Raw genomic sequence first — 115,343 nt, forward strand, 5'->3', positions numbered from 1 at the left:
CCAGGCCGGAGGCCTCGGCGTGGCCGGCCAGCTCCGCGTAGCGGGGGTGGGTGGCGCGGTCCTCGGGATCGCCGCAGTCGGCCCCGGCCAGCAGCCGGTGCACGTCGTGCCGGACGCGTTCGCGTTCCTCCTCCGGCAGCAGCTCCTTGACCGTGGACTGCAGCAGCCGGTGCACCTGGACCGTTCCCCGGCCGGCCAGGCGCATGAACCCGTACCTGGTCAGCGTCCTGATCGCGTTGTCGGCCAGCACCGGGTCCCGGAACACGCCGGCCGGCTCGCCCGGCAGCGGCAGGGCGCCCTGGAGCAGCAGGCCGCGGGTGATCGACTCCGGCCGGAGGAAGGCGCAGCGCTGGAGCAGGCGCATGGCCTCGGGATGGCTCTGGGCCAGCGTCTCGAAGCCCAGATTCCAGGCCGAGGCCAGGCCGCTGCCGTAGTCGACCGGCGGGTACTTCTCCAGCATCCGCCCCGGCTGGGCGCGCAGCAGCGCGAGATAGGCGCCCGGCGCCAGGCCGGAGCCCTTGATGTAGCTGCCGGCCTGCACGATGCCGAGCGGCAGATCGCCGAGCTCCTCCGCCACCTGCGCGGCCTCCTCCGAGGAGATCCCCGGCACGCGCCGCGTGAGCAGCTCGACGCTGTCCTCACGCTGGAACACCCCGACCTCGACGGGGACGGCCACCTCGTCCCAGGCGGGGTCGCGGCTGGTGATGAGCACGTGCCCGGACCCGCCACGGGGCAGGGGCGGCACGAGCGTGGCGGGATGCCCGGCGTTGTCGAAGACGAGCAGCCACGGCCCCCAGGCCGAGTCCTCCTGGAGCAGGCTGAGCGTCTCGGCCACCAGCTCCGGCTCGCCCAGATCCAGGCCCAGGCGCCGGCCGAGCGCGGCCAGATCGGTCCTGACCAGGCTCGGCTGCTCGGCCCTGATCCACCAGACGGTCGTGTACCTGGACGAGCGGCGGTGGATGTACTCCGAGGCGAGCTGGGTCTTGCCGTGGCCGCCCGGGCCCAGGAGGCAGACGGGCCAGGCCGTCTGCGCCGCCATCTTGGCGTCGAGCTCCTCCATCAGCTCGTGACGCCCGGAGAAGTGGCCCCTGACCGGCGGGGTGCCGCCGCCCAGGATCAGCGGCCGGGAGTCCTCCACCTCGTCCTGCGGCTCGGGCCCGCGGCTCATGGCGGCCGCCACGCTCCCGTGCCGGGCCAGCCACTCGCCGACGAACGCCTCCACGTCGTCGGTCAGCCGCATCCCGTGCTCCCGCCCGTGGGCCAGGCAGGCGCGTACGTAGGCGTCGACCAGCGGCCAGGACGGCGGGCGGCGGCGTTCGCCCTCCAGCATGCCGTGGACCGTACTGGTGCGCAGCCGCTCCGGGTTCAGCCGCTGCAGCTCCCGGTAGGACGGCCCGCCGACCCGCGCCCGCAGCTCGGCCAGCGCGGCGATGAACGTTCTGAGCGATTCCTCCCCGTCAGGAGTCACCGGCGCCCGCCTTTCCCCTCCGCCGAAAGGCGTCCGGGATTGTCCTTGCCCGTTCGGAGTCATCCGCTTTCCGTAAGCTCCGCACCCGGCGGCTGTGCCGGGGTGTTCAGACCTGTCCGGCATCGGACCAGGTCATTGCGGGACATGGCGCCGGGCCGATCTCCTGATTCCAGACGCGAAACGAGGAGGAAAGATGTGGCATGAATTCGTCCTGGCACTCTCCGCCGTTCCTTTTCTGCTGGGCGCCCTGCGTTTCCTCCTGCTTTTCCTGGGCCTGCGGCTCACGTTACGCAAGACGCGCCCGGCCGACCGTCCCGGCGTGTTCCGCGATTTCGCCGGGGCGCTGAGCGGCGGGCCACCTCAGATGGGCGGCGGGTCGAAGTCGCAGTTCATCCTCTCCCGCGCCACCAGGGCGAGGCGGGCGTCGGGATGATCGACCGTCATCGCCTGGGCGTAGCCCTGCCGGGCCTCCTCCAGCAGCGCCTCGGCCTCCTCCTCGAATCCCGCCGCGGTGGTGTCGAGCGCGTGGTTGGTCGCGCAGGCCAGCAGCAGCGGATAGCTGCTCTTGAACTGCCGGCGCAGTCTCTCCAGGGTGTCGTGGCCGAGCCGCCTGGCCTCCTCGATGAGGCCCAGCGCGGCCAGGTCGCTGGCGAGGTTCACCGCGCAGGTCAGGGTGTAGTGGTGGTCCCGGCCCAGCCGGGCGTCCAGGCCGGCCAGGGCCACCTCGTCGATGGCCCTGGCCCCCTCGGCGTCGCCGCGCAGCCGCCGCAGGATGGCCAGGTTGGTGGCGCAGCCGTGGACGTAGGGGTGGTCGTCGCCGTAGAGGGACTGGTAGTGGGCCACGGCCTGCGCCGCGATCTCGTAGGCGGCCTCGATGTCGCCCGTCGCGCGCAGCGCGTTGGACAGGTTGCTGGCGGCGGCGACCGTGTCGGGATGGTGGTCGCCCATGGTGCGCTGCAGGCGGCTGTAGACGTCCTGCGCGAGTTCGAGGGAGGCGTCGAGGTCGCCGGCCCGGCGCCGGGCGATGGACAGGTCACGGGCGGTGCGCAGCGTCCACAGGTGCTCGGCGTCGAGCTCGTTGACCCCGTAGGCCAGGGCCTCCTCGCCGAGCGCGACCGCCTCGACGGAGTCGCCCTCCAGCCGGACCGCCCGGCTCAGGCCGTTCCAGGCGTTGAGCACGTTGACCTCGCCGATCCGCTGCTGGCTCTGGCTCTGCTTGCGGTGCACGAGCTCGAACAGATTCCGGGCCTTCGTGTACTCGCTGTTGAGGCCGTAGTCGATGGCCAGGTTGTTCATGAGCTGCAGGGTCGGCAGCGCCTCCTCGCCGAACACCCTCGCGTGCTGGTCGCGCAGCCGCTCGTCCAGCTCCCTGGCGGCGGGCCAGTCGCCCATGGCCCGCAGGTCCGCGGCGAACCCGCTGCTGAGCACCAGGGTCTCGGGATCCTCCGGGCCGAGCACGTCGGTCATCCGCTCCAGCGTGGCGCTGTCGAGCTCGTACGCGGCCCGGTATTCACCCAACTCCCTGACGATGCTGCCCAGGTGCCGGCGGACGACGAGCACGTCCGGATGGTCGCTGCCCGACACCTCGCTCCACCGCTCCACGAACCGCTCGGCGAAGATCCGCGCCGACTGGTAGTTGCCGGACCGGTACAGGTAGTACAGGACGTCGCGCACCATGCTGCGCACGGCCGGATCCGCGCAGTCGGCCACCCGCGCGGGCAGGATGTGGGCGATCAGCTCGTTGTAGCGCGGCCAGCTGGCGGTCTCGTCGGGATATTTGGGCGCCGCACCCGCCAGCAGCAGGTGCACCTCGTGCCGGTAGCGGGCGCGCTCCTCCTCCTCGATCTCGTCCCGCAGCAGCGCCTGGACCAGCCGGTGGACCTGGATGGTGCGTGACTGGGAGTCGATCGTGGCCAGCGCGAACCGGCCCAGCTCCCTGATCGCCCGGGTGAGCAGGATCGTGTCGCTCAGGATGGCGCTCAGCCCGGGGTCGGAGACCTCGTGGCCGGCCAGCCGGAAGACGTCGCGCGGGATCGGCTCGGGGCCGAAGAACGCGCAGCAGCGCAGCACGTCCACGGCCTCGGGCAGCTTGCTGCGCAGCTGGGCGACCGACAGCGCCCAGGCCGCGGTCATGGACATCGGGTATTCGGACGGCTTGCTCTCCGACAGCAACGCGCTCGTCTGCTCCTTCAGCAGCGCGAGATAGTCGTCGACGGAGATGCCGGTCTCGACGTGCAGGGCGCCGGCCTGTTCGAGGGCCAGCGGGAGGTCGCCGAGCTGCTCGGCCAGGCGGTCCGCGTCGGCCTCCGACAGCAGCGCGCGCCTGGACAGGAAGGCCACGCTCTCCTCGCGGGTGAAGACGTCGACCGCGACGGTGTCGACGATGCCCTGCCAGCGATGGTTGCGCGAGGTGATGACCACCTGCCCCGGCCCCTGCGGGATCAGGTCGCTGATCTCCTCCGGCTGGTCGGCGTTGTCGAAGATCAGCAGCCACCGGTCATAAGGCTCACCGCGGCGCAGGGCGTCGAGCACGGCGTCGGCGGCGTCCTCCGCGCCGCCGCGGGTGGCGGCCTGCAACCCCAGGTACGGTGCCAGGCCGGCCAGCGACGACTTGACCAGGACGGGCTGGTCGGCGGGGATCCACCAGACGACGTCGTACTCGGATTTGTAGCGGTGGGCGTATTCCACCGCGAGCTGGGTCTTGCCCACGCCCCCGAACCCGTGCAGGGCGTGCGGCACCACCGCCGTCACCTCGCTGGACAACCCCTCGTGCATCCTGTCGAGCAGGGCCGAGCGGCCGGTGAAGTTGACGTTGCGCGCGGGAACCCTGCCCCAGACCTCGGGGGCGCGCCCGACCCTGACCGGTCCTTGCTGCGAATCCGTCACGCGATCGCCTCCGTGACCTAATATCCAGCGGCAATATCTTAAAGGTTTCGAAGCCCGTGAAACATAACGTCAAGGGAAGTCATCGCGCCAGGGTCCGCGAGGGCCACAGAAGGGCAATAACGATTTGCCTCCCCTTTGGGACAGCCCATAAAGGATTGAGTCGATCACGCATTAAGCTGGGCCCCGGTTCGAGGTCCGGCCGGTCTTGTCATAGGGTCAGGTGCGACACCACCGGTTAACCGGGATAAAGATAGTAAGGGGTTTGAATGAGTGACGAACTGGACGAAACCGGTCTCGTCGATGTGGGCGACCTGACGCTCAGCGATCTTTGCCTGCTGGACGAATCAGCGTTGAGCCACGCCCTGCGCTCATTGCTGGAAGCGAGCGACGATGCGATGGGGCCGATCGCCGGCTTCAATCAGAGCATCGACGGCCTCGCCCCCCATGGCTGACAATAAGGTCGCACCTCGCCCCACGCCGCCGCCGCGCAGGAGGAGGGCGCCCGATGAAGGACTCCGACTGGGCCCGGCTGATCGACCAGCTCCAGACCGGTGACTGCACGCCGTTCATCGGCGCGGGCGCGGGCGAGGGCACTCTTTTACCGAGCGGCGAGCTGAGCCGCCGGTGGGCCACTCGTTACGACTATCCGTTCGCCGACGACGGCGACCTGCCCCGGGTCATGCAGTACGCGCGCAGCGTCGTCGGCGACTCGGCCGCTCTCAAACGGACGGTCGGCCACGAGCTCACGGCGATGGGCCCGCCCGATTTCACCGCCCCCGGGGAAATCCACTCCTTCATTTCCCGTTTCCCCATTCCGGTGTTCCTGACCACCAATTACGATGACTTCCTGCTGCGGGCGCTCAAAACCCACGGCAAGGAGCCGAGTGCGGCGATCTGCCCCTGGCACGAGGGCGTGCCCTACGATCGCGACCTGTTCGAGGGAACGCGCCCGGACGCGAGCCGGCCGGTGGTCTACCACCTGCACGGCAGCACGAAGGTCCCGTCGTCGATCGTGCTGACGGAGGACGACCACATCGAATACCTCGTGCACATGACGACGGCGCGGACGCGGCACAGCCACCACGTGGTGCCACCGATCATCCTCGACGCCCTGGCCAACAGACCCCTGCTCTTCCTCGGATACACCCTGAACGAATGGACGTTCCGGGTGCTGTTCCACGGGCTCATCCGGCGTTATCCGGCCATTCGGCGGCGACGTCACGTCAGCGTCCAGCTCGCTCCTCAGCACGAGGACGTGAAACCCGGCGCGGAGGCCCGGGCCAGGGAATACTTGGACCAGTATTTCGACGGCTGGGAGGTCTCCGTCTACTGGGGGACCCTCCGGCAGTTCTGCGCGGAGGTGACGCGGCGGATGGAGACGTCGTGACCACCTACCGAAGCGAGCCCTACGTCGGACTGCGTTCCTATTCCAGGGAGGACCACGAGCGTTTCTTCGGCCGCGGCACGAAGGCCTACGAGATCGCGGTGATGTGGCACGCGCACCGGCTCACGACGCTCTACGGCCCCTCGGGCGTGGGCAAGACGTCGGTCCTGGAGGCGGGGGTGCTGCCGCGGCTGGCCGAGCAGCGGGTCGACGTGCTGCCGATCGGGCGGCTGTCGCACGGCTCGGCGTTCCCGCTGGCGGCCCTGCCGGAGCGCAATCCCTTCACCGTCGCGCTGCTGTCGTCGTGGGCTCCCGGCGAGTCGCTCACGCGGCTGGCGGGCCTGACCGTCAAGCAGTTCCTGCGCCGCCGCGGTCCCCGTACGGACAAGTACGGCGACCCCGTCCCGGTCCTCGTCGCCATCGACCAGGCGGAGGAGCTGTTCTTCGACTTCCCGCACCGGCAGGCCTTCCGCGACCCCTTCATCTCCCAGCTCGCCGAGGCCCTCGACGACAACGAGGACCTGCGGTTGCTGCTGTCCATCCGGGAGGACTACTTCGCCCGGTTCCTGGCCCACGAGGAGCAGCTCCGCGGCGGCGGGTCGGCCGCGGCGGTCGCGCTGGCCCCGCTCCGCGAGGACGAGGCGCTGGCGGCGGTCAGGGATCCGCTGGCCCGTACCGGCCGCTCCTACGGGCCGCAGGCCGCCGAGACCCTGGTCAGGGAGCTGCGCACGGTCCGGCTCCACGGGGTGAGCGGGCCCACCTCGTACACGGTGGACACGGTGGAACCGGTCCAGCTCCAGATCGTCTGCTCCTCGCTGTGGCAGTCGTGCCCGCCGGAGATCGCGGTCATCACCCCCGAATACGTCGAACAGCACGCCGACGTGGACCGCTCGCTGGGCGACTTCCTCAGCCGCGCGCTGGAGGAGATCGCACACGAGCACGACGTGCCGCCCGACCAGCTCAGCACCTGGTTACGCGAGACGTTCATCACCGAGCTCGGCACCCGGGGCACCGCCTACGAGGGCGAGACCCAGACCGCCGGCATGCCGAACAGTGTGGTGAAGGCCCTGGTCGACCGCCACATCCTCAAGGTCGAGGTGCGCGCGGGCTCGCGCTGGTGCGAGCTGCAGCACGACCGGCTGCTGCAGCCGGTGCAGCGGGCCCAGGGCGGCGCAGCGGGGCCCAAGCCGGGCGCGGGACAGGCGCCCGCCAGCGCCGAGGAGTTCCTGCGGGTGGCCGAGCAGGTGCTCGCCGACGGCGACCTGCGGCTGGCCGAGACGCACGCCCAGCGGGCCAGGCGCCTGTGCGGGGAGGACGAGCAGCGTACGCTCGCCGAGATCGAGTCCTTTCTGGGCAACCTCGCCTACGAGCGGGGCGACTGGCCGACCGCCGAGGCCTGCTACAAGCGGGGCAGCCAGGTGTACGAGCGGCTGCGCGAAACCGGGGCGGTGGCCCGGTCGCTGGCGGCCGCCGGCCGGGTGATCCTGCACCAGGGACGGGCCGACGAGGCGGTCGCCGAGCTGCAGTCGGCCGTGCAGCGCGTGCCGCACGACCTGAACGTGCAGGTCGAGCTGGCCGTGACGGTGTGGCACGCGGGCAGTCCGCCGGCTGCCCTGTCCATCCTCCATGGCGTGCTCTCGGTGGACGGGGACACGCCCCTCGCCCTGCAGGCCCGCGGTGAGATCCTGGCCGACCTGGGCAAGCCCGAGCAGGCGCTGCGCGACCTGGACCGGGTACGCGATCCGGAGGAGCCGGCCACCATCGCGGCCCGGGCCCTCGCTCTGGCCGAGCTCGACCGGGCGGCGGAGGCGATCGCGGAGCTCGACGCGGCGCTGACGGCCGGGCGTGACCAGGGGCTGGTGGCCTACCTGTGCGCGCGGGCCCTGCACCGGATGGGCAACCGGGAACGCGCGGACCAGGTGGCCCGGGACGCGATCCGCCCTCCTCTCACGGCCTACCAACGCCGCATTCTCGCGGATTTGCACTAGCCAATGATCCCGGCCGGAAAAGTAATCCAACAGGGACTTAATTAGCCTTGCTAAATTAATTTCCCGCTGCTATACTGGAGAAAAGTCCGGGTTTATCGTTGCTAGCCTGAGCCGCATGGACAATGAATCTCAGGCAGCGTCCTCCCGCACGCTTTCCTACCGCGATCTCGAAACTTCCCTCACCGGCGAGTTCTTCTGGGACGAGACGCGCCCCGGCCCGAAACCCGGAATCCTGCTCATTCACGGCGGTGCCGGACTCGACGAGCACGCGCGATCTCAGGCACGCCGCTACGCGGAACTCGGGTACGCCGTCCTCGCCTGCGACATGCTGGGCGACGGCGTCGCGGGCAACCGGGAGCGGGTGATGGGCAGCATCATCGCCTTCCGCGACGACCCCGCACTCCTCGTCCGCCGCGGCCAGGCGGGGCTGACGGCGCTCTCCCGCTGCCCGGAAGTCGGTGGTCCGCCGGCCGCCGTCGGCTTCTGTTTCGGTGGCATGGCGGCCCTCACGCTGGCCCGGTCGGGGGTGAACCTCGCCGGTGCTGTGAGCATCCACGGCACCCTCTCGACCGGCGAACCGGCCAAGCCGGGCGCGGTCACTGCGAAGATCCTCGTCTGCCATGGTTCGGCCGACCCGCACGTCCCCATGGAACAGGTGGCGGCCTTCACCGACGAGATGAACGCCGCGGGCGCGGACTGGCAACTCGTCATCTACGGCCAGGCCGTCCATGGTTTCACGCACAGGCACGCGGTGCCGGGCGCCGCTCCCGGGGTCGCCTACGACGCGGCAGCCGACGAGCGCTCGTTCGCCGCGACGGCTGCGTTCCTCGCCGGAGTCCTCGGCGGGAACTCGTTCGGCCCCTCCCCGGCCGGCGCTTCGTAGTCTCGGAAGCCCGTTCAACGTTCGAGTCCTTCAGGTCGAGCGGGCGCTCGCGATCAGCGCTTCGCGTTGCGCGGAGCTCAGACGGTCCGGCCTCGGGGTGATGGCGTACGTGCCGCGTCCGAGCCGCTCCAAGGTGAGCGGGTCGGAGAGGATCGGACGACGGCCGACCACGTCCAGGGCTTCGGCGGCGCGCCGAACGGGCCAGCCCAGTGCCGTGGCGAGGTCGCCCGCGGTGAGCGGCCGGGCGGCGTGCACGAGCGCGGCGATCACCGTCAGCGCGTCGGCCACCGCGGTGTGGGTAAGGCTGCGGTCGTCCATGTGGTCGCTGATGCGGGCGAAGAACCGGCCCATCTCGCGAAGCCGGGTCCCGGCGGGAGTGTCGGAGCCGAAGAGGTGCGTTCCGCGCCGCGCGGCCGCCGCGACCTCGGTGTGCGCCCCGGTGTCGGCCCTCCAGGCGCGGAGCCAGACGTCGTCGTTGATCGTGTACCGCTCGCGGCGCCCGCCTGGATCCTGGCTCCGTCCGACCAGTTCGATCCTTTCGAGGTAGCCGATGGCCTTGGACACCGAAGCCGGGCTGACCTGTAACCGGCGTACGAGGTCGGCGGAGGTCAGGCTCCCGGAGTCGGAGGTGAGCAGGCAGACGAACACCCGGGAGGGCGTCCGGGGCAGTCCGGTCCCGGCCAGCGACGTGGCCAGCTCCTCCGCGAAACGGCGCGCCACCTCGGTCTGCCGCTCGTCGGGCTCGGCGGCCTTGACCGCTATGCGCCGGCGGGCGCGCCGGTCGGCGGCCTGCTGGGCGCCGTCCGCCAGATAGCCCGCGGGCCCGCCGTTGCGCGCGACCTCGCGGGTAAGCGTGGACGTGGGCCTGCCGAGCCGCCGGCCCATCTCGGCGTACTCCAGCCCGTCGGCCAGCCAGGTCTCGATCTTCCGGCGATCCTCATGGGTCAGCCTGCCTCCGGGCATCGGCCACGCCTCCTCCTCAGGTGCGTTCACCGACAATACATTGCAACGGGCGAGTGGCGTGAATTGCATTTACCGACAATACTGTTGCAACGATTCGCCCGCCACCTCGCCATATTCATTCCTCTTGGTTGACGGAAATCTGAAACGCAACGTAGCCTTTCCTCGCCCGGAAAGGACACGTCGATGTCAGATATAACGCGAACACAGGCGCGGGTCTCCGAACTACTCGCCGAATACCGGATCCCAGGCGCCGCGGTCGGGATCTACCATGACGGGGAGATCATCGACTTCGCCGTCGGCGTCAAGAATGTGGAGACGCGCGAGCCCGCGACGGCCGACACCATTTACCAGTGCGGTTCCATGACCAAGACCTGGACCGCCCTCGCCTTCATGCAACTCGTCGACGAGGGAAAGGCCGACCTGGACGAGCCGGTGCGGACCTGTCTTCCCGGTTTCCGAGTCGCCGACCCCGAGGTCAGCGCCAACCTCACGCCCCGCCATCTCCTGCACCACACGAACGGCATCGAGGAGGCTTACGGCGATCCCGGCCAGGACGACGATGTGTACGAGCGCATGGTCGCGAACATCGCCGGCGCGCCTCAGGTGCATCCCTTGGGCCGCACCCACGGTTACAGCGCGGCCCTGGGTTATGCCGTTCTCGCCCGCGTCATGGAGGTGATCAATGGCAAACGGTGGGACGACATCATGCGGGATCGCCTCTTCGATCCGCTGGAACTGACCGGTACGACCACCTGGCACGCCCTGGTGGACCCGCAGCGCGCCGCGACGGGGCACCTGATCCGCTCCCTCGACGAGGGACCCGTCGTCTCGCCGCTGACCCATCTGCCACGGTCGTTCGGCCCCGGCGGCAACATCAGTTCGACGGCGCGGGACGTGCTCACGATGGCGCACGTCTTCCTCGACGGCGGCAAGGCGCCGAACGGCACCAGAATCGTCTCGGCCGAGGCCGTTCGCGAGATGATGGAATCGCGTGTTCCCGTGCCCGATCCGCATTTGTTCGGGCCGGAGTGGGGCCTGGGTCTCATCGTGTGCGATTGGCACGGCGAGACCGTCTACGCGCACGACGGCAGCACGGTCGGCCAGAGCGCCCGCCTGCGAATCCTGCCGGATTCGGGCCTTGCCCTCGTGCTGCTGACCAACGCGGGACCGCGGGACGGCTTCTACAGGAGGGTGTTCAACGAAATCCTCTCCGACCTCGGCGCGCCCACGATCCCGGACCTGCCGGAACCCGACCCGACCCTACCCCTCGACCCGTCAAGGTACGAAGGCGTCTATGAGCGGCCGGGCGCCCGATACGCGGTGTCGGCCGAGGATGGCGACCTCCGCCTCACCCTCACGGTGAATCCCGTGGAGGCACAACTCACCGGTAAGCCGGAACGCATCACGTACGAGCTGCTTCCGATCAGCGAGACGCATTTCCTGATGCCTGCTGCAAGCCCGCTCGAAGACCCTCAGACCGTCGCCATCTACGACTTCCACCAGGGAGTCGCGCAATACCTCCACACCAATTGCCGAGTGAATCCGAGAGCAAGCGAGGAGAACACAGGAATGCACGTCATGGCGGTTTCCACGATTTCCGACAACGGCCGGTTCTGGGACGCGCTGAAGGCGGCGCACGGGCACCTGCCGAAGGGCGCCACGTGGACCCTGGCGGTGGCCGGCACCGACGGGACCAAAGCGGTGAACGTCATCGTCCACGACTCGGTCGACAGCGTCAAAACCTTCTTCGAAGAGCACGCCGGCCCCTTTGCCACCACGGAATACTTCGAAGCCGACGCCGCCAACGCGGTCGGGCTCCCGAAGACGTAGCCGCTTTCTTACGCTACCGTCCACCCAGGCCACGACGGCGGCACACCATCCGGACCCATGCGACCGTTGTCTCTACTTGATGGCACGTTGGGTCACGCCCCCGCGTCCCTGCTGGTCGGCGGGCTGTCCGCCTCCAGACAGCGGGACGCGCTCGCAGCGTCCGGGCTGTCGTGGACCACCATCGGCGACCGGCGGGGCATCTCCGCCCGCAAGCTCGCCTTGCCAGGCGCGAGCCCGGCGGGCTGCTCGTTTTTGCGGTTGCACTGACCCGCATCGCCCATAGTCCACGACCCCGGCGTACAGAACCGCCTGAACCCTCGCCCCGGCCACCGGGCGCAGGACCGAACAGCGGCTCGATGACCGAGTGGTGGAGTTCCCCGCGATCGACGACGACGGCGGCAGGGCCCGCACTCCGGCTCCGTGCGGACAGTCGTGGCCGACCTGCGCCGACCTGGGTCTCCGGCGCGCCCCCGCTCGTGCGCGTGATCGTCGCCTCCGGCGCGCCGCGCCCAATCGCGGGATCGTCACGGATACGAGGCTGCACCGGGGCGCCCGAGTCTCGCACGGACGCCCGAGCCTTGGAAGTACGCCCGAGTCCCGCACGGACGCCCGAATTTCGCACGGGCGCCCGAGTTTCCTACGGACGCCCGAGTCTCGTACCGGACGCCCGCGATCCCTAAAAGGTCGGCCATGAAAAGGGCCGGGCGCGCGTCGTCCGCGGCCCGGGATCCCTCCCCCGGTTAGACAGAAAACAGCGCCCCACCTGGGGCGATGCGAAGTGACCCGGTCGGGGGGCGAGATGGATACGGCTGCTACGACGGTGCCCGCCGGGTTGCGGGAGGCGGTCGAGGCCCGCGTGGCGGAGCGTAGTGACGAGCGCCGCCGGAAGATCGAGCTTCTCCAGGAGCCGGGCGGGATCGCCCTGGCCGACGACCCGGCCCGGGTGGCGACCCGGATCGACCGGCTCAGCCGCTACCACCCGGATGTGCGGCCGGTCAGCCCGGCGGCCCTCGCCGCGGGGGAGCCTGCGGCGATGGCGGCGGCGGGCGTAGTCCTGGAGCGGATCATCCAGACCAACGACCTGCTCGGCGTCGCGTACCTGGACGGCGGCGTCGCCGCGGCGCGGGCCGTGGGCCGGATCAGCATCCGGGACTCGCGGGGACGGCTGGTGGGGTACGGCACCGGCACGCTGGTGTCGCCGGAGCTGCTGCTGACCAACCATCACGTCCTGAGCGACGCCGGCACCGCCGAACCGAGCATTGTCGAGTTCGACTACCAGGACGGCATCGACGGCCGGCCACTGCCGCTGCAGGGCCTGCCTCTGGACCCTGGCCGTTTCTTCCTCGCCGACGAGCGGCTGGACATCGCGCTGGTCGCCGTCCAGGCAAATGCGGCGCAACTGGCCTCGTACGGGTTCAACCGGCTGGTGGAAGCGGAGGGCAAGGCGATCGTCGGGGACTTCGTGACGATCATCCAGCACCCCCGGGGCGAGAAGAAGCAGATCGCCCTGCGGGAGAACCGGATCGTCGACGTCGCGGACCTGTTCCTGCACTACGAGACCGACACCGACCCGGGCTCCTCCGGCTCCCCGGTCTTCAACGACCAGTGGGAGATCGTCGGGTTGCACCATGCGAGCGTTCCGGCACCCGGGCGCGACGAGCTCGGCGGCATCGTGAACGAGGGGATCAGGGTGAGCCGGCTGCTCGCCTTCCTCCGCGACCAGCGGCTCCCCTCCGCGCAGCAGGCACTGCTCGACCGGGTGTTCACCCAGCGCATCACCCTGCCGGGCGCCACGCCCATGGAGCCGCGCCCGGCACTCGACGGGACGGCGGGCTCGCTCGGCCCGGTCCCCGCCGGAACGGCCCGGCCCGCCGCTGATGTGCCCACGCCCGGCGGACCGCCGTCCGCCACACCGTCACCCGCTGGACCGTCACCCACTGCACCGTCGCCCGCCGGGACAGCACCTGACGGGACGGCACCTGGCGGTACGACCTCTGATGGGACGGCGTGGACGACCTCCACCGGGACGTCGCTGCAAGCCTCCACCGAGACGGCGCGGATCCTCTCGGTCACGGCGCCGTTCGAGCTGCACATCCGGTGCGAGGTGGCCGAGCCGGGCAGGCAGTCGCCGGCCCAGGAGGAGGCCATCTCCATCGATCCCGACTACTCGAACCGCCAGGGCTACGACCCGGGCTTCCTGGCCGGCGGCCATCGCGTCCCGCTGCCTCTCCTGTCTCCCGACCTGGTGCCGCTGGCGGCGGTCAACCGCTCTCCCTCACCCGCCGCCGGCCCCCCGTACGTGCTGCCGTACCACCACTTCAGTGTGGTGCTGAACAAGCGGCGGCGGCTGGCGTTCTTCACGGCGGTCAACATCGACGGCAACACCAGCGTCCGGCTGCGCAGGGAGCCCGACCGCTGGTCCTTCGACCCGCGGGTGGCGGAGGAGGAGCAGGTGGGCGAGGAGATCTACCGCGCCAACCCGCTCGACCGGGGCCACCTGGTCCGCCGCCTGGACCCGGCGTGGGGCGCCACTCGCGGCGCCGCCAAGCTGGCCAACGACGACACCTTCCACTTCACCAACTGCACTCCGCAACACGAGGACTTCAACCAGAACAAGACCACCTGGGCCGGGCTGGAGGACTACATCCTGGAGAACGCCGACAACCGGGACCTCAAAGTGACCGTCTTCACGGGGCCCGTCCTGGCGGAGGACGACGACGCGTATCGGGGGGTTCAGCTGCCTCGCCAGTTCTGGAAGGTGGTCGTCATGGTGAAGCGGAGCGGCGAGTTGTCCGCGACCGGATACCTGCTCAGCCAGGAACGGCTCATCGACGGCCTGGAGGTCGCGCCCGCGGACTTCTCGTACGGGGAGTACAGGACCTTCCAGGTGCCGGTGCGACGGGTCGAGGGCCTCACAGGCCTGTCGTTCGGCGACCTCCCCGCGGCAGACCCCTTCGACCGCATGGAGACAGCGACCACCGCAAAGGAAATCTCCGACCCACGCCAACTCCAGTTGTAACCCTGTCCGAGCCCGCGCCCCCCACAGCCAGGGTCCGTAATCAAACCCTCCTTACATGCCAAGCAAACCCCACCACCCGACAAGGCCCACCGCCCACACGAGGTCCACCGCCCTACACGACGCACGCCGCCCTGCACGAGGCACGCCGCCCGCAGTCCGGCGCAAAGGCCCGCCACCCGGCACAAGGCCCACCGCCCTGCACGACGCACGCCGCCCGTCAACCGGCGCCAAGCCCACCGCGCGGCACGCCGCTCGGCACCCGAACGCTCAGCGCTCGGCGCAAAGCCCCACCGCACGGCACAAGACCCCACCGCACGGCACGAACCCCCACCACCGGCACAAGACCCACCGCGCGGGACAAGGTTCACCACCTTGCGTGAGGCACGCCGCCCGTCATTCGGCGCGAAGCCCACCGCTCGGCACGCCGCTCGACGCCCAAGCGCTCGGCACGAAGCCCTACCACCCGACACAAGACCCAGCGCCCAGCACAAGGCCCACCGCCCAGCACAAGGCACGCCGCCCGCAGTCCGGCGCGAAGGCCCGCCACCCGGCACAAGGCCCACCGCCCTGCACGACGCACGCCGCCCGTCATCCGGCGCGAAGCCCACCGCGCGGCACGCCGCTCGACGCCCAAGCGCTCGGCGCCCGAACGCTCGGCGCTCGGCGCGAAGCCCCACCACCCGGCACAAGACCCAGCGTCCAGCCAAGGCCCAACGCCCAGCACAAGCCACGCCGCCCTGCACGAGGCACGCCGCCCGCACTCCGGCGCGAAGGCCCGCCACCCGGCCAAGGCCCACTGCCCTGCACGACGCACGCCGCCCGTCACCCGGCACAAGACCCGCCCGCTCAGCGCGAGGGCATAGGTTGGCCTGCGTGAGAGTGCGGGCAGCGTCCTGACAGGCCAGCTACCGTCCTGGGCAGGCCAGCCAGCGTCCTGGGCAGGTCAGCCAGCGTCCTGGGCAGGTCAGCCAGCGCGCCGGGCAGGCCGGCCAGCGCCCGGGGAGGGCGGCCAGCGTTCTGGGCGGGATTGGGCGACGTCCGATCACGGGCTGGTGAGGATTGCGTGGAGGCGGCGGGCCTGGCGGACCAGTTCGGTGGTGCGGGATCGCCCGGCCAGCTCGGCCACCACCGCGAGCTCGCCCCGGGCGTCCGCCCATTCTGCGGCCTCTACCGCGAACCTCATCAGCCGCGTATGTACGCCCGTCGCCTTCTCCCCCGGCCCCGGCAGGTAGGCGGGCAGCAGCCCGGTCACCACCTGCCACACCTCCCGGTGCGCGCCCAGCCTGGCCGCCTCACTGAGCGCGGCGATCGCGACGGACGGCCTGTCCTCGCCGCGCTTCAGCAGGACGGCCAGCTGCCTGCCTAACTCGGTGCCCGGTAAGCCGCCCGAGGCCGCCAGGTGCAGCAACGGCCGCACGCCGTCGCCGTCGGGCCCGTCCAGCAGGTGGTGCGCCAGCAGCAGCGCCAGCCCCGGACCGCCAGGGCCGTCGGCGAATGCCAGGCGCTTCAGGTCACGTGACGACGGCTTGACCAGCGGCCAGAACGACTTCAACGTATAAACCGATCGCGCCGCCGCCAGCTCCCGGTGTCCGGCGAACACTGCCAGCGTCCGCTCGCAGTATTCCTCATGCATGCGCGGCACGAGCAGATCCCCCAACAGTTCCGCGTACTCCGGCCCCGACACGAACTCGGATGTGATGCGTGTGTCGTCCTGATATGTCTCCCAGCGCAGGACCACCTCGGGATCTGCGGGCCGGTCGGTGAGCCACCTGTGCACCCGGCGCCCGGCCGGTCCGGTCAGCCGCGCGGCCTGCCGCACCGCCTCGTCGGTGACGGTGCGGCGCATCCGAAGCAGCGCCTGCCGCAGATCCAGCGGCAGCGCGGTCACGCCGGCGCTTTCGTATTCCGCCAGCCGCTCGACCAGCACGTCCGCGTCCAGCAGTCCGTTGGCGTGGGTGGGCGTGGCCAGCAGGTACGGCGGCATCCGGCCTTCCGTCTGCGCCTGGTAGACCTCGGCGAAGCGGGCCAGCGGCATGAGCTTCCACGCGGCGGCGTGGGTCATCTCCGGCACCCGTCGTGTCGCGTCGACCCGCCGGTCCAGCGTTGCTCTGCGCTCGGCCCCGGGCTCGATCAGCTCCCTGGCCATGGCTTCGGCCCAGTCTGAGGTGTTCCACCACGGATATCCGAAGTAATGCTGGTTGCGGCAGCGCGCGGCGAGCGGGGACAGCGCGGTGATCAGCTCGTCCCTGTGCTCGCCTGCCGCCAGCCGGACGAAACCATCCAGCCACCGTTCGGACGGCACCCAGTCGAACTCAGGCAAGTGGAGGCGAGCCAGCACCCTCGCATCCGTGATCGGGGACGGCATGCGCGGCGGCTCGGGTACGGCGGGCAGCGGCATGGGCACGAAACGGGGCCGCCTGGGCTCGGGCGCCGCCTCACCGCCGAAGACCCCGGCCAGTTCGGCACCCGGGCCCGGAGGCAGCAACGCCACGGTGTCCCTGATCATCTCGGCCGCCTCCGGGCCGAACCGCCCGGCGTGCTTGACCGCCAGCCGCACCGCCCGCGTTTTGGCCTCGGCCGACTCGCACGTCAGCGCGGCGGTCAGCGCGGACGCGTACGCGTCGACGTCCTCGGCCGGCTCCTTGAGCACGCGGTCGAGCAGGGCCAGCCCGGCGCGTACGAGCCTGCCCTCGCTGCGGAACAGCAGGCTCTCCACGGCGTCCACCGGCGGCGTGACCCGCAACCGGCGGAGCTGCCGTAGCGCCAGCTCGGCAACGTTGGCCGCGGGGAGGGAGATCATCGCCGCGTATTCGCTCACATGCGGCGTGACCTCCTCGGGTGCCGGGTCGAGCAGATCGTGCAGACCGACGAAGAACCGCAGGTCGGCGGCCTGGCCGCCACGCAGGAACCGGGAACGGCACCCGTCGAGCAGCACTGCGCGCTTGATCCGCCCTTCGGTGGCCAGCGCGCTCAGGGCGGAGGCCAGCGCACCATCACCACGCAGGAACCGGCCCACTCCCTCGGCACTGAAGAGCCTCGGCACCATGGCATCCAACAACGGATCTCCCGCCAGCCCGTCAGCCCAGCCGTCGACCGACCCGTCAGCCAACCCGTCGGCGGAGGTGGTGAAGGCCGGCTCGGGGGTGGGGGCGGCATACGTCGAGGCAGCGAAAGCCGTGACAGCGGGACCGTCGGCGGAGGTGGTGAAGGCCGGCTCAGGGGTGGGGGCGGCATACGTCGAGACGGCGAAGGCCGTGGCGGAGGGACCGACGGCGGAGGGCGAGACGGAGAAGTCGGAGGAAGGAGCTGCGGAAGACGCAGAGTCGGTGGAGACGGCGGAAGCGGCGGCGGGAGTGGCGCTGGAGGGGGCGAAGGCTGCTGCGGGTGCGGTCTTGGAGGGGGCGGAAGCGGCCGCGGGTGCGGTGGTGGAGGAGGCGGAGGCGGGTGCGGTGGTGGAGGGGGCGGTGGTCGAGGCCGGGGCGGAGGCGAAGGTGGTGGAGGCCGAGTCAGAAGCGGGGAAAACCGAGTCGGAGGCGGGGGAAGGCGAGGCACTGGACACAGAGGGGGTGGAGGTCGAGGTGATGGAGCTGGGGGTGGAGGTGGGGGGCGTGGCGGCGGTGGTGGTGGCGGAGGCGGTCCAGGCCAGGGTGAGGGGGTCGTGGTCGGGGGGTTCGGTGCCCGTCTCGCGGAGGAGCGCCAGTGCCAGCCGGGCCCGCCCGTCGCCCGCCTCCGGGCGTACGCCGCGCAGCCGAAGGGCCAGCCGTACCGCAAGATCCTGCTGCCAGGCGGCCGGTCGCGCGGCGACCACCTTCAGGATGAGCGGGACGTCGTCCACGTCGGCCGGGGGCCAGGGACGTTCGAGCTCGCGCTTGTTGAGCCAGGTGGTGACGGCGGCGGCGCCCGCGATGGCGCCCGCACCCGCCACCCGCAGGGCCTCGACCCAGCGGCTCCTTACGTGCTCGTGGCGGAGCATCTCCTGGGCCTCGGGCAACTCCCACACCTGCCGGTGCATCTTGTCCGCCCGGGCGATCAGCTCCTCCCACCGGGCCTGGTATGCCTCACCGCGCTCGACGTCCCTGCGCTCACCTTCGCGTCGCGCCACCGGCAGGTAGCCGGGCAACTCGCGCGCCACCTCACGCCGCCGCACCTCGTCGAATCCCGTCAACAGCGTCACGACGGCATCGGCGTCCTCGGCGTCGATGGCCGCGCGAACCGCTTCCCAGGCGTTGGTCATGCCCGCGACAGTAGGGCACCGCACCGACAATCCCCGGAGCCCCCAGTCGGGCAACCTGACCCCGGCAGCCGACGCTCGCCAGAGGCAGCCGGCAGCCGACGCGGGGCCCGGAGCGGGCCACCTCACCGGCAATCGTGGCGGCTGCGGTCAGAGGGCGCGGTCCTGGAGTTCGGTCAGCAGGTCCTGGGAGTACGCGATGCGGCCGGTGAGCTCCGCGGCCGGGCGGTGGCACAGGGCCAGGGCGGCGTCGGCCATGACGGTGGGCGGCTCGGCGTTGGGGTCGTCGTCGGTGGTGAGCCCGTGGAAGAGGGTGCCCGGGGTGGGGACGACCCGGTTCGGCGACAGGGCGTTCACGGCGACGTTGTCGGCGTAGAGCTCGGCGGCCAGGCCGGTAGTGAAGCGTTCGAGGGCGGCCTTGCACATGCCGTACACCGTCGAGCCACGGCCCGCCCACGAGCCGGGCGGGAAGGTGGGGTGGCGGGCCGCGACCGAGGAGATGTTGAGGATCCAGCCCGTACGGCGTTCCCGCATGCCGGGGATGACCAGCTGGGCGAGGTGGAAGGGCGCGTTGACCTGTACCTCGAACATCAGGTCGTAACGCCGCTCGGTGAACTCCGACACCGGCGTGAAATAGGTGACCGCGGCGTTGTTGACCAGGATGTCCACCGGCCCGTACCGCTCCTCGGCCGCCCGGATGAGCGCCTCCCGGTCCTGCTCGCGCGACAGGTCGGTGGCCTGGGGAAAGGCGGTGCCACCGGCCGCCTCGATCCGCGCGACGGTGTCGCCGATCGTCCCTTCCAGGGGGCTTCGCGACGCCTCGACGGTACGGGCGGCGACGACGACCTTCGCCCCCTCGGCGGCCAGCCGTACCGCTATCGCGGCACCGATTCCCCTGCTCGCTCCGGTGACGACCGCGACCTTGCCTGCCAGTACGCCCATGGGCTGTCCTCTCCTGAGACCCTTACCGGCCCGCCCACAGCGATACTAGAACGACATTTCAGAATATGACCAGACCGACACCCCGATGGTCCCTCGCACCGCGCCGTCGCCGGGGCCGGCCTGATCAAGGGGTTGATCAAGGGTACGGTCAGCGTCCTGGAATCGACCGCGGGCCTGCCGGGCACGAGGGCGGATGCGCGCCGTCCGCCGCGCGGGGAGGTCCGGATGGCGGGCCACCGCCGCCCTCCTGGACGACGACCTCAGCGTTCACCTGCCTCCCCACGGCCGCTGAGTCCGCCGCCGAAGCGTCAAAGACCGGCAGGGCGGGCACATTCGGGAAACTCGGTCCGCCTTCACGATGGACTCTCCGGTTTCTCCCATACGTGCCGGACCTCGACCCCTGGCGCCACCAGCCGGCTGAGCGAGGTGGCGAGTGTGGCGTCGTGCGGGCCGTCGATGGTCTTCTTGCCCTCACGCCAGGCCACCCGCAGCGAAGTTCGCCAGTAGCCCTCCTCAGGGTCGCCCGAATGGGTCACGGTCACCTCGGTCAGGTCCGCCGCCGGCACCGTACGAACGGCGGCCCTGCTCACCAGTCTCACCTCGTGCCGGGTGAACTCCGCCACCGTCACCTCGTACCGGTCGCTCACCGGCCACAGCACGATCCCGGCGAAGAGCAGCGCCCCGATGACGATCAGGCCGTGCGGGTGCCACGGGACCGAGAAGAAGGCATTGAGCCCCGTCGCGAGCAGGATGCCGATCGGCAGCATGCCGGGCACCAGCAGGCAGCCAGATGGCTCGCTGCCCTCCCAGCGCACCATCGCGTCGTCGCCCACCCTGTCACCATTGCCTCCTCACCGACGGCGGGCAAGGGGGCGCGACGCCAGGTGGCTGACGGGCGGGCGATTCCGCGGCGTCGCCGTACCGGCCCGCTCTTCACGCCGATGACCTCACGGCATTAGGGTCTGAAGCCTTATGTACGGGATGCAGGCGTTAACGGAGGCGGATCCCGCACAGCTGGGTGACTACGCGCTCGTCGGCGCGCTGGGCCGGGGGCCGCGGTCGGTCGTCTACCTGGGGCGCTCGGCGTACGGCCAGGTGGCGATCAGGCTCCTTGCCGCGGGCGACGTCGAGGCGCAGCGTGCGATGGCCGCGGCGGCGGAGCAGGTGACCGAGCCGTCCGTCGCGCAGGTGCTGGCGACCGGGATGCACGGTGACCGGGTCTACGTGGTCAGCGAATACGTGCAAGGCGTGTCCCTGGCGGAGTCGGTCCGTCAGGAAGGCCCGCACGACCCGGCCCGGCTGCACTGGCTGGCGACCGGCACGGCTGCCGCGCTGGCGGCGATTCACCAGGCGGGTCTCGCGCACCTGGCCTTCACACCGGCCAACGTGATGCTCGGCGCCCAAGGGCCGAAGGTCGTCGACTTCGGGATCGTACGGCCGCCGGAGCCGGCGGTCATACCCGCCTACCTGTCGCCGGAGCAGGTGGCGGGACATCCGGCGGGACCGGCGTCCGACGTGTTCTCCTGGGCCGCGACCATGATCTACGCCGCGACCGGGGTGCCCCCTTTCGGCGAGGACAACGCTCCGGCCGTGGCCCATCGGGTGCTGAACATCTCGGCGGACCTGTCGCGGCTGCCCGCGCCCCTCCAGCCGATCCTGAACCAATGCCTGGCCAAGCAGCCCGCCTATCGGCCCACCGCGCAGCAGGTGCTGGCATCCCTGCACGGGGCCGCACCGAACCAGCCGGCTGTCGGACAGCCTCCCGCTCACGCCCCGACCACCACGTACTTCCCCCCGCACCCCCAGCCCCCCGCGCCCACCCGGGCCTTCCCGCACTCCCCTCCCCCTGCCCAGCCCCCCGGTTATGCCCCGCCGCCGCCCGCTCCGTCGAAGAGCTCGACCAGCCTGGTGATCGGACTGGTGGCCGGGCTCGTGGTCCTGCTCGCAGCGGGCGCTGCCGGTGTGGTGTTCCTGGCCGATCGGCAGCGACAGCAGCCGGTCGCGATCGCCAGCCCCAACCCCAGCCCGGCCACCAGCGAAACCCCCGACTCCGGCCCCACCGACTCCCCCGACTCCGGCCCCAGCGAAAGCTCCGACCCCGAAGCCGGCGAAAGCCCCAGCCCGAGGGAAAGCCCGAGTTCAAGCGAGAGCCCCAGCCCGAGCGAGAGCCCCAGCTCCGACGCCGGCGCCGGCACGGCGACTTCGACGCCCGAGCGCACCTCGGTGGCGGGCCGGTGGACCGGCACCTACGTGTGCAACCAGGGCAAGACCGCGCTTGACCTCACGATCACCGAGTCGTCCCCCGGCAGGCTCAAGGCCACTTTCGCGTTCGAGGCCGACCCCAGCAACCCCGATGTCCCCTCCGGCTCCTTCGCCATGAGCGGCCGGCTGACCGGACGGGTCTTGGACTTGAAGGGCGTCCGCTGGATCGACCGGCCGGGCGAGTACATCATGGTCAACCTCCAAGCCGACCTGACCGAGGATCGCCCCTCCACCATCACCGGAAACGTCCTGGGCGGCGGCTGTTCCACCTTCACCATCGAACGGTCGTGAAGGCCGCCGCCTTCGCGGCCCTTCCTCGCCCGTGCCCCCTACTCGAAGGTGTTCCGGGGCCTGGGCGAAGCTCGTTCGGCGGGGGGCCGTAGTTCGTCCCGCGAATTGTTAGTCTGGGGACGTGAATGAGCATGTTGACGGGCAGATCGGGGCGGTGGCCGCCCTGGTGCGGTCGACGTTCCTGATGAATGCCGTGTACTCGGAATCCGCCCGCGAATTCGGCCTCACCCAGCAGCAGGGCCAGCTGCTGTGCGTGCTGATGGCGCAGCCGTACGGCATGAGCGAGCTCGGCGCGGTGCTGGGCCTGGCCAAGTCGAGCCTGACCGGCCTGGTGGACCGCACCGAGCGCAACGGCCTGGTCCAGCGCAAACCCGACCCCCAGGACTCCCGTGCGGTACGGGTGGCGCTCACCAGGCCCGGCGCCAAGCTGGCCGAGGAGTTCTACAACGAGACCTGCCGCCGTGTCGACAAGCTGACCTCGGAATTCGCCCCGGCGGAGCGCGACACGCTCGCCGCCCTGCTCGGCCGCATCGTGATGGACAACAAGGTGCCCACGGTCTTCATGGAGCCGGATCAGCCGCACTGACCCGCCGACCAGAGCAGAGTTGCGGTTCGTGATACGAACTAATATGGTTCGTAGCACGAACTTTTGCCATGGGGAGCGTACGCCTGGCGAACCTCTCCATTCGCAGGGAAGGCGGAACAATGTCCCCGCATGACATCGTTTTCGGTTTTGGCACCCACCCTGGCATTGACGACATACCCGAGTTGTTGCCCACGGTCCAGCAGGCCGACCGGGACGGACTTGACATCTTCACGCTGTCCGACCACCCCTACATCGGCGGGCGCCTGGACGCCTACGCCGCGCTCGGCTTCGTCCTCGGGCGCACGCGGCGCATCGCCGGCTTCGCCAACGTCAGCAACCTGCCCACCCGGCCCGCTCCCCTGCTGGCCAGGACCGTGACCTCGCTGTCCGCGCTGTCCGACGGCCGGATCGTGCTCGGCATGGGCGCGGGCGGACTGTGGGACCGCATCACCGATCTGGGAGTGCCCCGGCTGACGCCCGGCGAGGCCGTGGACGCCTTCGAGGAGGCGATCGTCCTGGTCAAGCTGCTGTCGGGCGGCGGCCCTCCGGTCACCTACCGGGGCAAGCACTACCAGGTGCACGAGATCGAGCCCGCTCCGGTCGCCGCGCCGCCCGTGTGGACCGGATCGGTCGGCCGCAAGTCCCTGGCCGCCACCGGCCGGGTGGCCGACGGCTGGATCCCCGGCCACGCGGCCGACTGGCTCAGCGAGCGCTACCGAACCTCCCGGCCGGTCATCGACGAGGCGGCGGCGTCCGCCGGTCGCGATCCGAGCGAGATCCGCACCGTCTTCAACTTTCCCGGGCGCATCACCGACCGGCCGCTGCCCGCCACCCGTGACCGCGACGGCCGCTGGCTCGGCGGCTCCGTCACCCAGTGGGTGGAGGAGCTGACCGGGGCGGTGCTGGAGTACGGCGCGTCGGGGTTCACGCTCTTCGCCGCCGACCACAGCAGCCCGGACTCGACCACCCTGAGCCGCTGGGCCCAGGAGATCGCCCCGGCGGTCCGCGAAGCGATCGCGAAGTAGCGGGCTCCCGCGAAGGCGAGCGCGCCCGAGCGGATCGAAGGACCGGCGCAGGACATCCGCAGCGCCATGCCCCGGAAGCCACCGCCGCGCACCGACGACAGGGCCCCGCCGCCCGCCTGTTTCATGGCCACCAACCCGCCGTCTCATGCCTCGGACGCTCGTGGCGGGCCCGCGTGGACACATGCAAAATATGTCCACATATCGAACGAGCGTATCACTATGCGAGACGACAGGTGCGGGGAGCAGGAGGGGCAGCACATGACCAAGGTGGTCATTCACATCTTCCACGGCGACGACGACTCGATCTCGTACGGCTCCCGGCTCTCGGAGCGGATCCGCCAGATAGCGGCCGACAAACAGGCCGAGGTGGAAGTCTTCTGCTTCGGCCCCGCCCAGGCCCGGCTGACGGGTGGCCCCGGCGACGAAGCCCGCGCCGTTCACAACCGCCGGCTCGACGACCTGATCGCGGCGGGCGTACCCGTCGGGGCCTGCGTCAACGCCGCGAAGGCCGACGGCACCGACGAGGAACTGCGGAAACGGGGATTCACCCTCGAAGTGGCCCGGGACGCCTTCCTGCGTTTCGCCCTGGAAGGCGCCACCGTCATCACCTTCTGACAGCGACCGGCGGCGGTCAGCCGGCGTACCGGAGCCGGGTCATCTCGTCGTCGGAGAGCCGCACCGCTCCGGCGGCCACGTTCTCGGCGAGATGGTCCGGATTGCCGGTGCCCGGAATGGCAAGCACGTGCGGCCCCAGCCGCAACGTCCAGGCCAGCCGGACCTGCGCGGGCGTCGCGCCGTGCGCGCGGGCGATGGCGAGCACGTCCTGGTGCTCCGTGGCGGCCGTTCCCGTCTCACGCCCGGCGCCCGCGATCGCGAAGAACGGTACGAAGGCGATGCCCCGCTGGCCGCACCCGCGTAGCAGCTCCTGCTCGCCGGCCGACGCTCCGATGCCGAAGGAGTTCTGTACGCATACCACCGGCGCGATGGCCTGGGCCTCGGCCAGCTGGTCCAGCGTGACGTTGGACACCCCCAGGTGGCGAATGAGCCCGGCGTCGCGCAGCTCGGCCAGGGCGCCGAAGTGCTCGGCGATCGAGCCGGTCCTCCGGCTGGGAGGGACGCGCAGGTTCACCACGTCGAGATGGTCACGTCCCAGCTGGCGCAGGTTCTCCTCGACCTGGCCACGCAACTGCTCCGGCGTGGCCCACCACCACTCACCCGACGGATCACGCCCCGGCCACACCTTCGTGGTGATGACGAGGTCGTCCGGATAGGGGGCCAGCGCCCGGTTGATCAGCTCGTTGGCCGACAGGAGCGGCGAGAAGTAGAAGGCGGCGGTGTCGATGTGGTTCACTCCGAGCTCGATCGCCCGCCGCAGCACGCCGATCGAACGCTCGCGGTCACCCGGGGCGCCCGGGCCGAAGGCGACGCTGCCCGTCAGGCGCATCGCCCCGAACCCGATCCGGTTGACGGTCAGGTCGCCGAGGTTCCAGATGCCCGCCGCGGCGGCGGCGTTCGGCTGTGTGGTCATGATCAGGTGGGTGTCCTTGCCTAGGAGCCTGCGGAAAGAAGGCCGCGGTCATCCGGGCCGGCCGGATCCGGGCATGAAAAAAGCCTCCTCGTGCGGAGTGGCTCCGGCCGAGAAGGCTCAATTACTCGCAGGCAGCTTATCAGTAGTTCACGCCCACCTCGTCCGGCCCGGACGAGGTGGGCGCAGGGGGGAAGGATCAGCCGCGGCAGCGGAGCCCGTCATGAGGCTCAGCCGCTGACGCCTCCGGCTCACTCCCCGGCGGCCGTGGCGCGGGGCGCCGGATCGGCGGTGGCCCGGCTCGCCTCCTGCATCTTCCCCGTGGCGATGAAGTCGACCACGACCCGGTAGAAGCCGGCGATCGACTCGCCCTCCGCCACCCCGTCCCTGAGCTGCTTGCGTACTTTGGCGAAGGGGAAGGCCGTGCCGCCGTTCGGAAGGAGCACGCCCCACCCGTGGTCGTCCGACTTGTGCCAGCTCCCGCCGGTGGCGGCGATGACGCACGCGCCCAGGTACGAGCCGAGCGTGCTCACCAGCCCGTCCACCTGCTCCGCGTCCGGCGTGCGCCGGCGCTCGATGAAGCCCTCGACCCACTCGACGGACTCCCGGTCGAGGCCGAAGTCCATGCCGCTCAGCGGCCCGAGCCGCTCGATGACGAGGCGGACGTTGGCCGCGATCTGCCGCAACTCCTCTTCGTTCACCCGAGGATGGTGGCATCGGCCGGAGAATCCGATCAATCGGATTTCAGCTGGCGTACGGGACCGTCCCCGTCAGGAGCCGACGGACAGGATGATGGCCCCCCAGTAGCCGTCGCCGTCCTCGACGACGGTCAGGAGCAGGCCGTTCTGGAAGTACAGGTCACTGGCGTTGAGCGTGTCACGCCCCCGGTGCTGGACGTACGGCGGCCGGGACAGCACCTGCCAGTTGAGCTCCTCCTCGAACATCAGCTGCGTCGTCAGCGCCCGCGTTCCGCCCATGTGCACCATGGCGTGGATGTGCACCGTACGCCCCGGATACCAGCCCGGCCAGATCGTCGTGAACTCCACGACGCCCTCGGCGTCCGTCAGCTGCGCGCCGCGCAGGTAACGCTTGCCGTCGGTGGGCTTCAGGTCGGGCCAGGTCCTGTCATGGGTGATCTCGCGCGACTCGACGTGCTCGATCATGGAGCCCCGTTCGCCTCCCGAGTAAAGCCCGGAGGCGTCGCACTGCCAGAGGTCCACCAGCGCGCCAGGCAGCGGTTGGCACGTGCTGTTCTGCACCTTGATGGCCAGGCGCAGGCGTACTCCGGGCTTACCGTCGCGGATGTCGCTGCGGATCTGGTTCGCGTCGAAGTAGAAGGGTCCCTTGGTCACGGCCGGCGTGACCGCGCAGGCGCGGGCCTCGGCGAGCAGGTCCCGCGAGGTCGTGACCGTCGTGGCTCCGGCGCCGCGGACGCCCAGCAGGCCGCCGAACCCGACCGAGCCGAGCCCGAGCGAGCCGAGGCCGATGTTCGTGATCAGCCGCCGACGGCTGACCCGCTGCCCTTCGTGATCATGTGTCACTGAGATCGTTCTCCGGCAGGTCAGGAGGAGCCCCCCGACGTCTCCTCCACTCCAGTCGAACCTCTCATGAGATGTAGGGATTTCACCGGAGGCGCGACGCTTACGTCCGGTAAAGGCCGTCCGATGGCTCGCCCCGTTCGAGGGCGACCCGCGGCTCGACGGCGAAGGCCCGCCGCATTCCCTCATGGGGTGCTCTCCAGCATGCGCCGCCGGGCGGAGCGAGAGGACCGGCCCGGGGCGGTGGGCTACGTCGGAGCCGCGCGGCTGCCCGTCGACCTCCCCGGACCGGAATGAGGTTCCCCGGCCACGCGCGGCCGGCCGCCTCCTGCCGGGCACTCCGCCCGGCGCTCGGCGGTCACGCCGTCGCGGGGAGGCCGGCGTAGGTCACGCGGTCTCGAACCGGTCCAGGTAGGCCGCGTACCAGGCGCGCTCCTTCTCCAGCGGCGGGTGCTCCTCGGCGTAGACGTGGCGGAAGAGGTGGTCCACCGGCGGGTCGGGCATCGCGGCGACGCCCTGGCGCAACTCCACGACGAGCCGGTCTCCCTCCTCCTCGATCTCGGCGAAGAAGGCGTCGTCCGCCATGCCCTCGTTGCGGAGGTACGTCTCCATCCGCTGGATGGGGTCCTTGCGCCGCCAGGCGTCCAGCTCACCGGCCGGCCGGTAGCGGTCCGGGTCGTCGGAGCTGGTGTGCGGCCCCATCCGGTAGGTGACGGCCTCGATGAAGTACGGCCCCGCCCCGCTCCTGGCGTGGGCCAGCGCGGCCCGGGTCACCGCCAGGCAGGCCAGCACGTCGTTGCCGTCCACGCGGATTCCGGGCAGGCCGAAACCGTGGGCGCGCCGGTAGAGAGCCGCCCCGCTCTGCCGGGCCGACGGCTGGGAGATGGCCCACTGGTTGTTCTGGCAGAAGAACACCACGGGGGCGTCGTTCACGGCCGCGAAGTTGAGCGCCTCGTTGACGTCTCCCTGGCTGGCCGCCCCGTCGCCGAAGTAGGCCACGACGGCGGAGTCGGCGCCGTCCATGCGCATGCCCATCGCGTACCCCACCGCGTGCAGGGTCTGGGAGCCGATCACGATGGTGTAGAGGTGGAAGCCCGTCTCGCTGGGGTTCCAGCCGCCGTTGGTGGTGCCGCGGACCATGCCCATCAGGTCCAGCGGGGGGATCCCGCGGCACCAGGCCACCCCGTGCTCGCGGTAGGAGGGGAACACGTGGTCCGCCGGTTCGAGAGCGCGTCCCGACCCGATCTGGGCGGCCTCCTGGCCGAGGCACGGGATCCACATGCCCAACTGCCCGAGGCGTTGCAGGCTGAATCCCTCGCGGTCGATCCGGCGCACGAGCGCCATGTCCCGGTACAGGCCCCGATACTGCCCCTTGGACAGATCGACGTCGAACTCGGGATGTCGCACCCGTACCCCGTCCGGGGTCAATAGCTGGACGACCACATCGTCGCCGGCCTGGTGCCGCACCTCGTTCTCCTCTCGCCGCCGTGCCCGTGCGGGCACGGAAGAAGCCGTGGTGATCGTACGGGAAAGGCCGGAGCACGTGCGGGGGCAGGTCCTACCCGCGACGGGACGAGCCGGACCGGCGGTGTCAAGACACGCAAGCGGCGCGGTCCCCCGCGTACGACCACGACCGGTGACAGCTCCGAGTTTGCTGGTCAACGGCCCCCTGTTAGCCGAAACGGGGTGTTGCGCTGCACTGATCCCACAAGATCGCTACGTATAGTGATGGCCGATGTCACTTCGTGATCACAGGGGGAGTTCATGAGAAGTAGCCTTATCGCCGCCGGCGGGGCGCTGCTCGCCGCGGCCGCGCTGTACGGGACCGCCGGCACCGCCGCCGCCGGCACCTGGAAGGACGGGGACAGCCACTACCCGCAGCACTGCGACATCGGGGTGAACGACGACTCCACCTACCACCACGTCACCCATCAGGGGGTGTTCGCCGGCACCCGCGAGGCGGACGGCTGCAAGAACTGGGATCACAAGCACAAGCACAAGCACCACGGCTGGGGCGAGGACCACTGGCTGCACCGCAACTGGCCCACCAGCGGCAACGGCAACTGGGTCGGCCACGGTCTCGGCCCCGGCGCGGGCATCGGCGTCGGCCGCTGACCTTTCACCCGCCTGGTCCCGGCGCCCGCTCGCGGGTGCCGGGACCCGCGCGTTTTCTGTGGCCCTCTCCAGCCGGGGACCGACCGGTGGCTACCATGATCGAATGCGACTTGGCGTGAACGTCCCCAACTTCGGCCCCGGCACGGACCCCGGCACCCTGCGCCGCTGGGCGCTGACCGTCGAAGGGCTCGGCTACGACCTGCTGATGGTCTCCGACCATGTGGTGATCACCCCTGACGTCGCCGAGAAGTATCCCGCGCCGTTCTACGAGCCGTTCACCACGCTGGCCTGGCTCGCCGGGGTCACCACCCGGATCGGGCTCGGCACCACCGTGGTCGTCGTGCCCTACCGGCACCCCCTGCTCCTGGCCCGGATGGCGGCCAACCTCAACGACCTCAGCGGCGGCCGGCTGGTGCTGGGCGTGGGGGTCGGATGGGCGGAGCGGGAGTTCGAGGCGCTCGGGGTGCCGCACGACCAGCGCGGCCGGCTGACCGACGAGCACCTGGCCGCCATGCTCGACGCCTGGGCCGACGAGCGCGACTACCGTTCCGGCGGCGTGCCGATCTGGGTGGGCGGCAGCAGCGACGCGGCGCTGCGCAGGGCGGCGCGCTTCGGCCAGGCGTGGCACCCGCTCCGGCACACCGTCGGCTGGATGCGTGAGACGCTGCCGCGGCTGGCGGCCTTCGCAGGGGAGCAGGGCCGGCCCACGCCCGCCCTCGCGCCCAGGATCGTGCTGAACATCACCGACGAGCCCATGACGGGGCCGGACCGGCGGGCCGGCGAGGGCACCCTCGACCAGGTCATGGACGACCTCGAACAGCTCCGCCTGATGGGCGCGGAGAGCGTGCTGCTCGACCCGTTCCTCGGGGACCCGGACCAGACGCTGCGCCCGGAGGGGTCCTGGGAGATGCTCGCCGCCGTGGCCGGCCGCCGGAACGCCCGCTGATATCCTTTATGCCGTAAAGAGTTCGGTGGTAGGGAGTCTCCGCGGTGGTGGTCTTCGCCGGTCAGGGTGACGCGCGCCGTTCGATGGCGCTGCTGTGGCGCACCGGCGAGCCGGGCGAGGTGCGCCCGGGGCCCAAGCCGGGGCTGAGCGTGGACGCGATCGTCGACGCCGCCATCGCCGTGGCCGACCGCGAGGGCATGGCCGCCCTGTCCATGCGCAAGGTCGGCGAGCGGCTCGGCCGCACCGGGATGGCGCTCTACACGTACGTGCCCAGCAAGGGAGAGCTCGTCGACCTGATGTACGACCGGGCCCTCGGGGAGCTGCCCGCCGGCTACGACACGAGCGTCGGCTGGCGGGCGGCGATCTCCTCCTGGGCCGAGCGCACGCTGGCCTGCTACCTGCGGCACCCGTGGGTGTTGCAGGTGTCGCGGGCGCGGCCGGTGCTGGGGCCCAACGAGTTCGCGATGCTGGAGAGCGTGGTCGCGATCCTGCGGGAGTCGGGGCTGCGGCCGGGCCGGCTGCGGGGCGTGGTGTCGCTGCTGTTCGACTTCGTGCGCGGGGCGGCCACGACGGTCTCGGAGTCGCGGCTGGCCCCGTCGGCGACGGGGGTGTCGGACGAGGAGTGGTGGCAGGCGCGCTCGTCGCTGCTGGAGGAGGTGGCTCCGGGGTTCGCCGCCCGCTTCCCGATGGTGACCTGGGTGGAGTCGGAGGGCCGGGCGGAGCCGGGGGACGGCGCGCCCGCCGGCGACGGGTCGTTCCTGGAGCACCGGGCCGGCGAGACGTTCGCGGTGGGCCTGTCGGTGCTGCTCGACGGGGTCGAGGCGGCCGTCAGAGCGGACTGACCGCCCCCCGGGTCATCCGCCGGCGGCCCGGCGGGCGGCCAGTTCGGCCAGGTCGCTGACGAACCACAGGTGCCGGCCCCGGTTGGACTCGGCCACCCAGGCGCGCAGCGCGGAGCTGGCGTCGGTGAACCGCGAGACGTCCCCGACGACCGCCAGGCCGAGCCGGTAGTTGACGAACTTCTGCGTGATCTCCCCCGCCACCCCGGTGCGCAGCTCGAAGAAGTCCTCGTGGAAGCGCTCCACGGGCACCGCCACCCACTCGGCCCCGCTGCCCCAGGCCTCGCCGATCAGGTCGAGCGCGTCGCGGTCCGCGCGCACAGGCGGGCCGTCCGCCGCGCACACCAGCACCCGGTCATCAAGCATGCATAGCCTCCGATTCTCGTTCATGGCTCATTCGCGCACCAGCGCGTCGACGATGCGCAGCACCTGTGCGCTCGCCTCCAGCCCGCCCAGCACGACGATCTTCAGCCGGGCCCGCTCCTCGTCATAGGCGAACTCCACGTGCAACCCGTGCGGCGCGCCCGCCAGCGAACCCAGCACCATCGTGCTGACCCGGTCCATCTCGCTCCTGGCGATGCCCTCGATCTGCACGACGCTGGACACCTCGGCGTGCCGCCGCGCCGGCGCCCCGGCCGGCCACCCGGCGAACTCCGCCAGATCGCCCTTGGCGATCCGGTATTGCCGGCCGATCCGCACGGCGGGCAACCGCCCGTCGCGCACGTAGTTACGCACGGTCTTGACGTGCAGTCCGAGCAGGTCTGCGACCTGCTCCACGGTGTAGTGCTCCATATGCTTCCCCATTATGGACCATGTCAGGGACATCAAGGGAATGATGGAGATGGTGGGGCTAGACCCCCTGAAGAGAGTGGTGCTGCTGACCTCCCCCGCTTCCAGCTGGTCTGGGAAAATCCGGGGTGACGGAAGGGAGGCCCCAAGGTGGCCTTGGCGGATGCCGGATTACGGCGAATACTGGCGGACTCGGGCGAGCCACGCGGGTGGGTATCACCCGGGGCGGACCTGGTCACGGCGCTGCTCGGTGTGTGGTTCGGCATCGGGCTGATGATCGACGCGTGGGCCCACAGCAACCTGAGCGAGCTGGAGACGTTCTTCACGCCCTGGCACGCGGCGTTCTACTCCGGGTTCGCCGCCGTCTCCGGGTGGATCATCTGGCAGGTCTGGCGCAACGTCCGCACCGGCCGGCAGGGGCTGGCGGCGGTGCCCACGGGCTATCTGGCCGGGCTGGTCGCGGTGCCCGCCTTCGCCGCGTTCGGCGTCGCGGACCTGTTGTGGCACACCCTGCTCGGCATCGAGACGACCATCGACATCCTGTTCAGCCCCTCCCATCTCGGGCTGATGGTCTCGATGTTCATCATCGTCACCACGCCGCTGCGCTCGGCCTGGAACGCCCCCGACGTGGGCCGGTCGCCCTCGCTCGGCCGCCTGCTCCCGGCGCTGATCGGCCTCGCCTTCGCCACCGCGCTGGTGTCGCTGTTCCTGTCGTACGGCGACGCCATGCAGTTCGGCGGGCGGAGCATCGTCGCCGCGTTCTCCGAGTCCGACATCCGGCGCGGCCCCGGCCCTGACGAGCTGGCTACGGCGATGGTCATCACCAACGTGGTGCTGCTCGCGCCGGTGCTGCTGATGGTCCGCCGCTGGCGGCTCCCGTTCGGCGCGGTGGCCGTCATGTACGCGGTGGCGGTGCTGATGCCGGGGGCGCAGACGGCGTTCAGGAATCTGCCGATCCTGCTCACGTTCGTGGCCGCGGGGCTGGTGAGCGACCTGCTGATCCGGTGGCTGCGCCCGTCGGCGGCGCGGCGGGGCGCCTTCTGGGCGTTCGCCGGGTTGTCGGCCTTCGCCACCTGGTCCCTCTACATCGGTGTCGGGTCGGCGACCGGCGGCGGGCTGCCGAACGTGCCCGAGTTGTGGACCGGCGCCCCGGTCGTGGCCGGGCTGGTCGGGCTGGTGCTCGGCGTGCTGCTGGTGCCCAACGCCGTCCCCGACGAGGAGGCATGAGAGCGAGACTCCTCGCCGCCTTCCTCCTCGTCCTGCTGGTGTCGGCGGGAGCCGCCCCGGCCGCGGCGCACACGGTCATGGCCGGGGCCGATCTGCGGTTCGCGCAGACCATCGCCGGCACGGAGCTCACCGTCGTGGTCAAGGCGACGCCACGGGTGCCGGGGCCGCTGCGCGTCGGCGTACTGGCCTACCAACGGGTCGCCGACCTGCCGGTCAAGCTGGAGCTGCGCTCGGTCGCGGACGGCCGTACGGTGACGGGCGTGGCGCGGGCCGCGCTCGAACCGCGGTACGCGGAGCTCAGCGTGGACCGGACCGGTCCTCACGAGCTGCGGTTGAGCGCCGGGGGCGAGGTGTCCGTGGTGCCGTTCCGGGTGCTGGTGGAGCGCGGGTCCGCGGGTGAGCTCCTCATCTACGGCGGCCTGCTGGTGGCAGCGTTGCTGCTGGTGGGCGGCCTGCTCACCGGGGCGCTGTCCCGGCCCGGCCCGGCGATGCTACTGTCCGGCGGCGCGGCCGTCGGGTTGACGGTCGCCACCCTGGTCATCGTGTTCGAACCCGGAATGCCTCCCGCCCCGCCCGACGGCGCCGCCCCGGTGGCCACGGCGCTGCCGGGCGGGCGCCCGTACGCGCAGGGCCGGGTGACGACGACGCCGGCGCGGCCGGGCGCGGGAGAGGAGTTCACCTTGCGCCTCGATCTGGTCGACGGGTCCACGGGCCGTCCGGTGGACGACCTGGCCGTCCATCACGAGGCGCTCGCCCACATGGTCGTCACCAGCGAGGACGGACGTTTCTTCCGCCACGTGCACCCGCTGCGGACGGCGCCGGGACGGCTGGAGGTCCGGCTGCGAGCCGACCGGGCGGGCCGCTACCTGGCCTACGCCGAGCTGGAACGCCAGGACGCGGGCGGCCAGCTCATCACCGGCACGTTCGCCCTCGACGGCGCCCCCGCGACCCAGAACGCCGGCGACGCCCCCGCGACCCCGGACCCGGCCGCGGAGTCCGGGACGTCCGCCACGGCCTCCGGGGGCGGCGACGCCGCGAGCTCGGGGCCGGGCGTCCCGCGGTTGTGGCCCGCGGTTCCCGTCGCGGGCCGTCCGACGACGATCGACCTCGACGCGGCGGGACCGGTACGGCCCTGGCTCGGCATGGCCGGTCATCTGATCGTCCGCAGCCAGGACGGCGCGTTCCTCGGCCACGTGCACGAGATGGGCTCGACCGGTCCGCGGTTGCGCTTCACGTTCAGCTTCCCAGCGGCGGGACGTTACCTCGCCTGGACCCAGTACGCCACCGGCGACCGCATCGTCACCGTGCCGTTCACCGTCGACGTCAGCGCTCAGGAGGCCGTCCGATGAGGCGCCGGGTCCTGATCGCCGTCGCCCTCGTGGTGGTGGCGGTGACGCTGTTCGTGGTGGGCCGGGGCGCGGCGGCCGGGCCGCTGGAGCTGACCACGACCGGCACCCGCTACGCGGCCACCGTCCTGATCGACCGGCCGACGACGGGACGGGTCGTGGTGGAGGTCCGGTTGAGGTCGGGCGATCCGAGCAGCGTGGCGCTGGAGCCGGTGATGCCGGACATGGGGCACGCCATGCCGGAGGTCGCCGCCCGCGAGCGGGAGCCCGGCCGTTTCCTGGCCGAGGGCGAGCTGTTCCCGATGGCGGGGGTCTGGGAGCTCTCGATCCGGCTCGACGGACCCGCGGGCGAGGAGACGCTCGCCGTCAACGCGCTGATCACCGAGTAACCCCGCCGCGACGACATGACAACGGCGTCAGAGGTCAGGCGTGCGCGCCCACCTCCACCCGGCCCACGGTCAGCCGCGGGCGGCCCTCCAGCACCTCCCCCACCCGCTCCACCTGCTCGTCGAGCTCCCGCGACTGGGCGGGGGTGAGGTCCCTGAGCGGCTCCACCGTGACGTCGATCCTGCTGCCGGATCGCCTCTGATGCCACACCCCGCTCACCTCTCCGTCCACCAGCAGCACCGGGAAGTTCCCCGCCTGCCCGCCCGCCAGCGCCCGTCCCGCCGCCGCCCCCGGGTAGAGCAGCTCACGCGGGCGTCCCGCCACCACGTACGCGTCGAAGTACGGCAGCAGCCGCACCCCGCGCGGCGGGTCCTCGGGCACCGCCGTGTCCCCCGCGAGCACCCAGGCGGAGCGCCCCTCGAACAGCACCTCCTCCAGCGGCACCGCCCGGAAGGCCGGGGCCGCCCACCCCACGGGTCCCCCGGCCCACTGGGCGAAGTCCGCCGGCGTGGCCGGTCCGTACGCCCTCAGGTAGCTCTCGACCAGTCCGGACAGCCCGTCCCGCGCGGGCGGGAGGGCCGGGGCGGCGGTGTAGGTGACCTTGCGTCCCCTGGCCGGCCCGAACACGAACGCCCCCTGGTGCGCGGCCCCCGCCATCACCTGCCGCCAGCGCGGCCACATGCCCTGGAACGCGGGCATGACCAGGTCCCCCGCCCACGGCCCGGTGGCCGCCACCACTGCCTCGCTCAGCTCGTCGATCGTCATCGCGGTCCCCGCCAGCACCTGCCGGATGGCGGCCACCACCTGGTCGGTCTGCTCGGGCGTCATCCGAATGGGCTCGGGGAAGGCGCGGTTCCCGGGCGGCAGCGACGACATCGCGCTCACCCACATCGGCAGGTCGCGGGTGGGCAGCAGGTGTACGGTGCCGCGCGGGCCGTACGTCTTGACCAGGCTGCGCTCGCCCCACAGCGCCTCCCGCACGTGCGCCCTGGTGAGGCCGTCGAGCCGTAACGCGACGGACGCCTCGCCCGCCGACATGACCTGGGCGTGCGCCCCGCACATGTCCGCCACGGTCTCCTCCGGCCGGCCGCCCGCCGTCCGTGCGCCGAGCCCGGCCCGCTCCAGCCGCCTGGCGCTGACCTGCGGCCACGACAGTTCGATCACTACGTCCTCCTCAGTTCGGCGACCACGGTAGGGGGTATCGCGGAAAGCATCGTGCCGCATTCACGGGTCATGGGGGCACGGGGTGACGGAGCCGGTAAGCGGGCGTAAAGTGATCATTAACCCGGTTTCCCTACCCTCATCCATCATGATCCGCCTCACCCCCTCCCCCGGCCCGCCCGCTCTCCGTCGATGCCGGCACCGGTGCCGCCCCTGGTCGCTGACCGGCGCGTACGACGAGGCTGGCAGCCACCGGGAGGAGCGGCCGGGTGCGATCGCGGCGGCCGGGGGTCTCGGGTGAACGAGCTGCGGGAGCTGGAGCCCGACTTCTGGCGCGCGCCCAGCGCGCACAACACCCGGCCGTGGACCCTCACCTACTCCGACACCGAGGCCGCCGTCGGCTGGGACCCGGCCAGGGCGCTGCCCGTCAGCGATCCCACGGGCCGCGACCTGCGTCTCAGCCTGGGGGCGTTCGTCGAGTGCTGCCTGATCGTGTGCGCGGACGCGGGGCTCGGCATCGCCTTCCGGCCCGACCCGGGGCCGCTGCGGGTCGGCTTCCTGTACCGGGCCGGGCGGCCGTACGAGACGCCCTTCACGACGGCGGACGTGCGCGCGCGGGGCGCGAACCGCGGCGACTACCACCCGGGACGGCTGCCCGACGAGGTGGCCGCCGGGCTGGCCGGGATGCGGCGGCTGGCGTGCCGGGACCTGGCGGACCTGCTGCACGCGGCGGACCTGCGCCAGTTCGGGGACCGGCAGGTGACGCGGGAGCTGCGGGCCTGGCTGCGGCTGACCCGCCGGCACCGACGCTACCTGCTGGACGGCCTCAGCGACCGGGCGCTGGCGCTCAGCAAGGCGGAGGCGCTCGCGCTGCGGGCCTCGCTCGCCCTCTACCCGGCGCTGCGGCGGCTGGGCCTGCCACGGGTGCTGGCGGGGGCCTCGCGGGAACTGCTCGACTACGACGGGGACGTGCTGGTGCTGGTCGGAACGGCGGGGGAGGAGGTGGAGCCGGGGCGGCTGCTGATGCGGCACTGGCTCACGCTGTCCGGCCTCGGGTACACGACGCATCCGCTGAGCCAGCTCATCGACTGCGAGCGGACGCGTGCCTCGCTGGCCGGGCTGCTGGGAGTGGCCGACCCGCGAACCCTGCTGCACGTGGCCAGGGTCGGCCGGCCCAAGCCCGGGTAGAAGACCTTGGCAACCAGGCGAAGGCCATCCCCCTCCCAGGGTGGAAAGGTTCCTACCAAACTGGACGCGGCTCCCCACGGCGGGGCCGTACAACCTAACTTTGGATACGGAAGGGGCCTCCTACCTGCGGGAGTGCGATCCGTGGCCGGTAGGAGGCCCGTTCCGTGCTAGACGGGATTGCGCGGGTCGAAAGTGATCCAGGCGATCCAGAACACGACTCTGGCCACCGCCAGTGCCGTCCGAACCGCCAGGTGCCGCTCTTCCCGTCTGCGCTCGCGGTTCCTCTCGGGCATCACGCTCTCCTTCCGGCCGGACCATCCGGCGCGCAGTCCTGATGGTCCACGCGGGAAGGCCATGCGATCGTCATGCCATGAGGGCCCGCAGGCTCAATCTGGCACATGCGCACCAGTTGCTTGGGGTATGTCCCGGCCGCGGGAAGGGCCCTGCACACCCCGGGCGGATAAGTTTCCGCTCCCCGGAGGACGATCCTCAACCCCGGCCCGGCGGCCTGATGATGCGACCAGGCGCTGATGACGTCCGGGTGGGCGTGATCAGGAGAGCGGTTTGACCCATCTGCCCCATTGCGGCTGGCGCGTGTACCCGGCGGCCGACCAGACGTGATGGGCCAGTTCGTTGTCGTGGAGAACCATCGCGTCGGCCCGGAAGGCACCGAACCGCGCGAACCGCTCCTCCGCTGCCTGAATCAACAACGATCCGATGCCCTTACGGCGGTGGGCGGGATCGACCGCGAGCCGGTAGAGGTGCGCCCGCCATCCATCCCATCCGGCGATGAGCGTGCCGACCATGCGCCCGTCCTGTTCGGCGATCAGCAGCGCCTCGGGGTCGCGCTCAAGGAGCTGGACGACTTTCTCCGGATCATCGTGGCGGTCGGTTCCCTCCGCCGCGGCGACCCAGAACGTGAGTACGTTCTCTATATCGTGGAGGCATCCGCATCGCACACTGACGGCGGATTCGTTCATACGCCTGTCCATTCCCACCTCGGTGGTTCTCAGGTCCCATGGGGCGTGGGAGTCCGGCCCTGCTCATCGCTGATTACAGCAGACAGGCGAGGACGCGGCCCGCGGAGCGTTCCGCGGGCCGCGTCGGATCAGACCCGGGCGGGGACCTTGTCGAGGAAACCGTGGATCTTGCTGACACGGCCGTCCTCGGTGAGCACCGCGACATCGAAGCCGGCCACGAGGGCCTCGCCTCCGGCCGGACCCAGTTCCCAGGTGAAGCGGGCGAGGTCATGGTGGGCGTCCACCGGCCCCGCCAGGGTGAAGGCGAAGCCGCGGAACTGGCCCTGTACGGCGGCGATCGTGGCGCCGATCGCCGCGCGGCGGGCGACCGGGTCGGTCTCGTTTCAGGTGGAGATGTAACGGGAGGATCGCGATTCAGTCCGAGAACGACCTGGCGTTCGGGGGGCTGCACCTCCTTCTGCGTCCCGTGCTCGACCGGATGGGCGCGCTGCCCGGCCCGCAGCGTCACGCGCTGGAAGGCGCGGTCGGGCTGGCCCACTGCTATTTTTCGGTGATGGGCTTAACTAATAAGTACAACCGGGGTGGACAGCGACTCTTCCGCGCTCGACGGGTTCATCCCCGCGGCTGCGCCTATCGCTGCGTGGACCGGGGGTCTGGCCCGCGCTCTTCACTGCACTGGGGGAGCGCGATCAGTTGTGCAACCGGGCCCTCGACCTCGGCCGCCGGATCGGCAAGATCGCTCCTGTCGCAAAACCTACCGCGCACGCTGTTGACACCCTCCAGGTAACGCCGGACAACGCGCCACGCGCGCGCGTGTCCCGGGTCGAGCACGCTGGGCAGCAGCGTTCGAAGGTGAGCCGCCGCTGCTCTGCGCAGACCTCAAGCGGGTCACCGCAGACCTCGCACGGCTTGTCGTCGCCGATGCCGGGCACTCCGTCCTCCATCTTCTCGAGGCAACCGTGCTGTGACTTCTCGCTTGCGGTGGCATTTCTTACCTGGCACGGCGACGCGGTTCCCTCAACGTAGATGACACGAACTCTCGGAGTGAGGGCTTTGCGTTCTCATCCGATGTGGCAGTTCGCTTGCATCGGGGAGGTGACTAACGCTGCGCTGCCGGCTTCTGCTGGCAGCCCTGCATGGTCATCGACCGGGAGGTGAGGGCCGGTGGGAGCGGTGACCTGTTCGTGGGCGTCGGCCATGTCGCGGAACACCGGATCGGTGATCGGGTCGGGAACGAGCGCAGTCAGGTCGGCCACGAGCAACAGGAACTGCCTAGAAAAACCGTTGCCCGAAGAGCGTGCCGTTGTCCCAGACACCCAGCCGCAGGCCCAGCAGACGCCGGACCGCCTCGCGCGGGTTGCGGCCAACGCCGAACTGTACTCCGTGATAGGAGGCCACCCACGTCATGCCTTCGGACGCCTTCGCCGCAAGCTCGTCGCCCGGTTTGATCTGCGAGATCTGGATCTCCTCAAGGAACACCTCAATGGGCTGACCTTCGACAGCCAGGTTGACCCACAGGTCGGCCTGGTTGTTGTCCAGCGAGCGGCGCGGCCGTCGCGGTTTGGCCGGGCGCGTAGATGTTCTCATGCAGGTCTTGCACTGCTCCACCTCCGCCTGGCCCAGGTTCTCCACATGGCTTGCCAGGGCGTCGGGAGCGATCGTGAACTGGAGGTTGAAGCCCAGCTTGGCCGGGCCCGGCACGGTCTTCAACTTGCACGTGGCCTTGTGGACGGACGCGGCGACGACCTCACCCGTTCCGACCTTGCGCGCCACCATGCCCCCGTTGACCGCGTGGCCACCGCGGTCAGCGGGCGGCCAGCCCGGGTGAAGCCGGCCTCGGGGAACAACCGAGCAGCGCTTATCGCTACTGGCTGCTCGGCTGTTCCCCAAGGCCGGTGATGTGTTGTGGTCAGGCCGGCTCGTCGACCGGCAGCGACAGGATGGTGGTGGCGTGGTCGATCAAGTGCGTCGCCGTCTTCATCGCGACACCCGTCGCTGGCGACTCACCGGTACCCAGGTTCCGGTCGTACTCGGGAAACGATCCGCCTGACAGTTGTAGCCGGATCCGCTGCCCGACGCCGATCCGGCGAGCGCAAAAATCAAGGGTCAGCTCGATCGTTCGCGCGACGGTCGGATCGGCCGCGAACGGCAGCCGCAGCATCGCGTCGGAGAAGTTGACGGAGATGCCGTCCGCGTCCACCACGCACAGCCGCGCATGCAGGTCGGCGTGTGGGTTGTTGGATGTCAAACCGACGCTCAGCGTGGGACTGCCGTGTATCTCGATCGGCCGGTCGAACGCTGCGGTGGTGAAGGTGAGCACATCTCGCCGCTGCTCGCGTGCGGCATTGTCCTGCGGCCCGCCATTCGGACCGACACGGCGGCCACCGAGAGCGGGCGTCGGATCGTTTGGATCATAGGTGAACGTCGAGAACTCGGTATCGCCGCGGGTGTTCAGCGTTCCACCGGCTCCAAGCCGCAACGTGAGGCGCCCGGAAGCCCTCGGCAGGCCGTCCAGTTCGCGCCACTCGTCGACACCGGCGACGTGCAGCCGGACGGCGGGTCGTGCGAGAGTGGCGACGCCGTCGCGCAGATGGTCGTCGAACCACGCCCGCGTCTCGTCCACCATCGTTGCGGCGGCTACCGCGACGACATCGGTGTGCACCCAGGGACCGAGCGTCAGGGCGACCTGGACACCTCGACCGCGCAGCGCCTGGAAAGCCTCGATGCTCTGCGGCAAGAACACGTCGTAGCTGCCGCCGATCAGCAACGTCGGCCCCGCGAATCGCTCCAACGCCGCACGCTGGTCATAGGGCCGCCAGTACGGATCGTCCAGATCCGGTTGGCTCACCCAGTCTTGATACCAGGGCGCTGTCGCGCCGAGTAGCTCGGCGCCGGCCAGCAGCGGAATCCGCTGCGCGGCGTCGGCCGGCAGCTCGTCGTCAACGCCGGGACACGGCCGGCGCACCAGATTGCTCCAGCTCTGACACTCCTGCACGGTGAACGCGCCGGTGCGATAGAACGCCGAACCGAAGTCGTACGGCCCGACCACGATCACCGCGGTCCTCACCTCGGGCGGCGGGTCCTGGAGCAGTGCATAGACGCAGTAGGCAAGGTAGGACATGCCGAACAGGCCCAGACGACCGTCGAACCAGTCCTGCCCACGAAGCCAGGCGACCGTGTCGTGACCGTCCGCCGCCTCCTGGACCATCGGTCGCAGCTGACCGTCGGAGTCAGCGGTGCCCCGGCAGCTCTGGAGCAGCACGTGGTAACCGGCGCCGGCGAACAGCCGCCCCAGTAGTAGGTCAAATGGGAAACCGCGCCCGTACGGCGAGCGCACGAGAATGGTGGGCGCCGGCCGGTCGGTGTGGGGCGCGTAGTGTTCCGCCACCAGTTCGACACCGTCACGCATACCGATTCGCACCGTGGTGACCAGACAGTCGGTGCTGCGGGCGCTGATGCCCAGCTGAGCCAGGACCTGGCGCGGATCGGCGAGGTCCAGCCGCCCGTCCAGCGTGAAGTCGAAGTGGGCCTGTTCCGGCATAGGGTTCTCCTGTTCACACATGCTGTCGGGTGCCCGCCGGCGCGGTTCAGGCCGAGACGACATCGGTGACGTGACGCCATTTCTGGTCGGACTCGGCCAGGACCTGGGCCGCTTGCTGGGCGTAGCCGTAGGCGTCGGCGCCGAGCAGGAGCCGAAGCGGCGCGTCGTCTCGACCGGCGAGATCACGCACGACCCGAGCGATTTTTGCCGGCTCAGCGGCCTTTACCCCAGTGGCCTCGCTCACCGCAGCTGCGTCCCGAAGCATGTCAGCGAACGCACCAACGGTGGACCGGTAGGGCTCACTGATCGGAGGGACAGTCATGGAGGAGCCAGCCCAGTCGGTGCGCATGCCACCCGGTTCCAGGACCGTGACCTTGATCCCGAAAGGAGCGACCTCCTGCGCGAGAACGGTGGAGAATCCTCCCATCGCCCACTTCGCGCTCTGGTACGCAGCCAAGCCGGGCGACCCGATCCGGCCGCCGATGGAGGATACCTGGAAGATGTGCCCCGAGCCCTGTGTCCGCAGGAACGGCAGCACCGCTTTGGTGACCTGCACGACGCCGTAGAAGTCGGTGTCCATCTGGGCCCGGAAGTCGGCGAGGTCGACATCCTCGATCGCGGCCAGGTCGGCGTACCCGGCGTTGTTGACCACGACGTCAAGGCGGCCGAACGCCGACACTGCCCGCTGCACAGCAGAGTGGACCTGGTCGTTGTCGGTGACATCGAGCGGCACGGGAAGCACGTGCTCGCCGTAGCGCTCGACCAGGTCGTCCAGCTGAGCGGGCTTACGTGCGGTAGCGACGACGCGGTCGCCGCCCTCCAGCGCCGCCTCGACCAGAGCCCGGCCCAGGCCGCGAGAACTTCCGGTGACGAACCACACCTTCGACATGATCGAACTCCTTATGTACCGGCGGTCTATTACCCTCGCCAAGGTAATAGACCGCCGGTATCATGTCAACAATGTACCGGCGGTCTATCATGGCGACATGACGACATTCCGTCGGGCGCGCAGCGAGGAACAGCGGGAGATCCGTCGGCAGGCGATCCTCGACACCGCCGCCGCCATGCTCGACGAGATGCCCGTGAGCAAGGTCAGCCTCAACGAGCTGAGCCGCCGGGTGGGGCTGGCCAAGTCACCCCTGCTGCGCTACTTCGAGTCCCGCGAGGCGATCCTGCTCGAACTGTTGGACCGCACCTGGAAACTGTGGCTCGACCAGCTTTCCGAAGAACTCGCCGTCGGCATCGACATCGACGACACCGCCCAGCAGCGCTGCGCGCAGCTCGTCGACACCCTCACCCGCTCGCTCGACCACCAGCGCACGCTGTGCGACCTGCTCTCGGCCCAGGCCGGGGTTCTGGAGCACAATGTCTCGCCGGAAGTCGCCATTCGGTACAAGCACGCGGCCATCGACAACGTGATCACTCTCGCCGGGCTGATTCGTGGCCCGCTGCCCGAACTCGGCGACGGCGCCGGCCAACTGGCCGCACAAGCCATCCTGGTGATCGGCGCCATCTGGACGCACTCGGTGCCGTCGCCGAGCATGCTCGCCGCCTATGAGCTCGTCCCATCACTGGCTGAGCAGCGGCTCGACTTCACCAGCACACTGCGGAGCATGCTGACCACCCTGGTCATCGGGAACCTCGGCTATCCGCGGTCGGACGCCCCTCCGTCGTCGACGTCCCGCCAACGCCCCGCCGGGTAGACGGTCCACACCGGACCCGAGTAATGCTTCTGCCCCTTGTGCCAGCGGAAATACCGCCATGGCAACGCCAAACTCAAATATCTAGCTGAACCGAATCCCGTGAACGATTCTCTTCCGACAATTTTGCGGAGTTTTCGGAAGCTGACCATCGTCGACACTGGTTCGGCTGCACCCACCTCGGGCAGTCTTCGGCGCCGACTCCTACACCCTGGAGGCGGCCGGCCGCCTGGCCGCCGAGTGCCGAGCCGAGGGAAGCATCCCTCACCCAGGGCCCCGGCTGGTATCACGTCTCAGCCCTGCGCTGCGTGCCCGGCCTGGTGGAGGCCGCCGTACGCAGCGGCGGACCCGGCCGCGCCCAGCACGCCTTCGCCCGGTACGAACGATGGGCGCGGCAGCCCTTCACCCGAGCCCTCGCGGAACGGTGCCGCGCGCTTCTCGGCTCCGACGCCGACGCCGAGGAGCACTACCTGGCGGCGCTCAAAGCCGGCGGTCCGCCGTTCGAGCACGCCCGCACTTCTCTCCTGTACGGCGAGTGGCTTCGCCGTTCCCGCCGCAAGAGCGTCGCCGCCGGGCACCTGCGAATCAGCTGTTCCTCGCACCGTCGGCTACCACCTCTACAAGGCCTGTCGCAAGCTCGGCGTCGCCTCGCGCGGCGAACTCACCACACTCGACCTGACCGACTCCGCCTGACACCGCCGCTTGCCGGTGGCGTCGCGCGAGGGATAGCGTCCCGCCCGTGAGTCTCGACACTCTGCGGCGGGAGATCGGCGGGCTCGGCACCGCCGAGTGGACGAGGTGGCCGCACGCGTACGGCTCCGCCCGCGACACCCCAGGTCACCTCGCCGCGCTGCTCGGTGACGACTGTGACGCCCAGCGCAACGCGGCGGCGCACTTCGCGGGTGCGATCGTGCACCAGTCGTCCGTGTGGCCCGCCAGCCCGGACGCCTTCGGCTGGCTCATCCGGGTGCTGCGGGAGAGGCCGCCGCCCGGCGACGTCCTAACCAGGTGCCTCGGCGCGCTGGCCGAGGCGGCCGACTACCTGGGCGAGGTGCCGGCGGGCACGCCGGTCCCGGAGCTGTCCTGCGAGGCTCGCGCGTGGCTGACGCGGTTCGCCGAGACGCCGGACGACGGTCACGACCTCGTCTGGGAGGAGTTCCTGTAGGACGACGCCAGCCAGCAGATCCATGGCTGGGTGCTGGCCCGCCTGGCCGGGCTCAGGCCCGCCGTGTCCGAGCTGGCCGTCGCCTTGTCCGACCGAGCGCCGGCGGCGTGCGACGCGCTCCGCGACGCCTGGTCGGAGCCTGCCGCCTGAGAGGCGTTGACGCGAGTCAACGCATCAACGCACATATACGTTCGGCCTGGGCGGCGTGGCCATGCCGTCCCCTATGGAGAAGCTCGGGTGCGGGGGCTGGTTGTAGGCGGTGTTCTGCCAGGCCAGGGCCACGCGGTACTGGGGGTCGTGGAGGAGGGTGTGGATCTTGACCGTGGTGGCGATCGGGGTGGCGTAGATCCGCAGGGCGCGGTTGTCCGTGGTGGGCCAGATGACCTCCTCGCGCCAGTCTCCCAGCAGGTCGCCGGACAGTGACGGGGTGGCCTTGGTGCCGTTGTTGCTGTGCACGTTGGAGGCGGTCAGGAGTCTGGTCTCGGCGCTGGTGCCGTACTTGTCGATGCGGGTCTGGTCCAGCAGCTCGCGCACCGGGTCGGCGTCCCACCAGGACAGGAAGTTGGCCGAGGAGGGCTGGCGGCCGACGACCGTGCCGGCCGTGTTGCGCAGGCCGTTCTGGCCGGCGCCTGAGGCCCAGGACTCGGCGCCCGGGCTGCCCGCCCAGATGTCGCCCGCGACGCCGCGGCCGGGGCCCTCGCCGTCGGAGCCCGAGCCGCTGCCGGTCTGCCAAATGACGGCGCCGGTCCTGGCGTCGGCCATGTAGAGGCCGGGGCGGCTGGCCGACTCGGAGATCTTGACATATTCCTGGCCCTGGCGGGCGGGGATCAGGTCGCCGAGGTGGGCGGCGTCGCCGTGGCCGTAGCCGATGTTCCACAGGCGGGCGCCGTTGTCGTCGATGGCGGCGGCGCCGTAGAGGATCTCGTCGCGGCCGTCGGCGTCGACGTCGCCGATGGTCAGGGCGTGGTTGCCCTGGCCGGCGTACGCGCTGTTGCCGGAGGCGTTGGTGTCGAACGTCCACCGCTTGGTGAGCCGGCCGTCGCGGAAGTCCCAGGCGGCGATGACGCTGCGGGTGTAGTAGCCGCGGGCCATGATGAGGCTGGGCCGGGTGCCGTCCAGGTACGCGGTGCCGGCCAGGAAGCGGTCCACCCGGTTGCCGTAGCTGTCGCCCCAGGACGATACGGTGCCGCGCGGCGGGTCGTAGGGGACCGTGGACATCGCGGCGCCGGTCTGGCCGTTGAACACCGTGAGATATTCGGGGCCGCTGAGGGTGTAGCCGTCGGCGTTGCGGTGGTCGGCGTTCGCGTTGCCGATGACGGTGCCGCGGCCGTCCACGGTGGCGTCCGCCGTCTTCATGGCGACCTCGGCCCTGCCGTCCCCGTCGTAGTCGTAGACCTGGAACTGGGTGTAGTGCGCGCCCGCGCGGATGTTACGGCCCAGGTTGACGCGCCACAGGCGGGTGCCGTCCAGCCTGATGCCGTCGAGGTAGACCTCGCTCGTGACGCCCGCCTGGGAGTTGTCCTTGGCGTTGGCGGGCTCCCACTTGAGGACCAGGTCGAGGCGGCCGTCGCCGTCGAGGTCGCCGACGCTGGCGTCGTTGGCGGCGTGGCCGCTGCTGGGCGGGGTGATGGGCACGTCCAGGTAGCCGTTGGCGAAGCGGAGCGAGGACTCCGAAGCCGCGCCCTCGGTGCCGCCGGTCACCGGGCGGACGGTGTAGGTGGCGTCGGCGGCGGCGCCCGCGTCCAGGTAGTTGGTGGAGTTGGTGACGGAGGCGACCCGGGTGCCGGCGCGGTAGACGTTGAAGGACGTGTCACGGGGCTCCGTGCCCAACAGCCGCCAGGAGACCAGGTTGCCGCTGCCGGAGCGGACGCTGATGAGGCCGCGGTCGAGGTCCTCCGCCTGCTTGGCCCCGGCGGGAGGCGGTCCCGTCGGTGTCACGGTGGGGGTGACCGTGGGCGTCACGGTGGGGGTGACCGTAGGGGTGACCGTGGGGGTGGCGGTCGGGGTGCCGGGGGTGCCGGTGCAGGGGACGCCGTTCAGGGCGAAGGAGGCGGGGGCGGGGTTGGCGGAGTTGTTCCAGGTGGCGTTGAAGCCGAAGGCCGCGCTGCCTCCGGACGGGATGGAGGCGTTGTAGCCCGCGTCCGTGACCGTCACGCCGGCCCCGCTCTGCGTGGCGGTGGCGTTCCAGGCCTGGGTGATCTGCTGGCCGGCGGTGAAGGACCAGGTCAGGCGCCAGCCGTTGACCGGCTCGCCGAGGTTGCGGATGGTCACCGCGCCGGTGAACCCGCCGCCCCACTGCGTGCCCACCGAGTAGTCGACCGCGCACGCCACGGCCGCCGAGGCCGACGGCTGGGCCGTGACGACGCCGGTGACGGCCAGGGAGACCAGGGCGGCCACGGCCACCGGTGTGTTTGAACGTTTCATCACCAATCCCCATCCGGGCCCGAGGTTGCCGCGAGGACCTGCCGCCCAGACCGTAGGAATGCCGTGCAAGAGCTGTCAATCCGGCGGCTGAACTCCTCGCAAGATTCCTTAAAACGTTTCAGCTCAACGTGGCAATTCACGCCCGAGGCCGCGTGAAAATTTCAGCGCGGTCACCGTTCCCTGGGCGGCTTGACAATTTATTTTTTCGGTGCCATCGTTCCCCCATGCACGAAGTGACCGTGATCGAGGACCCCGCGGCGGCCGAGGCCTCACTCGACCCCATGCGGTCGAAACTGCTGGCCGCGCTGGTCGAGCCGGGCTCCGCCACCTCCCTGGCGCAGAAGGTGGGCCTGGCCCGGCAGAAGGTCAACTACCACCTGCGCACGCTGGAGCGCCACGGCCTGGTCCAGCTCGTCGAGGAGCGCAAGAAGGGCAACGTGACCGAGCGCGTGATGCAGGCCACCGCCGCGTCCTTCGTGATCTCACCGGCCGCGCTGTCCTCGGTGCAGCCCGACCCCGCCCGCTTCGCCGACCGGCTGTCGGCACGCTGGCTGCTGGCCGTGGCCGCGCAGCTCGTCCGCGACGTCGGCGCACTGATCAGCGGGGCGGCCGCGGCGCAGAAGCGGGTGGCCACGTTCGCCATCGACGGTGAGGTGCGCTTCGCCTCGGCAGCCGACCGGGCGGCGTTCGCGGAGGAGCTGGCTCACTGCGTGACGTCGCTGGTCAGTAAATATCATGACGAATCTGCCGAAGGCGGGCGCGATCATCGGCTCGTCGTGGCCGTACACCCCGCCGTGAAAGAGGAGCGCTGACGTGGGGCACGAGTTCGAGCTTCCGCAGGAGGCCGTGGTGGGGGCCACCCCCGAGGAGGTGTGGGCGGCCATCACGACGGGACCGGGCATCGACTCGTGGTTCATGGGGCGCACCGAGGTGGCGGGCGGCGTCATCCGCACGCTGTTCGGCGACGCGGCGATGCCCGACTCCACGGTGACCGCCGCCGACCCGCCGCGACGTTTCGCCCACGCCAGCGACAAGACCGACGACGGCCGCTTCGTCGCCTACGAGTTCCTCATCGAGGGCCGCGACCGGGGCAGCACCCAGATCCGCCTCGTGACCAGCGGTTTCCTGCCCGGCGACGACTGGCAGGACGAGTTCGAGGCCATGTCCGAGGGCCTGACGATGTACTTCGCGACGCTGGTCGAATACCTCGACCACTTCGCGGGCCGGGCCGCCACGCCGCTCACGGAGTTCGGGCCGCCGGTGCGCGACTGGCCCCGCGCCTGGGAGATCCTGTACGCCGAGTTCGGCGGCGACCCGAGACCGGGTGACCGGGTGCGGATCGGCCCCGGCCGCTCGATCGAGGGCGTCGTCTACTTCCGCAACTCCCAGACCCTCGGCATCCGCACCCCGGACGCCCTCTACCGGTTCATCCAGGGCTTCCACGGCCCCATGATCGCCGCGCACCTGCTGTTCGAGGACGGTGCCGGGCCGCGGCCGAGCTGGCGGGCCCGCCTGGCGGACCTCTACGACTGACCTTCCGGCCCGACCGTGGTCGACGCGTGAGGCCGTCCCCCGGCCGGGCAGGATGACAGTGTGGAGATCGTCGTCCTGTCCGACACGCACGCGCCGCGGCGCTGGCGATCGTGCCCGCCCCGAGTGGCCGAGCACCTGCGCGGCGCGGACGTCATCCTCCACGCGGGGGACGTCTGCGTCGCCTCGGTCCTCGACGAGCTGGCCGCGTACGCGCCCGTGCACGCCGTCAAGGGCAACAACGACGGCCCGGACGTGGCGGCGCCCGAGACGCTGGAGCTGACCCTGGACGGGCTGCGGATCGGCATGATCCACGACAGCGGCCCGGCCAAGGGGCGGCTGCCCCGGCTGCGCCGCCGGTTCCCGCACGCGGACCTGGTGGTCTTCGGGCACTCGCACATCCCGCTCGACGAGTCCGACGGCGGGCTGCGCATCTTCAACCCCGGCTCCCCCACGGACCGCCGCCGCCAGCCGCACGGCACGCTGGGCCTGCTCACCATTGAGGGCGGCGTCCTGACCCGGGCCGAGATCATACCCGTCACCTGACGCGGCCCCCCATACGCCGGAGGGCGGCCGGACTTGTCATGCGCCGAGCCCTGAGGGGGACGGCGAGCGGCGTGAACTACCACCGCCGGCGTACCCGGCACGACGACGGACGACCGATGCCCGGGCCCCGCCCGCGGCCGGATTCTGGAACCCCGTAAGGAACTTCAGGGCGACGGTAAGGCGACGGGAACAGCGTCGTAAGCGCCCTCCAGCACAGTGATCCCAGATCGCCATTAGAGAAGGGCCGAGAGAATGAGCCAGCCGTACACACTCCAGGACGAGATCGCCCTCCCCGGGTTCGCCGGGACGGCGCACCTGCCGGGCTCGACGGGATACGACGAGCTGCGCCGGGCCGTGAACCCGGCCGTGGACTCCCGGCCGGCGGTGGTGGCCGAGGCGCACACGGTCGCGGACCTGCGGGCCGCGCTGCTGGCGGCGCGGCGGCACGGGGTGCCGTTCGCGGTGCAGGCGACCGGGCACGGCACGCACTCCGCCTGCGACGGCGGTGTGCTGGTCAGGACGTCGCCGATGGCGTCGGTGATGGTGGACCCGCTGCGCAGGATCGCCCGCGTGGGGCCGGGCGCGCTCTGGGGCGAGGTGCTCGCCGCCGCCGCGCCGTTCGGGCTGGCGCCGCTGTCGGGCTCGTCGCCGGCCGTCGGCGTCACCGGTTACACGCTGGGGGGCGGGCTGGGGTGGCTGGCCCGCAAGTACGGCTTCGCCGCCGACAGCGTCGTGCGGGCCGAGGTGCTGCTGGCCGACGGCAGTAAGGTCACGGCGAGCGCCGACAGTCACCCGGAGCTGTTCTGGGCGCTGCGCGGGGGCGGCGGCGGGTTCGGTGTGGTCACCGCGCTGGAGTTCCGGCTTTATCCGGTGTCGCAGGTGTACGCCGGGTTCGCGTACTTCCCGATCGAGGCGGCGGGTGAGCTGCTGAGCGCGTACCGCGACTGGATCGAGGACGCGCCCGACGAGATCAGCACCGCCGTCGTGCTCAAGCGCGACGAGCGCGTGGCGATGCTCAAGGTCCTGCACGCCGGCACGGCCGCCGAGGCCCGAGGGCTGCTCGCGCCGCTGTGGCGGGCCGCCGGTCCCGCGCTGCGGGACGAGACCCGACCGACCACGTACGCGGCCGCGGCCATGGGCGGCACGCCGAACCGGCACATGGACATGTTCGACAAGGTACCCGACGAGGTGCTCGACACCCTGGTACGGGCCTCGGAGCAGGCGCAAACGGTGGAGATCCGGCACTGGGGCGGCGCGATGAGCCGCCCGGGCGCGGACGCCGGACCGGTGGGCCACCGGGCCACCAAGCTGTCGGCCATCCTGGACACGCCGGTGCCGGGGCTGGCGGAGGCGCTGCGGCCGTACGCCAGCGGAGGGACGTTCCTGAACTTCCTGTCCGACCCGTCCCGCACGGCCACCGCCTACGCGGCCGGGGACTATGGGCGGCTGCGGGCGGTCAAGCGCGCCTACGACCCGGACGGCTTCTTCCGCGTCGGCCACGTCGTCCCGGCGTGACGACCCTTGCGCGCCACGCCCGTCCCAGGTCACGACTCCCGCACGGCATCACCCGCGCGGCCCCGTCCGCGAGCCGCCGGAGCCGCCGGAGCCGCCGCGATGCCGGGCCGCCCGACAGTAAACTGCCCGTTATGCGGCGTTTGAGCAGTACGGTGGTCGTGGTGGCGGGGGACGGGGCCGCGGACGTGGTCGCGGGCCTGAGCGGGCTGCACAACGTGCGGGCGATCCCGCGAGGTGAGCGCCGCCCGGCCGAGGTGATGGAGATCGCGGCGCGGTCCGCGGCGACGTACGTCGTGCACGACGCCGATCCGCTGGCCGACGTGGCGGCGGCGTGGACGGCGTTCTTCGACGGCACGGGGGTGACCGGCGCCCTGGAGGTGGCCGTCGAGGCGGCGCTGGGTGAGCTGCGCGCCGACCGGCTGACGCTGCCCGACTACTACCTGGTGCTGGACCCCGACGGGATGCCGGCGACAGTGCGTCACTGGTGGCTCGGGGTGCTGGCCGGGGCCGCGCCCGCCCGGGTCGTACCGGTGCAGGCGGGGACCGTCGCCCAGGAGCTGGGGCGGCTGGCGGCGGGGCGGTGGTGGCCCGCGGACCTGGAAGGGTGGCTGCGAGGGCTGCCCCGGGTGGTGCCGGACCGGGCCGGGCTGCCCGGCATCGGCGCGGTGGTGGCGTAGCGCAGGCGAGCGCGCCGCGAGGACGGCGTGGCGAGAACGGGCCAAAAAGGCGGCGGCACACCACGGAAACAAAGTGCTCAATTGGTGAGCACTTCAGACGGGAGGATGGTCACAAGAACCCCGTCGAAAGGACCGGAACGATGTTGCGAGGTCTCACCACCGTCTCCTTCTACTCACCCGACCTGCAGGCGACCAAGCGCTGGTACACCGAGTTGTTCGGGACCCCGCCCTACATGGACACCCCGGCCTACCTGGAGTGGCGCATCGGCGACTACCAGCACGAGTTCGGTGTCATCGACAGCGCCTACGCCGGCACCGAACTGGCCAGGACGCCCGGCCCCGACGCGATCGGCGGGCCGGCGGGCGCCGTGGTGTTCTGGCACGTGGACGACGTCCCCGCGGCCCTCGACCGGCTCGTGGCCATGGGCGCGAAGGAGCACGACGCCCCGCGCGACCGCGGCACCGGCACCGGCTTCGTCACCGCGTCCGTGATCGACCCCTGGGGCAATGTTCTGGGCCTGATGTACAACCCGCACTACCTGCGGGTCCTGGCCGCCCTGAAGGCGGAGTCCTGAGAACTCGACCGCGACTGAACGGGCGCCCCGCGCCCCGTCGTAGTGGTACGGCCGACCCACTCGCCAGCCGTACCACCTCCGGTCTCATCCCGGGCGGAGACCCGGGACGCGTCCCCTACGGGCGCGGGGTGCGGTTGGACATGTGCTCGGAGGTCCCGACACCGCGCGGTCGGCGCATGCCCGCGAAGCCCAGCAGGCCGAGCAGGCCCAGCAGACCCCACAGACCGGCGCCGCCGCCGTCGTCCTTCGCGTTCTGCTGCGGTCCGGGTGTGACCTGACTGTGTGCGACCGGTGCGACCTGCTGATCAGCCGTCGCCGTGGCGGCTGGGACGAGCGTCAAGAAGAACGCCAGGCCCAGCCCGGTGAGCGTCTTGCGCATTGGGTTCCCCCGATCCGGCGGTCTCGGAGACCGCCTATCACACCTTCCACACGGAAGGCTTCCGATAGCGGGGCGATCTCCATTTCCCCTGCTAGGTACGCACATACCATCGTCCCAGCCGCCTAAACGCCTCCCCGTCCCGGCCGCCGCCCCGTTGACGCGCTTAAACAGGGTGGCCGTCGGCGATGCCGGTACGTACCTGGGCCTCGGCTATCTCGGCCAGCACCGCGCGGGCCACGGGGCGGGGAGCCGGGGACATGAGGCGTACGGGGGCGTAGAGCGTCACCTGGACCACCAGGCGGCGGGTCGCGGCCACGCGGAGGGCGGAGGCCACGAGGGAGTCGTCACCCACGTAGCAGGCGCGGGTGGAGGCGGTCTCCGCCTTTCCCTCGCGGTAACGCAGCATCACCGGGCGCACGGGGGCGTTCGCGTCCAGCGCCGCCTGGAACACGGCCGGGCGGAACCGTCCCATCCCGCGACCGCACCACGTGGTGCCTTCGGGGAAGGCGACCACGGTGTCGCCTGCGGAGAGGGCGTCGGCGATCGTCCTGACGGCGGCCGGAAGCTGGGAGAGGCGCTCCCTGTCGATGAGCAGCGCGCCCGAGCCGGCCAGCAGCGTCCTGATGATCGGCCAGCCGGCTATCTCGCGCTTGGCCAGCGCCCGCGAGGGGATGGTGGCGGCCAGGACGAGCGGGTCGAGCCAGGAGATGTGATTGGCCACCACCAGCGCACCCGTGCCCGGCGAGGCCGGCGCGCGCGACGGGGCCGGCGGGGCGTCCGGCTCGGAGCGGAGGGCCGCGTCCGACAAGGATTCCAGGGTGACAGCGTCGGCGGGGTCGACCCCCGTGGTCGTGCCGAGCGCGGTGAGATCGGCCTCGATCCTGATGCCGAGCGCGCGCAGCAGCAGCCGTGCCCAGCCGCCGACGATCTTCGCCCGCCGGGACGCGCTCATCCGGGAGGCCACGAGGGACATCGGCAGGCCCGCCAGCACCACCAGGACCGCCGCCAGCAGCCGCGCCACGCGGCGGACGGACCCGGCGACGGCGACGGCGTCCTGCACGCAGGCGTCCGTGGAGCAGGGGCCGGAGGGGCGCCAGGGGTTGACCTGCGCGACGGGGACGCTCACAGCGCCGGACACGGCGGCGCTCGCCGCGTCCTCCACGGTGACCCCCTCGGGCGAGATCCCGCCCGCGTCCGCTGCGGCTCCGTCACGCGCGGCGCCACTCACGGGGGCGCCCGAAGCAAGGTCGACGGTCGCGGTCACAGTGGTGCACCCAGGAAGTAGCGGAGGTAGCGGGTGTTCACGTTGGCCATCGACAGCAGCACGAAGAAGTCGGCGGTGCCGAAGTCGCGGTCATGCGCGGGCGGGCCGCACACCCAGGCGCCCAGCCGCAGGTACCCGCGCAGGAGCGCGGGCGGTACGAAGCGGTCGGCGCGTGCCCCGGCCCGGTTCAGCCAGGGCTGGCGCGGCGTGACCCGGTGCTCCTCGGGCCCGAGCGGCACCCGGTCCACCACGGCCGCCGCCAGGGCGCCCCGGTCGTCCAGGGGCACCGAGCAGCAGCCGCCGAGCCACTGGTGGCCGCTGTCGACCATGTAGCGGGCGATGCCCGCCCACATGAGGCCGACCACGGCGCCGTTGCGGTGCTCGGGGTGCACGCACGTGCGGCCGGCCTCGACCAGGTCCTTCCTGATCGGGGCGAGCCTGGTGAGGTCGAACTCGCCATCGGAATAGAGGCGGTCGACCCGCCCGGGGGGCAGCAGCCGGTAGGTGCCGACGACCTCGCGGCCATCGCGTACGAGGAGGTGGTCGCAGTAGGCGTCGAACCTGTCCACGTCGAGGCCGGAGACCGGGCTGTCGAGCCGCGCCCCCATCTCGCCGGCGAAGACGTCGTACCGGAGCCGCTGGGCGGCCTGCACGTCGGCGGCGCTGGTGGCCATGCCGACCGTGTACCGGCCAGTGTCGAGAGACCTGGTGTGAAGAGAGGTCGTCATGGGCGCGCGTCCTTCCCTGAAAGCGTCTCGCGCCTATGTCGACATGCCGAAATGACAACTGTCTCTCTCATCGGGGGCAGTGAGGCGTCCGCGTGATGAACCTCGTGCCGGGGGCCTGGCGAATAACCGGTTTGCGGCGCAGGCGATCTTCACTACACTCGCCCCCGGACGCCAATCTACGAGAGAAGGGAGCCGGCCGTGCGCCACAGCACCGCTGCGATTGTCCCTTCTTCCCGTTACGAGGTGATCCTGGTGTCTTCGTCGTCCCGGTGCCGGCTGCGCGGCCGTCATCGGATGCTCTGACGGACACTCCTCCCCCGGCCTGACCTGACGCCGCCGGACCGCTCCGTCGGGGAATCGCGCTGTCCTGTGCCGAAAACGACCCGAAAGGGCCACGGGCTGTGCGTACTCACCTTTCCAACCCGCTAACTTCCGTCCGCAACCTGGGCATCCTCGCTCACGTGGACGCCGGCAAGACCACCGTCACCGAGCGGATGCTCTACCTGGCCGGCGCCACCCACAAGCGGGGCGAGGTGCACGACGGCACGACCGTCACCGACTTCGACTCCCAGGAACGCGACCGCGGCATCACCATCTTCGCCGCGGCCGTGAGCTGCGCCTGGGACGACCACCGGATCAACCTGATCGACACGCCGGGCCACGTCGACTTCTCCGACGAGGTGGAACGCTCCCTGCGGGTGCTCGACGGCGCCATCGCGGTGTTCGACGGCGTCGCGGGGGTCGAACCGCAGAGCGAGTCCGTCTGGCGGCTGGCCGACCGGTACGGCGTGCCGCGCATCGCGTTCGTCAACAAGCTGGACCGGGCGGGCGCGGACCTCGACGCGGCGGTCGAGTCGATCCGGCGGCGGCTGCACAAGGCGCCGCTGGTGGCGCAGCTGCCGATCGGGCGCGAGGACGGGTTCTCCGGCGTGCTGGACCTCGTGCGGATGCGCTCGCTGGTGTGGGCGGCCGACGGCGGCCTGCGCGTGGGGCCGGTGCCGGACGACCTGGCGGCGGAGGCGTGGCGCCGGCGCCGGGTGCTGGAGGAGGCGGTGGCCGAACTGCACGCGGACGCGCTGGAGGAGTTCTGCGCCACCCGGGAAGCACCGGACGGCCGGGCGATCTCCGATGCGACGCTGGCCGCCGTCCTGCGTGACCTCACCCGTACCGGGGAGGGCGTCGTGGTGCTGTGCGGCTCGGCGTACCGCAACCGCGGGATCGAGCCGCTGCTGGACGCCGTCGTGGCGTACCTGCCCTCGCCGCTGGACGTGCCGCCGGTGCGCGGCGAACGCGACGGGGAGGAGCAGGAACGCGCCGCCGATCCGGCGGCGCCGCTGGCCGCGCTGGTGTTCAAGGTGAGTTCGACCGCCACCGGGCGGCTGACGTACCTGCGGGTGTACTCGGGAACGATGCGGAAGGGGGACACAGTGCTGGACGCCGGGACGCGACGCGCCGAGCGGGTCGCCCGGATCCTGCGGGTGCGGGCCGACCGGCACACCGAGGTGGACCGGGCGGTGGCCGGGGACATCGTCGCGGTGGTCGGGCCGAAGGCGGCCCGCGCCGGGACCACCCTGTGCGCGCCGGACGCTCCCCTGCTGCTGGAGCCGCCGAACGTGGCCGAGCCGGTGGTGTCCGTGGCCGTCGAGGCCCGCCGGAGCACCGACACCGACCGGCTGGCGACGGCGCTCGCGCGGCTGGCCGAGGAGGACCCCTCGCTGGTCGTCAGGGCCGACGCCGAGACCGGGCAGACCGTGCTGTCCGGGCTGGGCGAGCTGCACCTGGAGGTGGCGGCGGAGAAGCTGCGCCGCGACCACGGGCTGGACGTCGGCGTCGGGCGGCCGCAGGTGGCCCACCGGGAGACCGTCGTGCGCGGGGTGTCGGGGCTGCTCTACCGGCACGTCAAGCAGGACGGCGGCGCGGGCCAGTTCGCGCACGTCGTGCTGGACGTGGAGCCCCTCTCGGGTACGGGCGCCGAGGGTTTCGCGTTCGGCTCGACCGTCACCGGCGGGCGGGTGCCGCGCGAGTACGTCAGGGCGGTCGAGGCCGGCTGCCGCGACGCGCTGGCCGGCGGGCCGCTCGGCGGTCACCCGGTGACCGGGTTGCGGGTCACGCTGACCGACGGGGCGACGCATCCGAAGGACTCCTCGGAGCCGGCGTTCCGCACGGCCGGGCGGCTCGCGCTGCGCGAGGCGCTGCGCTCCTGCGCGATGGTGCTGCTGGAGCCGGTGGCCGAGGTCACCGTCACCGTGCCGGACGACGCGGCCGGCGGGGTGCTGGGTGACCTGTCCGCCCGGCGCGGCCGGATCTCGGGCTCGGCGGCGCGGGGCGGCACGGTGGTGATCACCGCGATCGTGCCGCTGGCCGAGGTGTTCGGGTACGCGACCCGCCTGCGCAGCCGTACGCAGGGCCGTGGCACCTTCACCACCCGCCCCGCCGGCTACGCCCCGGCCCAGTGACAGAGCAACGGTGACAGAGCAACGGTGACCCGGCCTCCCGACCGCGGGGGCCGGGAGACCGGGTGCCGCCGCCCGGCACCGATCACTTACCGGGCGGCGGCACCTCATCTCACGGGGTCGTGACGGACGCGCCGGTGACCGAGGCCGACCAGTAGAGGGCCCTGGCCACCTGCGGGAACAGCCCCTTGGGGTGGTTGCGGAACATCGGCTCGGTGCCGAACAGCACCACGGCCGCGCCCCGCTCGTCCCGCCCGCTGACCACGGCAGCCTGCCCCCTGGCGGAGTCCTGGCCGCCGGTGCCGTTCGCCTCGGGCCGCCAGTGGCCGGAGACGAGCGGCCCGTCGGTCGCGTACGACTGCTCGACCGTGACCTCGGCCCCGAGGCCGGTGAACCAGCGCGGCGAGTACACGAACGAGTAGTCAGGCGAGCCGGCGCCGACGGGCCCGCCGGTGGAGGTCACCCGCACCACGCCGTTGGCGTCGCCGCGCCCGGCGACGGCGGTGACGGTGAGCAGCCCGGCCGCCGCGTTGAACGTCGCGCCCGTGCCGCCCCGGGTGATCACGCCGCCGGTGGTGAGGAAGGCGTCCAGCGCCGTCCTGGCGGCCGGGTTGAGCGCCGTGTAGCTCAGCCCGCTGGAGACGAACAGCACGTCGGTCCCGCTCCAGTCGAAGCCGGCGTTCAGCGTCGCCGTCGAGACGGGGGTGACGGCGAAGCCCAGCTCGCGCAGCGTGAACAGCTCGTCGGCCGACGCGGCGGCGGCCACCCGCACCTGCGCCAGCGGCACGCCGGAGCCCTGGCCCGCCGGGGTGAAGGCCACGCCGTAGCGGCCGGACACGGTCTCGGCGGCCCGCCACGCGGAGGCCGGGACGATCGCGGTGCCGTTCGCCCAGGTCACCTCGACGCCCTGGCCCAGCAGGTCGTTGAGCGCCTGGACCTCCTTGCCGTCGGTCACCTTGAGCGCGAGCGGGCCTCGCGTGCGCGGCATGGAGCCGGTGGGCGCGGCGGCCGTGACCGGCTCGGCGGTCACCCTCGGGGCGGACGTGACGCTGTCCACGGTGGCGCCCCAGAGCAGGCTGTGGCTCCAGCCGGAGATGTCGTACATGGCGTCCACCTTGTCGGAGATGTCCGCCCCGGCCTCCAGCATCACGTTCGCCAGCCCTCGCTTGGGCTGGTGCATGTCCACGATGTACGACCCTGCCGGATACGTCGTGCCGGACACCCGGAACGACTTCCTGGCCCGCTCGACCCGTACGTCGTTGGCGATCAGGTGGTCGACCAGCCGCGCGGCCGCGGTGGCCGAGCGCTCGCCGGTGATGACGTAGGCGCGCGGATAGGTGGTGTTGTAGACGTCCTCGGGCCCGAACCCGGGCACGATGCCGAGCGGCACCTCCTTGGACGGCTCACCGGCGCTGCCCCGGCGGAACACCTCGATCTGGTCCGCGATCAGCTTGTCGTGCTTGGCCTGCACGAAGGAGTACGTGGCCCGGATCGCGGCGGCGGCCACGTCGGTGTTGATGGCCGACCTGCGGCGCAGCTCCTCGACGGGCAGCTGGTTGTAGTCGGCGTTGTTGACCCGCAGCGGGATCTCGACGGTGTGCGAGGCGACCGCGCCGTGGAAGGGCGCGTACTGCGGGGTGAAGATCGGCGGCCAGTCGTCCCAGCCCTCGGCGTCGTCGCGGAACGGGATCTGCGCCGGGTGCACGCCGTCCTTCTCGAACGTGTAGCCCAGGGCGTTGACCGCGGCCTCCATGCCGAGCCCGTTGGCGTAGGTGTTCTGGATGAACAGGTCGTACTCGTAGTTGGCGCCGTGCGGCGGGGTGGTGGGCTCGATGAGCGTGCCGTTGACGTAGCCGTGCAGGTCGACCATGGCGACCGGCTGGGTGTCGATCATCACCTGGCGCATCGCCCGCACCTCGGGCTGGGAGGCGGTGATGAAGTCGCGGTTCATGTCGAAGCCGTTGCCGTTCTGGCGCGTGTTGCCGGCGCGGCCGTCCGGGTTGGCGGTGACGTTGAAGTACAGCCTGGTCCGCGCGAGCAGGTCGATGATCTTCGGGTCCCTGCTGGTGGCGAGCTCCTCGATGACGCGCAGGGCGCCGTCGGTGCCCTCCCACTCGTTGCCGTGGATGTTGTCGTTGAAGAAGACCGGCGCCTTGTACTGCTTGGCCAGCTTCCGGTCGCGCGCGGCCCCGGCCGGGTCGTTCTCGATGCGCTCGCGGATCTTGGCCTGCTCGCGGGCCTCGTGGGCGCTCTCCGGCGCGGTGAGGGTGACGAGGTAGAGGTCGTGGCCGCCGGCGGAACTGCCGATGATCTCGGCGCTGACGCGGTTGCTCCGCTTCTGCAGCTCGTTCAGCTTGGGCGCGATGCCGTGATAGGGCGTCAGGCCGAGCTTGATGGCGGCGTCGGCCGGGTTCTCCGCGGGCACGGGGAGCCTGGTCTGCCTGGGGTAGCCGCGGTCGCGGGAGTGCCCATAGACCGCCTGCTCGCCGGGGGTGACGGCACGCAGGGTCTGGGCCTGCTCGGACACGCCGGCCGCGACCTCGTTCCGCTCCGGGCCGTTGCCGAAGTCCCGCGTGGGGGAGGCAGGTGGCGCCACGGGGTCGGCGACCGCGTGCTGCGGGATGACGAGGAGTGCGGCCGAGACGGCCACGCCCAGCAGGGCGATGGGTAAACGCAAGGGATCCTCCATGCGGTGGTGCACTTTCAGGGATGGCGGCAGCCGGCCGCCGACCGGTCGAACACCGGTCGGCGGCCGTCTGGACAGGTCAGCGTTCGCGGTAGTCGGCGGCGACCCCGATCAGCGAGATCAGGCCGGAGGCGAACTCCATCGCCTCCTGGTGCCCCTCGCTGAACGGCGGCTGGAAGCCCACGCCCTCCCACCGCTGCGTGGTGGGGTTCCACAGGTCGCTGCCGACCTCGAAGTCCCACCCGTAGATCCCGAAGTCGTACCACAGCTCGTCCGCCGAGTTGCCGGCCGCCGAGTACAGCACGTCCGTCACGGGACCGGTCTGCTGCGGCCAGGTGACGGTGCCGCGCTCGGCCGCGATGGCCGTCTCGATGGTCTGGGCGGAGCGCAGGAAGTAGCCCTCCTCCTGGGCCGTCGGCCGGGGCAGGCTGACGCGGCCGTCGGCCTTGTAGGCGCCGGGAGGCCACATGAAGTAGCCGCCGTAGCTGTGCACGTTCATCGCGAACTTGATGTTGCGGAACTTCTGCGCCAGCCAGATCACGTTGCGGCTCTCGGGCTCGGAGTGCTCCGCCGGACCGGCGAACGTGCCGCTCTGGCAGTTGGAGGAGGCGCCGAAGTACCCGTCGAACAGCGAGCCGACCGCGTAGTTGCGGTTGACGTCCACGCCCCACTGGTTGCGCAGCGCCGGGTCGGACTGCGCGGCGGGGCAGTGGTTGGTCATGTTCTTACGCTGGCTGTTGAAGTCGTAGAAGCTGTAGTTCGCGCCGTCGGGGTTGACCACCGGCACGATGAAGATGTCGGTACGCTCCAGCAGCCTCTTGGTGGCCTTGTCGCGCGAGTAGTTGCGCAGCAGCCGCTCGGCGGCCTCGATGGTGACCAGCGGCGTCACCCACTCGCGGGCGTGCTCCTGGGAGTAGGCCAGCACGCCGGTGCGCGAGCCGTCGCGGCGCGTGCCGATGCGCAGCGCCAGCACCTCGGCGGGCTTGCGCGAGACGTCGGCGGGGGCGTTGAGGAAGTCGTCGAGCTGGGTCGCCGGCGCGGGGGCCATGACACCGCCGCCCGCGTCGGTGCGGTAGGTGCTCGCCTTGACGCCGAGCCCGGTGGTCGCGTTGATAGCGGCGGCGACCTGGGCGGCGGTGCTGGTGACCGCGCCGGAGCCGTTGGTGCCCAGGCTGACGGTGATCAGCTTGCCGTTCAGGCTCACCTGGAGCGGCCGGTCGGCGGCGCCGGGGGCGACCAGCTCGACGGACAGGTCGTTGCCGCCCTCGGAGCCGTACGCGTCCGAGGTGACCACGACGGCGGCGGCCGGCGGCGTGCCGATCACGGCCTGGGCATGACGCCGGTAACCGTTGGTGCGGTTCGGCAGCGTGATGATGTCAGTGAGCTTGGGGAAGCGCTTGTGCAGCGACCTGACCCGCTCATTGAGCTGTGCCGGCGGCATGTACTGGGTGATGAAGTCCTTCTCGTATCCGCGCCCGTTGTGGTCGGGGCGCTCACCACCGGGCCACTCCTTCACGCGGGCCTCGGCCTTGCCGCCGCCGGCGGAGGTGACGGTCACCCACTGCGCTTCCTTGTCCGTGGGGACGGGGGTGTTGAGCTGGTGGCCCAGGTACTGGCCCGCGTCCACGTACGGGACCATGGCGACCTGCCCGGCCGAGCCTTGCTTGCCCTTCCACGTCACGTTGAGCGTGGCCGTCGCACCGGCGCTGCTGGAGGCCTCGACGGACAGGAAGTAGCCGTCGCGGGACTTGAACCACACCGCCCGCTCGATGACGATCTGGTCCTCGGCCGCGGCGCCCTTCCGCGTCTGCGCGGGGGCCGGCGTATCCGGGGCCAGGGTGGCGCCGAGCGGCCGCAGCTCGGCGAGCTGGCTCGGCGTAACGACGGCGTCGATCTGGATGCTGCCGTCGGCTTGGGGGCGGACTCGTTCGGTGAGGTCGGCGCCCGAGGCGACCAGCCGTTCCATGGCGGCGAGGTCGGGGACTGACAACGTCACCAGCGAGGCCGGCTCGGGATCGACCGGCCCGGCCACGGCTGGGACTGATGGCTCTGAAGCCACGAACGTCGTGAGGAGCATCGTTAGAACGACTGCGGACGCCCGTAAACCACGCATTTGGACCCTCCTGGATCACCCGTATGGGGATCATTCAAAGCAGACTTCATGCATGCGGGCAAGACCCCATATTTACTCCGAAACCGGTCACGACGCCGTGACGTGCGGAACTCCCTCGTACAGCGCCCAGTCGGCGCTGATCGCGCTCGCCGTCTGAAGCAGCAGCGGCAGGTGCTCCTCGGTCAGTTTCTCGACGGAGGTCTCGGCGGCGTGGGCGTTGACGTTCACGGCCGCGATGACGTTGCCCAGGCCGTCGCGCAGCGGCGCCGCCACCGACCGGATCCCCAGGGCGAGCTGCTGGTCCGTCACCGCCCAGCCCTTGGCCCGCACCGTGCGCAGCACCGCCTCGCACTCGCTGGCCTCGGGCCGCCACCTGGGCTCGATGCCCGAGCGGCTCGGCTCGGCCAGCACCCGCTCCGCCTCGGCGGGGGGCAGCGCGGCCAGCAGCACCTTGCCCAGCGAGGTCTGCAGCGCCGGGAAGCGGGTGCCGATCTGCACCGACAGCGCGACGATCTTCGGCACCGCCACCCGGGCGACGTAGACGATGTCGGAGCCGTCGAGCTGGGCGATCGACGACGACTCGCGGGTCTGCGTGACGAGCCGCTCCAGGTGCGGCCGGGCCACCTCCCACAGCCCCATGGAGCGGACGTAGGTGACGCCCAGCTCCAGGATCCGCGGGGTGAGGGCGAAACCCCCCTGTTCCACCCTGGCGTAGCCCAGCTCCTGGAGGGTGAGCAGGATGCGGCGGGCCGTAGGCCGGGCCAGGCCGGCGGCGGTCGCCACCTCGGTCAGCGACATGACCGGGCGTCCCGGCCGGAAGACCCTGATCACGTCGAGGCCGCGGGCCAGCGCCTCGATGAAGTCAGGTCCGGTGTCACCACGCGCCATGTACCCACTCACTCCTTCGGATTCGTTCGATCCGACTGTAGACGGTCACCCGTCCGTGGAGCGGCTGTGGGTGGACGAGCTGCGGTAATCGGTGTACGTGTACGGATTGTCGAGGATCTTCGTCGCAGGGATGTCCGGATTCATCCCGCGCTGCCAGGCCTCCTCCCCCATCTCCGAGCGCAGGTGCTCGACCGTGCGCTCGACCTGGCGGCGGGCGGTGGCCAGGTCCACCCCGAGCAGGCGGTGCTCGTGCTTGACCACGCGGCCGTCGACCAGCACGGTGTGCACGTCGCCGCGCTGCGCCTGGAAGGCGATGTGACCGAACGGGTTGAGCAGCGGGAACGACACCGGCGACGCGTCGTTCTTGACGAGCACGAGGTCGGCCTTCTGACCGGGCTCGACGGTGCCGAGGTCGTCGCGGCCGAGGGCGCGGGCCCCGCCCCGGGTGGCCCACTCGACGACCTGGTCGGCGCGCAGGCCGCAGTGCGTGACGGTCTCGCCCTTGGCGTGCGCCTCCAGGTGCTCGCGCGAGCGGTCGGCGCCGAGGGTGGACCGCATGGCGGAGAACAGGTCGCCGCTCCACCAGACGCTGGTGTCCATGGACAGCGAGACCGGGATGCCGTGGGCGCGGATGGCCCAGGTGGGCGGGTAGCCCTGCCCGGCGCTCTGCTCGCTCTCCGTCGAGACCGAGACGGACCCGCCGGTGGCGGCGATGCGGTGGTAGGAGTCGGCCGACAGCGAGGCGGCGTGCACGTAGATGGTCTCGGGGGTCATGAAGCCGTGGTCGTACATGAGCCGGATGCCGTCGTCGCCGGTGGCGCCCCACACGCCGGCGTGCGTGGTGACGGCGACGCCCAGCTCCCTGGCGACCTCGAAGGCGGGCTTCTCCGGGAAGGCCGGGTCGCCCAGCACGTCGAAGGCGAGCTGGAAGCCGAGCAGATCGTCGCCGGTGACCCTCCGGCGCACGAAGTCGCGGAACTCGGGCGTGGCCGTCCACTCGGCGGGCGGCTGCTGGATGTTGCCGTAGGCCAGGACGTACCGGCCCGGCACGGACCGCAGCGCGTCGGCGGCGGCGTCGGCGTGCTCCACCGTCTGCAGGCCGTGCGACCAGTCGACGACGGTCGTCACGCCGGCGTCGAGGGCCTCGATCGCGGCCAGGGTGTTGCCCGCGTGCACGTCCTCGGGCCGGAACAGCTTGCCGTGCTCCAGGTAGAACCAGACGAAGTACTGGGTGAGCGTCCAGTCGGCGCCGTAGCCGCGCAGCGCGGTCTGCCACATGTGCCGGTGGGTGTCGATCATGCCGGGCATGACGATCCCGCCCGAGGCGTCGATCTCGACGGCGTCCGGCGGCGCCTCCAGCCCGGGGCCGACGGCGGCGATCCGGTCGCCGACGACGAGGACGTCCGCGCGGGGCAGCACCCGCCTGGCGTCCGTGGGTGACCCGCCGATGGGCAGCACCGTGCCGCCGCGCAGCAGCACGGGCCGTCCGGCCTCGAACTCGTTCATGAGACGCTCCTCGCTTGCGAACAACTGTCCGCCATACGGTCACCGCAACTGTGAACAGCGAGCCAAGCGCTGTCAAGAGTGTTGACGCAGGCGGCGGGTGATGCTGAGATCGGACTCGTGCGGACATTTGTCCGTTGCACGGACGCGAGGATGGAGCTTCATGACTGACGCCAGGCCGCAGGGACCGCTGTCGGGCGTGCTGGTGGCCGACTTCTCCAGGATCCTGGCCGGGCCGTACGCCACGATGCTGCTGGCCGACCTCGGCGCCGACGTGGTCAAGGTGGAGGGCCCCGGCGGGGACGACACCCGGTCCTGGACGCCGCCCGCGCGGGGCGAGGTGTCCACCTACTATCTCGGCGTCAACCGCGGCAAGCGCTCGATCGCGCTCGACCTGCGCGACGAGGCGGACGCGAGGCTGGCCAGGGAGCTGGCCCGGCGCGCGGACGTGCTGGTGGAGAACTTCCGGCCCGGCGGGCTGGCCAAGTACGGCCTCGACCACGCCACGGTGGCGGCCGGGAACCCGGGCGTGGTCTACACGTCGATCAGCGGCTTCGGGTCCGGCGCCGGGGCGCGGGTGCCGGGATACGACCTCATGGTGCAGGCCATGTCGGGGCTGATGAGCCTGACCGGGGATCCTGACGGCCCGCCCTTCCGGGCCGGGATCTCGGTGTTCGACGTGATGGCGGGCAACCACGCGGTGATCGGCATCCTGGCGGCGCTGCGCCACCGGGAGGCCACCGGGCAAGGGCAGCACGTCGAGGTCAACCTGCTGTCGTCGGCGCTGACGGGGCTGGTCAACCAGAGCTCGGCGTACGTGGCGGGCGGCGTGGTGCCGTTCCGGATGGGGAACGCGCATCCGAGCGTGTTCCCGTACGAGCCGCTGCCCACGGCCGACCACGAGCTGATCGTCGCCGCCGCCAACGACGGGCAGTTCCGGAAACTGTGCGAGGTGCTCGGCATTCCGGAGGTGGCCGACGACCCGCGGTTCGCCCGCAACGCCGACCGGACCGCGAACCGGGCGGAGCTGCGGCCGATCCTCGTCGAGCGGCTCGTCACCCGGCCCGCCGACGAGTGGTTCGAGCTGCTGGTCGACGCCGGGGTGCCGAGCGGGCCGATCAACACGATCGACGGCGGCTTCGCGGTCGCCGAGCGGCTCGGGCTCGATCCGGTCGTCGTGGTGGGCGAGGGCGAGCGGGCCGTGCCGACCACGCGGCATCCGATCCGGTTCTCCGAGACCCCCGCCGGGTACGCGCTGCCGCCGCCCGACCTCGACGAGCACGGGGCCGAGCTGCGCAAGTGGCTGTCGCCGGAGGACCGGCGTGACTGACTACCCGACCGCCCTCGGGGCGTCCACGCCCACGTCGATCACGCTGCTCGGGCAGGACCTGGCCGCGGACGTGATGGGCGAGGTGGGCTTCGGCGAGCTGGCCTTCTGGCTGGCCACGCAGCGCCGGCCGGCGCCCGGCGAGGTGCGGGTGTTCGAGGCCGTACTGGCCGCGCTGGCCGACCACGGGTTCACGCCCACGGCGATCGTGACGCGCCTGACGTATCTGTCGGCGCCCGACTCCGTACAGGGGGCACTGGCGGCGGGGCTGCTCGGCGGCGGCTCCCGTTTCCTGGGCGTGACCGAGGACTGCGGCCGGTTCCTGCACGACGTGATCGCGGCGCGCGATCCGCTCCCGGCCGACGAGGCGGGCTGGGACGCGCTCGCGCTGGAGACCGTGCGCGAGTGGCGCGCGTCGGGGCGGCGCGTCCCCGGGCTCGGCCACCACGTGCACAAGGACGGCGACCCGCGCACGCCGCGGCTGTTCCAGATCGCCCGCGAGGAGGGGCTGGCCGGGCCGCACCTGTCGCTGTTCGCCGCCATCGGCCGGGTGCACCCGGCGGTCCTGGGCCGCACCCTGCCGCTCAACGGCGCGGGCACGTGCGGCGCGGCGCTGGCCGACCTGGGGCTGCCGCTGGAGCTGCTGCGCGGGTTCGCGCTGCTGGCCAGGACCGCGGGGCTGATCGGGCAGCTCGCCGAGGAGCTGCGCCGCCCCGTGGCCAACGAGATCTTCCTGTCGGTGGACCTGAACAACCGGTCCATCCCGCCCGAGCCCAACGGAGGTTCGCATGGCTGAGGTCGTCGCGGTCATCGCATCCACCCACCATCCCTTCTACTACCGGGCCAGCACCGCCACCGGGGAGGACCGGCCGCCGTTCGCCGACGAGTGGGTCCGCAAGGTGGAGGCCTTCCGGCAGACGCTGACGAGGGCCGATCCCGACGTGCTGGTCATGGTCGGGTCCGACCACTTCCACCAGTTGTGGCTGGACAACATGCCGCAGTTCCTGGTCGGCAAGGCGCCCTTCTACGACGCGAACTTCTACAACGAGGAGCGCGAGTTCGGCCTGCCCCGGATGTTGTTCAAGGGGCAGGAGGACCTGTCGGCGTACATCCTGCGCGAGGGCCTGGACGCCGGGTTCGACCTGGCCTTCTCCAACGAGCTGCGGATCGACCACTCGATCACGTGCCCGATCATCACCCTGCGCCCGCAGAACGACCTGCCGATCGTGCCCGTCTACACGAACATCTTCGCCCCTCCGCTGCCGCGGCCCGGCCGGTTCGTGGCGCTGGGGCGGACGATCCGGCAGCTCGTCGAGTCCTGGCCGGCCGACCGGCGGGTGGCGATCATCGGCACCGGGCACCTGTCGCTGGAGCTCGGCGGGCCGCGCCAGTTCGGGCCGCACGGGCCGGATCCGGAGTTCGACCGCAAGGCCGTCGAGTGGATCTCGACCGGCGACATCGAGGGGTGCCTGTCGGAGGTGACCCTGGACAGCCTGTGGGAGCCGGGCAACGCCACTCACGGGTTCATGGACTTCATGCTGATGATGGGCGTGGCGGGCGAAGGGCGCAAAGCCGACTACGTGGACACGTACGACCTGTTCCACACCATGGAGGCGTACTTCACCTGGTACCCGAGCGGAGGCGGCAGCGCATGAGCAAATACCTGCTGAACAAGTTCCTGTTCACCGTCGATCGCGATCCCGAGCTGGTCGAGCGCTACCGCGAGGAGCCGCGCGCCACGGTGGAATGGTGGGAGTCGGAGTACGCCAACCGCATCCTCGGCTGCCACACCGGCGAGTCGTCCACCTGGCTGCGCTTCGACGACGTCGAACGCGAGGCGCTGGCCGCGCACGACTATCCCCGGCTGTTCGAGCTGGGGGCGCATCCGTTCCTCACGCTCACGCTGTTCATCGCGATGTTCGAGCGCGACCATCCGCCGCTGGGTTTCCAGCTCGAATACGCGCGGCGGTTGTCGCACATGCGGCTGCCGTATCCGGACATCGCCACCTGATGCGTGCTGCCCGGATCTCCGTGTGCGGCCTGCCGCCCGAGGTCGCCGACGACCTGCCCGAACCGGAGCCCGGCCCCGGCGAGCGGCTGGTCCGGGTGCTCGCCGCGCCGATCACGCCGCTGGACCTGCTCTGCGCCGGCGGCGCCTCCTACTTCGGCGTGCCCGCGCTCCCCTACGTGCCGGGCGTGCAGGGGGTCGGGGTCGCGGACGACGCCCTGGTGTGGTTCCCGACCCCGGCCGGGATGGCCCCCGGGGACGGGAGCATGGCCGCCTACGCCCGCGTGCCCACCGCGGACCTGGTGAAACTGCCGACCGGCGCCGACCCGTACGCCGTGGCCGCGCTCGGGCTGTCGGCCGTGGCCGCCCACCAGGCGCTGACCTGGCGCGGCGAGCTCGCGGCCGGGGAGCAGGTGCTGGTGCTGGGCGGCGGCGGGGTCGTCGGGCAGGCCGCCGTGCAGCTCGCCCGGCTCGCCGGGGCGCGCAGGGTGGTGGCGGCGGCCCGCTCGCCCGAGGGCCGGGAACGGGCGCGGCGGGCGGGCGCCGACGCGGTCGTCGCGCTGGACACCGATGACGTGCCGGAGCTGGCCGGGCGCCTGTCCGCCGCCTGCGACGGGCCCGTGGACCTGGTGCTCGACCCGCTCTTCGGCGCCCCCGCGGCGGCGGCGGCACGGACGTTGCGCCCGGGCGGGCGGCTGGTGAACCTGGGCGGGTCCGCGTCCGAGACGTCCCCGATCGACTCGGCCACGCTGCGCAGCCGGTCGCTGCGGGTGCTCGGCTACACCAACAACGAGCTGAGCCGGGAGCGGCGGGCCGCGGCCATGACGCTGGTGGCCGAGCAGGCGGCGCTGGGGCGGCTGGCGGTGGCGCACGAGGTGGTGCCGCTGGCGGAGGCGGGCGCGGCCTGGCGCCGGCAGGCGTCGGGCGCGGCCGGCGGGCGGATCGTGCTGCGCGTCGCCTGAGCCCGGGGGCGTCGTTCATCCCCTTGTGGCGCCCCTGCCAGGGCCTTGCAACACCCGGAGACGGGTCTCTTGACAAAGCAGTAAGGAGCCTCATACGTTCCGACTAATTTTATCGATTTAACTCCCCCTCCCTGCGCACGACCCGAGGAGCCCGCGACATGAGTCCCCCCAACGGCGTTCGCCGCGCACTCATCACCGCCTCAGCCGCCCTGCTCACCCTCCCCCTGGCGGCGGCGCCGGCCCTCGCGCAGTCCGCGGGTGGCCACGGGCGCGGCGGGGGCGTGCGGATGGAGCAGCTCGACCGTGGCCTGGTGGCGGCCTCGACCGGCGATGGGGTGTTCCTGAGCTGGCGGCTACTGGGCGACGAGGTCTCCGGCCATGGCGAGAGGGGCATGACGGGCCCCGCGTTCCGCGTCTACCGCGACGGCCGCCTCCTCGCCACCGTCACCGACAGCACCAACTACCGCGACGCCGCGGGCACCGCCGCGTCCGAATACCGCGTCGCCCCGGTCACCAAGGGCAGGGAGGGCCGGCGAAGTGCCCCGGCCACGCCTTGGCTTAAATCGTTTTATGACCTGAAGCTCCGCAAACCGGCCGACGGCGTGACCCCGGCCGGCGAGGCGTACACCTACGCGGCCAACGACCTCAGCGTCGGCGACGTGGACGGCGACGGGCAGTACGAGTACGTCGTCAAGTGGGACCCGTCCAACTCCAAGGACGTCTCCCAGCGCGGCTACACCGGCAACACCTACGTCGACACGTACGAGCTGGACGGCACCCTGCGCTGGCGGCTCGACCTCGGCGTCAACATCCGCTCCGGGGCGCACTACACCCAGTTCCTGGTCTACGACTTCGACGGCGACGGCCGCTCGGAGATGATGCTCAAGACCGCCCCCGGCACCAAGATCATCCGCTACGGCAGCCGCGGCCAGGTCGTCTCCGAGCGCTACGTCACCATGCCGAAGCAGGACGTTCGGGCCGGATACTCGCACGGCGACGACTACCGGATGAGCGCGGCGGACTACTTCGACCACGTCGCCGACATGTTCGAGAAGTGGCATGAGCACCCCGAGGTGGTCGCCGGGCGCTGGCCGGCCACCATCGAGGAGGCCCTCGGCATCGAGCCGGCGCATGACTATCCGCTGTCCCGCGAGGACGCCGTCGAGCTCGCCAACCACTTCATCGACGTCTACGCCCCCGGCCGCAGCGCCAACAACCGGCTGCGCGAGTTCGCCGGCTTCGTCGTCAGCGGCCCCGAATACCTGTCGGTGCTGGAGGGCGCCACCGGCAAGGAGCTGCAGACGGTCCCGTACAAGCCGGGCCGCGGGGACGACGGCCTGCTGTGGGGCGACTACGCGATGGCCCGCATCGAGCCGGGCAACCGCGTCGACAGGTTCCTGTCCTCCGTGGCCTACCTCGACGGCAGGCGACCGTCGGCGATCTTCGCCCGGGGCTACTACACGCGCACCACGCTGGTCGCCTACGACTGGGACGGCCGGCGGCTCAAGGAGGTCTGGTACGTCGACAGCGGTCACGCGCCGATGTCCAACCCGTTCAACTCCTCCCCGCACGGCGTCCCGGGCGGCAATCCCGAGTACGCCGACCTCACCACGCAGGGCTTCCACTCCATGAGCGTGGCCGACGTGGACGCCGACGGCAGACAGGAGATCGTGTACGGGGCCGCGACCATCGACGACGACGGCGACCTGCTGTACTCCTCCTTCGCCGTGGCCCCGCCGCAGAGCGGAGTGCCGGGCCAGAACGTCCGCCTCGGCCACGGTGACGCCATCCACGTCGGCGACCTCGACCCGGCCCACCCCGGGCCGGAGATCTGGACCGTGCACGAGGGCGCCAGGTCGGCCCCGTACGGCTGGGCGATGCGCGCGGCCGGGACCGGGGAGGTGCTGTTCGGCGGCTACAGCGGCGTGGACACCGGGCGCGGCATGGTCGGCGACATCGACCCGGCCGTCCCCGGCCTGGAGGCGTGGTCGTCGATGCCGCCCGACCAGGCGGTCCAGGCGGGCCTGTGGTCGGCCCGCGGCGACCACCTGGGCAGGAACGCGCCGGGCACGAACATGAGCATCCGCTGGGCGGCCGACATGACCACCCAGATCGTGAACGGCACCGAGACCACCGTGCTCCAGACGCCGACGATCGACGACTGGAGGCGCGGCACGCTGCTCACCGCGGAGGGCACGCTGACCAACAACGGGACGAAGGGCAATCCGGGGCTGGTGGCCGACGTGTTCGGCGACTGGCGGGAGGAGCTGCTGGTGCGCACGGTGGACAGCGGCGCGATCCGGATCTTCCTGAGCACCGAGGTGACCGACCGCAAGCTGTACACGCTCATGCACGACCCTCAGTACCGGGTGGACGTGGCCAGGCAGCAGACGTCCTACAACCAGCCCGCGTACCCGAGCTTCTACCTCGGGTCGGACCTCGACTGGTCGAAGGTGCCGGTGCCGGACATCCGCACGTCCAGGGGATAGCCGGAGAAGGGCGTCCCGGCACCGGGACGCCCTTCGAGGTCAGGGAGAGGTCAGCGGGACGGCTGGGTCACCGACAGCGGCCGGACCGGGACCGAGTCCCTCCTGGCCCAGGCGCCGGTGGAGAAGGCGACCGGATAGCCCTTCAGGCCGACGCCGTCGCCCCACCTGGTGATCACGTAGTCCACCTTGATGTGCCCGTCGACGGGCGTCCCCTCGACCTCCAGCGTCTCGGGGTTGAAGGTGCCGCCGGTCAGCTTGGCGAAGGTCTTGGCGTCCAGGTCGAGCATCACGCCGCTGTTGGAGGGGTTGCCGGGACCGCGGTCGCCCACGAAGAACGGCAGCTTCCTGCCCTTGTAGACGACGTAGCCCTTGGTCATGAGCGGCCAGCTCGGGCTGGCCACCAGGCCCTCCTGCATGGGCTTGCCCACCGCCGGCAGACCGGTGTCGCCGGCGCGGCCTGAGGCGTCGTCCCAGAAGTAGGATGCCGTCGTCGTACCCTGCAGCATGACCGGCTGCGCGGCGGCGTCGGCGTGAGCGTGAGCGTGAGTGGTCGCGACGCCGGCGGTCAGGGCGCCGACGGTACAGGTGGCCAGCATGCCGAGAGAGCGGAGGCGGGCGGTCATCGTCACGTGGAATCCTTTGGGCAGGGAACGTGGACTTGCGCTCGCTTGAAGAACGGGAAATTCGGGCGGCCGTCGGTCACGAGGCCGTGCGGAGCGCTTCCGGCGGTCGGCTCCTACTGGTCGAGCCGGGGTTCAGCCGCCGGTGAGACCACCAACATAAACCTCAAACCGGACATATCCAAATAAAAAGACATAAATCCGGCAAAGATCTACCGGCGGGGGTAAAGCGCGAGTGCAGGTAAGGGCGGCCCACCGGTGCCGAACAGGCCGCCGCGCCTCATGGGGCCGCGCGCGCCCGCCGGCGCGCGCCCGCCGGGTGGCGCGACCGGGCGTCCGGGGCCGGGTGGCGCCTTGGGTGCCCAAGGCCGGGCCCCGTCGGAGTGACGCCATCGGAGTCCGGGCCGGGCGCCGGGTGGCGCGGTCGGGGTCCGGAGGCTGGGCGCCGGGTGGCGCGGTCGGGGTCCGGAGGCTGGGCGCCGGCGTGGCGCGGTCAGGTCCGGGGGCTGGGCGCCGGCGTGGGAGGCTTGACCGTGTGACCAGCGCAGCGGCCGTGATTCGTGTGGTGATCGTGGACGACGATCCGATGGTGCGCACGGGGCTGCGCCTCATCCTCGGCGGCGAGCCCGACCTGGACATCGTCGGGGAGGCCGGGGACGGCCGTCAGGCCATGGCCGTGGTCCGCGACCTCGCGCCCGACGTCGTGCTGATGGACATCCGCATGCCCCGGCAGGACGGCCTGACCACCACCGAGCGCCTGCTGGCCAGCTCGTCGCCGCCGCGTGTCCTGGTGCTGACCACGTTCGACGCCGACGACCTGGTCCTGCGCGCCCTGCAACTCGGCGCGCACGGCTTTCTGCTCAAGGACACGCCGCCGCCACGGATGATCGCGGCGGTGCGGGCCGTGGCGCAGGGCGAGCCGGTGTTGTCCCCGAGCGTCGCCCAGCAGGTCATCGCGGCCGCCACCGGCCGCTACGAGCCGCACCGCCCGCAGGCCGCGCGCGAGCTGGCCCGGCTCACCGAACGCGAACGCGAGGTCGCGATCGAGGTGGCCAAGGGCAGCTCCAACACCGAGATCGCGGCGGCCCTGTCGGTGAGCGTGGCGACCGTGAAGGCCAACATCACCCGCATCTTCACCAAGCTCGGCACCGACAACCGCGTCCACGTCGCCATGAAGGTCCGCGACGCCGGCCTGCTGTGACGAGCGGCCCCGTCTACGGCCTGGCCACCACCGTCTCCAGGAACAGCTTGCGGTAACGGGGGGCGTCCACGCCGAGCGCGACGTCGATCCCGGGCGCGGGCTCGGCCAGCCCGTGCGCCACGTCCTCCCCCGGGATCGTCCGCCGGTCCACCAGCGTCTGGCCCCGGCTGCGGCCGGGCGCGAGCTCCACGCTCACCGGCAGCCGCTCGGTGGTCAGGCCGGCCGGATCGGCCAGCGCGCACAGCGCGCCCGCGTCGCCGAGCAGCCCGTCCCCGGCCACCCTCGGGTCCACGCCGCAGATGGCGATCTGGTGCAGCAGCAGCCGGCCCGCCAGCCGGGTGCCCGGCTCCTCGTGCTCGGACAGGGCCGCGCACGTGTCCGCGTCCACCGAGACGTGGTAGTAGACGTCCAGCCCGTACATCGTCACCGGCACCCCGGAGTCCATGACGATCGCCGCCGCCTCCGGGTCGTGCCACACGTTGAACTCCGCGACCGGGGTGGCGTTGCCGATGGAGGCGCTGCCGCCCATGACGACCAGCCGCTCGATGTTGCCCGCGACCTCGGGGTAGGCGCGCAGCAGCAGCGCCAGGTTGGTGAGCGGGGCCAGCCCGGCGATCACCACCGGCTCGGGCGCGCTCAGGACGGTGTCCCGCAACAGCTCCAGGGCGGGCCGGGAGCTCGCCGTACGGGCCGAGGCGGGCAGGCCGAGGTCGGCCAGCCCGTCCGCGCCGTGGATGTGCCCGGCGTCACGGGCCCGCTCGACCAGCGGCCGGTCGGCTCCCGCGCTCACCGGCACGTCGGCCGGCGCCCCGGCCGCGTCCAGCACCTTCAGGGTGTTGGACACCACCTGGTCGAGCCCGGCGTTCCCGGCCACGCAGGTCACCGCCCGCAGCCGCAGCCCCGGATGGCGCACGGCGAAGATGATGGCCAGGGCGTCGTCCACGCCGGTGTCCACGTCCAGAATCAGGTCTTTCATCCCGTCCCTTCCTCAACGAGGTGTACGCCGCCCTATCCCACCATCCGGCGGCGGCCCGGCACCCCCCGCCCCCCGCGCATCCAGGACGCGGGGACGGGCCCGGCGTCACGGCGCTCCCGTACTGGCCCTGACGATGAGCGTGGTGGCGAGCTCGATGCGGGTGCCCGCCGAGCCGCCCGGGTGGGTCAGCTCCTCGGAGACGAGCCTGACGGCCTCGTTGGCCATGTCGTCGAGCGGCTGTCGGACGGTCGTGAGCGGCGGCGAGAGCATCTCGCACAGCGGTGAGTCGTCGAACCCGACCACCGACAGGTCCTCCGGCAGGCGCCCGCCGCGCTCCGTGGCCGCCTGGTAGACGCCGGCGGCCTGGAGGTCGTTGCCCGAGAAGATCGCGCTCGGCGGGTCGTCGCGGTCCAGCAGCGCTCCCCCGAGCCTCTTGCCGCCGTGCACGAGGAAGTCCCCGTAGGAGGTGAGCTCCGGATCGGGGTCGATGCCGAACGTACGGTGCGCGGCCAGGTAGCCCTCGTAGCGGTCGAGCGTGCACTGCGTGTCGAGCGGCCCGCCGATGAACCCGATCCGCGTGTGCCCCAGCTCCAGCAGGTGGGTGGTGGCCATGACGCCGCCCAGCCAGTTGGTGGCGCCGACGGTGGAGATGCGCGGATCGCGCTGCCCGACCGGGTCCAGCAGCACCAGAGGGACGTGCAGCAGCTCCTCGATGGCCGTGATCTCCTGCTGGTTGGCCCGGGAGAGCACCAGCACCACCCCGTCGGTGCTGCGCTTGCGCACCATCCCGATCCAGCGCGGCAGGTCGAAGTCGGGCCGCGCGGAGGAGGTCACCACCAGCGAGAACCCCCAGCGGGCCGCCGCCTTCTCCGCTCCCCTGACGAGCACCTGCGCCCACGGCGAGCCGAGCCCGTCGATGAGCAGGTCGACCAGGCCGACCCGGGGCGTGCTCGGCGGGCGCGGGGCCTCGTAGCCGAAGGCGCGCACCGCCTGGAGGACCTTGTCCCTGGTGGCGGCGGAGACGTGTTTCTTGCCGCTCAGCACCTTGGAGACCGTCGGCACGGACACTCCGGCAGCCGCCGCGACGTCGGCGAGCGTGGTGCGGGACACAGGTCCTCCCGGTGCATTTTCGGAAAACCGCGTGAAATGGCGCCACCCACATCACCTGTGGGGCGAGCGAATTGGCCTGGCACTGTTGACAGCTGTGCCGGGGCGAGCCTAGCGTAACGGCTCGGAAATGTCACCGTAAATTTCCGGAAAGCGAGCCAGAAACTTTCCGGCCGACTGCTGTCGGGGCCATTCGCGGAAACGGCCTTTTCCTTCAGCCTGGGAGCTCTGCACATGACTCGCATGGACGCGTTCAGGAACCGGGTCGGGGGTTTCGCCTTCGGCGGTGACTACAACCCCGAGCAGTGGGATCCGGCCGTGTGGCGGGAGGACGTCCGGCTCATGCACGAGGCCGGGGTCAACACCGTCTCGCTCGGCGTCTTCGCCTGGGCCTCGCTGGAGCCCGAGCCGGGCAAGTACGAGTTCGGCTGGCTGGACGAGGTCATGGACCTCCTGCACGCGGGCGGCATCAGCGTGAACCTGGCCACCCCCACCGCCGCGCCGCCCGTCTGGCTCACGCACCTGCATCCCGAGGTGTTCCCCATCATGGCCGACGGGCAGCCGTTCGGATTCGGCAACCGGCTGCATTACGATCCCTCGTCGCCGATTTACCGTGAATACGCGGCCGGCATCACCACCCGGCTCGCGGAGCGTTATTCCTTCCATCCCGCGCTGGCGATGTGGCACATCAGCAACGAGTACGGGCCGACGGCGTACAACGAGGCCAGTTCGGTCGCCTTCCGCGGCTGGCTGCGGCGCAAATACGGCGACCTGGAAAGCCTGAACGACGCCTGGACCACCCGTTTCTGGGGCCAGACCTACACCGACTGGGACCAGATCGAGGTGCCGAACATCCCGCGCACCTGGATGAACCCGGCCCGCAAACTCGACTTCAAGCGTTTCACCTCCGACGCCCTGCTGGAATGTTTCCTGGCCGAGCGGGACATCGTGCGCTCGTTCCGCGACGACATCCCGGTCGTGACCAACTTCATGCGGTTCTTCCGGCACGCCGACTACTGGCGGTGGGCGCCGGAGGAGGACGCCGTCGCGCTCGACATCTACCCCGACCCGGCCGACCCCGGCTCGCACGTGTCGGCGGCCTTCCAGTTCGACCTGTTCCGCTCGCTCAAGGGCGGGCAGCCGTGGCTGCTGATGGAGCAGGCGGCCAGTGCGGTCAGCCAGTGGCGGCTCAACGTGGTCAAGGAGCCGGGGCGGATGCGGCTCGGCTCGTTGCAGGCCGTGTCGCGGGCGGCCGACTCGGTGATGTTCTTCCAGTGGCGGGCCAACCGGGGCGGGCACGAACGGTTCCACTCGGCGATGCTGCCGCACTCGGGGCCGGAATCGCGCACGTTCAAGGAGGTCCTGGAGCTGGGGCGGGAGCTGAAGCTGCTGGCGCCGGTGGCCGGGACGACCTCGCGGTCGGAGATCGCGATCCTGTTCGACTGGGACGGGTGGTGGGGGCTGGAGGAGACGGCGGGACTGCCACGAGCCGACTTCAGCTATCCGGACACGGTCATGCGGCACTACACGCCGTTGTGGGAGCACCACCATCCGGTGGACGTGGTGGGGTACGGGAGTGAGCTGGATGGCTACAAGGTGCTGGTGGTGCCGAACGCGTACCTGATCGGCGACGAGGGCGCGGAGCGGATCCGCGCGTTCGCCCGACGGCGGGACCGTGATCATGTCGTTCTTCTCCGGCGTGGTGGACGCGTGCAACCGGGTGCGGCCCGACGGCTACCCGGGGGCCTTCCGCGAGCTCATCGGGGCCAAGATCGACGAGTACTGGCCGGCCCGGCCGCACGAGGAGTTCGCCGTGGAGTTCGCCGACGGACGGCGCGCGACGTCCACCTGGTGGCGCGACGACCTGCACCTGGAGACCGGGACCGCGCTGGCCACCTACGCCGACGGGCTCCTGCGGGGGCGGCCCGCCGTCGTGGCCAACCAGTACGGCGCGGGCCGGGTCGTCTATGTCGCGACCCTGCTGGAACGGGCCGCGTTCGACGCCCTGGTGCTGGAGACGGTGGCGGCGGCCGGCGTGCGGGCCCCGTTCGACGGCGTGCCGGCCCACGTGGAGTGCGCCGTGCGGGAGTCCGCGGAGCACGAGTACGTCTTCCTGCTCAACCACAGCGACGAGCTGGCCGCGTCCGTCCCGGTGACGGGAACGGACCTGCTCACCGGGCGCCAGGTGACGGAGCAGGCCGAGCTGCCCCCGCTCGGCGCGGCGGTGATCCGGCGATCCCGCCCCTGACGGGCGGCTAGGCGGGAGCGGCTCTGGTGATCCGGATCTTCGACTGTTTGTGCGGCAGCCGTTCCCAGTCCTCCATGAACACCGCGTTCAGCCCGTGCCGGGCGGCCAGGGCGACGAGGGTCTCGGTGCGGTAGTAGAAGTCCTCCCGCAGGACGTGGTGCTCCTTGCCCTCGGTCCGGTCGAAGGTGAAGTCGAACCACGCGCCGGGCTTCATGACCCGCCCGACGTGGGCGAAGCATTCGTCGATGACCTCCAGCGGCGAGTGCGAGAAGACGCTGTGCGCGTGGATGACGTCGAAGTGCCGGTCGGGCAGGAAGGCGAAGCGCAGGTCGCGTACGGGGGTCAGGTGCGGCAGCTTGTCCCGCAGCCCGTGGGTGACGAGCGTGTCCTGGGCCGCCATGAGGATGTCGGGGGAGATGTCGATGCCGTAGTAGTTGCCGGTGTGCAGGTAGTCGATGAACAGCCGGCCGGCCCGCAGGTTGCCGCACCCGATCTCCAGCATCCGGCAGTCCGGCTTGAGCCCGTGCTCGACCAGGTAGTCGAACTGCATGCGGCCCAGCGCCAGCCAGCGCTTGTGGGTGTGGGAGCCGACCGCGCCCTCGGGATCTCGGGCGGTGTCGGACTTCATGACGGCACGGTAGTAGGAGACGTGGTCGCGGGTGCGCAGCCTGAACCACGTGTCGCGGGCCAACCGCCGCAGGTGAGGGGCGATCTTGTGCGGATGTCTGAAGGCGTACGTCGCTTGGTGGACGAGGCTCGAACGGGAGCGATTCACTCCTCGGAATTTAGGTCACCACGGCACGCTTAACCCATGCCCTTGGCGACAATCTTGCATTCCCGTTGGCGCGCGCTGATCGTGGCGCCGGCCGGCGGCACCGTCCCCACGTCGCCCGCCTTCCCGCCGGCCTCAGCTCAGGTAGTCGCGCAGCGCCATGGCCCGGGACGGGTGGCGCAGCTTGGACATCGTCTTGGCCTCGATCTGCCTGATCCGCTCGCGGGTGACGCCGTAGATGCGGCCGATCTCGTCCAGGGTCCGCGGCTTGCCGTCGGCCAGGCCGTAGCGCATGCTGATCACGCCGGCCTCGCGCTCGGAGAGCTGGTCGAGCAGGCTGTGCAACTGCTGCTGGAGCAGGGTGAACGAGACCGCGTCGGCCGGGGAGACGGCCTCGGTGTCCTCGATGAGGTCGCCGAACTCGCTGTCGCCCTCCTCGCCGAGCGGCGTGTGCAGGGAGATCGGCTCGCGGCCATAGCCCTGGACCTCGATGACCCGGTCCACTTCGAGGTCGCTCTCGGCGGCGATCTCCTCCGGCGTGGGCTCACGGCCGAGGTCGCTCTGCAGGCGGCGCTGGACCCGCGCGACCTTGTTGATCAGCTCCACCATGTGGACCGGGATGCGGATCGTCCGGGCCTGGTCCGCCATGGCCCGGGTGATGGCCTGCTTGATCCACCAGGTGGCGTAGGTGGAGAACTTGTAGCCGAGCCGGTAGTCGAACTTCTCGATGGTCCTGATCAGGCCCAGGTTGCCCTCCTGGATCAGGTCGAGGAACAGCATGCCGCGCCCCGTGTAGCGCTTGGCGATGGAGACGACCAGCCGCAGGTTGGCCTCCAGCATCTGCTGCTTGGCCCGGGAGCCGTCCTCGGCGATCCACTCCAGGTCGGCCCGCAGGTCGGCGGCCATCCCCGGCTCCGTGTCCAGCCGCTCCCTGGCGAACAGGCCGGCCTCGATGCGCTTGGCCAGCTCGATCTCCTGCTCGGCGTTGAGCAGCGGCACCCGCCCGATTTCCTTCAGGTATGTCTTGACCGAGTCGGCGCCGACGACCAGGCCACCGTCGGCGCCGACGTCGTCCAGCTCGAGAACCTCTGCTGCTTGGGACAAAACATTCTCCTCGCTCGCGTGGAATGGTCGAATGCGGCGGCTATGACCATGGACACCTTGAAGTCGGACACGGAAGTAGCGAGCGACCGGAACGGTCACCCTTACCACGCTACCCAACGGTTGCCGATGCCCGGGGCAACCCGGGCGCCCCTCGCCGTGCCGCGCCAGGTCACGCGGGTCCCCCCGCCGGGCGGAAGCTCCCCCTCCTGGAAGGCCCGGCGCGGGCCGTCAGCGCGCCCCCGCGACGACCGGCTCCCCAGCGGCGACCGGCGGCACGCCGTACTCAAGGTCCCACACGCCACCGACAGTTTCCGGGCGCGGACGCGGAGGCCGGGCGGGGGTTCTAGTGCGTTCTAGTGCGGCAGGGAGGATTCGGCGTTGCGGAGCTCGTCCAGGGCGTCCCGCAGGTGCACGGTCAGCTCCCAGGCGTCGGGCACCATCGCCCGGTCGGTGACGACGCCGATGTCGAGGGAGCCGTCGTAGGAGAAGGCGGTGATGTTCACGCCGCCGCTCACGTCGGTGATCACCGACACCGGGTAGTAGGTCAGCAGCCGGGCGCCGCACATGTACAAGGGGAACTGCGGGCCGGGGACGTTCGAGATGGCCACGTTGATCGGCGGCGCGGTCTGCCCGACGAGCGCGAACGCCGAGCGCGCGGCCAGCCCCATGAGCGCGGCCGGCATCGACTCGCTGAACTCCCTCAACCACCGCGCGGGCGACAGCGAGAAGCGGTCCTTGATCCGCTGCATGGCGTACCGCACCTCGTGCAGCCGGGTCACGGGGTCGTCGATCTGCACGGCCAGCGGGGCCGTCATGATCGCCACCTGGTTCCCCGGGCCCGCCTCCCCGGCGGCGCGCAGCGAGAACGGCACGCCCGCCACCAGCGGCTGGTGCGGGATGCCGCCGTGCGCGGCCAGCCACCGGCGCAGCGCCCCGGCGCACACGGCCATGACCACGTCGTTCACGGTCACCCCGAACGCCTTGCGCACCTGCTTGATCTCCTCCAGCGGCAAGGACACGAACGCGAAGCGCCGGTGCTCCGACACGGGCCCGCTGAACGGCGTCTTCGGCGCGGGCAGCACCGGCAGCTCGGGCGCCTGCCCCGTCCCGGCGAGCCTGCGGGCCAGCCCGGAGACGAGCCGGCTGCCCGGAAGGCGGGAGGCCAGCGGGATCTCGTCCAGGTGCGGGACGGCCCTGGCGGCGAACCGCACGGCGGCGGCCGGGTTGCCGGCCAGCCGGGCCAGCCCGCGGGCCACCATCTCCGCCGGCCCCGGGGGCGGCTCGTCCCGCTCGGGCCCGGTGGCAGGCGGCGGCGCGGGCTCGGGGCCGAGGTCGAGCAGCGCGGCCAGGACGTCGGCGCCGCCGATCCCGTCCACGGCCGCGTGGTGGATCTTGGTGTAGAGGCCCATGCGCCCGCCGGTCAGCCCGTGGATCAGGTAGATCTCCCACAGTGGCCGGCTCCGGTCCAGCCGGCGCGCGTGCAGCCGCGAGACCTGGTCGGCGAGCTGCCGGTCGTCGCCGGGCGGCGGCAGCCCGATCTCGCGTACGTGGTAGTCGAGGTCGAGGTCGTCCTCCTGCATCCAGTACGGGTGGTCCAGCCCGAACGGCACCGGGGCCAGCTTGCGCCGCAGCGCGGGAACGTACGGGAGCCGCTGTTCGAGCAGCGCCTGCAGGTCGGAGCGGTTGAGGTCACCGTCGAGGATGGCCAGGCCGGCGATGTTGGCGATGTTCGTGGCGGTCTCGAAATGGAGGAACTGCGCGTCCAGCGCGGTCAACTGGGGCATTTAACAGCACATCCCCTCAAATCCATCAGACACCAACCCATCAGGCCCCGTCCACCCCTTCATGCGTCCACCACTTCGAGGGACGCCGACGCGGCATCCGGCTCGGCGAACGCCAGCAACCGCAGCCCCTCCTCCTCCAGCAGGTCCAGCGAGGTGGCGGTGAACGGGCTGACGAGCAGCCTCGCCTTCTTCCCCGTGCGCTTGATCTGCCACGTCCCGGCCGCGAACCCGTCGACCAGGTAGACCGCCCGCATCCGCAGGTTCTTGGTGGCGACCCGTCCCTTGAACTCCTCGGCCAGCACGCGCGTGCGGTCGGCGTGTCCCAGGATCAGGGTGTCGAAGTCGGGCAGGAAGCGCACGGGCGCGGGCACGTCGCCGCCGGGCCGGGGCGCGTCCGGCAGGTCGAACAGCTCCCTTCCGGAGACGTCGGTGAACCTCTCCAGGTCCATGCCCTTCATGACGGTCCTGATGCCACCCAGGCCGGACCAGGTCTGCACGTCGGCGGGCGTGGCGGGGCCAGCACCGGCCGCAGGACCGGCCGGAACGCGGCGAAGTCCGCGGCCGTCACCAGGTGCAGCGTGGCCCGCCACATGGTGGCCCGCACCAGCGTGCGCGCGTGCAACGCCGCGTGCAGGTCGTCCCGTGCGAACCCCTCCAGCCTCGCCCAGATCCCCAGGTACGGGGGCCGCGGCTCCTGAGCCTGCAACCCGCCGAGCCGGTGCACGACCTCAGCCATGTCGCCTTTGTGGCGTATGAGAAGGTGCTGGCGGGCCAAAGTGGCCCGGTTGAGGTCAAGAAGGGTGAGCATCTACATATCATGCTCGATTCGCCATTCCCCATCGCCCGTGTACGCGCCACTTACCCTGCCCTCTCCGACGGTTACGCCTACCTCGACGGCGCGGCCGGCACCCAGACCCCGCAGTCGGTGATCGACGCCATCTCGGCCGCCTACCGCACCGGGATCGGCAACGTCGGCGGCGCGTTCCCGGCCAGTCACCGCTCGGACGCCATCGTGGCCGCCGCCCGCGCCGCCGTGGCCGACCTGGTCGGCGGGCATCCCGACGGCGTGATCCTCGGCCCCAACATGACCACCCTCACCTACCGGCTGTCCCGTGCCCTGGTGGGCCCCGGTGACGAGGTGGTGCTGTCCAGGCTGGACCACGACGCGAACGTGCGCCCCTGGACCCAGACCGGCGCCACCGTCCGCTGGGCCGACGTGGACCCGGTCACCGGCGAGCTGCCGGTCGAGCAGTACGCGGAGCTGATCAACGAGCGCACCAAGCTGGTGGCGGTGACCGCCGCGAGCAACGTCCTCGGCACCCGGCCCGACGTGGCCGCGATCACCGAGCTGGCGCACCGGGCGGGCGCGCTGACCTACGTGGACGGCGTGCACGCCACCCCGCACGGCCCGGTGGACGTGCGGGAGCTCGGCGCCGACTTCTACGCCACCAGCGCGTACAAGTGGTCGGGCCCGCACATCGGCGCGGTCGTGGCCGACCCGGCGCTGCTGGAGACGGTCCGGACGGACAAGCTGGCCTCCTCGGTGGACACGGTGCCGGAGCGGTTCGAGACGGGCACGGCCCCCTTCGCCGACCTGGCCGGGGTGACGGCCGCGGTCGACCACCTGGCCGCGATGGCAACTGACCCCGGGCAGGGAACCCGGCGTGAGCGCCTGCTGGCCTCGATGGCCGCGGCCGAGCGGCACGAGCTGGAGCTGTTCGGCGTGCTGCTGGCGGGTCTGGAGACGATGCCGCACGTCACCCTGTACGGCAAGCCGGCCAGGCGCACCGCCACCGTCTACTTCACCGTGGCCGGGCGCACCCCGCGCCAGGTCGCCGAGCACCTGGCCGGGCTGGCGGTGAACGTCTGGAACGGCCACAACTACGCCTGGGAGCTGACCGCCGCGCTCGGCATCCGCGACTCGGGCAGCGCGGTGCGCGCGGGCCTGGTGCACTACAACGACCGCTCGGACGTGGACCGGCTGCTCGAAGGAGTGGCGAGCCTGCACTGAACCGGATTGCTCCCGGGCACGCCGCCGTCGCCCACCTGACCCGGGAGCGCCGCCATCAGAGAGCGTCCCAGAGCAGCCGCCGGCGCTCTGGGGCCGCCGCCTGCCCACCACCTCACCTGTGCACGGCAGGGGATGAATATGGGTAGGGATACGGTTACTGCCTTTCGGGAACGAGGTTCCGGCTCACGAAGCCGCCGGTCAGTGGCGGCGTACAGGGAAGAAGGCGTTTCACATGGCCCGGCAGGCCGACGCGGCCCGTCTCATCGTGCAGGCTCTGGAGGCGGAGGGCGTCGAATACGTCTTCGGCATCCCGGGTGAGGAGAACATCCACTTCGTCGACGCGCTCAAGGACTCCTCCATCCGCTACGTCCTGGTCCGCCACGAGCAGGGCGCGGCGTTCATGGCGGAGATCTACGGCAGGCTGACCGGCAGGGCGGGAGTGGCCTCGGCCACGCTCGGCCCCGGCGCGATCAACCTGCAGCTCGGCGTGGCCGACGCCACCACCAACAGCACCCCGGTCGTGGCCATCACGGCCCAGGTCGGGCTCGACCGCATCTACAAGGAGTCGCACCAGGTGGTGGACCTGGTGTCGCTGTTCAGGCCGATCACCAAGTGGGCGGAGCTGGCGCCGTCGCCGCAGGCGCTGCCCGAGATGATCCGCAAGGCGTTCAAGACCGCCCAGACCGAGCGTCCTGGCGCCGTCTACCTGGCCATCCCGGAGGACGTCGAGGCCGCCGAGGTGCCCGCCGACCTGCGCCCCCTGCCGGTTAACCGGGTCCGCCCCCAGGACCCCTCCCCCGCCCAGATCGCCCGGGCGGCCGACGTACTGGCCACCGCGCAGCGGCCGATCGTGCTGGCCGGGCACGGCGCGACCCGCGCCGGGGCGTCGGCCGCGCTGGTGCGCTTCTCGGAGCGGCTCGGGCTGCCGGTGGCGACCACGTTCAACGGCAAGGGCGTCTTTCCCGACGACCACCGGCACGCGCTCGGCGCGGTGGGCTTCATGCGGCACGACTACGTGAACTTCGGCTTCGACGAGGCCGACGTGCTGATCACCGTCGGATACGAGCTCCAGGAGTTCGACCCGGTCAAGATCAACCCACACCGGGACAAGCGGATCATCCACGTTCACCAGTTCCCCGCCGAGGTGGACGACCACTATCCGGTGGCGGTCGGCGTGCAGGGGGACATCTCCCGGTCGCTGCACACGCTCGGGGACGCGGTGCACCGGCGCTTCGAGCTCAACGGCACCGGCGAGCGGATCCGGCGCATGGTGCGGGAGGAGCTGGAGCAGGGGCGTTCGGAGGACGGGTTCCCGATGTCGCCGCGCCGGGTGGTCGCCGACATCCGGGCCGCGATGGGGCGTGACGACATCGTGCTGGCCGACACGGGGGCGGTGAAGATGTGGATGGCCCGGATGTATCCGACGTACGAGCCGAACACGATGCTGGTCTCCAACGGCCTGTCGTCCATGGGCTTCTCGGTGCCCGGCGCGCTGGCCGCCAAGCTGGCCTTCCCGCGGCGGCGGGTGCTGGCCGCCACCGGCGACGGGGCGTTCCTGATGAACTCGCAGGAGCTGGAGACCGCCGTGCGCGAGCGGGTGCCGTTCGTGGTGCTGGTGTGGGTGGACGACGCGTACGGGCTGATCGAGTGGAAAATGGACCTGGAGCTGGGCCGCAACTCCAACATCGCCTTCGGCAACCCCGACTTCGTGAAATACGCGGAGAGCTTCGGGGCCCGCGGCTACCGGATCACCAACGCGGACGAGCTGCTGCCGACGCTGCGCAAGGCGCTGGCCGATGACGTGGTGTCGGTGATCGCGGTCCCGGTCGACTACTCGGCCAACCTGGAGCTGACCAGCAAACTGGGCGACCTCACCGGCCCCTTCTGACGAGGAGAGGACCCGCCGCGGCGCCATGGACCGCCTCCCCACCGCCTGCCCGGGTCAGCCCGCCAGACGGGGCACGATGCCGGTGCTGTGGAGGCGTTCGCGGGCGGCGGAGATGGCCTCGGTGGTCGTGGTGAACACCTGGCCCGCCCGATCCAGCCGGGCGATCACCCCCAGAGCCTCCAGTGGCTGGTGGTGCCCGTCCGGGATGCCTGAGACGTACACCAGGATGCCGCGCCGCTCCAGCCGCCCGATGGCATCGCCCAGCACCAGCGCCCCGCTGGCGTCGATGGTGGTGACCCGGGACATCCGCAGCACCACCACCGACACGTCGGTCACCTCCGACAGCTCGACCAGCAGCCGATGGGCGGCGGCGAAGAACAGCGGCCCGGCCAGCCGGTAGGTGACGATGTGCTCGGCGAGCAGGGCGTGCTCGTCCTCCGTGTGATGCGGCTGCAGGTCGTGGCGCAGCGGCTCGGCGTCCAGGCGCGCGTTGCGGGCGATGGCGCGCAGGGCCATCGCCCCGGCCACGACCAGCCCGACGATGACGGCCAGCACGGTGTCGAGCGTCAGCGTGGCGACGGCCGTCAGCACCAGCACGAGTGCGTCCCCCCGGGTGGAGCGGAACATGGCCCGGATCGAGTCGACCTCCACCATGCGCACCGACGTGGCGAGCAGCACCCCGGCCAGCGCCGCCAGCGGGACGCTGGAGACGAGCCCGGCGGCGGTGTAGACGATGGCACCCAGGATCACCGCGTGCGCCAGCGCCGCCAGCCGCGACTGGGCGCCCGACCGCACGTTGATCGCGGTACGCACGGTGGCCCCCGTGCCGGGCATGCCGCCGAACATCGGGGTGACGAGATTGGCCAGGCCCTGTCCGAACAGCTCCCGATCCGGGTCGTGCCGCCGCCCGCCGATCATGTTGTCCGAGACGGAGGCCGACAGCAGCGATTCCAGCGCGGCGAGGGCGGCCACCGCGACGGCGGGTGCGAGCAGGACGGGCAGCGCCGAGAGGTCCAGGAATCCCAGCGACGGCGTGGGCAGCCCGGCGGGCAGGTCGCCGATCCTGGCCAGCGGGAGCCCGGCCAGCTCGGCGGCGATGGTGATGAGGACCACGGCGACCAGCGAGAACGGCACGTTGGGGCGCACGCTCGCGCCCAGCAGCAGCATCGCGGCCACGACCAGGGTGACGGACATGGCCCACCAGTGCGGCATGGCGAGGAAGTCGAGCAGCGCGTGCCAGGCCACGACGGCGACCTTCTCGCCGTCGCGGGCGGGCACGCCGAGCGCGTGCGGGACCTGCTGGAGGCCGATCACGCACGCCATGCCGACGGTGAAACCCGCGACGACCGGCGCCGGGACCAGCGAGATGTAGCGGCCCGCGCGGGCCAGGGCCAGCAGGATGAGCAGCAGCCCGGCCAGCACGCCGACCATGAGCACGCCGGCGGCGCCGTGGTCGCTCATGATCGGCAGGAGGATGACGGTCATCGCCCCGCTGGTGCCGGAGACCTGCACGCGGGATCCGCCGAACACCGCCGCCAGCGACCCGGCGACCACGGCCGTGGCCAGCCCGGAGGCGGCCCCCATGCCGGAGGAGATGCCGAACCCGAGCGCCAGCGGCAGCGCGACGATGGCCACCGTGAGGCCGGCGAGCAGGTCCTGGCGGGGGTGGCGGCGCATTTCGGCGAGCGCGGCGCGTTCGGGCAGCAGCGAGCGTATCCGGGCCCAGCCCAGGGCCAGCGCCCCGGTCACCGATTGTTTCCTTTCAGCTTCGCTCCGTGACCGGATATGCGCGTGAAAGACCCGCTCACCATCACTCCTTCAGGTAAAGCCAACCCCGCGATGTCCCAAATTGCATAACTTTGCAATTGGTGAAGACACGTTCAGACTATCAAAGCGCCAACCGCTCTGACCTGGTGAAACAGCACCAATCTCACAGGGCGTGAAACGACACCATTGTGCGAATTACCCGGTGGACAACAGCGCGAACGCGCGCTCAGCGGCACGCACCGACTCCGGCTCGACCTCCGCCAGCGGCCGGCCCTCGGCCAGCAGCGCCCAGTTGCGTCGCGCCAGGACCCGCTGGGTGGCCAGCACCTGCCCCGCGACCAGCGCGGCGGTCAGGTCGTCCATCCGCTCGGCGAGCGCCTCGGCCAGGGCCCGCTCGTCCAGCGACATGTGGTGGAACAGCCGCGCCACCAGGCTCGGCGTGCCGAACACCATCCGGTGGTAGGCCACCACCTCCGGCTCGTCGTTGAGCCCCGTGACCGGATCGTGCCGGGCGAGCCCGTCGAGGAAGTGGCGGCGGAGCGCCTCCAGCGGCGGCTCGGCCGAGCCCCGCACCACGCGGGCCGCCTCTCCCTGGTGGTCGGCGATCCGGTGCAGGACCAGGTCCTCCTTGGTGGGGAAGTACTTGAACAGCGTCGGCTTGGACACCCCCGCCACCGCCGCGATCTCCGCCACCGGCACCTCCTCGAAGCCCCGCTCCAGGAAGAGCCGGATGGCCGCCGCCGAGATCGTCTCGTGCATCCGCCGCCGCTGGAGCTGCCGTAGTCCCGTCATGAGCACAGCCTAGCAAAGTGTTAACCTGGTCAATCTCTTAACCGAGTTAACACTTCAGGAGGTGCCATGGACACGCTCGACGACGAACGGCGGCACGTCGAACGCTGTCGGGCCGGCCTGCGCCGGATGCTCGAAGGCGCGCGGAACAACGTGATCGTCGGTGAGACCGTGGCCGGCGACCGCTACAGCGCCGAACGCCTCGGCCGCCACCTCAAGAGCCTGGCCAAGGAGCTGGGCGAGGCCCCGGACGGCCCACCGTTCTTCGGCCGCCTCGACTTCGCCGGGCCCGGCCCCGGGCAGAGCGGGGACGAGCACCGGGGGCGCTCGTACCACATCGGCCGGCGGCACATCAGCGGTGAGCACGGCGGCCCGCCCGTGGTGATCGACTGGCGCGCGCCCGTGTCCCGGTCGTTCTACCGGGCCGGCGCCCGCGACCCGCAGGGCGTCGCGGTACGCCGCCGCTTCGGCTGGTCGGGCACCACCCTGACCGGGTTCGAGGACGAGCGGCTGGAACAGGGCGAGGAGGGCGGGGGCAGGCTGCTGGCCGCCGAGATCGAGCGCCCCCGCGTCGGCCCCATGCGCGACATCGTCGCCACCATCCAGCCCGAGCAGGACGACCTCGTACGCGCCGGTCTGGAGGTCTCCCTGTGCGTGCAGGGCGCGCCGGGCACCGGCAAGACGGCGGTCGGCCTGCACCGGGCCGCCTACCTGCTGTACGCGCACCGCGCCCGCCTGGAACGCGGCGGCGTGCTGGTCCTCGGCCCCAACCGGGCCTTCCTCGGCCACATCTCGGCCGTGCTGCCCGCGCTCGGCGAGCTGGACGTCGAGCAGGCCACCCTGGAACGCCTGCTGGCCACCGTCCAGGTCACCGCCGTCGACAGCGAGGCGGCGGCGGCCGTCAAACACGACGTACGGATGGCCCGGGTGCTGCGCGAGGCCCTGTACGGGCGGATCCGCAGGCCGTCGGAGCCCGTCGTGGTGGCCGACGGCTCCTACCGGTGGCGGGTGCCCGAGGACGAGGTGCGCCGCGTGGTGGACGACACCCGCCGCGAGTCCCTGCCGTACGGGGTCGGCCGGGAACGGGTGCGGGCCCGGCTCGTCGCCGCCGTCCGGCGCCAGGCCGAGGCCCGCGGGCAGACGGCGAACGCGGCCTGGACCCGCAGGATGGACCGCGCGGTCATCCCGTTCCTGGACGCCGTCTGGCCCGCCGCCAAACCGGAGGCGGTCCTGTACGAGGTGCTGCGCGACCCGCCGGAGGGCGTGCTGACCCCGAGGAACGCCGGGCGATCACCTGGACCAGGCCGCCGCGCAGCGTCCGGAGCGCCCGGTGGAGCGCCGCCGACCTGGTGCTGCTCGACGAGGTGGCCGCGCTGATCGAGCGCCCGCGCGGCTACGGCCACGTCATCGTGGACGAGGCCCAGGACCTGTCCCCCATGGAGTGCCGGGCGGTGGCCAGGCGCAGCGAGCACGGCTCGCTCACCGTCCTCGGCGACCTGGCCCAGGGCACCACCCCGTGGGCGGCCACCTCCTGGACGGAGCACATGGCCCTGCTGGGCAAGCCGGACGGCCGGATCGTGGCCCTGACGACCGGCTTCCGCGTGCCCGCCGCGGTGGTCGAGCTGGCCAACACGCTGCTGGCGGCCCTGGACGCGGACGTCCCCGCGACCCGCTCGTACCGCACGGACGGCAGGGTCCGGGTGACCCCGGTGACCGCGCTGGACGCCGGGGTGGTCGCGGCGGTACGCGAGGCGCTGGCGTTCGAGGGCTCCATCGGCGTGATCGCACCGGACGCCGACGTGGACCGCCTCACCACCGCCCTGCGCGACGCGGCCCACCCCGCCGATCCCGCCCCGGCCGCCCCGCACCTCGGCGGACGTCTGACCGTTCTGCCCGCCTCGCTGGCCAAGGGCCTGGAATACGACCATGTGATCGTCGCCGAGCCCGCCGCCATCGCGGGCGCCGAACGGCGGGGGCTGAACCGCCTCTACGTCGCCCTCACCCGAGCCGTCTCACGCCTTGACGTGGTGCACTCCAGACCCCTCCCGCCACAGCTTTATCTCTCGGTAGAACCCGTCTGAAATGGGCAGATGTCCTGGTTCATACGGCTCGACAGAGTCTCCGCATCGGTGTGTGATGTGGTTCTCGTCTTGAGAGGGGAGCCTTCCGTGACCTCTTCGCACGATCCGCCCGAGGGCGAGGATCCGCGCGCCGGCGAGACCCAGTGGTCGCAACCGCCGCCCTATCCACCGCCCTCCCCCTACCGGCAGCCGAGCGCCCAGGTGCTGTCGATCATCGGGTTCGTCTGCGGCGCGGTGGCACTGCTGTTCGTCCCGATCCTGTTCGGCCTGGCCGGCATCATCCTCGGCATCGTGGGCCACACGCGGGGCGAACCGCTGGGCAAGTGGGCCGCCGGGACCGCGGGCGTCTGCATGGTCATCGGCGTCCTGCTCGGCATCCTCCTCAGCGGCTTCCACCCCTGACCCGGTGATCTCGGGGCACCGCCGCCGCTCCGTCACAAGCCCGGGGTGATGATCTCGGGCCCGGAGTCCGTGACGATGACGCCGTCCTGGTAGGCGGCGCCGCCGACGGAGGGGATGGCGATCCGGTGCCCGAGGACCAGGCACATCCCCGCCTCGATCCGTTCGCCCGCGCCCGGCCCCTCGCAGGACACCCAGGGCGGCTCGAACGACAGCCCGAGCCCGTGCCCCCAGGGCCCGGCCTGTCCCTGCGGGGGCAGCCCGTGGTGGGCGGCGAACTCCGAGCGTTCGAACACCTCCTGGCACCGCCGCGCCATCTCCCCGACCCGCTGTCCCGGCCGGGCCGCCTCGATCCCCGCCAGCGCGCTGTCCCGCACCGCGGCGAGCAGCCGCCGCTGCTCCGTGGTCGGCTCGGCGCCGACGACCCACGTACGCGCGAGGCCGAACAGGTAGCCGTGCACCGACCCGTACAGGTCGAATCTGAGCAGGTCGCCCGCGGACAGGCGGCGGCCGGCGCGGTAGGGGGCGGGGTCGCAGGCCGCGTAGGTGTGCGACCGGGCGCCCGAGGAGATGCCCATGCCGTAGTAGGCGCCGCCCGCGCGGACGATCTCGGCGACGGCCGCCGCCGCCACCTCCGCCTCGGTCGCGCCCGGCACGGCCGCCGCCCACGCGGCCCCCGTCGCCTGCCCGCCGAGCGCCCCGGAGGCGCGCAGCAGCCGCAGCTCGGCCGCGCTCTTGACGCGGCGCGCGGCCCAGCCCAGCTCGTCGGCGGCGACCAGCTCGTGTGCCGGCAGCACCGAACGCAACCGGCACCACCACGGCGCGGCCATCGCCGCGCCGCCGACCAGCCCCACCCGGCCCGGCCGCACCGCGCCCCTGAGGTGCTCGGCGACCGCGGCCACAAGATCGGGCGCGGTACGCAGCGGCGCGGCCGGGGGCGGCTCCCCGACCGCGGCGGAGTCGGTCAGCAGCAGCGCAGGGCCGTCCACGGGCAGCACCACGGCCGCGTGCCCCCGCGCCTGCCACCGCCCCTGGACGTCGGGGAGGAAGGGCTGGTGCTGGTAGCAGCCCGTGAGGTGGTAGACGTCGGCGTAGCGGTCCTGCGCCGAGCCGCCGCGCGACCAGGCCACGACGCCCTCCAGCCCCGAGCGGGCGGCCAGCCGGCGCATGGCGGCCTGCCGCTCGTGATACTCCTCGGCGCCGATCCCCAGCACACCCGCCCCCTGCCCACCACACCCACCCGATCACCTCACCCCGGGCCTCGCGAGAAGTCCGGCGGGGCTCAGGTGGTGGCGCTCACGTGACGGGCTTAGGTGGCGGGGCTTAGGTGGCGGGGCTCAGGTGATGGGGCTTAGGTGGCGGGGCTCAGGTGATGGGGCTCAGGCGACGTGCTCAGGTGGTGGGGCCGCCGTGGGCGCGTAGGGCCTCGATCAACCAGGCGAAGGCCGGTACGGCGGGTGGTGCCTGCTCGTGGCCGTTGAGCGCCGCCAGCAGCGCCCAGTAGCGCTCCACCCGGGCGTCGGCCACCGTCTCCAGCCACTCCAGCAGCTCCGCCCGGTCCGCGGCGGGCCCGACGACCAGGTCCAGCACCCGCCGGCCCGCCAGCGAACCGGGCGCCACCCCGGCCGCCAGCGCCGGCGCGGCCTCGGCCAGGACGCGCGCCCGCAGCTCATAGCCGGGCAGCGGACCGGGCCCGCTGAGCGCGATGCGGCGCAGCCGCCGCCTGAAGTCCTCGTCGGCGATCAGCCCGGCCAGCTCCACCCACGCGTCGAGCTGCGCGGGCGAGGGTGAGTCCGGCAGCTCGCGCATCCACTCCGCGATGACGGTCGCGTCGTCGTCCAGCTCGATCCCGGCGAAGGTCCCGGCCACGAAGTCCTCGACGATCTCCCGCCGCTCGGTGGCCGACAGCTGGGCGAGTTTGTGCAACATCAGCATCTCCTCGGTCGTAGCGCCGCGTTCGGAGATCAGGCTCAGCACGGCCCGGCGCGCCCGCAGCGCCCGCATCTCGGCGTCCACGGCCCGCACCTGCACCCGCGCCACCTCGGCCACGGTGACCCGCCGCGCCAGGATCCGCTGCACGGCCTCCAGCCCGATGCCCAGCTCGCGCAGCATGCGCACCAGGTCGAGGCGGGCCGCGGCGGCCTCGTCGTACAGGCGGTAGCCGCCGGCGGACCGGCCGGTCTCCGGCAGCACGCCGCTGTCGGACCAGAACCGGATCGTTCGCACCGGCAGGCCCGTACGCCGGGCCAGCTCGCCGATCGTGTAGAGCCTTTCACTCACGGCCCGAAGCCTGCACCTTCCACCCGCTGGAGACTCAAGCCCGCCCTTGGTGAACCCCAGCCCCACTTCCCAACCCGGAGCCGCCGGCGGCTCCGGCCGCTACAGAGCCTTGAGGAACTTCGCCGCCACCGGGGCCGCGACCGAGCCGCCCCCGCCCCCGCCCTCGACGACCACCGCGAACGCCACGTCACCCTTGAAGCCCATGAACCAGGCGTGGGTGTCGAGCTCCTCGCCGGTGCCGTATTCAGCGGTGCCGGTCTTGCCGTAGGTCCCGGCGGGCAGCCCCGCCGCCTTGGCGGTGCCCTTGGTCACCACGGCCGCCATCATCTCGTGCATCGGCTCCTTGACCCCCTCGGGCAGGGGGCGTTCCTTGGCCTTCTGCTTCAGGGACGGGACCAGCGTCGGGGGCCGCCAGGTGCCGTCGGCGATGGCGGCGGCCACCGAGGCCATCGACAGCGGGCTGGCGGTGATCCGGGCCTGCCCGAACGACTCGGCGGCGAGCTCGGCGTCGGACTGCGCCTTCGGGAAGCTGGCCTTGGTGGCGGGCAGCCCGATGTTGAGCGACTGGTTGAAGCCCACGTCCTCGGCCACCGCCAGCAGCTTGTCCGCGCCCAGCCGCTGCTGGGCCAGCGGCGCGAACGTGGTGTTGCACGAGTGCGCGAACGAGTCGAGGAGCGACAGCGCCCCGAACTCCTCCTTGTCGGAATTGCGGATCTTCAGGCCGCCGACGGTGGCGTACATCGGGCAGGTCACCCGGTCCTGCGGCGCCATCCCGGCCGCCAGCAGCCCGATCGCGGTGACCGCCTTGAACGTCGAGCCGGGCGGGTAGCGGCCGTCGAGCGCCCGGTTGAACCCGCCCCGGTTGTTGACCACGGCCAGGATCTCGCCGGTGGAGGGCTTGATCGCCACCATGGAGGTGGGCTTGTCGTGGTCCTTGACCGCGGCCACGGCGGCGGCCTGCACCTGGGGGTCGAGCGTCGTCTGCACCGGCTCGCCCTCGGTGCCCTCGATGGTCTCCAGCGTCTTGCCGCCGAGCTGGATCTGCGTGTCCGGGGTGCCCGCCAGCCGCTTCTGGAACGTTTCCTGCAGCCCGCCGCGCCCGACCGCCTGGCCGACCTTGTAGGAGGAGCCGAGCTTGGCCACGTCCTTCTTGTTCGCCTTGTCGAGGTAGCCGACGAGCTGCTGGACGGACCCGCCCACGGTGCCGGTGTCGATGCGGTCGCCCGCGGCGTCGGTGATCTCGGCCCGGTCGGGCCAGCGCGTCTTGAGCGCGAACGTGGCGTCCGCGGTCATCGAGGGGTGCAGCGTCTGCGGCTTCCAGTCGACCTTCCAGGTCCGGTCGGCCACCACGAGGTCGATCTGGCCCTGGTAGGACCAGGTGCCGAGGTTCTTCAGGGTGAGGGTGGCGGTGTAGGGGGCCCGCGCCCGGTCGTCGCCCTCGGTGATCTGGCCGAGCTTGATCGAGGACCGCTCCACCGCGAGCGCGCTGCGTTGCTGCTCGTACGCGCCGAGTTGCCGCGGCGTGGCCAGCTCAGCCCCCATCGCGGTCCAGTCGCCGGCCTGCCACGCGGCGGCGAAGCGCTGCGCGGTCTCGGCGGGTGTGCCCCTGGTATGCAGCACGTAATAGGCGCCGCCGGCCGCGGCCCCCACCGCGAGCACGCCGACGATCGAGACGATCGCGATGGTCCGGCCCCGTGGCACTGATCAGTCCTTTCGATCCTCGTCCTTGGACACCCCGTTGGCCGCCTTGACGCTGGCGGCGTACGCCGGCACGTATTCCTGGCCGGACAGCCGCTGGATGGCCTGCATGATCTCGTCGGTCACCCGGCGCCGGTCGCGGGCGTCGGTGTGGTCGCCCGCGAACCGCATGGGCTCCCCGATGGAGATGCCGATCCGCGCGGGCCTCGGCACCGACGAGCCCACCGGCAGCACCCTGTCGGTGCCGGTGAGCGCCACCGGCAGCACCGGCGCGCCGGTCTTGAGCGTCAGCCAGGCCACGCCGACCTTGCCGCGGTAGAGGCGGCCGTCGGGCGAGCGGGTGCCCTCGGGGTGGATGCCGAACAGCTCGCCGCGCTCCAGCAGCTCGGCGGCGGAGTCGAGCATGGCCTGCGCGGCGTGCGCGCTCTCCCGGTCGATCGGCAGGCTGCCCCCCAGCCGCATGAAGAAGCCCGAGACAGGATTGCCGTCGAAATACTCGTTCTTGGCGGTGAAGGTCACGCGCCGTGGCAGCAGCGCGGGCAGCAGGAACGAGTCGAGTATCGACAGGTGGTTGGCGGCCAGGATCGCGGGCCCCTTCCTGGGCACGTGCGCCGCGCCGGTGATGTGCGGTCGGCACATCGCGTGGGCGAGCGGCGCGGCGGCGAACTTGACCACTTGGTACAGCAACGAGCGCTCCTGGATCTTCGGGCTGTCAGCCACCCCACCATAAAGCAGGCGCCCCGCCACGGGGGCGGGACGCCTGCGAAATGCTGTTTAGGCCGATGTGGCGGTCGCCTCCTCGGCGAGATGCACAACACGGCTCCAGCCGAACGGTATTCCGTGAAGGCGGTAATTTGCGGCCCGGGGGACACAGACCACATCGGCCTTTCGATGCTAACGGACATCTGGCGACACATATTCCATCGGCCCCCAAGAATCGGTCAGGTTCTCGTCCAATGTGGCTGGACCACGTCGAATACCCGCTGCTCACGGCCGCGAAGCGCCACTTCGGCGAACTGCCACAAAATCGCCCCTGTCGGCGCGTGGACGACGATGGAGGGCCCCAGCGGCATCTGCAGCAGCTCCCCCTGCCAGCGCGGCACCCCGGGCGCCAGGAACCGCTCCAGCGGCACCGCGTGGACCGAGGCCACCTCGCGCGGGTCGGCGACCGGCTCCTGCCGGCCGCCGAACGCCACCACCGGCGTGATCACGAACCCGGAGTCGGCGACGAAGTCGTCGAGCAGCCCGGCCACCTCGACCCCGGTGACGCCGGTCTCCTCGGCCAGTTCTCGCAGCGCCGCCTCGACCGGCCGCTCGCCGTCGTCCAGCCGCCCGCCGGGCAGCGCCCACTGGCCGGGGTTGCGGCCGTGGGCGGCCCGCCTGATCAGGACCGCGTACGGGGCACGCTCGGCGTCCTCCAGCACGCACACGGTGACGGCGGCCCGGCGCACCCCTCCGGCGGGCGGCACCTCACGGCGGCGGAAGGCGGCCAGATTGGCGATGATCTGCTGGCGGAGCACGTCGATCGGCGGCAGCACACGTACAGAATCTCACGTCCGCCCCGGCAGGAGCCGGAGCGCGCCCCGTGGCCGGCTCCGGATGGCGGATGGCGATCCGGCGGGGAGGCATCGTGGTGATCGATTACGGAGACCTGCGGAAGGCATGGACGAGCCCGCGACGTGCGGCGGCCCGTACGTCACGAGAACCAGAAATCGGACGTGACTTTGCTGTCACGCGTTGTGGTCAGAAAGCGGCGGCCAGCGCCATCGCGGCGGCGGCCTCGTGGCGGAGAACCATGATCAGCAATGTGGCGACCAACGTGGCGATCAGCAGCCAGCTGATCAGGATGATGACCGTCGAGCGGCGGGGCCGTCGTCGACCGCCATGCTCATCCCTCGACCTCGCCTCGCTACGACGAACCCGCTCGTTGAACGACTCGAGCCGTGCGACGAGTCGCGGATCGTCGTCGACGAGGTGCTTCTCGATCTGTGCCAGCAACCGCTCCTCGTCCTGCGACCAGGCCATAGGTGCACCTCCCGAACGCAAGCTCCGTGGCCTCTTTCTGCCCAACCCTGAAGATCATTAGCCCCCGGCTGACCCAGTAATTGCAAGCTCTTTCCGGTTTGCGATCAAGCCCGAACGGTTGTTCTAATCATGGGATGCGCTGGGACAACCTTCGCCTGACCGGGTCCGGTCAGGACGATCCGGCCGTGCCTCTGTTCGCTCGCGGCGCGGTCACCCGCACGTTCGACACGCCCGAGTTCAAAGGGATGACCTTCTACGAGATCCGGGCCAGATCCATCATCAACCGGGTGCCCGGCGCCAGCCGGGTGCCGTTCGAGTACACGATCAACCCCTACCGGGGCTGCGGCCACCGGTGCGTTTACTGCTTTGCCCGAAAAACACATGAATATCTGGATATGGATGCCGGGGCGGACTTCGACTCGAAGATCGTGGTCAAGGTCAACGCCGCCGAGCTGGCCCGCAAGGAGCTGGCCGCGCCGCGCTGGGGCGGCCACCACGTGGCCATGGGGACCAACGTCGACTGCTATCAGCGCGCCGAGGGCCGCTACCGGCTGATGCCCGGCATCCTGGCCGCGCTGCGCGACGCCGCCAACCCGTTCTCCATCCTCACCAAGGGCACGCTGATCCTGCGCGATCTCGACCTGCTGACCGAGGCGGCCGACGTGACGCAGGTGGGGGCCAACGTGTCGGTCGGGTTCGTCGACGCGGGGATGTGGCGCTCGGTGGAGGCGGGCACCCCCGACCCGCGCCGCCGCCTGGAGGTCTGCGCCACGCTCAACGACAACGGCATCGGCTGCGGGGTGCTGATGGCGCCGATCCTCCCCTACCTCACCGACTCCCCCGCGCAGCTCGACCGTACGGTCAAGGAGATCGCGGCCTCGGGCGCCACCCACCTCGTGCCCATCGTGCTGCATCTACGGCCGGGGGCGCGCGAGTGGTGGATGACCTGGCTGGCGCGCGAGCACCCGCGGCTGGTGCCGCGCTACCTGGAGCTCTACGGCCGCGGCGCCTATGCCCCCAAGTCCTACCAGCGGAGCATCATCGACCAGGTCAAGGAGCTGGCCGACCGGCACGGGGTCGGCCGCGCCACCCCGGCCATGGCCCGCCGCCTGCCACCCCGCCGTGAGCCGCGCCCCGCCGAGCCGGAGCAACTCCGCCTCCTCTGACGGCGACCCCCGGCGCCCTCGGCGCGGATAAATGGCTGGCCCGGCGATGACGCGCGGTGACAGGATGGCGGGCACTTCCGCCTGCCGACGATCAGGAGCTCAGATGCGGTGCCTCCGAAACTCCCAGCGCCCCATTGGCACGAGAGTTCTCGAGGGCTCCCACACGCATGCACATCCTGAACATCGGCATCCTCGCGCATGTAGACGCGGGCAAGACCAGCCTCACTGAGCGGCTGCTGTTCGAGACCGGCGTCATCGACCGGCTCGGCAGCGTGGACCAGGGCAGCACCCAGACCGACAGGGGCGAGATCGAGCGCCGTCGCGGCATCACCATCCGCACGGCCGTCGCCTCCTTCACCCGGGGTGACCTGCGGGTCAACGTGGTGGACACTCCCGGCCACGCCGACTTCGTGGCCGAGGTCGAGCGGGCGCTCGGCGTGCTCGACGGCGCCGTCCTGGTGCTCTCGGCCGTCGAGGGCGTCCAGCCGCACACCCGGGTCCTGATGAAGACCCTGCGGAAGTTGCGCCTGCCCACCCTGATCTTCGTCAACAAGGTCGACCGGACCGGGGCCAGGGAGCGGGAGCTGCTGGCCGACATACGCCGGCGGCTGTCCCCGCACGTCGTGGCGCTCAACACCGTGCGCGACCTCGGCACCCCCGCCGCCACCACGCGCCCCGTCGCCCTGTCAGGGGAGAAGCCCGGGGAAGCGGCCAGAGGGGCGGCCGAGGTGCTGGCCGAGCACGACGACGGGCTGCTGGAGCTGCTCGTGGACGGCAAGGTCCCGGACGGCGGGCGGATACGGGCGGCGCTGGCGCGGCAGTGCGCCGCCGGGGTGGCCCACCCGGTGCTGTTCGGGTCGGCGATCACCGGGCAGGGCGTCGCCGAGTTGCTCGACGGCCTCGCCTTCCTGCCGGCCGTGTCCCAGCCCGGCCCGGCGGACACCGAGGTGGCACGGGCGGCGGTGTTCGCGATCGAGCGAGCGCCGTCCGGGGAGAAGGTGGCCTACCTGCGGCTGCGCGCGGGCACGCTGCGGGCGCGCGAGCCCCTGACGTTCCACCGCCGCCACCGGGGCGGCGCCGTCCACACGTACGAGGGCCGCCTGACCGCCCTGTCCGTCGCCGGCGCCCCGGACCGGCGCGAGGCGGTGGCCGGCGACATCGTCAGGGTGTGGGGCGTGCCCGGGATCCGGGTCGGCGACCACCTCGGCGGCCCCGGCCCGGACGGGCAGGCCCACTTCACCCCGCCCAGCCTGGAGACCGTCGTACGCCCCCGCGTCCCCGGCCAGGAGCCCCGCCTGCACGCCGCGCTGCTCACCCTCGCCGAGCAGGACCCGCTGATCGGCACCCGTACGCTGGCGGGCGGCGAGACGTCGGTCCTGCTCTACGGCGAGGTGCAGAAGGAGGTCATCGGCGAGACCCTGGCGGGTGACTTCGGCGTCGAGGCCGAGTTCGAGCCGAGCCGCCCGGTCTACTTCGAACGTCCAGCGGGCACCGCGGAGGCCGTCGAGGAGATCCTGCGCCACGGCCGCAACGACTTCACGGCCACGGTCGGACTGCGGGTGGAGCCGGGCGCCCCGGGCTCGGGCGTCGGCTACCGGCTGGAGGTGGACCTCGGGTCCCTGCCCCTGGCCTTCCACCGGGCGATCGAGGAGAGCGTACGCCTGGCGCTGGACGCGGGCCCGCACGGCTGGCCGGTCACCGACGTCGTGGTCACGCTGACCAGGACCGGCTACGTGGCCCCTGTCACGGTGGCGGCCGACTTCCGCGGCCGTACCCCGATCGTGCTCGGGCGGGCGCTGCGCCTGGCGGGCACCACCGTGTACGAGCCGTGCCACCGGTTCGAGCTGGAGGTGCCGCTGGAGGCGTTCAGCGCGGTCACCGCCAGGCTCGCGGCGGCGGGCGGCGAGCTGCACGACACGGTCAGGCGCGACGACACATGGGTGCTGGCGGGGGAGCTCCCGGCGGCGGCGGTGCACGAGTTCGGGCAGCGGCTGCCGGGGCTGTCGCACGGGGAAGGCGTCTGGTGGTCCGAGCCTTCCGGGGACCGGCCCGCCCGATAGGCGGTATGTCGGTTTTTTTGTGAGATGGGTATTACAGGCAGTGGTGTACCAATCAGGTGCATCTCGTTCGTATCAGGGGGGAATTCCGATGGCAGACACCAAGAAGAAACCTGCCACCAAGACCGGCAAGTCGAAGAAGCAGTCCATCAAGACCAGCCGGCAGGCCAAGGACACGAAGCGGGACGTCGAGAGGCCGGACGAGGGCATGAGCCGGGCTCCGGGGCAGACGTCGATCTGAACCAGGTGACGTGATCGGGCAGCCGAGGCCGCGGGCCCGGCTGTCCGGTTGAGCCGGGAAATACGCGGTTATGCGGGGACGTGCAACCTTAGTGACCTTACGGGCGTCTAAAGATCATAGGTGGGGAAAGCGCACAGGGGATGAACGGTGCTTCTCCGCCAAAGCGGGACAATGGCCGGTGGTGAGGCACGCTCCACACCACCGGCCACGTGTGTTGTGACTCTTTCCACGACCTAAGGGGAATCGTCAGGTGCGCGCACTGGCACGCAAGGGAAAGTCGGCCGCCGCCCGGTTGTACCGGGGATACAACCGGCACAGGGTGAGCAACGCGCCGGCGCCCTCGACCAAGCAGGTACGAATCCTGCTGCTGCACGCCAACGGGATGGGCGGCACGATCAGAACCGTGTTCAACCTGGCCGGCTATCTGGCCAGGGACCACGACGTCGAGATCGTCAGCGTCCTGAAGGAGGCCGAGCAGCCGTTCTTCCCCATCGACCCGCGAGTGAAGTTCCGCTTCCTGGACGACCGGCTCCGGCCCGCTCCCAATCCGCTGCGCGCGCTCCTGTCGAAGCGGCCGAGCCGGTTGATCCCCAAGGAGGAGTCGGCCTACCACCGCTTCAACCTGTGGACCGACCTCAAGCTGGCCCGCTACATCCGCTCGCTGGAGAACGGCGTGCTGATCGGCACCCGGCCGGGGCTCAACCTCGCGATGGCCCAGTTAGCGCTGCCCAGCGTGATCACGATCGGCCAGGAGCACGTGGCGCTGCGTACCCAGGCCGAACCGGTCCAGGCGCTCATCAAGTGGCGCTACCGCCGGCTGGACGCGCTGGCCACGCTGACCAAGGCCGACCTGGCCGACTACCGGAACACGCTGCCGAAGAAACCGCGCAAGCTGATCCGCATCCCCAACGCCGTGCCGCCGATGACGGGTGGCGTGTCCAAGCTCGACGCCAAGGTCGCCGTCGCGGTCGGCAGGATGACCCGCATCAAGGGCTTCCACCGGCTCATCACCGCCTGGCAGACGGTCGCCGAGACCCACCCGGACTGGAAGCTGCGCATCTTCGGGGCGGGGCCGCAGGAGGAGACGCTCGCCCAGCTGATCGTGGAGCTGGGCCTGGAGGGCAAGGTGGAGTTGCCGGGGCCCACCTCTGACGTGGGGGCCGAGCTGGAGCGGGCGTCCATCTACGTGCTCAGCTCACGGCACGAGGGCTTCCCCATGACGATCCTTGAGGCGATGGCCAAGGGGCTGGCCATCGTGAGCTTCAACAGCCCGCACGGGCCCAAGGAGATGATCTCGCACGAGGTGGACGGGCTGCTGGTGAAGCCGCGTACCAATGCCAACCTCGCGGCCTCGATCATCCGGGTCATCGAGGACGAGCACCTGCGCCGCGGCCTGGCCGCCCGGGCGATCGAGACGGCCAGGACCTACGACGTGGACGCGATCGGGCAGCAGTGGGACGCGCTGCTGGCCGAGTTGCTGGCCCGCCGCACCGGCACGTACACCAGGCCCGAGCGCCGGCCCGCCGAGACCCCCGAGAGCAGCACGGCGACCAACCCCGAGTCCACCGACCCGGCGGCCACCGGCGAGGCCGCCGACCCCGAAGCCGCCGACCCCGAAGCCCCGCGCCAGGAGGCCCCGCGCCAGGAGGTCAGACACCGGAGCCTGTGAGCTCCACCGGCTCGGCGATGACGTCCACGAGGGCGCCGTTGCGGTGGACGGTGATCGGCAACGGCCGCCCGATGGCCTCGGCGAACATCAGCCGCTGCAGGCTCTGCGCGTCCCCGACCGGGCTGCGGCCCGCGCTCAGCACCAGGTCGCCGGCGCGCAGCCCGGCCCGCTGCGCGGGCGAGCCGGGCACGACCTCCACCACGCGCAGCGCCCCGTCCTGCCCGGTACGCCGCCGCAGCTGCTCGGGCAGCGGCGCCGGCGAGGTCACCAGGCCCAGGAACGCCCGCCTGACCCGGCCGTCCCTGATCAGCGCGGCGATGATGGAGCGGGTGGTCGCGTTCATCGGCACGGCCAGCCCGACGCCGACCCCGGCCACCGCCGTGTTGATGCCGACCACCCGCGCCCGCGAGTCGGCCAGCGCGCCGCCGGAGTTGCCCGGGTTGAGCGCGGCGTCGGTCTGGATCACGTCCTCGATCAGCCGCACGGCCGCGCCGCTGCGGGCGGGCAGCGACCGGCCGAGGCCCGAGACCACCCCGGCGGTCACCGAGCCGGCCAGCCCGAGCGGGTTGCCCACGGCCACGACGAGCTGCCCCACCACCAGCTCGTCGCTGTCACCGAGCTCGGCCGGCGTGGGCGTGGGGGTCTGGGCCCTGATCACCGCCAGGTCCGACAGCGGGTCGCGGCCGACGACGGTGAAGTCGCCGGAGCTGCCGTCGGCGAAGGCGACGGCGCCGGACCGGGCGGAGCCCACCACGTGCGCGTTGGTCAGCAGGAACCCGTCGGCGGTGAACACCACCGCGGAACCGCTGCCCCGATCGGCCCGCACGCTGGCCACCTTCGGCAGCAACTCGGCCGCCACGGAAGAGACGACGCGCGAATAGGCGTCGAGGGGATCCGCCATCACGTGCACTCCTTGCTTACAGGATTACACGTTAAACTCCCGGTCGCCGTCCCGTGTTCCCGCTCGCGCCGCCGCTTCGAGGGCATCAGCGGCCGGTCGCACGATCCTGCCCGTGTCGAAACGGCCGATGCCGGGAACTTCTCTGGACAACCTGACGCCCCCCGGAGGCCTGGTTGAGCACGAAGGACGCGATCGCCTTCCTCGCCGGAGCCGTCATCGTCGCTTCCTTCGTCGGCGGCACCACGACGGCGCCCGCCACCGCGACCAGCCCGCTGGGCAACACCGCCGGCACGCTGCCGGGCCTGGCCCCCATCCTCTCGGACGCCGACCGCGCGCGGGCCCGCGGCCTCATCGCCCGCCTGCGGGTCAGGGGATTCGGCCCGAACACCGGCTACGAGCGCACCAGGTACGGGGCCGACTGGGCCGACTCCGCGACCGGGGTGCCGTACGCGCGCAACGGCTGCCGTACCCGGGACGACCTGCTGGCCCGGGACGGGCGGCAGGTGAGATACCGCGCCGGCTCCACGTGCGAGGTGGTCTCCATGGAGCTGGCCGACCCCTACACCGGCCGGCTCATCCGCTGGCGCAAGGCCGACGCCGACGAGGTGCAGGTCGACCACGTGGTGCCGCTCAACTACGGGTGGCGCATGGGCGCGCGGCGCTGGCCCATGTCCAAGCGGCTGGACTTCGCCAACGACCCGCTCAACCTGCTGCCCGTGGACGGCGCCGCCAACGAGCAGAAGGACGCCTCGGGGCCGGCGAACTGGCTGCCGCCGCGGCGCCGCGTCCGCTGCTCCTACGTCACCCGCTTCGCGCAGGTGGCGCTCAAATATGGCGTGCCCGTCACCGCCGCCGACAAGAAGGCCATGCTGGCCCAGTGCCGGTAGGGCGGTGAGGGCGCCGGGAGGGCGTCAGCGCGGGTCGAACCACTCGAAGCCGCGGGTGAAGGTCTCCTCGGCGATGATGCGCTGCCCGGCCACGTTGGGGTGGAAGTAGTCCCAGCGGCTGACGTGGCGGAGGGTGAAGGGGTAGGAGAACACCGCTCCCCCGTCGGTGGCGCACGCGGGTCCGAACGCGGCGCACGCCGCGGCCGACTCCCGGTTGTAGGCCATCACCCGCGCCCGCACCCTGGCGCGGCGCTCGGTGTCGGCGGCCTTGGCGGAGGTCGGGCGGGCCAGCATGCTCTGGCAGATGCGCCCCGCCGCCCAGAACGTACGGGCGAGCGCGTTGTCCTTGGCCACCTGCCACAACCGCCGCACGTCGGGGATGCTGGCGAAGAACACCCTGGCCTGGGGCATGCCGGAGCGCAGCTCGGCGAGCGCAGCGTCCAGCCGCCGCCGGTAGGTCTGCACCGGGGTCATGGCGTCCTCGGTGCGCGTGCAGGCGTCCTGGGCGCCGATGAGAATCGTCACATAATCGGCCTTGGCGGCCACCGCCTTCCGCACCTGGCCGAGCAGGTCGGCGCTGGTCGCACCGGGCACGGCGAAGTTGTGGTTATGCTTCTGGATCGTTCCAGAAAGCTCGGACAGGCGCAGATAATGGCTGCTGACCTCGCGGTTGTCACCGGCGGACCAGGAGCGCGACGTGCACGAGACGAAGAAGCCGCAGGCGTTGAAGCCGGTCGAGATCGAGTCGCCGAGCGCGGCCATGATCTCGGGCACGGCCTGTTCCGAGGCGGCATGGGCCGGGCCTGACGACGAAAGGACAACCGCTGCGGTGAGGACGGACCCCAGGCGACCGATCATGGGCCCCAAGGTAGGGAGTCGATCAACGGCTCACTATGGCGTCACGGCAAGGTCTGCCATTTCAGGACCGCTTTCATATCACCGCTTGACGGACCGAAGCCGAGCAGGTTGCACCCTGAGCTCCGCAACGGTGGCGTTTTTCCGGGTTCATCGGCCGTAAGCGCGCATTCACGGGGGTCCGAGTCGAACGTGTTCAGTTCCCGCATAGAGTGTCTTGAGTGAGTGTCGCGCTCGGAACAACCCGCCCGCTACCGGTTCGCACCACCCCCGTCGGCGACCCCGGTGACCTGCTGGCAGCCCTGCCCAGGACGGCCCCCTACGCCTGGATCAGAAACGGCGAGGGACTCGTCGGCTGGGGCGAGGCCGCCAGGGTGGACGTTCCCCCGGGTCCCGGCAGGTTCGGCTGGGCCAGGGAGTGGCTGGCCACCGTCTTCGGCGAGTCCCACGTGGACGACGCCGTCCGCGTCCCCGGCTCCGGCCCGGTCGCCTTCGGCAGCTTCACCTTCGACGCCGACGCCCACGGCTCGGTGCTGGTGGTGCCGCAGGCCGTGCTCGCCCGCCGCGGCGGCCACGCCTGGCTCACCACGATCGGCGACCTGCCGCTGGAGACGTTCTCCCCCGTTCGCGACCCGGGCCGCATCAGCTACGGCGACGGCAGCCTGAGCGCGCCCGCGTGGGAGCACGTGGTGGCCCGCGCCGCGCGGCGCATCCGCGACGGCGAGCTGGAGAAGGTGGTGCTCGCCCGTGACCTGGTCGCCACCGCGGAGCGGCCCATCGACGTGCGGCTGCTGCTCACCCGGCTGGCCCGGCGCTACCCCGAGTGCTACACGTTCTCGGTGGCGGGCCTGGTCGGCGCCACGCCGGAGCTGCTGATCCGGCGCACGGGCCAGGAGATCGAGTCGCTCGTGCTGGCCGGCACGACCCCGCGCGGCACGGGCGCGGCCGACGACCTCGCGCGGGGGGCCGCGCTGCTCGCCTCTCCGAAGGACCGCTACGAGCACGAGTGCGCGATCGCCTCCGTACGCCAGACGCTCGCCCCGCTCTGCTCCTCGCTGGAGACGCCGGACGAGCCCGAGCTGCTGATGCTGCCCAACGTGCAGCACCTGGCCAGCCACGTCACCGGGCGGCTGGCCGACGGGGCGTCGGTGCTCGACGTGGTGGCGGCCATGCATCCGACGGCGGCCGTCGGCGGCACCCCGACCCACACCGCGATCGAGGTGATCCGCGAGCTGGAGGGCATGGATCGGGCCGGTTACGCCGGTCCCGTGGGGTGGATCGACGCCCATGGGGACGGCGAGTGGGGCATCGCGCTGCGCTCCGGCCTCGTGCAGGGGCGCAGGGCGCGGCTGTTCGCGGGCGGCGGCATCATGGGCGACTCAGACCCGGCCGCCGAGCTGGCCGAGGCCCAGGCCAAGTTCCGCGTCATGCAGTACGCGCTGGAGGGCTGAGCTCCGCCTCGTCGCGGGGCCCTCACTCCGGGACGTGGATGGCCTCGCCCGCGCTCACCCGGGCGCGACCGGCCGTCAGCGTGGCCACCCAGTCGGTGAACGCGGCCACCTCCTCCTCGGCCACCGCGACCTGGAAGGCGACGTCGCTCGCGTACGTCACGTCGCGCACCGCGTACCGGGAGGCGCGCAGGTCGTTCTCCACCCGGCCGGCCTGGTCGTGCGCGACCGCGACGCCGACGAGCCGGGCCGGCACCATGCGCACCGGCTCGGCCCGGTCCAGGGTCTCGGTCACCGCTGAGCCGTAGGCCCGCACCAGGCCGCCCGCGCCCAGCAGGGTGCCGCCGAAATAGCGGGTCACCACCGCCACCACGTCGCTGAACCCCCGCCCGACCAGGGCCTGCACCATCGGCGTGCCCGCGGTGCCGCCGGGCTCGCCGTCGTCGTCGCCCTTCTGGACGCGCTCCCCGATGACGTAGGCGGTGCAGTTGTGGCTGGCGGCCGGATGCAGGCGGCGGCGCTCGCCGATGAAGGACTGCGCCTCCTCGACCGTGCGCGCGGGCGCCAGAGCGCAGATGAAGCGCGAACGCCGCGCCTCGGTCTCGTGCTCGATACTGGCGGTGAGAGTGAGGAACGGCGCGGACACATTCGACAGGGTATGCCCTTGCCGACCCCGTTACGGGAGCTACCATCTCGTCATTCCATAAGGGACGACGGGAGGGCCTCATGGACACCCCCAACGCTGTCATGCCCTTTGTCAGCGCGGCCATCAGCGCCTACGGCACTGGCGTGCTGGCCAAGACCGCGGAGCTGGCCGCCGACACCCCCGACGCCCGCGGGGCGCGCATCCTGCAGCGGGTGTTCGGCCGCGGTGACGCTTACTCCCGGCAGGTGATCGAACGGGTGGCGCTCGCCAAACCGGATGACGAACCCAGCCACACGGCGCTCAAGTTGGCGATCATGGAGGCGTTCGAGGCCGATCCGATCCTGTCCCAGGAGATCGCCGCGATGCTCCCGCGGGCCGCGGCGACCGCCGGCGTTGATCGCTGGACGGCGCCGGAGGGCGACATCATGCACTGAGCGCCCTGTGCGCCCTGTGCGAACGGCACATGCGCGCCGGGCCTCGGACGGCATACGGTGCTCCGCATGAGGTATCGCGTCGCCATGGACATCGGCGGCACCTTCACCGACGTCGTCTGCTACGACGAATGGACCGGGGCCGTCAGCGCCTCGAAAGCGCCCACCACTCCGGGAGACCTCGCGGAGGGCGTGTTCGCCGCGCTGGGCCGGGTCGTGGCCGACCCCGCCGACATCTCGTTCTTCGTACACGGCACCACGCAAGGGCTCAACGCGCTGCTCCAGCGCAAGGGCGCCCGCGTGCTGCTGCTGGCGGGCGAGGGCGGCCGGGACATCCACCAGATCGCCAGGGGCAATCGGGACCGCATGTTCGACCTGCGCTATCGCAAGCCGCCACCACTGGTCCCGCGCCAGGACGTGATGGAGGCCGGCGGACGGCTGGACTACCGGGGGCGGGAGCTCACGCCGCTGGACGAGGAGTCGGTACGGCGGGCGGCGCGGCGAGCACGGGAGGAGGGCTTCGATGCGGTTGCGGTGTGCCTGCTGTTCTCTTACGTCAATCCGGCGCACGAGATCGGCGCGGGCGACATCCTGCGGGCCGAACTGGGCGACGACGTGCTGGTGGTGCTCTCGCACGAGGTGGCCAGGGAGTGGCGCGAATACGAGCGGACGTCGTCGGCGGTGCTGGAGGCGTACACGGGGCCTGTCGTGCGCCGCTACCTGGGCCGGATCGAGCGGCGCTTCGCGGAGCGGGGCCTGGCGGTGCCGGTGCACGTGATGCAGTCGTCGGGCGGGCTGGTGAACGCCTCCTACGCGAGGCGCCGGCCGCTGCAGACTCTGCTGTCCGGGCCGGTGGGCGGCACGATGGGCGGGGTGGCGGTCAGCCGCCTGCTGGCCGAGGGCCGCCACGCCATCTGTGTCGACATGGGAGGCACGTCGTTCGACGTGTCGCTCGTGGTGGACGGGCGGCCGGACGTCAGCGCGGAGGCGCGCATCGAGGGTTACCCGGTGCTCATGCCCGTCGTCAACCTGCACACGATCGGCGCGGGCGGCGGCTCCATCGCCTACACGGAGGCGGGCGCGCTGCGGGTCGGGCCGGAGTCGGCGGGCGCCGAGCCGGGGCCCGCCTGTTACGGCCGGGGCGGCACCCGGGCCACGGTCACCGACGCGAACGTGGTGCTCGGGCGGGTGGATCCGGCGTGGTTCGCGGGCGGGCTGATGACGCTGGACGCGGAGGCGGCGGGCGTGGCCGTGGCGACCCTGGCCGAGGAGCTGCACTACGATCCGCTGCGGCTCGCCGAGGGCATCTGCGACGTGGCGAACGCCAAGATGGCGCAGGCCATCCGCACGCTCACCGTGGAGCACGGGGTGGAGCCTCGGGAGTTCGCGCTGGTGGCGTTCGGCGGCGCGGGGCCCATGCACGCCGCGTTCATCGCCCGTGAGCTGGGGATCTCCGAGGTGGTGGTGCCGCGGTTCCCGGGGGCGTTCTCGGCGTGGGGGATGCTGGAGGCGGACGTGCGGCGGGATCTGACGCATCCGTACTTCCGGCCGCAGGACGTGCTCGACCATGCGGACATGTCCGAAAATCTTGTGACTTTGGAGCGGGCGGCGCTCGACGCGCTCCACTCCCAGGGCGTCCCGGAGGATCGGCGCCGCGTGGAGCACGCCGTGGACATGCGGTACGAGGGCCAGGACTACACGCTCACCATCCCGCTGCGCGACGCTTATGAGCCCGCCGAGCCCGGCTTCGTCGCGGAGATCGCGGCCCGCTACGCCGCCGCGCACACCAGCCGCTATGGGCACGCGACACCCGAGGCCCCGGTGGAGTTCGTCATGCTGCGCAGCACCGGGTTCGGCTCGTTCCCGCGCACCGGCGCCGCTCCCCCGGCCCTCGCCGAGAGCCCGGCGGGGCACGTACGCGACGTCATCTTCGACGGCGTCGTGCACAGCACTCCCGTGCTGCGCCGCGCCGGCCTCGGCGGCGAGCTGGCCGGGCCCGCGATCGTGGTCGAGGAGACCGCGACCACGGTCATCCCGCCCGGCTGCCTGGCCACCGTCGACCACAACGGCTTCCTCATCGTCAAGGTGAACACGTGATCGATCCCGTCACGACCGAGATCATCCGCTGCGCGCTGCTGCAGGCCGCGGAGGACATGAACACCACGCTCATCCGCAGCTCCTACACCCCCGTCATCTACGAGGCCAAGGACTGCGCGGTCGCGCTGCTCGACCGCGACCACAACGTGCTCGGGCAGTCCTCCGGGCTGCCCATCTTCCTGGGCAACCTGGAGGTGTGCACCCGCGAGACCGAGCGGATGTACGGCCCGCAGGTCTGGCAGGAGGGCGACGTGTGGGCCCTGAACGACTCCTACATCGGCGGCACCCACCTCAACGACGTCACCGTCTACGGCCCGATCTTCGTGGCCGGGGAACTGGCCGGGTTCGCGGCGTCGCGGGCGCACTGGCTGGACGTCGGCTCCAAGGACCCCGGCGGCTCGATGGACTCCACCTCGATCTTCCAGGAGGGCCTGCGGATGGGCCCGGTGAAGCTGTACGCGGGCGGCGCGCCCTGTGTCGACCTGCACGAGGTGATCGCCCGTAACGTCCGCTTCCCGCACGCCACCCTCGGCGACATGCGGGCCCAGGTGAGCTGCGCCATGACCGGGCAGCGGCGGCTGAAGGAGATCGTCACCCGATGGGGCCAGGACACCGTGCTGGCGGCCCGCGACCAGATCTTCGAGCAGACCGAGCGCCTGGAACGGGCGGCCATCGCGGCCATCCCCGACGGCGTCTACGAGGCGTCGGGGTTCCTCGACAACGACGGCATCTCCCTGGACGCGCCGCTGCCGGTCAACGTGACGATCGCGGTGTCGGGCGAGTCGATGCACGTGGACCTGACCGACTGCGCCGACCAGACGCTCGGGCCGGTCAACTGCGGCGCGGCGCAGGCCGTGGCGGCCGTCCGGGTCGGCTACAAGCTGCTGGTCTCCGGCGACGTGCCGCTCAACGGGGGCTCGTTCCGCCCGCTGACGGTGGAGACGCGGCCCGGCTCGATGCTGGCCGCCGAGTCGCCGGCCGCCTGCCAGTACTACTACTCCCACCTCGGGCTGCTCATCGACCTGGTGGTCAAGGCCCTGGCGCCGGCGCTGCCGGGCAGGTCGGCGGCGGCCTCGTACGGGGACTCGATGATCGTGCAGTTCACCGGCACGGACCCGCGTTCCGGCAAGCTGTACGTCTCCCAGGAGGCCACGGTCGGCGGCTGGGGCGCCTGGGACGGCGGCGACGGCGAGTCCTGCCTGATCAACAACGTCAACGGCGCCCTGCGCGACATGCCGATCGAGGTGCTGGAGACGCTGTTCCCGGTGCGCGTGCGCCGCTACGAGATCCGCCCGGACACCGGCGGGGCGGGCCGGTGGCGGGGCGGCAACGGCGTGGTCCGGGAGTACGAGTTCTGCGGCGACGCCGCCCTGTCGCTGTGGTTCGAGCGTTCGGTCACCCCGGCGTGGGGCCTGGCGGGCGGAGCGGCCGGCGCCCCGCCGCGCGTCACCCTCAACCCGGGGACGGCCCGCGAGCGCGAGACGCTCAAGGCCAACGCGCTGCCGGTCAAGGCGGGTGACGTGCTGCGCTGCGAGTCGGGCGGGGGAGGCGGCTACGGCCCGCCGCACCGCCGCTCCCCCGCGGCCGTGGCCGCCGACCTGGCCCAGGGCATGGTCACCCGCTGACCTCCCGGCTTCCCGCCGCACCAGCCCGTCCCCCTGGCGCTGGTACGGCGGGACTCCCCCGACCACGACCCTTCTTGCGCCAGTCCGGTCGGCGCCGGCCGGCCAGCCCACGCCCGTCAGCGCAGGCCGGTCAGCGCATGCCGGTCAGTGCAGGCCCGTCAGCGCAGGCCCATCAGTGCAGGCCGGTCAGCGCATGCCGGTCAGCGCAGCACCACGTGGCAGGCGAGTTGCAGGGCCAGGCGGGTGGCGGTGTCGTCCAGGTCGAACCCGGCCGACTTGATGCGCTCCAGGCGGGTGGTGACCGTGTTGCGGTGCACGCCCAGGCGCTCGGCCGCCTTCAGCGCCCCGCCCTCTTCCAGGACCGCGGCCAGGGTCCCCAGCAGCGTGCCGTCCTTGTCGATCTCCAGCAGCGGCCGCAGCACGACCTCGGCGGGGGCGCGCAGCACGCCTGCCGGAAGCGCGCCGAGCAGCTCGGCCGGGCCCATGCGGTCGGCGCGCGCCACCGTCCCCGGTCCCGCCACGAACGCCGCCGCCTCCGCGCCCAGCAACGACTCCCCCACCGCGGGCAGCCCCTCCACCGGCGCTCCCACGCCGCCCGCGCACGGCCACGGCATCGTCTGCAGGCAACGTTCCACCCGTGCGGCCAGCCTGCCGGGATCCAGCGCGGCCCAGCCCGCCCACCCGGCGCTCCTGGGCAGCACCGGAACCTGTCCGACAGCGGCCGTGATCAGCGCCTGAGCAAGCGGCGCGTCCCCGACGGGACCCACCGGACGGATGTGATAGCCGGTCATGGTCCCCTGCACGGGCCAGCCCAGCGCGACGGCCTCCACACGAACGCCACCTTGGCGATCCGCGTCCATACCCCCCACGGAATCCACGCCCACACCATCCGCGTCCACGCCGCCACCACCGTCGTCCAGCCCCACGACACCCACGTCCGCGCCCGCGATGGACGCACCTCCTATGGACGTGCTTTTCATGGACGCGCCTCCCGTGGACACGCCTCCCGTGGAGACACCTCCCGTAGCGACACCTCTCGTGGACGTGCCCCCCGTGAAGACACCTCCTGTAGAGGCACCTCCCGTAGAGGCACCCCCGCGTTCGCCCGCGCTCGGCCCCGTCACGACCTCCGCGGATCCGGCCTCCACGGATCCGCCCACCCTAGGCCCGCCCACCCCAGGTCCGGCCACCCCAGATCCGGCCGCTTCGAGGTCGGCCGGTCCCGTGGCCTGGCCGGTCGCCGCGGCTCCCGGCTCGCTCTCCTCGGCGGCGGCCTCGTTGAGGAGGCGTTCGGCGAGGGACGACTGCAGGGCGAAGTCGCGGGCGACGCGCAGGCGTTCCTGGGCGGCCCAGGCGGTCAGCGGGGCGACCGCCAGCCCCAGCACGGTACGCACTACCGCCGGCCACCCCGGCGACCGCGACGAGCCGCCGGCCACCAGCGTGCCCAGCACCGCCCCCTCCTGGTCCAGCACCTCCACCTCGGCCGCCCACCGCCCGGCGGTCGTGAAGTCCCCCGCCGGCCCGCCGACGCTCTGCCGGCCCGCCAGGTAACGCCCGTACCGGTCCAGAAGGGTCACCGACGTGCCGGGCAGCTCGGCGTTCAGGACGCCCAGCACGCGCCGGGCCGAGGCACCGGCGTCCGCGAGCCGGGTGGCGCAGCGGGCGACGAGCTGCGTACGGGCGGCCTCGGGACGCGAGGCGGCTGAGGCGACCCGGACCGCGAGGATCAGCGGATCCTCGTCCACGAACAGCAGCGTGACGCCGAGCCGGTCCGCCAGCACCTCGCCCGAGCCCTCGCTCAGCCCGCTCGACGGCGCGATCACGCACGCCGCCGCCTGCTCCCAGGCCCGGCGCATCGCCATCTCGACCGCCCAGCCGCCGCTGGCCGCCGCTCCGATCAGCACCACCGCCGTGTGCGGCGCCACCGCCGCGAACACCGACAGCCGGTCCACGATCCGCACCTGGTGCACCGGCCTCTCCCCGGTGCCGTACATCCGGGCCCCGGCCAGCGGCCCGGCATTGACCAGCTCGGCCACCGTGACCGGCGCCGCCCACCCCGACCCCCGCACCGGATTCACGACGCGACCCCGATCATCCGCGCCCCGCTCACCATGCAGGGCCCGATCACTCGCGGCCCGCTCACCGTGCAGGGCCCGATCATCCGCAGCGTGGTCACCGTGCGGGCCCCGATCATCCGCACTCCCATCACGACGCAACCCCTTCCGCTCGGGTCCGGGCGCGGGCGACCCCTCACAGCGGGATCCCGAACGCGCGCAGCCCGCCCAGCGCCAGCCCTCGCTCCGTGTGCCACACCGGCGCGGCCTTCAACACCATGACCTCCACCTTCAGGCCGGGCTCCGCCTTGTCCACGTCCACCACCATCCCGTCGGTCATCGAGATCAGGCAGATCTGGTCCGGCGCCATCGCCACCGCCGCCCCGTCCGCCAGCGCCAGCACGATCTCGTTGTGCGCCTCCAGCCGTACCAGCCGCCGCAGCCCCTCCGTCTCCTGGAGCACGATGCTCGACGGCGAGGACGGCAGCGCCAGCTCGGACCCGAGGCGCGTGCTGCCCTCCACCGCCTGGATCCGCCCCCGGCACAGAGTCCGCACCCCATACGGCGCCGCCACCGACCGGGGCGCGCCCGGCACACCGGCCCGCAGCAGCAGGCTCACCGTGCCGGGCACCAGCACCCGGGCCAGGTCGCCGGCCGTCATCGGATAGCACGCCGCCACCGCCCACCCGCCGACCGAGAGCACCACCGGACGCAGCAGCTCCTCCACCCGGTCGGGCGCCGTCTCCATCACGATCAGCTCCCCCGAGGCCCCCGCCAGCGCCAGCGGGGTCGGGCTCATCCCGCCCAGCGCGTACGTCGTCTGCTCCACCAGCGGGAACACCCGCCCGGACCCGTCACCGTCGATCATCGGCAGCCCCAGCTCGGCCGCCGCGATGAACGGGATCAGCGCGTTCTCCGCCGCCAGGTTCAGCGCGGTCACCGCCCCGGCCCGCTCGCCCAGCCTGCGCTCCAGGGCGCGCACCGCCCGCGCCGGCTCCTCCCCGCCCGGCAACTGCTCCCCCAGCGCCGTCGTGGACCCCATCAGGCTGATCGCCACGCACAGCGTGCCGGGCAGCAGCTCCTCAGGTGCCACGAGCGTGACGCCCGCCCCGACCACGGCCCCCGCCCAGTCCCTGGACAGGTTGTACGACGACTCAGCCGCCCCGGACGCGAACAGCCGCGACCCCTCCCCGAGCCAGCCGAGCTCCTCACCGCCGATGAGCAGGCTCATGCCGTCGCCCCCTCCGCCATCACCCGGATCCGGTAGAGCCCGTGCGGCAGGTACGACAGCGGGTTCACCGTGGTCTCCGCCACCCTGGCCGACCCGGGCGCCGCGCCCGCGCTGACCACCCGGGTGAGCACCTCGTCCCGGACGCCCTGCAGTTCCCGGTCCAGCTCGGCCCGCCCGCGCGCCTGCACGATCCGCTCCACCTGCGCCTCCGGCCGCCCCAGCGCCGCCCCGTAGGCCGCCGTCACCTCGTCCGGCACCACCGGGCGGACCGGCAGCGCCGCCCGTCCCCTGGCCAGGCTCGCGGTCCGGCCCAGGTAGCAGGCGTACGGATAGCGCCGGAAATAGTGCGCCGACACCAGCCCGCGCTCGGAGCGAGCGAAGTACACCGGCACCCCGGGCAGCTCCCTGGCCGCCTCGTCGGCGATCCGCCCCGCCTCCGGCCCGAGCGCCGCGTTGCGGATGGTCTCCGCCTCCCGCTCACGCAGCCCCGGATGCCCGAACTCGTACGACAGCGTGATCCGCGCCCCCGGCACCTCCGCCGCGATGACGGCCGCGACCTGCAACTCGTGGTCAGCCAGCATGGGCGACCCGGTCGCGGTCACCGCGAAGTCCATCAGCCCGCACGAGCCGGCGAAGCGCCGCACCGCCTCGGTGTCCAGCGGCGCGAGCGGCCGCCCCGTCAGGCTGTGGCCGCCCCGCACGATCGTGGCCACCCCGGCCTGGTCGGGCCGACACACCAGCGGCCGCAGCGCCTCGGGGCACGGCCCGCCCACCCGGATGGCCGCGACCGGGGCGGTGGGCGCGTCGTCCAGGTCCAGCGCCACGCAGGCCCGCGTCGCCGTACGGGCCACCGCGCGGCCCACCGGCCAGTCGAGAGCGCCGTCCCTGAGCGCCACCACGACCGGCGGGTGGCGTCCGAGGGCGACGCCGAGGATCACGCCGGCCCGCACCCTTCGGCCTCCGGCGGAGGGAGCGCGCGTGGCGCCGCCGGCGCCCGGGGGATCGGGCCCGGTGCGATCCCGGCCCTGGCCTCGTCGGTCCCGGGCGACCCCCCCGGGCCGCCCGGGACGTATGCAAGCGGGGGCCGCTCCCCCGCCTCGATGACAAACGCGGCGAGGGCGACGGGGCGCCGGCGGGTGAACGGCATCCGGTCGTACGCCGCGCCCGTGGGAAGGGCCGGACAGGCGGTCACGGACGTCCCCCGTTACGGGACGCGCGGTGTCGCCGCACCATACGGCGACCTCCCTTCCGCGCCCCTCCGCGCCCGTGCCCGTGCCGTGCCCGATGGACGTGCCCGATGCCCGAGCCCGATGCCCGAACCCGATGCCCGAGCCCGTGCCTGATGCCCGCGCCCTGGTGCCTGGTGCCTGCCTGGTGCCCGGGCTTGATGGCCGAGCCACTGCCTGTGCCTGTGGCGATGCCCGCGCCCGCGTTCCGTGTCTGTGCGGAGCCTGTGCCCGCGCGGGCAGTCGCGCTCGTCCGAAGGCCCCGTGCCTTCGGACGAGCGGACTTCACGGTAATAACGGTCCTGGAGGGGTCTCCAGCCAGAGCGCCTTTACTTTGTAGATCAAGAGCATTCCCCCGGCTCTTGAGAGCACTGTGGGGTTTTTGCCCCATACACCCGGCTAACCGACCACCTGGATCGTCAAATTACGGCCAAGCTCATTCCCGTTCCAGTTCATGAGCCAGCGCTTCCAGCTCCGCCCCGCCCGCCATGAGCGCGGTCAGCTCCTCGGTGGTGATGTCGGCCTTGCCGTACTCGCCGAGGCTCGTGCCCCGGTTGAGCAGCAGGAACCGGTCGCCCACCGGGTAGGCGTGATGCGGGTTGTGGGTGATGAACACCACGCCGAGCCCCCGGTCGCGGGCCCGGGCGATGTAGCGGAGCACCACCCCGGCCTGCTTGACGCCGAGCGCCGAGGTCGGCTCGTCGAGGATGAGGACCCGCGCGCCGAAATAGACCGCCCTGGCGATGGCCACCGACTGCCGCTCGCCGCCGGACAGCGTGCCGACCGGCTGGTCCACGTCGCGGATGTCGATGCCCATCGCCCGCAACTCCTCGCGGGCCACCTTCCTGGCCCTGGCCACGTCGAAGGCCAGGCCCTTGCGGGGCTCCGAGCCGAGGAAGAAGTTGCGCCACACCGACATGAGGGGGATCATCGCCAGGTCCTGGTAGACGGTGGCGATGCCGCGGTCGAGCGCGTCGCGCGGGCCGGCGAAGCGCACCTCCTTCCCGTCCACCAGCAACTCCCCCGTGTCGTGCTGGTGCACCCCGGCCAGGATCTTGATGAGCGTGGACTTGCCCGCGCCGTTGTCGCCGAGCACGCAGGTGACCCGGCCGGCCTCCACGCCCATCGACACCTCGCGCAGCGCCAGCACCGAGCCGAAGCTCTTGCCGATGCCGCGAGTCTCGAGAATCAATGCTTCACCTCCTCGGCGTACCGCCTGACCAGGCGGTTGGCCAGGGTCGCCAGCAGCAGCATCGCGCCCAGGAAGAACATGAACCAGTCGGCGTCCCAGCCCAGGAACACGATGCCCTTGTCGGCCATGCCGAAGATCACCGCGCCGAGGGCGGCTCCGATGGCGGAGCCGTACCCGCCGGTGAGCAGGCAGCCGCCGATCACGGCCGCGATGATGTAGATGAACTCCTGCCCGATGCCGATGTTGGCCTGTACGGACGTGTAGCGCAGCGCCAGGATCGAGCCCACCAGCCAGGCGGCGAACGCCGTCGTCATGAACAGCGCGATCTTCGTACGGGCAGCGGGCACGCCCACCGCGCGGGCCGCCTGCTCGTTGCCGCCCACCGCGAAGATCCAGTTGCCGGCCCTGGAGCGCATGAGCACCCAGGTCGCCACGGCCGTCACCAGGATCCACCACAGGATCGCCACCCGGAACGACGTCCCGCCGATCTGGATCGTGCCCGCGAGGAGCGCGTTCGCGCCCTCGAACCCGGACGCCCGGCGCAGGCCGCTGACCTGCACGGTGCCGGTGATGGCCTTGGTGACGCCGAGGTTGA

At 71.7% G+C, this 115,343-nt stretch carries 101 protein-coding genes and 2 pseudogenes (2 of these 103 running past the window's edge); 50 read left to right on the plus strand and 53 right to left on the minus strand.

Going from position 1 to position 115,343, the window contains the following annotated elements; translation table 11 throughout:
* Together fxsT (BLS95_RS33290) and fxsT (BLS95_RS33295) are read right to left on the minus strand one after the other, a co-directional pair.
* A protein-coding gene (fxsT, locus tag BLS95_RS33290; RefSeq protein WP_143043962.1) for an FxSxx-COOH system tetratricopeptide repeat protein crosses the window boundary here: on the minus strand, positions 1-1,468 show its 5' portion. 1,040 nt of this gene lie to the left of the window's left edge; 1,468 of the gene's 2,508 nt are visible here — the first part of the coding sequence; the start codon lies at positions 1,466-1,468; the stop codon falls past the left edge of the window.
* Between the two features lie 360 nt (positions 1,469-1,828).
* On the minus strand, positions 1,829-4,354 hold the full coding sequence (fxsT, locus tag BLS95_RS33295; protein ID WP_245765436.1) for an FxSxx-COOH system tetratricopeptide repeat protein: 2,526 nt from the start codon (positions 4,352-4,354) through the stop codon (positions 1,829-1,831).
* 266 nt (positions 4,355-4,620) lie between these two features.
* Between fxsT (BLS95_RS33295) and fxsA the strand changes: the two genes are divergently transcribed.
* The 4 genes from fxsA (at position 4,621) to BLS95_RS33315 (ending at position 8,609) form a co-directional block, all read left to right on the plus strand.
* A complete protein-coding gene (gene fxsA / locus BLS95_RS33300; RefSeq protein ID WP_090940634.1) occupies positions 4,621-4,806 on the plus strand; it encodes an FxSxx-COOH cyclophane-containing RiPP peptide in 186 nt (61 codons plus the stop codon).
* Positions 4,807-4,859: 53 nt separating this feature from the next.
* The gene (locus BLS95_RS33305) at positions 4,860-5,741 is read left to right on the plus strand and encodes an SIR2 family NAD-dependent protein deacylase (protein WP_090940637.1); all 882 of its coding nucleotides are present in this window, start codon (positions 4,860-4,862) and stop codon (positions 5,739-5,741) included.
* On the plus strand, positions 5,738-7,726 hold the full coding sequence (locus BLS95_RS33310) for a tetratricopeptide repeat protein (RefSeq protein ID WP_090940640.1): 1,989 nt from the start codon (positions 5,738-5,740) through the stop codon (positions 7,724-7,726). Before BLS95_RS33305 ends, BLS95_RS33310 begins: the two co-directional genes overlap by 4 nt.
* A 115-nt stretch (positions 7,727-7,841) precedes the next feature.
* Complete coding sequence (locus BLS95_RS33315; protein ID WP_090940643.1) at positions 7,842-8,609, plus strand: dienelactone hydrolase family protein; 768 nt, start codon at positions 7,842-7,844, stop codon at positions 8,607-8,609.
* Positions 8,610-8,639: 30 nt separating this feature from the next.
* Here BLS95_RS33315 and BLS95_RS33320 read toward each other — a convergent pair whose 3' ends face one another.
* Complete coding sequence (locus BLS95_RS33320; protein WP_245765437.1) at positions 8,640-9,602, minus strand: GbsR/MarR family transcriptional regulator; 963 nt, start codon at positions 9,600-9,602, stop codon at positions 8,640-8,642.
* A gap of 153 nt (positions 9,603-9,755) precedes the next feature.
* On the opposite strand from BLS95_RS33320, the gene BLS95_RS33325 reads away from it, so the two are divergent.
* From BLS95_RS33325 to BLS95_RS57100, 3 genes are all read left to right on the plus strand, one after another.
* Positions 9,756-11,402 carry a serine hydrolase domain-containing protein gene (locus tag BLS95_RS33325; RefSeq protein WP_090940650.1) on the plus strand — a complete coding sequence of 549 codons (1,647 nt, stop codon included), beginning with the start codon at positions 9,756-9,758 and terminating at the stop codon, positions 11,400-11,402.
* A gap of 57 nt (positions 11,403-11,459) precedes the next feature.
* Entirely contained in the window at positions 11,460-11,669 is a 210-nt protein-coding gene (locus BLS95_RS33330; RefSeq protein ID WP_143043963.1) for a hypothetical protein, read from the plus strand.
* Positions 11,670-12,201: 532 nt separating this feature from the next.
* Entirely contained in the window at positions 12,202-14,421 is a 2,220-nt protein-coding gene (locus BLS95_RS57100) for a DNA/RNA non-specific endonuclease (RefSeq protein ID WP_218136106.1), read from the plus strand.
* Between the two features lie 1,042 nt (positions 14,422-15,463).
* Here the strand turns inward: BLS95_RS57100 and BLS95_RS56020 are convergent.
* From BLS95_RS56020 to BLS95_RS33355, 3 genes are all read right to left on the minus strand, one after another.
* Complete coding sequence (locus BLS95_RS56020; RefSeq protein WP_176993516.1) at positions 15,464-18,655, minus strand: DUF7824 domain-containing protein; 3,192 nt, start codon at positions 18,653-18,655, stop codon at positions 15,464-15,466.
* Between the two features lie 147 nt (positions 18,656-18,802).
* A complete protein-coding gene (locus BLS95_RS33350) occupies positions 18,803-19,594 on the minus strand; it encodes an SDR family NAD(P)-dependent oxidoreductase (protein WP_090940656.1) in 792 nt (263 codons plus the stop codon).
* 353 nt (positions 19,595-19,947) lie between these two features.
* Positions 19,948-20,427 carry a hypothetical protein gene (locus BLS95_RS33355; protein ID WP_090940659.1) on the minus strand — a complete coding sequence of 160 codons (480 nt, stop codon included), beginning with the start codon at positions 20,425-20,427 and terminating at the stop codon, positions 19,948-19,950.
* A gap of 148 nt (positions 20,428-20,575) precedes the next feature.
* Between BLS95_RS33355 and BLS95_RS33360 the strand changes: the two genes are divergently transcribed.
* The 4 genes from BLS95_RS33360 to BLS95_RS33375 all read left to right on the plus strand — a co-directional run bounded on the left by BLS95_RS33360 (position 20,576) and on the right by BLS95_RS33375 (position 24,373).
* Positions 20,576-22,147: a serine/threonine protein kinase gene (locus tag BLS95_RS33360; protein ID WP_176993517.1), complete on the plus strand. Its 1,572-nt coding sequence runs from the start codon at positions 20,576-20,578 to the stop codon at positions 22,145-22,147.
* Positions 22,148-22,268: 121 nt separating this feature from the next.
* Complete coding sequence (locus BLS95_RS33365; protein WP_245765438.1) at positions 22,269-22,733, plus strand: MarR family winged helix-turn-helix transcriptional regulator; 465 nt, start codon at positions 22,269-22,271, stop codon at positions 22,731-22,733.
* A gap of 119 nt (positions 22,734-22,852) precedes the next feature.
* Positions 22,853-23,758: an LLM class flavin-dependent oxidoreductase gene (locus BLS95_RS33370; RefSeq protein WP_090940666.1), complete on the plus strand. Its 906-nt coding sequence runs from the start codon at positions 22,853-22,855 to the stop codon at positions 23,756-23,758.
* A 219-nt stretch (positions 23,759-23,977) separates the two neighbouring features.
* Entirely contained in the window at positions 23,978-24,373 is a 396-nt protein-coding gene (locus BLS95_RS33375; protein WP_176993518.1) for a DsrE family protein, read from the plus strand.
* 16 nt (positions 24,374-24,389) lie between these two features.
* Here BLS95_RS33375 and BLS95_RS33380 read toward each other — a convergent pair whose 3' ends face one another.
* The 4 genes from BLS95_RS33380 to pdhA all read right to left on the minus strand — a co-directional run bounded on the left by BLS95_RS33380 (position 24,390) and on the right by pdhA (position 28,288).
* Positions 24,390-25,286, minus strand: a complete 897-nt coding sequence (locus BLS95_RS33380) for an aldo/keto reductase (RefSeq protein ID WP_090940671.1) — start codon at positions 25,284-25,286, stop codon at positions 24,390-24,392.
* A gap of 248 nt (positions 25,287-25,534) precedes the next feature.
* Complete coding sequence (locus BLS95_RS33385; RefSeq protein ID WP_090940674.1) at positions 25,535-25,984, minus strand: hypothetical protein; 450 nt, start codon at positions 25,982-25,984, stop codon at positions 25,535-25,537.
* 69 nt (positions 25,985-26,053) lie between these two features.
* The gene (locus BLS95_RS33390) at positions 26,054-26,824 is read right to left on the minus strand and encodes an intradiol ring-cleavage dioxygenase (RefSeq protein ID WP_143043965.1); all 771 of its coding nucleotides are present in this window, start codon (positions 26,822-26,824) and stop codon (positions 26,054-26,056) included.
* 384 nt (positions 26,825-27,208) lie between these two features.
* Complete coding sequence (gene pdhA, locus BLS95_RS33395; protein ID WP_218136107.1) at positions 27,209-28,288, minus strand: pyruvate dehydrogenase (acetyl-transferring) E1 component subunit alpha; 1,080 nt, start codon at positions 28,286-28,288, stop codon at positions 27,209-27,211.
* A 297-nt stretch (positions 28,289-28,585) separates the two neighbouring features.
* Between pdhA and BLS95_RS33400 the strand changes: the two genes are divergently transcribed.
* The 3 genes from BLS95_RS33400 (at position 28,586) to BLS95_RS33410 (ending at position 30,724) form a co-directional block, all read left to right on the plus strand.
* Positions 28,586-28,936, plus strand: a complete 351-nt coding sequence (locus BLS95_RS33400) for a hypothetical protein (RefSeq protein ID WP_090940680.1) — start codon at positions 28,586-28,588, stop codon at positions 28,934-28,936.
* Between the two features lie 103 nt (positions 28,937-29,039).
* On the plus strand, positions 29,040-29,882 hold the full coding sequence (locus BLS95_RS33405; RefSeq protein ID WP_090940683.1) for an LLM class flavin-dependent oxidoreductase: 843 nt from the start codon (positions 29,040-29,042) through the stop codon (positions 29,880-29,882).
* Between the two features lie 44 nt (positions 29,883-29,926).
* A complete protein-coding gene (locus BLS95_RS33410) occupies positions 29,927-30,724 on the plus strand; it encodes a TetR/AcrR family transcriptional regulator (RefSeq protein ID WP_090940684.1) in 798 nt (265 codons plus the stop codon).
* Between the two features lie 12 nt (positions 30,725-30,736).
* On the opposite strand, the gene BLS95_RS33415 is transcribed toward BLS95_RS33410, so the two are convergent.
* A complete protein-coding gene (locus BLS95_RS33415) occupies positions 30,737-31,087 on the minus strand; it encodes a DUF4180 domain-containing protein (protein WP_090940687.1) in 351 nt (116 codons plus the stop codon).
* Positions 31,088-31,114: 27 nt separating this feature from the next.
* Positions 31,115-31,513 (minus strand): helix-turn-helix domain-containing protein, encoded by a 399-nt coding sequence (locus tag BLS95_RS33420; protein WP_090940690.1) that lies wholly within the window; start codon positions 31,511-31,513, stop codon positions 31,115-31,117.
* Between the two features lie 147 nt (positions 31,514-31,660).
* Here BLS95_RS33420 and BLS95_RS33425 point away from each other — a divergent pair, with 147 nt between their 5' ends.
* From BLS95_RS33425 to BLS95_RS33435, 3 genes are read left to right on the plus strand one after another with little or no spacing between them, the layout of a single operon-like run.
* A complete protein-coding gene (locus BLS95_RS33425) occupies positions 31,661-32,737 on the plus strand; it encodes a hypothetical protein (RefSeq protein ID WP_245765440.1) in 1,077 nt (358 codons plus the stop codon).
* Positions 32,734-34,086 carry a hypothetical protein gene (locus BLS95_RS33430; RefSeq protein ID WP_090940693.1) on the plus strand — a complete coding sequence of 451 codons (1,353 nt, stop codon included), beginning with the start codon at positions 32,734-32,736 and terminating at the stop codon, positions 34,084-34,086. The genes BLS95_RS33425 and BLS95_RS33430 overlap by 4 nt, the downstream gene beginning before the upstream one ends.
* On the plus strand, positions 34,083-34,472 hold the full coding sequence (locus BLS95_RS33435; protein ID WP_090940696.1) for a hypothetical protein: 390 nt from the start codon (positions 34,083-34,085) through the stop codon (positions 34,470-34,472). The genes BLS95_RS33430 and BLS95_RS33435 overlap by 4 nt, the downstream gene beginning before the upstream one ends.
* A gap of 34 nt (positions 34,473-34,506) precedes the next feature.
* Here the strand turns inward: BLS95_RS33435 and BLS95_RS33440 are convergent, their stop codons facing one another.
* Complete coding sequence (locus BLS95_RS33440; RefSeq protein ID WP_245765441.1) at positions 34,507-35,634, minus strand: winged helix DNA-binding domain-containing protein; 1,128 nt, start codon at positions 35,632-35,634, stop codon at positions 34,507-34,509.
* 294 nt (positions 35,635-35,928) lie between these two features.
* Between BLS95_RS33440 and BLS95_RS33445 the strand changes: the two genes are divergently transcribed.
* Positions 35,929-36,819, plus strand: coding sequence for a nitroreductase family protein (locus BLS95_RS33445; protein ID WP_090940701.1), 891 nt, complete (start codon positions 35,929-35,931; stop codon positions 36,817-36,819).
* A gap of 167 nt (positions 36,820-36,986) precedes the next feature.
* Here the strand turns inward: BLS95_RS33445 and BLS95_RS59180 are convergent, their stop codons facing one another.
* The 7 genes from BLS95_RS59180 to BLS95_RS33470 form a co-directional block, all read right to left on the minus strand.
* Positions 36,987-37,112, minus strand: coding sequence for a hypothetical protein (locus BLS95_RS59180; RefSeq protein ID WP_281250056.1), 126 nt, complete (start codon positions 37,110-37,112; stop codon positions 36,987-36,989).
* A gap of 258 nt (positions 37,113-37,370) precedes the next feature.
* A complete protein-coding gene (locus tag BLS95_RS33450; RefSeq protein ID WP_090940703.1) occupies positions 37,371-37,799 on the minus strand; it encodes a GNAT family N-acetyltransferase in 429 nt (142 codons plus the stop codon).
* Positions 37,800-37,927: 128 nt separating this feature from the next.
* Complete coding sequence (locus BLS95_RS58235; protein WP_245765442.1) at positions 37,928-38,083, minus strand: hypothetical protein; 156 nt, start codon at positions 38,081-38,083, stop codon at positions 37,928-37,930.
* Between the two features lie 777 nt (positions 38,084-38,860).
* A complete protein-coding gene (locus tag BLS95_RS56025) occupies positions 38,861-39,061 on the minus strand; it encodes a hypothetical protein (protein ID WP_176993519.1) in 201 nt (66 codons plus the stop codon).
* A 10-nt stretch (positions 39,062-39,071) separates the two neighbouring features.
* Entirely contained in the window at positions 39,072-39,575 is a 504-nt protein-coding gene (locus BLS95_RS56030) for a hypothetical protein (RefSeq protein WP_090940706.1), read from the minus strand.
* 133 nt (positions 39,576-39,708) lie between these two features.
* Positions 39,709-41,340, minus strand: a complete 1,632-nt coding sequence (locus BLS95_RS33465; protein WP_176993520.1) for a CocE/NonD family hydrolase — start codon at positions 41,338-41,340, stop codon at positions 39,709-39,711.
* 46 nt (positions 41,341-41,386) lie between these two features.
* On the minus strand, positions 41,387-42,229 hold the full coding sequence (locus tag BLS95_RS33470) for an SDR family NAD(P)-dependent oxidoreductase (RefSeq protein WP_090941073.1): 843 nt from the start codon (positions 42,227-42,229) through the stop codon (positions 41,387-41,389).
* Here BLS95_RS33470 and BLS95_RS33475 point away from each other — a divergent pair.
* Positions 42,207-43,043 (plus strand): TetR/AcrR family transcriptional regulator, encoded by an 837-nt coding sequence (locus BLS95_RS33475; RefSeq protein WP_245765443.1) that lies wholly within the window; start codon positions 42,207-42,209, stop codon positions 43,041-43,043. The two genes, BLS95_RS33470 and BLS95_RS33475, sit on opposite strands and share 23 nt — an antisense overlap.
* 290 nt (positions 43,044-43,333) lie before the next feature.
* On the opposite strand, the gene BLS95_RS33480 is transcribed toward BLS95_RS33475, so the two are convergent.
* Positions 43,334-43,549: a hypothetical protein gene (locus BLS95_RS33480; protein ID WP_090940713.1), complete on the minus strand. Its 216-nt coding sequence runs from the start codon at positions 43,547-43,549 to the stop codon at positions 43,334-43,336.
* 230 nt (positions 43,550-43,779) lie between these two features.
* Between BLS95_RS33480 and BLS95_RS33485 the strand changes: the two genes are divergently transcribed.
* Complete coding sequence (locus BLS95_RS33485; protein WP_090940715.1) at positions 43,780-44,205, plus strand: hypothetical protein; 426 nt, start codon at positions 43,780-43,782, stop codon at positions 44,203-44,205.
* A gap of 174 nt (positions 44,206-44,379) precedes the next feature.
* Here BLS95_RS33485 and BLS95_RS33490 read toward each other — a convergent pair whose 3' ends face one another.
* The gene (locus BLS95_RS33490) at positions 44,380-46,629 is read right to left on the minus strand and encodes a rhamnogalacturonan lyase family protein (RefSeq protein ID WP_090940719.1); all 2,250 of its coding nucleotides are present in this window, start codon (positions 46,627-46,629) and stop codon (positions 44,380-44,382) included.
* A 224-nt stretch (positions 46,630-46,853) separates the two neighbouring features.
* On the opposite strand from BLS95_RS33490, the gene BLS95_RS33495 reads away from it, so the two are divergent.
* The 6 genes from BLS95_RS33495 to BLS95_RS33520 all read left to right on the plus strand — a co-directional run bounded on the left by BLS95_RS33495 (position 46,854) and on the right by BLS95_RS33520 (position 51,472).
* Positions 46,854-47,441 (plus strand): ArsR/SmtB family transcription factor, encoded by a 588-nt coding sequence (locus BLS95_RS33495; protein ID WP_176993521.1) that lies wholly within the window; start codon positions 46,854-46,856, stop codon positions 47,439-47,441.
* A gap of 1 nt (position 47,442) precedes the next feature.
* A complete protein-coding gene (locus BLS95_RS33500) occupies positions 47,443-48,162 on the plus strand; it encodes an SRPBCC family protein (RefSeq protein ID WP_090940722.1) in 720 nt (239 codons plus the stop codon).
* 60 nt (positions 48,163-48,222) lie between these two features.
* Complete coding sequence (locus BLS95_RS33505) at positions 48,223-48,705, plus strand: metallophosphoesterase family protein (RefSeq protein WP_090940725.1); 483 nt, start codon at positions 48,223-48,225, stop codon at positions 48,703-48,705.
* 252 nt (positions 48,706-48,957) lie between these two features.
* On the plus strand, positions 48,958-50,220 hold the full coding sequence (locus BLS95_RS33510; protein WP_090940728.1) for an FAD-binding oxidoreductase: 1,263 nt from the start codon (positions 48,958-48,960) through the stop codon (positions 50,218-50,220).
* A 131-nt stretch (positions 50,221-50,351) separates the two neighbouring features.
* Positions 50,352-50,897 (plus strand): hypothetical protein, encoded by a 546-nt coding sequence (locus tag BLS95_RS33515; protein WP_090940731.1) that lies wholly within the window; start codon positions 50,352-50,354, stop codon positions 50,895-50,897.
* Positions 50,898-51,037: 140 nt separating this feature from the next.
* Positions 51,038-51,472, plus strand: coding sequence for a VOC family protein (locus BLS95_RS33520; RefSeq protein ID WP_090940734.1), 435 nt, complete (start codon positions 51,038-51,040; stop codon positions 51,470-51,472).
* 115 nt (positions 51,473-51,587) lie between these two features.
* Here the strand turns inward: BLS95_RS33520 and BLS95_RS33525 are convergent, their stop codons facing one another.
* The 3 genes from BLS95_RS33525 to BLS95_RS33535 all read right to left on the minus strand — a co-directional run bounded on the left by BLS95_RS33525 (position 51,588) and on the right by BLS95_RS33535 (position 53,843).
* Complete coding sequence (locus tag BLS95_RS33525; RefSeq protein ID WP_090940738.1) at positions 51,588-51,851, minus strand: WGxxGxxG family protein; 264 nt, start codon at positions 51,849-51,851, stop codon at positions 51,588-51,590.
* Positions 51,852-52,014: 163 nt separating this feature from the next.
* The gene (locus tag BLS95_RS33530; RefSeq protein ID WP_143043966.1) at positions 52,015-53,115 is read right to left on the minus strand and encodes a lysophospholipid acyltransferase family protein; all 1,101 of its coding nucleotides are present in this window, start codon (positions 53,113-53,115) and stop codon (positions 52,015-52,017) included.
* On the minus strand, positions 53,112-53,843 hold the full coding sequence (locus tag BLS95_RS33535; RefSeq protein WP_090940743.1) for a GNAT family N-acetyltransferase: 732 nt from the start codon (positions 53,841-53,843) through the stop codon (positions 53,112-53,114). The genes BLS95_RS33530 and BLS95_RS33535 overlap by 4 nt, the downstream gene beginning before the upstream one ends.
* 401 nt (positions 53,844-54,244) lie before the next feature.
* On the opposite strand from BLS95_RS33535, the gene fusA reads away from it, so the two are divergent.
* Positions 54,245-56,299 (plus strand): elongation factor G, encoded by a 2,055-nt coding sequence (gene fusA, locus BLS95_RS33540; protein ID WP_090940746.1) that lies wholly within the window; start codon positions 54,245-54,247, stop codon positions 56,297-56,299.
* A gap of 109 nt (positions 56,300-56,408) precedes the next feature.
* On the opposite strand, the gene BLS95_RS33545 is transcribed toward fusA, so the two are convergent.
* The 4 genes from BLS95_RS33545 to BLS95_RS33560 all read right to left on the minus strand — a co-directional run bounded on the left by BLS95_RS33545 (position 56,409) and on the right by BLS95_RS33560 (position 63,489).
* Entirely contained in the window at positions 56,409-58,973 is a 2,565-nt protein-coding gene (locus BLS95_RS33545) for a M14 family zinc carboxypeptidase (RefSeq protein WP_245765445.1), read from the minus strand.
* An 88-nt stretch (positions 58,974-59,061) separates the two neighbouring features.
* Complete coding sequence (locus BLS95_RS33550) at positions 59,062-61,014, minus strand: M14 family zinc carboxypeptidase (protein WP_143043967.1); 1,953 nt, start codon at positions 61,012-61,014, stop codon at positions 59,062-59,064.
* A gap of 168 nt (positions 61,015-61,182) precedes the next feature.
* On the minus strand, positions 61,183-61,983 hold the full coding sequence (locus BLS95_RS33555) for an IclR family transcriptional regulator domain-containing protein (protein WP_090940753.1): 801 nt from the start codon (positions 61,981-61,983) through the stop codon (positions 61,183-61,185).
* 45 nt (positions 61,984-62,028) lie between these two features.
* Complete coding sequence (locus tag BLS95_RS33560) at positions 62,029-63,489, minus strand: amidohydrolase family protein (RefSeq protein ID WP_090940755.1); 1,461 nt, start codon at positions 63,487-63,489, stop codon at positions 62,029-62,031.
* A gap of 160 nt (positions 63,490-63,649) precedes the next feature.
* On the opposite strand from BLS95_RS33560, the gene BLS95_RS33565 reads away from it, so the two are divergent.
* The 6 genes from BLS95_RS33565 to BLS95_RS33590 all read left to right on the plus strand — a co-directional run bounded on the left by BLS95_RS33565 (position 63,650) and on the right by BLS95_RS33590 (position 70,272).
* Positions 63,650-64,816, plus strand: a complete 1,167-nt coding sequence (locus BLS95_RS33565; protein ID WP_090940758.1) for a CaiB/BaiF CoA transferase family protein — start codon at positions 63,650-63,652, stop codon at positions 64,814-64,816.
* Positions 64,809-65,609: a citryl-CoA lyase gene (locus BLS95_RS33570; RefSeq protein WP_090940762.1), complete on the plus strand. Its 801-nt coding sequence runs from the start codon at positions 64,809-64,811 to the stop codon at positions 65,607-65,609. The genes BLS95_RS33565 and BLS95_RS33570 overlap by 8 nt, the downstream gene beginning before the upstream one ends.
* Entirely contained in the window at positions 65,602-66,468 is an 867-nt protein-coding gene (locus tag BLS95_RS33575) for a DODA-type extradiol aromatic ring-opening family dioxygenase (RefSeq protein ID WP_090940767.1), read from the plus strand. Before BLS95_RS33570 ends, BLS95_RS33575 begins: the two co-directional genes overlap by 8 nt.
* The gene (locus BLS95_RS33580; RefSeq protein ID WP_090940770.1) at positions 66,465-66,824 is read left to right on the plus strand and encodes a hypothetical protein; all 360 of its coding nucleotides are present in this window, start codon (positions 66,465-66,467) and stop codon (positions 66,822-66,824) included. The genes BLS95_RS33575 and BLS95_RS33580 overlap by 4 nt, the downstream gene beginning before the upstream one ends.
* On the plus strand, positions 66,824-67,783 hold the full coding sequence (locus tag BLS95_RS33585; RefSeq protein WP_090940774.1) for a quinone oxidoreductase family protein: 960 nt from the start codon (positions 66,824-66,826) through the stop codon (positions 67,781-67,783). Before BLS95_RS33580 ends, BLS95_RS33585 begins: the two co-directional genes overlap by 1 nt.
* A 158-nt stretch (positions 67,784-67,941) precedes the next feature.
* Complete coding sequence (locus tag BLS95_RS33590; RefSeq protein WP_090940777.1) at positions 67,942-70,272, plus strand: rhamnogalacturonan lyase; 2,331 nt, start codon at positions 67,942-67,944, stop codon at positions 70,270-70,272.
* 50 nt (positions 70,273-70,322) lie between these two features.
* Here the strand turns inward: BLS95_RS33590 and BLS95_RS33595 are convergent, their stop codons facing one another.
* Positions 70,323-70,895: a hypothetical protein gene (locus BLS95_RS33595; RefSeq protein ID WP_090940780.1), complete on the minus strand. Its 573-nt coding sequence runs from the start codon at positions 70,893-70,895 to the stop codon at positions 70,323-70,325.
* Between the two features lie 532 nt (positions 70,896-71,427).
* Here BLS95_RS33595 and BLS95_RS33600 point away from each other — a divergent pair.
* A complete protein-coding gene (locus BLS95_RS33600; RefSeq protein WP_281250057.1) occupies positions 71,428-72,093 on the plus strand; it encodes a response regulator in 666 nt (221 codons plus the stop codon).
* Positions 72,094-72,106: 13 nt separating this feature from the next.
* On the opposite strand, the gene BLS95_RS33605 is transcribed toward BLS95_RS33600, so the two are convergent.
* The gene (locus BLS95_RS33605; RefSeq protein ID WP_090940783.1) at positions 72,107-73,069 is read right to left on the minus strand and encodes a nucleoside hydrolase; all 963 of its coding nucleotides are present in this window, start codon (positions 73,067-73,069) and stop codon (positions 72,107-72,109) included.
* Positions 73,070-73,174: 105 nt separating this feature from the next.
* Positions 73,175-74,179: a LacI family DNA-binding transcriptional regulator gene (locus BLS95_RS33610; protein WP_090940786.1), complete on the minus strand. Its 1,005-nt coding sequence runs from the start codon at positions 74,177-74,179 to the stop codon at positions 73,175-73,177.
* 339 nt (positions 74,180-74,518) lie between these two features.
* On the opposite strand from BLS95_RS33610, the pseudogene BLS95_RS33615 reads away from it, so the two are divergent.
* Positions 74,519-76,154 (plus strand): annotated as a pseudogene (locus BLS95_RS33615) (beta-galactosidase); the annotation flags it as partial.
* A 102-nt stretch (positions 76,155-76,256) separates the two neighbouring features.
* On the plus strand, positions 76,257-76,424 hold the full coding sequence (locus BLS95_RS58240; RefSeq protein ID WP_245765456.1) for a Beta-galactosidase C-terminal domain: 168 nt from the start codon (positions 76,257-76,259) through the stop codon (positions 76,422-76,424).
* A 7-nt stretch (positions 76,425-76,431) separates the two neighbouring features.
* On the opposite strand, the gene BLS95_RS33620 is transcribed toward BLS95_RS58240, so the two are convergent.
* From BLS95_RS33620 to BLS95_RS59610, 5 genes and pseudogenes are all read right to left on the minus strand, one after another.
* Complete coding sequence (locus BLS95_RS33620; RefSeq protein ID WP_090940789.1) at positions 76,432-77,199, minus strand: class I SAM-dependent DNA methyltransferase; 768 nt, start codon at positions 77,197-77,199, stop codon at positions 76,432-76,434.
* A gap of 132 nt (positions 77,200-77,331) precedes the next feature.
* Positions 77,332-78,282 (minus strand): annotated as a pseudogene (locus tag BLS95_RS33625) (RNA polymerase sigma factor); the annotation flags it as partial.
* A gap of 371 nt (positions 78,283-78,653) precedes the next feature.
* Positions 78,654-80,084: a WS/DGAT/MGAT family O-acyltransferase gene (locus BLS95_RS33630; protein ID WP_090940794.1), complete on the minus strand. Its 1,431-nt coding sequence runs from the start codon at positions 80,082-80,084 to the stop codon at positions 78,654-78,656.
* A 59-nt stretch (positions 80,085-80,143) separates the two neighbouring features.
* The gene (locus BLS95_RS59605) at positions 80,144-80,542 is read right to left on the minus strand and encodes a DNA glycosylase AlkZ-like family protein (protein WP_342742800.1); all 399 of its coding nucleotides are present in this window, start codon (positions 80,540-80,542) and stop codon (positions 80,144-80,146) included.
* Positions 80,539-80,820: a DNA glycosylase AlkZ-like family protein gene (locus BLS95_RS59610; protein WP_342742802.1), complete on the minus strand. Its 282-nt coding sequence runs from the start codon at positions 80,818-80,820 to the stop codon at positions 80,539-80,541. Before BLS95_RS59610 ends, BLS95_RS59605 begins: the two co-directional genes overlap by 4 nt.
* Positions 80,821-80,901: 81 nt before the next feature.
* Between BLS95_RS59610 and BLS95_RS33640 the strand changes: the two genes are divergently transcribed.
* Positions 80,902-82,095 carry a cysteine desulfurase-like protein gene (locus BLS95_RS33640; protein ID WP_090940796.1) on the plus strand — a complete coding sequence of 398 codons (1,194 nt, stop codon included), beginning with the start codon at positions 80,902-80,904 and terminating at the stop codon, positions 82,093-82,095.
* A gap of 232 nt (positions 82,096-82,327) precedes the next feature.
* A complete protein-coding gene (locus BLS95_RS33645; RefSeq protein WP_090940799.1) occupies positions 82,328-83,983 on the plus strand; it encodes an acetolactate synthase large subunit in 1,656 nt (551 codons plus the stop codon).
* 54 nt (positions 83,984-84,037) lie between these two features.
* Here BLS95_RS33645 and BLS95_RS33650 read toward each other — a convergent pair whose 3' ends face one another.
* Positions 84,038-85,660: a SulP family inorganic anion transporter gene (locus BLS95_RS33650; RefSeq protein WP_090941081.1), complete on the minus strand. Its 1,623-nt coding sequence runs from the start codon at positions 85,658-85,660 to the stop codon at positions 84,038-84,040.
* 285 nt (positions 85,661-85,945) lie between these two features.
* A complete protein-coding gene (locus tag BLS95_RS33655) occupies positions 85,946-86,542 on the minus strand; it encodes a TetR family transcriptional regulator (RefSeq protein WP_176993523.1) in 597 nt (198 codons plus the stop codon).
* 66 nt (positions 86,543-86,608) lie between these two features.
* Here BLS95_RS33655 and BLS95_RS33660 point away from each other — a divergent pair, with 66 nt between their 5' ends.
* From BLS95_RS33660 to BLS95_RS57105, 3 genes are all read left to right on the plus strand, one after another.
* Positions 86,609-87,916 carry a HelD family protein gene (locus tag BLS95_RS33660; protein WP_245765446.1) on the plus strand — a complete coding sequence of 436 codons (1,308 nt, stop codon included), beginning with the start codon at positions 86,609-86,611 and terminating at the stop codon, positions 87,914-87,916.
* Complete coding sequence (locus BLS95_RS58245; RefSeq protein WP_245765447.1) at positions 87,889-88,620, plus strand: ATP-binding domain-containing protein; 732 nt, start codon at positions 87,889-87,891, stop codon at positions 88,618-88,620. The genes BLS95_RS33660 and BLS95_RS58245 overlap by 28 nt, the downstream gene beginning before the upstream one ends.
* Positions 88,621-88,707: 87 nt before the next feature.
* Complete coding sequence (locus BLS95_RS57105) at positions 88,708-89,022, plus strand: hypothetical protein (protein WP_218136108.1); 315 nt, start codon at positions 88,708-88,710, stop codon at positions 89,020-89,022.
* A 32-nt stretch (positions 89,023-89,054) separates the two neighbouring features.
* On the opposite strand, the gene BLS95_RS33670 is transcribed toward BLS95_RS57105, so the two are convergent.
* From BLS95_RS33670 to BLS95_RS33695, 6 genes are all read right to left on the minus strand, one after another.
* Complete coding sequence (locus BLS95_RS33670) at positions 89,055-90,233, minus strand: M24 family metallopeptidase (RefSeq protein ID WP_090940805.1); 1,179 nt, start codon at positions 90,231-90,233, stop codon at positions 89,055-89,057.
* A gap of 178 nt (positions 90,234-90,411) precedes the next feature.
* Complete coding sequence (locus BLS95_RS33675; RefSeq protein ID WP_090940808.1) at positions 90,412-91,299, minus strand: helix-turn-helix domain-containing protein; 888 nt, start codon at positions 91,297-91,299, stop codon at positions 90,412-90,414.
* Between the two features lie 99 nt (positions 91,300-91,398).
* Positions 91,399-93,000 (minus strand): penicillin-binding transpeptidase domain-containing protein, encoded by a 1,602-nt coding sequence (locus BLS95_RS33680; protein WP_090940811.1) that lies wholly within the window; start codon positions 92,998-93,000, stop codon positions 91,399-91,401.
* A 3-nt stretch (positions 93,001-93,003) separates the two neighbouring features.
* Positions 93,004-93,636 (minus strand): lysophospholipid acyltransferase family protein, encoded by a 633-nt coding sequence (locus tag BLS95_RS33685; RefSeq protein WP_090941087.1) that lies wholly within the window; start codon positions 93,634-93,636, stop codon positions 93,004-93,006.
* 302 nt (positions 93,637-93,938) lie between these two features.
* Positions 93,939-94,535 carry an NUDIX hydrolase gene (locus tag BLS95_RS33690; protein ID WP_090940813.1) on the minus strand — a complete coding sequence of 199 codons (597 nt, stop codon included), beginning with the start codon at positions 94,533-94,535 and terminating at the stop codon, positions 93,939-93,941.
* Positions 94,536-94,740: 205 nt separating this feature from the next.
* A complete protein-coding gene (locus BLS95_RS33695; protein ID WP_090940816.1) occupies positions 94,741-95,022 on the minus strand; it encodes a DUF3040 domain-containing protein in 282 nt (93 codons plus the stop codon).
* A 134-nt stretch (positions 95,023-95,156) separates the two neighbouring features.
* Here BLS95_RS33695 and BLS95_RS33700 point away from each other — a divergent pair, with 134 nt between their 5' ends.
* The 4 genes from BLS95_RS33700 to BLS95_RS33710 all read left to right on the plus strand — a co-directional run bounded on the left by BLS95_RS33700 (position 95,157) and on the right by BLS95_RS33710 (position 100,155).
* A complete protein-coding gene (locus tag BLS95_RS33700) occupies positions 95,157-96,188 on the plus strand; it encodes an Rv2578c family radical SAM protein (RefSeq protein ID WP_090940819.1) in 1,032 nt (343 codons plus the stop codon).
* A gap of 167 nt (positions 96,189-96,355) precedes the next feature.
* The gene (locus BLS95_RS33705) at positions 96,356-98,248 is read left to right on the plus strand and encodes an elongation factor G (protein ID WP_090940822.1); all 1,893 of its coding nucleotides are present in this window, start codon (positions 96,356-96,358) and stop codon (positions 98,246-98,248) included.
* 88 nt (positions 98,249-98,336) lie between these two features.
* Positions 98,337-98,486: a hypothetical protein gene (locus tag BLS95_RS56035; protein ID WP_176993524.1), complete on the plus strand. Its 150-nt coding sequence runs from the start codon at positions 98,337-98,339 to the stop codon at positions 98,484-98,486.
* 250 nt (positions 98,487-98,736) lie between these two features.
* Positions 98,737-100,155, plus strand: a complete 1,419-nt coding sequence (locus BLS95_RS33710; RefSeq protein WP_090940824.1) for a glycosyltransferase family 4 protein — start codon at positions 98,737-98,739, stop codon at positions 100,153-100,155.
* Here BLS95_RS33710 and BLS95_RS33715 read toward each other — a convergent pair.
* Complete coding sequence (locus tag BLS95_RS33715) at positions 100,136-101,056, minus strand: S1C family serine protease (protein ID WP_090940827.1); 921 nt, start codon at positions 101,054-101,056, stop codon at positions 100,136-100,138. The two genes, BLS95_RS33710 and BLS95_RS33715, sit on opposite strands and share 20 nt — an antisense overlap.
* A 173-nt stretch (positions 101,057-101,229) precedes the next feature.
* Here BLS95_RS33715 and BLS95_RS33720 point away from each other — a divergent pair, with 173 nt between their 5' ends.
* Positions 101,230-101,943 (plus strand): HNH endonuclease family protein, encoded by a 714-nt coding sequence (locus BLS95_RS33720; RefSeq protein WP_090940829.1) that lies wholly within the window; start codon positions 101,230-101,232, stop codon positions 101,941-101,943.
* 24 nt (positions 101,944-101,967) lie between these two features.
* On the opposite strand, the gene BLS95_RS33725 is transcribed toward BLS95_RS33720, so the two are convergent.
* On the minus strand, positions 101,968-102,801 hold the full coding sequence (locus BLS95_RS33725) for an SGNH/GDSL hydrolase family protein (RefSeq protein WP_090940832.1): 834 nt from the start codon (positions 102,799-102,801) through the stop codon (positions 101,968-101,970).
* Between the two features lie 218 nt (positions 102,802-103,019).
* On the opposite strand from BLS95_RS33725, the gene BLS95_RS33730 reads away from it, so the two are divergent.
* Entirely contained in the window at positions 103,020-104,249 is a 1,230-nt protein-coding gene (locus tag BLS95_RS33730) for an isochorismate synthase (RefSeq protein WP_090940834.1), read from the plus strand.
* A 22-nt stretch (positions 104,250-104,271) separates the two neighbouring features.
* Here BLS95_RS33730 and BLS95_RS33735 read toward each other — a convergent pair whose 3' ends face one another.
* Positions 104,272-104,892 carry a YigZ family protein gene (locus BLS95_RS33735; RefSeq protein ID WP_090940837.1) on the minus strand — a complete coding sequence of 207 codons (621 nt, stop codon included), beginning with the start codon at positions 104,890-104,892 and terminating at the stop codon, positions 104,272-104,274.
* An 80-nt stretch (positions 104,893-104,972) separates the two neighbouring features.
* On the opposite strand from BLS95_RS33735, the gene BLS95_RS33740 reads away from it, so the two are divergent.
* The 3 genes from BLS95_RS33740 to BLS95_RS33750 all read left to right on the plus strand — a co-directional run bounded on the left by BLS95_RS33740 (position 104,973) and on the right by BLS95_RS33750 (position 109,045).
* Positions 104,973-105,326 (plus strand): hypothetical protein, encoded by a 354-nt coding sequence (locus BLS95_RS33740; protein ID WP_090940840.1) that lies wholly within the window; start codon positions 104,973-104,975, stop codon positions 105,324-105,326.
* A gap of 66 nt (positions 105,327-105,392) precedes the next feature.
* On the plus strand, positions 105,393-107,420 hold the full coding sequence (locus tag BLS95_RS33745) for a hydantoinase/oxoprolinase family protein (RefSeq protein ID WP_090940843.1): 2,028 nt from the start codon (positions 105,393-105,395) through the stop codon (positions 107,418-107,420).
* Positions 107,417-109,045, plus strand: a complete 1,629-nt coding sequence (locus BLS95_RS33750) for a hydantoinase B/oxoprolinase family protein (protein ID WP_090940846.1) — start codon at positions 107,417-107,419, stop codon at positions 109,043-109,045. The genes BLS95_RS33745 and BLS95_RS33750 overlap by 4 nt, the downstream gene beginning before the upstream one ends.
* Before the next feature lie 200 nt (positions 109,046-109,245).
* Here BLS95_RS33750 and BLS95_RS33755 read toward each other — a convergent pair whose 3' ends face one another.
* The 5 genes from BLS95_RS33755 to BLS95_RS33780 all read right to left on the minus strand — a co-directional run.
* The gene (locus tag BLS95_RS33755; protein WP_090940848.1) at positions 109,246-111,123 is read right to left on the minus strand and encodes a PucR family transcriptional regulator; all 1,878 of its coding nucleotides are present in this window, start codon (positions 111,121-111,123) and stop codon (positions 109,246-109,248) included.
* A 172-nt stretch (positions 111,124-111,295) separates the two neighbouring features.
* Positions 111,296-112,330 carry a DUF917 domain-containing protein gene (locus BLS95_RS33760; RefSeq protein WP_090940851.1) on the minus strand — a complete coding sequence of 345 codons (1,035 nt, stop codon included), beginning with the start codon at positions 112,328-112,330 and terminating at the stop codon, positions 111,296-111,298.
* On the minus strand, positions 112,327-113,268 hold the full coding sequence (locus tag BLS95_RS33765; protein ID WP_143043968.1) for a hypothetical protein: 942 nt from the start codon (positions 113,266-113,268) through the stop codon (positions 112,327-112,329). The genes BLS95_RS33760 and BLS95_RS33765 overlap by 4 nt, the downstream gene beginning before the upstream one ends.
* A 724-nt stretch (positions 113,269-113,992) precedes the next feature.
* Positions 113,993-114,748: an ATP-binding cassette domain-containing protein gene (locus BLS95_RS33775; protein ID WP_090940860.1), complete on the minus strand. Its 756-nt coding sequence runs from the start codon at positions 114,746-114,748 to the stop codon at positions 113,993-113,995.
* Positions 114,745-115,343, minus strand: partial view of an ABC transporter permease gene (locus BLS95_RS33780; protein ID WP_090940863.1) — the 3' portion only. Its footprint extends 433 nt past the window's final position; only the last 599 of its 1,032 coding nucleotides appear in the window; its start codon lies off the right edge, out of view; its stop codon occupies positions 114,745-114,747. Before BLS95_RS33780 ends, BLS95_RS33775 begins: the two co-directional genes overlap by 4 nt.

This window comes from Nonomuraea jiangxiensis, assembly GCF_900099965.1.
Lineage (GTDB): Bacteria > Actinomycetota > Actinomycetes > Streptosporangiales > Streptosporangiaceae > Nonomuraea > Nonomuraea jiangxiensis.

Coding starts and splice junctions, on each gene's coding strand:
- fxsA (WP_090940634.1), top strand. CDS start 4,621: ATGAGTGACGAACTGGACGAAACCGGTCTCGTCGATGTGGGCGACCTG.
- BLS95_RS33305 (WP_090940637.1), top strand. CDS start 4,860: ATGAAGGACTCCGACTGGGCCCGGCTGATCGACCAGCTCCAGACCGGT.
- BLS95_RS33315 (WP_090940643.1), top strand. CDS start 7,842: ATGGACAATGAATCTCAGGCAGCGTCCTCCCGCACGCTTTCCTACCGC.
- BLS95_RS33325 (WP_090940650.1), top strand. CDS start 9,756: ATGTCAGATATAACGCGAACACAGGCGCGGGTCTCCGAACTACTCGCC.
- BLS95_RS33330 (WP_143043963.1), top strand. CDS start 11,460: ATGCGACCGTTGTCTCTACTTGATGGCACGTTGGGTCACGCCCCCGCG.
- BLS95_RS57100 (WP_218136106.1), top strand. CDS start 12,202: ATGGATACGGCTGCTACGACGGTGCCCGCCGGGTTGCGGGAGGCGGTC.
- BLS95_RS56020 (WP_176993516.1), bottom strand. CDS start 18,655: ATGACCAACGCCTGGGAAGCGGTTCGCGCGGCCATCGACGCCGAGGAC.
- BLS95_RS33350 (WP_090940656.1), bottom strand. CDS start 19,594: ATGGGCGTACTGGCAGGCAAGGTCGCGGTCGTCACCGGAGCGAGCAGG.
- BLS95_RS33360 (WP_176993517.1), top strand. CDS start 20,576: ATGCAGGCGTTAACGGAGGCGGATCCCGCACAGCTGGGTGACTACGCG.
- BLS95_RS33370 (WP_090940666.1), top strand. CDS start 22,853: ATGTCCCCGCATGACATCGTTTTCGGTTTTGGCACCCACCCTGGCATT.
- BLS95_RS33375 (WP_176993518.1), top strand. CDS start 23,978: ATGCGAGACGACAGGTGCGGGGAGCAGGAGGGGCAGCACATGACCAAG.
- BLS95_RS33380 (WP_090940671.1), bottom strand. CDS start 25,286: ATGACCACACAGCCGAACGCCGCCGCCGCGGCGGGCATCTGGAACCTC.
- BLS95_RS33400 (WP_090940680.1), top strand. CDS start 28,586: ATGAGAAGTAGCCTTATCGCCGCCGGCGGGGCGCTGCTCGCCGCGGCC.
- BLS95_RS33405 (WP_090940683.1), top strand. CDS start 29,040: ATGCGACTTGGCGTGAACGTCCCCAACTTCGGCCCCGGCACGGACCCC.
- BLS95_RS33415 (WP_090940687.1), bottom strand. CDS start 31,087: ATGCTTGATGACCGGGTGCTGGTGTGCGCGGCGGACGGCCCGCCTGTG.
- BLS95_RS33420 (WP_090940690.1), bottom strand. CDS start 31,513: ATGGAGCACTACACCGTGGAGCAGGTCGCAGACCTGCTCGGACTGCAC.
- BLS95_RS33430 (WP_090940693.1), top strand. CDS start 32,734: ATGAGAGCGAGACTCCTCGCCGCCTTCCTCCTCGTCCTGCTGGTGTCG.
- BLS95_RS33435 (WP_090940696.1), top strand. CDS start 34,083: ATGAGGCGCCGGGTCCTGATCGCCGTCGCCCTCGTGGTGGTGGCGGTG.
- BLS95_RS59180 (WP_281250056.1), bottom strand. CDS start 37,112: ATGCCCGAGAGGAACCGCGAGCGCAGACGGGAAGAGCGGCACCTGGCG.
- BLS95_RS33450 (WP_090940703.1), bottom strand. CDS start 37,799: ATGAACGAATCCGCCGTCAGTGTGCGATGCGGATGCCTCCACGATATA.
- BLS95_RS56030 (WP_090940706.1), bottom strand. CDS start 39,575: ATGGTGGCGCGCAAGGTCGGAACGGGTGAGGTCGTCGCCGCGTCCGTC.
- BLS95_RS33465 (WP_176993520.1), bottom strand. CDS start 41,340: ATGCCGGAACAGGCCCACTTCGACTTCACGCTGGACGGGCGGCTGGAC.
- BLS95_RS33470 (WP_090941073.1), bottom strand. CDS start 42,229: ATGTCGAAGGTGTGGTTCGTCACCGGAAGTTCTCGCGGCCTGGGCCGG.
- BLS95_RS33490 (WP_090940719.1), bottom strand. CDS start 46,629: ATGAAACGTTCAAACACACCGGTGGCCGTGGCCGCCCTGGTCTCCCTG.
- BLS95_RS33495 (WP_176993521.1), top strand. CDS start 46,854: ATGCACGAAGTGACCGTGATCGAGGACCCCGCGGCGGCCGAGGCCTCA.
- BLS95_RS33510 (WP_090940728.1), top strand. CDS start 48,958: ATGAGCCAGCCGTACACACTCCAGGACGAGATCGCCCTCCCCGGGTTC.
- BLS95_RS33515 (WP_090940731.1), top strand. CDS start 50,352: ATGCGGCGTTTGAGCAGTACGGTGGTCGTGGTGGCGGGGGACGGGGCC.
- BLS95_RS33520 (WP_090940734.1), top strand. CDS start 51,038: ATGTTGCGAGGTCTCACCACCGTCTCCTTCTACTCACCCGACCTGCAG.
- BLS95_RS33525 (WP_090940738.1), bottom strand. CDS start 51,851: ATGCGCAAGACGCTCACCGGGCTGGGCCTGGCGTTCTTCTTGACGCTC.
- BLS95_RS33535 (WP_090940743.1), bottom strand. CDS start 53,843: ATGACGACCTCTCTTCACACCAGGTCTCTCGACACTGGCCGGTACACG.
- BLS95_RS33555 (WP_090940753.1), bottom strand. CDS start 61,983: ATGGCGCGTGGTGACACCGGACCTGACTTCATCGAGGCGCTGGCCCGC.
- BLS95_RS33560 (WP_090940755.1), bottom strand. CDS start 63,489: ATGAACGAGTTCGAGGCCGGACGGCCCGTGCTGCTGCGCGGCGGCACG.
- BLS95_RS33565 (WP_090940758.1), top strand. CDS start 63,650: ATGACTGACGCCAGGCCGCAGGGACCGCTGTCGGGCGTGCTGGTGGCC.
- BLS95_RS33575 (WP_090940767.1), top strand. CDS start 65,602: ATGGCTGAGGTCGTCGCGGTCATCGCATCCACCCACCATCCCTTCTAC.
- BLS95_RS33580 (WP_090940770.1), top strand. CDS start 66,465: ATGAGCAAATACCTGCTGAACAAGTTCCTGTTCACCGTCGATCGCGAT.
- BLS95_RS33585 (WP_090940774.1), top strand. CDS start 66,824: ATGCGTGCTGCCCGGATCTCCGTGTGCGGCCTGCCGCCCGAGGTCGCC.
- BLS95_RS33590 (WP_090940777.1), top strand. CDS start 67,942: ATGAGTCCCCCCAACGGCGTTCGCCGCGCACTCATCACCGCCTCAGCC.
- BLS95_RS33595 (WP_090940780.1), bottom strand. CDS start 70,895: ATGACCGCCCGCCTCCGCTCTCTCGGCATGCTGGCCACCTGTACCGTC.
- BLS95_RS33605 (WP_090940783.1), bottom strand. CDS start 73,069: ATGAAAGACCTGATTCTGGACGTGGACACCGGCGTGGACGACGCCCTG.
- BLS95_RS33630 (WP_090940794.1), bottom strand. CDS start 80,084: ATGCCCCAGTTGACCGCGCTGGACGCGCAGTTCCTCCATTTCGAGACC.
- BLS95_RS59605 (WP_342742800.1), bottom strand. CDS start 80,542: ATGAAGGGCATGGACCTGGAGAGGTTCACCGACGTCTCCGGAAGGGAG.
- BLS95_RS59610 (WP_342742802.1), bottom strand. CDS start 80,820: ATGGCTGAGGTCGTGCACCGGCTCGGCGGGTTGCAGGCTCAGGAGCCG.
- BLS95_RS33640 (WP_090940796.1), top strand. CDS start 80,902: ATGCTCGATTCGCCATTCCCCATCGCCCGTGTACGCGCCACTTACCCT.
- BLS95_RS33645 (WP_090940799.1), top strand. CDS start 82,328: ATGGCCCGGCAGGCCGACGCGGCCCGTCTCATCGTGCAGGCTCTGGAG.
- BLS95_RS33650 (WP_090941081.1), bottom strand. CDS start 85,660: ATGCGCCGCCACCCCCGCCAGGACCTGCTCGCCGGCCTCACGGTGGCC.
- BLS95_RS33655 (WP_176993523.1), bottom strand. CDS start 86,542: ATGACGGGACTACGGCAGCTCCAGCGGCGGCGGATGCACGAGACGATC.
- BLS95_RS33660 (WP_245765446.1), top strand. CDS start 86,609: ATGGACACGCTCGACGACGAACGGCGGCACGTCGAACGCTGTCGGGCC.
- BLS95_RS33685 (WP_090941087.1), bottom strand. CDS start 93,636: ATGTGCCGACCGCACATCACCGGCGCGGCGCACGTGCCCAGGAAGGGG.
- BLS95_RS33695 (WP_090940816.1), bottom strand. CDS start 95,022: ATGGCCTGGTCGCAGGACGAGGAGCGGTTGCTGGCACAGATCGAGAAG.
- BLS95_RS33700 (WP_090940819.1), top strand. CDS start 95,157: ATGCGCTGGGACAACCTTCGCCTGACCGGGTCCGGTCAGGACGATCCG.
- BLS95_RS33705 (WP_090940822.1), top strand. CDS start 96,356: ATGCACATCCTGAACATCGGCATCCTCGCGCATGTAGACGCGGGCAAG.
- BLS95_RS56035 (WP_176993524.1), top strand. CDS start 98,337: ATGGCAGACACCAAGAAGAAACCTGCCACCAAGACCGGCAAGTCGAAG.
- BLS95_RS33715 (WP_090940827.1), bottom strand. CDS start 101,056: ATGGCGGATCCCCTCGACGCCTATTCGCGCGTCGTCTCTTCCGTGGCG.
- BLS95_RS33725 (WP_090940832.1), bottom strand. CDS start 102,801: ATGATCGGTCGCCTGGGGTCCGTCCTCACCGCAGCGGTTGTCCTTTCG.
- BLS95_RS33740 (WP_090940840.1), top strand. CDS start 104,973: ATGGACACCCCCAACGCTGTCATGCCCTTTGTCAGCGCGGCCATCAGC.
- BLS95_RS33745 (WP_090940843.1), top strand. CDS start 105,393: ATGAGGTATCGCGTCGCCATGGACATCGGCGGCACCTTCACCGACGTC.
- BLS95_RS33760 (WP_090940851.1), bottom strand. CDS start 112,330: ATGAGCCTGCTCATCGGCGGTGAGGAGCTCGGCTGGCTCGGGGAGGGG.